This is a genomic window from Paenibacillus antri (genome assembly GCF_005765165.1).
Lineage (GTDB): Bacteria > Bacillota > Bacilli > Paenibacillales > YIM-B00363 > Paenibacillus_AE > Paenibacillus_AE antri.
The window spans coordinates 57,131-172,473 of sequence record NZ_VCIW01000012.1; the positions used below are offsets into that span (position 1 = coordinate 57,131).

The window sequence follows — 115,343 nt, forward strand, 5'->3', positions numbered from 1 at the left end:
TCGTGCGGCGATCCGGGAGCCGCAGCCGGCTCCCGTCCGTCCGACGCTTCCGCCCTTGCTGCACCGGATGAAGCTCGCCAAGCACTCGTACATTTTGATGGGCCCTTATATGATTTTGTTTTTCCTGTTTACGGTGCTGCCGGTCGCGCTGTCGATGCTGGTCAGCTTTACGTACTTCAATCTGCTGGAGTTTCCGCAATGGGTCGGCTGGCGCAATTACACCCGCTTGCTGCTCGAGGACGACGTGTTCCTGATCGCGATCAAGAATACGTTCTTGTTCGCCTTCGTCACGGGGCCGGTCAGTTATCTCGCCTGCTTCCTCTTCGCTTGGCTCATCAACGAGCTGTCGCCGAAGATCCGGGCGTTCATGACGCTGGTGTTTTACGCGCCTTCGATTTCCGGGAACATCTTCTTCATCTGGCTCATTATGTTTTCGGGCGACAGCTACGGGTACGTCAACGGCTTCTTGATGCGGACCGGGTTCATTCTGGAGCCGATCCAATGGCTGCAGAACGAACAATACGTACTGTGGATCGTCATGCTCGTGCAGCTGTGGCTGAGCCTCGGCGTCAGCTTCCTCGCGTTCATCGCGGGGCTGCAGTCGATCGACCGCACGCTGTTCGAGGCGGGCGCCGTAGACGGCGTTCGCAACCGCTGGCAGGAGCTCTGGTACATTACGCTGCCGGCGATGCGGCCGCAGCTGCTGTTCGGCGCCGTCATCCAGATCACGTCCTCCTTCGCGATCGCGGAGGTGTCGATCGCGTTGGCCGGCTTCCCGAGCGTCAATTACGCGGCGCATACGGTCGTCACCCACTTGATGGATTACGGTTCGATCCGCTTCGATATGGGGTACGCGTCGGCGATCGCCACCGTGCTGTTCGGCATCATGGTCGGCAGCAACATGCTGGTCCAGAAGCTTCTTAGGAAAGTGGGGGAATAAGCGCATGAGAGCCGTCATTTCCGTACGGCCGGGGAAGCGGTTGAATCGCTCGCCGCTCGGGGATCTGTTTCTGTTTTTATTCCTGGGCGCGTTCGGGGCCTTCATGGTCATTCCCCTGGTGTATACGATCAACAACGCCTTCAAGCCGCTGGACGAATTGTTTCTGTTTCCGCCGAAATTTTTCGTCCGCAACCCGACGATGGACAACTTCTTCGACCTGTTCCATCTCATGGCGGAATCGTGGGTGCCCTTCTCTCGGTATGTGTTCAACACGGTGTTCATTACGGCCGTCGGCACCGTCGGGCACGTCGTGCTGGCTTCGGCGGCCGCCTACCCGCTCGCGAAGCATAAGTTTCCAGGGTCTAGACTGTTGTTTACGGTCGTGGTGTTGTCGCTTATGTTTTCGCCCCACGTCACGTCGGTGCCCAATTACGTGATCATGTCGTGGCTCGGCTGGATCGACAGCTACGCGGCCATCATCGTGCCGGCGTTCGCCGCCTCGCTAGGACTGTATCTCATGAAGCAGTTCATGGAGCAAATTCCCGACGCGCTGTTGGAGGCGGCCAAGATCGACGGGGCCAGCGAATACCGGATTTTCTGGCAGATCGTCATGCCGCTCGTGAAGCCCGCCTGGCTGACGCTGGTCATTCTGCTCTTCCAGATGCTGTGGGGCACGAACGGCGGCAATTTCATCTACAGCGAAGAGCTCAAGACGATGAACTATGCGCTGGGCCAAATTCTGGCCGGCGGCATTGTGCGCGCGGGGCCGGGGGCGTTCGTGGCGCTGCTTATGATGAGCGTGCCGATTACGATCTTCGTCGTCTCGCAAAGCAATATTATCGAGACGATGGCCAGCTCGGGGATGAAGGAGTAATGCAGATGAAGAGAATCGGCACATTCCGCATGCTCAAGCTGACCGTCGCCATGGCGCTGCTGGCCGCGGGGCTTGCGTCGACCGGACTCGCGGCGCGAGCCTCCGCCCCTTACGAAGGCTATAACTACAATTACTGGGGCGAACCGGTGCCGGCGCCGATCGCCTACGAGCCCGGGGGGGTCATCAGCGGGCATACGCTCGGCATCGGCGGTTTCCGCGCGCCAGAGGATCTGTTCGTCGCGCCGGACGGGCGCGTCTACATCGCCGACACCGGCAATTCGCGCATCGTCGTGCTGAAGCCCGACTTGACCGTCGAGCGGGAAATCGCGGGGTTCTTGAACGAAGGCGCGGCGGAAACGTTCAACGCTCCCCGAGGGCTCTACGTTACCGAAAGCGGCGAGCTGTACGTCGCCGACACCGGCAACCGCCGCATCGTACTTCTCGACGCGGCGGGCGAGCTGATCCGGGTGATCGAGTCGCCGCAATCCGAAATCCTGCAGGCCAACTTCATCTTTACGCCCGTGAAGGTCGCGGCGGACAAGGCGAAGCGCGTCTACGTCGTCGCCCAGGGCGCCTTCGACGGCATTATGGAGTTCGACGCGGACGGCGCGTTCGCCGGCTTCGTAGGGACGAACCGGGTGCGGTTCGATCCGATCGACTACTTCTGGAAGTCGATCGCCACGGACGCGCAGCGGCAACGGATGGAGCTGTTCATTCCGACCGAGTATACGAACGTCGACTTGGACGCGGCCGGCTTCATCTACACGACCAACTCCGACGCGAATACGCCGACGCCGATCAAGCGGCTGAACCCGACGGGCGTCGATGTGCTGCGGCGGCAAGGCTACTACATTCCGCAGGGGGATCTTAGATTTTTGCGGATCGGCGAGGGCAGCGGCCCGTCGCTGTTCGTCGACATCCACGTGGGCGACGACGGGATCTACAGCGCGCTGGATGCGAGGCGCGGGAAGGTGTTCACGTACGATTGGGACGGCAACTTGCTGTACATCTTCGGGAAAATGGGCGATCAAGTCGGCACGTTCCGCGCGCCGGTCGCGCTCGACCGGCTGGGGAACGCGATCCTCGTCTTGGACCGGGATATGAATCGGATCACTCGGTTCGAAGAGACGCATTACGGCGCGCTCATCAACGAAGCCGTCTCGCTCCACTTCCGCGGCGACGACGTCCGCTCCGCCGACGTCTGGCGCGAGGTGATTCAGTACGACGCGAATTTCGATGTGGCGTATCTCGGGATCAGCAAGGCGCTGCTGCGGCAAGGGCGGAATAAGGAGGCGGCCGCTTACGCGAAGCTCGGCATGGACCGCGAGATCCACTCCAAGGCGTTCCAGCGGTACCGCAAGGAAGTGCTGCGGGAGCATCTGGGCGACGCGATGAGCGCGGTTGCGCTAGCGGCGCTGCTGGCATGGATCTGGACGCTCCTCCGCAACCGAAAGAGAAGGAGAGGGACGTATCATGCGTAAAGAGAGGATCGTCTTCCCGCTGCAGCTCATCTTCCGGCCCTTCGACGGGTTCTGGGAGCTGAAATACGACGGGAAGGGAAGCTTGCCGATCGCCGGCGGCATTCTCGCGCTCGTCTTCCTGGCCTTCGTCATTCAGAGCCAATACGGCGGGTTCCACGTCAACGATACCGATCTGCGGCGGTATAGCAGTCTCGTGCAGCTGCGCGGCGTCGTCTTCCCGTTCGTCTTATGGTGCGTGGCGAATTGGTCGCTCACGACGCTGATGGACGGGGAGGGGAAGTTCTCGGAAATTTGCCTGGCGACGGCGTACGCGACGACGCCGCTCGCGTTGGTGCTCATTCCGAACACGATTCTGAGCAACTTCATCACGTTGGAAGAGAGCGTGTTCTACTACTTCCTGAACTCCGCGGCGATGCTGTGGTTCGTCTTCCTGCTCTTCGTCGGCACGATGACGATTCACCAATATTCCGCGGCCAAGACGCTCGCGACGATCGCGCTGACGCTGGTATGCATGGGGTTCATTCTGTTTCTCGGCTTGCTGTTCTTCAGCCTGATTCAACAGATGTACTCCTTCGCGTACACGATCTATAGAGAGATTACATTCCGGTAGTAAGGGGGAGGACCGCATTGAACAAAGTATGGGTTGCCGCCGGCGCGGCCGTCATCCTTCTCGCTGCCGGGGCGCTCTGGTATTGGCGTCTTACGCCCGAGCTGGCGGCGACGACGGCGTTCTCGCAGCCGTCGGAACGCGCGCCGGCCGCGGACGCGTTCTCGACCCCGGCCTTCGAGCTGGAGGGGATGGAGGGCGTGACGTCCAACGGGCAGCTGTCTCTCTATTACGACGAGGCGACCGCCGGAATCGCCGTGCGCCACGAGGAGACGGGGCGGGTATGGCATTCCAACCCGGCGGACCGCGAGGCGGACTCGCTCGCCAACGGGAACGTCAAAGACGAGATGGCGTCGCAGCTGACGCTGACCTACGCCAACGAGCTCGGTCAGACGTTCAAGATGAATTCGTTCGCCGACAGCGTGGGGCGGGGGCAGGTCGAGACCGAGCGGATCGCGGGGGGGCTGAAGGTCGTCTATACGATCGGCGAGGCGTCCAGCGGGCTCGACGCGCTGCCGCGGAAGATCGGCGTCGAACGGTTCGAGGCGATCAAGGACAAGGCGGGCGCTTCATACAATCGCTACTTCCGGCTCAGCTACGCGCTGCGGAAGGAGCAGGGCGTCTACGAGCGGCTGGACAGCCAACTGCAGGGCACGGTGCTGCTGAAGACGCAGGAGGCGTTCGCGGCGGCCGGGTACGCCGAAGCGGACTTGCTGCGAGACAACGAGGAACACGGGATCGCCGCCGAAGCGAAGGACAGCGAAATCTTCAAGGTGGCGATCGAATACGCGCTCGACGGCGATCAGCTTGTGGCGCGCATTCCGGTAAACGAGATCGAATACGCCGCGTCGACGCCGCCGACGGAGCTGTCGGTGCTCGAATATTTCGGGGCGGGCGGCGCGGCCGACGACGGTTATCTGCTCGTGCCGGACGGCTCGGGCAGTCTGATTTACATGAACCGGCCGAAGGGGCTTAGTCAGCCGTATGCCCAGCGCATCTACGGCGAGGATCTCGCGCTGAACCGCCGTATGGACGGCGCGATCGCCGAGACGGCGCGAATGCCGGTGTTCGGCCTTCGCCTCGGCGATGCCGGGTGGCTCGGCATCATCGAGGCGGGCGCGCCGCTCGCTAGCGTCAACGCGGCGAGCGGCGGGATCCGGAGCTCGTATAATAACGTGTACGCCAGCTTCAACGCGCTGGCGATGGAGTCCGTCCGTCTGCAGTCCGGCACGTCGGAGCGGGCGGTGCCTCAATTCCAGCAGCGGCTCCCGGCGACGGATTTCGTGCTGCGGTTCGTGTTTCTCGAGGGCGAACGGGCGAGTTACGTCGGCATGGCGCACGCGTATCAAGCGTATTTGCTGGAGCGCGGCCTGCTGACGGAGAAGGCCGCCGCTTCGGAGGCGTCCGGAGCCGAGACGTCCGGGGCGCGAGGGCTGCCGTTCTACGTAGAGCTCGTCGGGGATATCCCGAAGCGGACGTCGTTCCTCGGCGTGCCGTATACGACGATGAAGGCGCTGACGACGTTCGACCAAGCGCAGCGAATCGCGGAGGCGCTGAAGGCGTTGTCCGTGGACAATATCAAGCTGAGGCTGACCGGCTGGTTCAACGGCGGCGTGGAGCACGAAGTGCCGACGGACGTCGCGCCGGACCGCGCGCTCGGCGGGCGGAAGGGACTTCTGGAGCTGATCGCTTACGGGCGGAACGAAGGAGTCGAGCTGTACCCCGACGTCGCCTTCGCCAAGCTGTATCCGCAGCGGAGCCTGACGTACAGCCCGGCGAAGGCGGGCGTCCGTCACTTGAACCGCAGGACTGCCGATCTGTACCCGCTCGATCCGGCGCTCGGCCGCGCCAGTCCCGAGGCGGCGCCGACGTACCTGCTGACGCCGGGCGCCGTGCCCGGCGTCGCGGATCGCTTCTTAGACAGCTACGAGGCTTACGGGGTGCCGGGGCTGTCGGTACGGGATCTCGGCGAGCTGCTGTATTCCGACTTCCGGGTCGACCGCCACGTGGACCGCGCGCAGTCGGAGGCGATCTCGACGGCGCAGCTCGGAAAGCTGAAGGACGCGCTGCCGGGGAGCGGCGCCCTGATGGTGGACGGAGGCAACGCATACGCGTTCGCGGCCGCCGATCATATCGTGAACGCGCCGATGGGCGGGAGCGGGTTCAACATGACGGACGAGAGCGTTCCGTTCTACCACATCGTGCTTCGCGGCTATGTCGACTACGCCGGCGCGCCGATGAATTTGACGGGCGGCGCGGACGTGACGGAAGCGAAGCTGCGCAGCTTGGAATACGGCGCGAACGCGTACTTCAAGTGGATCTTCGAAAGCAACGATCAAGTGAAGGACACAGCCTATAACGGTCTGTATTCCGTGCATTACCGCACGTGGCTGGACCGAGCGGCGGAGGTGTACCGCGAGCTGAACGAGGCGCTCGGCGACGTCGCCGACGAGCGGATCGTCGATCATCGCATGGTACGGCCGGGCGTGTACCGGACGGAATACGAAGGCGGCAAGGCGATCTACGTCAATTACACCGCGGAGGCCGTGCAGGTCGACGGAATCGCGGTCGGAGCAAGAGACTACGCCGCAGGGGGTGAGGGGCGATGAGGAACGCGCTGAACGTCCGGCAAGCCGGCTTCGAGCGGAAGAAACAGCTCATGGCGCTGCTGTTCATCGCGCCGTGGTTGGTCGGCTTCCTCTTGTTTTTCGTCGCGCCGCTGATCACTTCCCTGAATTACAGCTTTAACAAGCTGCAGATGACCGACGACGGGTACGAGCTGATTCCGCAAGGACTCGCCAATTACGAATACGCCGTCGGGGTGCACGAGTCGTTCAACCGGCTGCTGACGGAAGCGGCGCTCGATATGGTCATCAACGTGCCGTTGATCGTCATCTTCAGCTTATTTCTGGCGACGCTGCTCAACCAGAAGTTCCGGGGGCGGGCGCTCGCGCGCGCCGTCTTCTTCCTGCCCGTCATCCTGGCCTCCGGCGTCATGACCAGCATCGAGAACTCCAGCTTCATGGCGGACATCATGGCGAGCAACGCCGAGGCCGGAATGTCGGGGGGCGCGGTTCAGTTCCTGCAGAGCTTCGACCTGCAGCGGATGATGCTGGAGAGCGGGTTCCCGCCGACCTTCGTCGATTACTTGTCCGGCGCTGTGGATCGCATCTACTCGATCATCAGCCGATCGGGCGTGCAGGTGCTCATTTTCTTGGCGGGTCTCCAATCGATTTCCTCCTCGTTGTACGAAGCGTCGAAAATCGAAGGGGCGACGGCGTACGAGGCGTTCTGGAAAATTACGTTCCCGATGGTGAGCCCGCTCATCCTGACCAACGTCGTGTATTCGATCATCGATTCCTTCGTCAATAACGAGGTGACGACGCTGATCAACGACGTGGCGTTCAAACAGCTGAATTTCGGCGCGAGCTCCGCGATGGCTTGGATCTACTTTACGATCGTCGCGCTCCTTCTCGCCGTCAGCTCGTTCCTCATTTCGCGCAAAGTGTTCTACAACGGGTAAAGGGAGGGAGGGAAGACCCTATGTACGTCGAACGGTTTAAGTCCGGGTCCTGGGTCGTCACGCGTTCGATCCTGCTCGTCGGGTTGATCTTCGTCGTCTTGTACCCGATTTTGGTCAAGGTGTCGACCGTGTTCAAGGACAAAGCGGATATCTATAATCCCACGGTCGTCTGGATCCCGGAGAACTTCACGTTGGACAACATCCGCGTCGCTTATGAAATCATGGAATATTGGCCGACCTTGTTCAATACGTTCGCGCTGTCCGCGGTGACGATGTTGCTGCAGCTCGCTTCTTGCGCGCTGGCCGGCTACGGCTTCGCGAAGCTGAAGTCGAAGTGGGGCAACGCGTTGTTCGCGGGCGTCGTCTTGACGATTTTAATTCCGCCGCAGACGTTCATCGTGCCGCTGTATCTTCATTTTCGATACTTCGATTTCCTTGGGGCGGTACAGCTGGTGAGCGGGGAGCGGGGGATCAATCTGATCGACACGTATTGGCCGTTCTTGCTGACGGCGGCGACGGGCAACGCGTTGAAGTCGGGGCTGTACATCTACATCTTCCGCCAGTTTTTCCTCGGGCTGTCGAAGGAGCTGGAGGAGGCGGCGTTCGTGGACGGCGCCGGCGTATTCGGAAGCTTCGCGCGCATCGTGCTGCCGACGTCGATTCCGGCGATCGTGACCGTCTCGCTGTTCTCCTTCGTGTGGCAGTGGAACGATACGTTCTTCACGGGGAACTTCCTGACGGAGTCGCAGGTGTTGTCCAAGGAGCTGCTGGCGTTGCCGTCCAACGTCGGGAACTATCTCCTGTTCGAGGCGCCGGGGGCGAGCTTGTCGAACAGCGCGAACATCGACCCGTTCTACGCGTCGATGCTCGTCGACACGGGGCTGCTGCTCGCGATCCTGCCGCTGATCGTCATGTACTTGTTCGTGCAGCGGTTTTTCGTGGAAAGCATCGAGCGCACGGGCATCGTCGGGTAATCGGCGCGGAAGACGAAGGGGGCCGCCCCGGCGGGACGACCCCTTCTTGCTTGCGCTTACGCGAATTCCCGCATGCCCGGCCAGTGCAGCCAGATGTCCTGCATCGATGCCTGCCAGTTGGACTCGTCGATCTCCGTATGCTTGATGCGGAAGAAGACCGCGTAACGGATGTGCGGCGAGACGTTCATCGTAATGCCGTGCGCAAGCGTGTAGTGCGCGAGGATGAGATCCCCGGCTTTGCCCGTGATCTGCACCGGCTCCGGCATCTCGATCGGGGGCAGGCCGTCCAGCAGCGCTTCCGCGCCGTGCCGGCGGAAATACTCGCCGAACTGCCGGTGCGTGCCGGGCCAGACGGTGAAGTTGCCGGCGTTCGGGTTCGGCAGGTCGCTGAGCAGCACGCCGACGAGCGCGGTGAAGTTGCTGATGGTCCCTTCCCGCACGCCGTTGGACGGCGAATACATACCGTCGATGTGGGGGTGCGCCGGCCGCGGCGTCGATTCGGCGATCGGGAAGCGCAAGGCGACTTGGCCGCTGCGAACCGGGTGGATGCGGTCTACGTCGATGACGGAGCGCAAGACGTCCATCGCCGACGAGCGGTACAGCAAATTCGTGATCGCGGGATCGGATTGCAGCTCGGGGACGAACGATTGCGCCCGGTACGTCGCGATCTTCTCCGCCGGGACGCCCTGACCGAGCGAATGGTTGATGGCCTTCAACGCGTCATGAACCAGCTCTTGCGGCACGCCGCCCGGAATTTGAACATACCCTTGCTCGTACAACTGAGATTTTTGGTTTCGATCCAGTGCCAAGGCAGTCACTCCTTGTAGGGGATTGCGACGAGTAACATCACAGGGTTAAGGATATGCCGAGGCGGCGGAGTTGACAACCGGAGGAAGTATACTTTTCGGTCGTCCGTCGTGGTACCATAAAGTTATCGAAGAACGATCCGGGAGGACGGGAAGACCCTGATCGCGCGCGCGTTCGGCGAGCGGAAAATGCAAGAGGAGGATAGCCATGACACGTTTATTTAGCGAACCGTTGGTGTTCGTCGGCACGGCGCCGCAGAAGCTGCGGTATGCGCCGGCTTCCGCGGACGGCATCGTCCTGACGGGACCGCCGTCGCCGGAGGGAGCTTCGGCGGCGTATCGAGCGGGCGTCGATTACGTCGTCGACGCGGAGGCAAGGACGGTGCGGCGTACGGAAGGAAGCCGCATCCCCGATTGGCGGGAGCATCCGCACTTCGGGTTGGACAAGTTCGACCACGCGAAGGTGCCGTATCGTTCGAACGGCGACTTCACGTGCACGATTCGATACAACGTCGGCGAAGTCGGGGCCGCGGCGCCCGTCCCGCCGATGCGGGAGACGCTGCCGAAGCTGTACCGCAAGCTCGCGGCGGGCGAGACGGTCACGTATGTCGTCTATGGCGACAGCATCAGCGCCGGGTACGAAGCGAGCGCGCCGGAGCTGTCGTATCCCGAGCGATTCGCGGCGAGCCTGCGCTCGCGGTTCCCGGGCGCCGAGGTCGTCGTGCGCAATCGGGCGGTCCCGGGCGAGGGATCCTTCGGCGGGGTCAAGCGGATCGACGACGTCGTCGCCTTGCGGCCCGATCTGGTGACGATCGCCTACGGCATGAACGATCAGAACCGGAATCCGGACGGGAGCAACGCGACGCCGGTCGAAGCGTTCGAACGGAACGTGGCGGCGATGGCGACGGCCGTTCGGGAACGCTCGAACGCCGATGTGCTGCTCGTCACGCCTTGCTTGCCGAACCCCCGGTGGGCGTACGCCAGCGACAATGCGACCGCCTTCGCCGAAGCGATCCGGCGCGTCGGGGCCGCGCTCGGCGTTCCGGTCGCCGACGCGCAGCGCATCTGGCTGGCGGAGCTGGCCGCCGGGAAGTCCCATGAGTCGCTGCTGCTGAACAACTTGAACCATCCGAACGACTACGGCCATGGGTTGTATGCGGAGGCGTTGGAACCGTACGCGGGATCGAACGAATAAAAGGAAGGAGCTGTCCCAAAAGGGGGTAAAATCCACTAACGGGTAGCCATCCCCCTATGAAAAACTTGAAAACGGTCGGTCAGGTCTATTCCTGACCGACCGTTTTCACTTTTTGGCTTATTGCTGTTCGCTTAAGGAGGTTATGGGCGAGTGAAAACCACCCGACCTCCAGGCTCACTTTTGGCGAGCTTCGAAGCAGGAAACGCCGGAATCCCCGGTTGTTTTTCAGAAATCGCTCCTTTGGTTGGTGGTGGGTGGTACTTCCATTTTACCAAAACGAGCGATTTCTTTGCGTTTTTCTCACATTTTCTTGCTGTTCCAATTGAATTTAATGACGACAGGCGGCTCATTCGGTTTTACAGAAGCGCGAGGGAGCGGGGTATGGGTGGAGGAGTTTACGCCCGCCTTTTGAACGTCGTGTTGTACCCTTTTAATCTCACCTAAAGAATACGACGTTCAGTGGCGGCCGGAACCCGTACCCCCTCCCGCTAAGAGCATGATTGTAAAAAGAAGGAGCCGCCCCTAAGTCATTTTACGACTTTTGGGACAGCCCCTTCCTCCGTCATGCCGGTTCATTCACTCGCCTGCGTACGCCCGTCGGAGCGCCGCGAAATCGAGCTTCTTCGCCGTCGCTCGGATCGCCTTCATGACGCGCTCCGCCTTCGCCGGGTCGGAGTCGGTCACCATATCGGTCAGGTCGGAAGGCACGATCTGCCACGAGACGCCGAACTTGTCCTTCAGCCAGCCGCATACTTGCGCCTTCTCGTCCCCGCCTTCGGACAGGCGATCCCAATAATAGTCAGCTTCCTCCTGCGTATCGCAATGGACGATGAAGGAGATCGCCTCGTTGAATCGGAAATGCGGCCCGCCGTTCAACGCCACGAAGCGCTGCCCTTCCAACTCGAATTCCACGGTCAAGACGTCGCGGTCCTCCCCGACGCGGGCGATGCGCTCGATGCTCCCGTTCTTGAAAATAGAGATGTAGTGGTTCGCGGCTTCCTCCGCTTGGCCGTCGAACCAAAGGTTCGGCGTGATCTTCCGAATGGTCGTCGTCACGATCTTCCTCCTAATGGTTTGGTTTCGTCCGTTTCACTATGATGATGAAAGTATCTTACCACAACTCACTTTGATGATCAAACTAAATATGGTATGATTCGCTTATGAAACGAGAAGAAAACAAATCGCGTTGTCCCATTAACCAAACCGTCGAAATTTTCGGGGATACCTGGTCGCTGCTCATCCTTCGCGACATGCTCGCGCTCGGCAAGAGGACGTTCGGGGAATTTCTGGAGTCGGAAGAGCGCATCGGTCCAAGCGTATTGGCGGATCGGCTCGCGCATCTGGAGCGGAAGGGCATTATCGCGAAGCGGGCGTCCGATACCGACAAGCGCAAATTCATCTACACCGTAACGGAGAAGGGGCTGAACGTCATCCCGATCGTCTACGAAGTCGCCGTATGGGGATCGCTGAACGGGAAAGACCCGGAAGCGCCGGACGTTTGGTTCGCGTCCCTGCGGCACGATCGAACGAAGGTCGTTCGGCTGTGGCGGGAGGCCGTCGCGACGGGAAGCTCCTTCTTTCTCGGCCCGGACAGCGTCGTAAGCAAGCTTGGTTTGAACGCAGAGGAGGAATCGAAGTGAAGCCGCGAATTACGGTCATTACGCTCGGCGTTGACGATTTGGAGAGATCCTTGCGGTTTTATCGCGACGGATTGGGGCTGTCTACGGAGGGGATCGTGGGCACGGAATTCGAGCACGGCGCCGTCGCCTTCTTCGACCTGCAGTCGGGCGTACGGCTCGCGATCTGGCAGCGCAAGGACATCGCTCACGACACGAAGCTGCCCCAGGGCGCGCATAGTCCGACGGAATTCACGCTCGGGCATAACGTGAGCAGCCGCGAAGAAGTGGACGCCGTCATGGAGCAGGCCAAGCAAGCGGGCGCCGCGATTCCGGTTCCCGCCCACGACACGTTCTGGGGCGGCTATGCGGGGTACTTCCAGGATCCGGACGGACATGTATGGGAAGTCGTCTGGAACCCGCAATGGGAGACCGAATAGCCGCGCGCCGTCGTTGTCTGTGACAAATCTCACACTCCCGCCTCTTCCTTCGTGGTAGACTGAATGCCGTATGCAGAAAAAGGAGGAGGCATCCGAGCATGCGATTTTCGCTTGCCCGCAAGATTACGTTAGGCATCTCTCTGGTCGCCTGCATTACCTACGGCACGAGCGCGCTCTTCATTTTCGTCTTCAAGCCGTGGATCGCGCCTGCCATGAATACGTGGCTCTATTATTCCTTGATCCTGATGCTCGGCGTCTTCTGGACGGCCGTGCTGGGGTGGTTGGCCGCCAAGTGGCTGATCGGCCCGCTGCTGGCGCTGTCCCAAGCCGCGCAAGAAGCGGCCGCCGGCAATTTGCGGGTCGAGGTGACCGTACGCGATTCCAAGGACGAGCTTCACGCGTTAAGCCGTTCGTTCCATGACATGGTCGGAAGTTTGAAGGAAATGATTCACGGCATCTCGAACAGCGCGGAGGTGACGTCCGCCGGCGCGGAATCGCTGTCGCAGGCGCTGCTGCAAGCGACGGAGCAGATCGAGCGAATGTCCGGCGCCGTAGAAGAGATCTACGAGGGCGTGCAATCGCAGGAACGGTCCGTCGGCGAGGCTTGGTCGGCGGCGGAGCGGATGCGCGAGGAGTCGACGAGGATGCAGGGAGATTCTCGACGGATGCGGGCCATGTCCGAAGTGATGGAGCGGACGATGGCCGGCAGCCGGGACACCGTGGAGCAGTTGATCGTCGGCATGGAGCGGTTCGCCCGATCCGGAGAAGCGACGTACGGCATGGTGAAGCGGCTCGAAGCCGACGCCGCGGAGATCGAATCGATCACGTCCACCGTGCGCGAGATCGCGGAGCAGACGCATCTGCTCGCGTTGAACGCTTCCATCGAAGCGGCGCGCGCCGGCGAATCCGGTGCGGGATTCTCGGTCGTGGCGTCGGAGATTCGCAAGCTCGCCGAGCGCAGCGAACAGTCGGTGCAGCGGATCAATCGCATTATCGAGCATGTCCAACTCCAAGTGCAAGAGACGGTCGGTTTGCTCGAAGAACAGTCTCTGGCGATCCGGGAAGAATCGGCGCGGCGGGAGAGCGTGCAGGAAGCGACGCGCGAGATGTCGGCCGGCGTGGCGGATTCGATCGAGGTTATGCAGCAAATCGAGCGATCGATCGAAGCGCAGTCGAGCGAGGCGGAGCGGATCCATGCGCTCATCGCGGGCATCTCGGACATGGCCGGTCAAATAACGGCGGGCGCGAAGCGAATCGCCGACGCGTCGAACGAAGAGACGGCCATCATGCAGGAAATTTCGTCGTCGTCCGATATTTTGCAATCGCAGGCGTCGCAAGTGCTGGAGCGAACGAAATATTTCAAAACCTGAAAAGAGCCCCCGATCGTCGCTGACGGCGATTCGGGGGCTCTTCGCGGTTAAGGCTGCATTTTCCCGAAAAGGGGGTCGATAAACGTTCGGCAAAATCGGTCCGCGATCTGCTCGGAGGAATACCCGCGATCGCGAAGGTGAAGGAGGAGATCGGCCCTCGGAATCGACGCGATGACGACGGCGGCGAAGTCCGGCTCCAGGGGGACCGACTCGCCGCCGTCCGCGGCTTCTTCCAGCAGCCTGCGCACTTGGTCGCTTAGGAAGAGGAAGGGCGGTAGCTCGAACAAATTCGTCTTGGCGACCTCCAACCGTTCCGCCGCGATCACCGCCATGACCCACTCCATGTCCTCGTAGACCAGCTCGATCACCTTGGTCATGAGCGCCGACAGCCGGCGAACGACCGGCTCCTCCCTTGCGGCCAATAAGCCGCTCTCCGCTTCGCGCATGAACCGCTCGAACTTGCTCTCCATCAAGCAGAGGCACAGCTTGCTCTTGCTGGGGAACCGGCGATATAACGTCCCTTGCCCGATGCCCGCCGATTTCGCGATTTGGTGCATGGACACGTTTTCGATGCCGCGCTCATGAAACAGAGCTTGGGCCGTCTCGGTGATTTTCCTAGCTAGTTCGTCCGGTTCGTTGCGGACCATGCGGCCATGTCATTCCTTTCATGCCAAGGGTTCGGGCTCGATCTTCGTCTCCGCGCGCGGGGCTTCCGCCGGAGCGTTCGACCGCTTCACGAAGAAGCTTAGAACGAGGGCGCCGACCGCTAACAGGAAGCCGACGAAGAAGGCGTCGTTCAGACCCGCGATCATCGCGGAGATCGGATTCATGTCGCCCGTGCCCATCGCGTAATCCTTCGCGCCGTTGGACATGATGCTGATGAACAGCGCCATGCCGACGGCTCCCGCGATTTGCTGCAGCGTGTTCATAATGGCGGTGCCGTGCGGATACAAGAGACGCGGCAGCTGATTCAGCGCCGTCGTCTGCGCGGGCATCATGACGAGCGAAATTCCGATCATCATGATGACGTGCAGGAAGATGATATAACCGCCCGTCCACGTCGCCTCGATCTGCGTAAAGAAGAAGATGGCGACGCACATGAGGATCAGTCCCGGAACGACCAACGGCCTCGGGCCGAACTTGTCGAACAGCTTGCCGGCGATCGGCGCCATCAAGCCGTTAATAACGCCGCCCGGCATCATGACGAGACCCGCCGCGAGGGCGGTCATGCCGAGAGCGTTCTGCAGGAACAAGGGCAGCATGATCATCAAAGAGAACATGCTCATCATGATGACGAGCATCATCACGGTAACTAAAGAGAACATCGGGTAGCGGAACGAACGGAGGTCCAGCATCGGCTCCTCCATCCGCAGCTGCCGCAGGGTGAACAGCAGCACGGCCAGCGCGCCGACGGCGATGCACCAGACGACTTCCGGGTCCGACCACGAGCCTTCGCCCGCCTTGCTGAAGCCGTAGACGATGCCGCCGAAGCCGACCGACGACAGCGCGATCGAGACGAGATCCACCTTCGGCCTCGTCAGCTCCGTCACGTTCTTCAAGTATAACCATGCGAACGCGATCGAGAACACCGCGAGCGGAATGACCAAGTAAAACAACCATCTCCAGTTCAACGAGTCGACGATCAGGCCGGAGAGCGTCGGTCCGATGACCGGCGCGGTCATAATGACGAGCCCGATCATGCCCATGGCGCCTCCGCGATTTTCCGGAGGGAAGATCGCCAGGATCGTATTCATGAGGACCGGCAGCATCAAGCCCGTGCCGAGCGCCTGAATGACGCGTCCCGCGAGCAGCACGCCGAACGACGGCGCGACGCTGCACAGAATCGTGCCGACCAGAAACAGCAGCATGGCGCCGATAAACATCTGCCGCGTCGTAAACCATTGCTGCAAGAGCGCCGTGACCGGCACCAGAATGCCGACGACGAGCATGTAGGCGGTCGCCAGCCACTGCACCGTCGCTTCCGCGATGCCGAAATCCTCCATTAGACTCGGGAACGCGATGTTCAGCAGCGTCTCGTTCAGGATCGATACGAACGCCCCGATAATCAACGCGGCGACGATCGGTCCTCTCTTAATGTTCGTTACATCGATGGGGGCCGCCTTCGGCCCGACTCCTCCGATATCCAATCCGATTCCTCCTCATCTCTCTATACGTTTCGCGGACAATTGTCCGCACCGCACATTATATTAGCGGACAATTGTCCGCTATGTCAATGAATTGGTAGAAAATGGAGGAAGCGTTAACATGAGAAGGGTTCGCTTTTGGCTATCCACGCTTCATATATGGTACAATATGGATGCAATAGGGAATCGGCTCTCAAGGGCGGTCGGCTCATCTCCGGACAAGGAGGTGATGCCATGACAGTGTACGAGGCGTTAAGTCTGATGATCGCATTCGGGTCGTTAGTCGTCGCGATGCTGTCCTTCGATAAAAAGAAGTAGACCTCCCTTGAGCTTGGTCGGCCGGGAGGTCTACTTCTGCGCTTCGCCAATCGGAGTCGATCGCCTTGAAGGGCAACCTGTTGCATGGCCGCGGATGTTGCTGCATCCGCGGCCATTACAGTTATTATATGGATTATGATACCACATTCATGCAAGAAGGCAAGGTACGGGATCGGACGATGCGATCCCATTCATCGGCTTGTCGGGACGCAGACGGGCAAGGAAAAGAAAGAACGGCAAATTGTCATATATTCGTTCAACGGTTTCCGCTCCGGAAGGCAATTTGCGCAAAAGTTCATATATTTCCCATGTTATGCCGTCTTCGGATTTGAAATATACGACATTTTGCCGATATAGGCCGAATCCATCCAGTTCCGCGCGGAATGATGTAACATTTTGCGCATGCGGTCTGCAGGGTGTCCGTCGCGGCGGAATGATTTCATCCGCCGGCGGAGTTTTTCTTTCCGCTCTATTCCGAACGCGACTCGAGGATATCTTTAATCATCTTTAAATCCTTCTCGTTCGCTCTTCGCATCATGGTCGACATCATCGGGGCGAACAGCTTGGAGAAGCCGGAGGGGACGCCTCGATTGCGCAAGGTCATGAGCGTCGCGTCCCCGTCGACGGATTCCCAAGTATAGGTCGTCTCCATGGGGAACGGGCCTTCGGCCGTCTTCATGACAAGCCTCTCCCCGGGGACGTATTCCGATATTTCATAGGTATATGCGAGCGGCCTGCCCAAAAATTTCGCCTCGAACGCGATCCGAGACCCTAGGCTTAGCGGCTTCGGCGTCTTCCATACCGCGGAATCGATGTTCGCGTACCACTCCGGCGCGTTATCCGGGTTCGCCGCATAAGCCGAAACGGCCTCGCGCGGCCGGCGGATGACGATGCTGGTCAACACGTCTACGGTCATCTTAGTTCCCCTTCTTCTTCCCCGGAAGCTTCTCGGGCAGCGTCTCCGCCCAAGCGAGCGATTCCGCGATCAGCGCCTCGACCTTCTCCGGTTGTTCCCGCCAAGACGCCGGGAGCGCGACATATTCCTTCAACGCTCGGCCCGGCATCGGGGAGAACTCCTCGGCCCCGGCCTCCAGCGCCTGCTGCCGCCGCGGCTCCGGAAGCCGGACGAACACATTGTCTCCATATAACCCCATAAACATATTTCCCTTAAGAAAGCCCCCTAACGCGCCGAACATCGGCTTGATCGTCACGCGCGTATCGAGCGGCGCGACCGATGCGAAGAAGGCTTTGGATTCCTCGGTAAGCTTCGATTTCGTCATGGGAATGACTCCTTTCCTCTATACAGGTCAGAATATAACAGGAGAGGACAAGATGCAATCATTATTTAAGTTGACACTTAATTAAGTGAGTGCTAAATTAATGGCATGATCGAAAAAGCCATTCACGCGATCGCGGAGCCTAGGCGCAGGGACATCTTATCCCTCGTCCGCGACGGGGAACTTCCCTCCAGCGCCATCGCCGCGCGCTTCGACATTTCGGCGCCGGCCGTCTCGCAGCACCTCAAGATTCTTGAAGAAGCCGGCCTCGTCGTCGTTCGGCGGGCCGGCACGAAACGCTACTACGGCATAAGGAGGGAAGGGTTCGAAGAATTGAAACATTATATCGACGGCTTCTGGGAGGACAGCTTGCTGCGCTTGAAGGAAGCCGCGGAAGAAGAAGAGAGGAAAATACATGAATCCGATAAGCGATAGCGTCGAGACGATTACGAAGGAAATTTTCATCGAATGTCGGCCGGAGACGTTGTTCTCGTTTTTTACCGATCCGGACAAGCTGGCGCGTTGGATGGGACGCCACGTCCTGTTGGAGCCGAGCATCGGGGGCAAGTACCGCATCGACATCAACGGGAGCGACGTCGCGATGGGCGAGTACAAAGAGTTGGTGCCGAACGAGAAAATCGTGATGACTTGGGGCTGGGAGAAGTCGAAGCTGGTGCCCCCGGGATCGAGCACGGTGGAGTTTCGGCTGACGCCGAAGGAGGGCGGCACCTTGCTGCAATTGACGCATACGCTGCCGGAAGCGGAAATCGCGTCCCACGTTCAGGGCTGGACGCACTATATGTCTCGGCTTCGATCGTTGGCCGAGGGGCAAGACCCCGGCGTCGACCCTTGGTCCGAGCGCACGATGTGAGCTAAGACAACGAACCCTTCGCCGCACGGAGCGATCCGCTCGCGGGAAGGGTTCTTTGCTTAGAGTCCGGCCGACGCTTGCGCGAGCAGCTTAGACAACATGTCGTAATCCGGGGATTGGCCTTCGCGGATCTTGAGCCACTTCCGTTCCGGGGGGCCTTCGAATTGCTTGGCGGGCAGGTCGAGCTCGGCTGCGTTGAAAATCATGAAGCTGACGGCGTCCTTCGACGGCGTAATGACCGCGGCGTACTTCCCGTTTTTCAAATAATGAGGCTTCTTGTATTGCATGCGTTCTTCCACGTCGGCGACGGTCTCGAACACCATCGCGCGGAGGCGGCGGCACACTTCGACTTGCCACGGCGCGGCGAGACTGTCGATAAAGGCGGTAACTTCTGCGTTCATAAGTAACGGACGACTCCTTTCGATATGGGGGATTTTTCCTTGTCTATAGATATACCACGACAGGAATATTCCTGTAAAGGAATACTTATGCAATTGCCTTGAACCGAACCCCTCCTTCGAGCAGGGAAGCGGGCCGCGACCGGCGAACTAAAGGGAGTGGGAACGACTCCAATCGATTCGGAAGCGGAGGACGACAGGATGAACGAGAAGCGCATCTGCATCACGGGAACGGACCGGGGCGTCGGGTTGGCGTTAACGAGGCTGTATTTGGAACGCGGGGATACGGTGTTCGCCGGCGGCATCGTCAAGGAGAACGAGGCGATCGCGGAGCTTCGCGACCGGTATCCGGGACGGCTGCATGATTTCTACGTCGATATCGGCGACGATCGCAGCGTGAAGGAGGCGGCGGCGTTCGTCGGATCGCGGACCGATCGGCTGGACCTGCTGCTGAACAACGCGGCCGTCCTGGGCGACACGACGAAGACGATTCGGGACGACATCGACTTCGACGAAGTGCAGCGCAATTACAATATTACGGCCGTCGGGGCGATTCGGATGACGAACGCGCTCCTCGAGCCGGTCATGAACGGCGGCAAGCTGATCGCGAATATCTCCTCCGAGGCGGGCAGCATCGCGCAGAGCTACCGGGACGCGTGGTTCGGCTATTGCATGGCGAAGGCGGCGCTGAACATGGGCTCGACGATCGTGCACAACGGCATTCGCAAGGACGGCGGACGCGTGATGCTGTTTCACCCGGGCTGGGTGAAATCGATGATGAGCGGCACGTTCACCGCGGAAGCGACGTATACGCCGGAGGAGAGCGCCGCGAACATCGTTCGGCGAATCGACGAGCGGGGACACGAGATTCACGAACTGCCGTTGTACTTGGAAGCGGACACGGGGAGAACGCTGCCCTGGTAGCGCATGAGAATCCTATATGGAAAAGGACGCAAGCCGACCGGACGACCCGGTCGGCTTGTTTGCGCTCGAAAAATATTTTTCCTCGGCCGGCAGGAATCGCGGGACAGAAAGGCGAATATACATTCGCATAAAACGAAAATATTTCCAAATCATAGAGGGTGTTCCGTCACATGACGACTTCGATCCCCGAATCGCCCGGGGAGCATAACGCGCTCGCCTTGTTAGCCCGGATCGGTCCCGAGCTGCGCGCATACTGCCGATCGTTATGCGGCGACGATTGGGAGGCCGACGATCTGGCGCAGGAAGCGACCTTGAAGACGATCGACCGGTGGAGAGCGGAGCCGGCTCGACCGTTGACCAAGGCCTACGTCTATCGCGCGGCCCGCAACGTATGGATCGATCGCTGCCGCAGCCGCGCCCGCCGGCCGGCCGTGCCGCTGGAGACGCTGGGGCGGGAGCCCGCCGCGGCGGAAGCGCCGGACCCGGCGGCGACGCGGGAGCTGTTGGAGCGGCTGATGCGGTTGCTGCCGCCGAAGCCGTTCGTCGCGCTGCTGCTGTGCGACGTCTTCGGCTGGACCGCCGGCGAGGCGGGCGCGCGCATCGACATGGCCGAAGGCGCCGTCCAAGCGACGTTATCCCGGGCGCGCCGGCGGCTTCGGGAGCTCGCGGACCTCGGCGGAAGCGAGCGGCCGCCGCCGGAAGCCGGCGCCGCCGGCGCGTCCGCCGGCCTGCTCGAGGCGGCGGCCGAAGCGTTCCGCCGGCACGATCCGCATCTGATTTACGACGCTTACCTCCGCATTCGCGAAAGCGGTTCCCGGATGACGGACGTTCGCGTTCGGGAAGGCCGGTTGTACTTCGCGATTCGAGACCGAGACGGCATCTCGGTCATGATCGGCTGCGACTGAATCGGGAGGTACGGAACTTTTTTATGCGGGGTTGTATGGTTTCGGGGTTCGGCGTCGTTATATGAGTCGGAGGTGGATATTCGATGCTTCAATCGTTGGAACACGTTCAAATTCCGGTGCGGCGCATGGATCGGGCGATCGACTGGTACGTCGAGCGGCTGGGGTTTCGGCTGCAGGGACGAGACGGCGACCGGATCGCGTTCCTGACGCTGCCCGAAGGGCCGATGCTCATGCTCTGGGAGACGGAGGACGAGACGGCGGCCAAGTTCGCGGTGAACGGAGTCGACTTCCCGGTGCTGCTGTACCGGACGGATCGCATTCGCGAGCTGCGCGATCGGCTCGAGGCGTGCGGCGCGCCGATTCAAGCGTACCGGGACGAAGGCATGTTTTGGGTGCTGAAGTGGTACGATCCTGAAGGCAACTTATGGGGCGCGCTGCAGATGAATCCGAGTCGGGAGGAGGCGTCGCTCGATGTTTGATCGGATCGATCGCGTCATTCTGCCCGTTCGCGATGCGTCGAAGTCGGCCGAACGGTACGAGCGGGAGTTCGAGTTTCGCGTCGCGAGAAGAGGAAGCCGGGAGATCGACCTGCAGGTGCATCGGGGCGAGACGCTGCTGACGCTGACGGAGCCCGAACCCGGCGAGCCGTTCCGCCCCTTGCCCTCGCTGCACCCGGAGGGACATGTGCCGTGCTTTAACTTCTACACCCATTGGGAAGACTTGCACCGAGATTGGCTCGGCGGGCGGGGGCTGCCGACGACGGACGTCATGCGAACGCCGCACATGAACGTCTGCGAGATGACCGACGGAGACGGGAACGCGGTCGGCATTTGCCACGAGAAGGCGTCCTCGCTGTATTTCACGCCTCCGGAAGGCCCGTTGGCTCCGATGTTCCACCGGGTGCTGGCGGCGTTCCTGCCGGTGCGGGACTTGGAGGCGTCCGTTCGCTGGTATACCGAAGCGCTCGGCTTCTCGCTGTTCAACCATTGGGGGGACGGGGCAGATCTGAAGGTCGGCGCCGGCGAGACGATCGTCACGATGATCCGCATGGACGAGCCGACGTTCCGGCGCGCGCGGGAGGGCGTGCGCGACCGTCCGTACTTTTCGCTTCGGACGGCGAGAATTCACGAGGCGTACCGCGCGATGGCCGCCATAGGGGCGACCGCGGACCGCTGCGCGGAGCAAGACGGCGTATCCCGCTTTCACGCGAGGTCGCCGGAAGGAATCATGATCCGAATATCGGAGAAGGAGCGTGTTCGCATTGGGTAACGCCGTCGGGGTATTGGAAGCGAAGATCGTATGGAAGGACGCATTCACGGTCGTAGGAGAGAAAATTCGGTTCGATCCCTCGCGAGGGATGCCGCCTTCCGGGAACGACATCGCGAAGCTGTGGCCGCGGTTCAACGAGCGGGTGCCGGAAATCGGACATGTCGTCGGCGGCGCCTACGGGCTGTGCGTCTTCGACGCCGACGGCGTGCCGGGCGCGCCGTTCGATTACATCGCGGGCGTCGGCGTATCCCGGGCGGATCGGGTGCCGGAAGGGATGACGGCGCACACGGTGTCGGGCGGGCTGTACTGCGTCGTCACCCGGCAAGGCGTCATCGACGAGCTCGGCGCGACGTTCGACTATTTCTGGAAGGAATGGCTGCCGAACTCCGGTTACGTCTACGGCGGCGGCGTGGAGTACGAATATTACGACGAACGGTATCGAGGGAACGACGATCCGGCCTCGGTCATGGACATCTGGTTCCCGATCCGGCCCGCGAAGGAAGCCCCCTTGGAAAATCGCGTCGCCAGCGTCTTCATTCACGTGACCGATTTGCGCCGAGCCGCGGACTGGTACAGCCGCCTGCTCGGACTTCCCGTTCTCGAAGAACGGCTGAACGGCGGTCCGGTGTATTGGTTCGATCTCGGCGATACGGGGCTCGTCCTCGACAGCGACGCGTACCATCGGCAAGACCCGAGCTGGCGGGAGTCGATGATGCCGCGCATCATGTTCCCGGCGAAGGACATCGACGAGGCGTACAGGTACGTGAAGGAGCGGGGGACGCCGTTCTTCGAGCCGGAGCGGCACGGGACGATGGCGTACTTCAACTTCGCCGATCCGGAGGGCAACGCGCAGATGGTTTGCTGGACCGCGGCAGCGGAGGCCGCGCCGGCTTCGGCGTCGGGCGGCCCGATCCGGCCGCGCATCGGCGGCGCCTTCGTCGACGTGAAGGATATGCGGGCGACGGCTCGTTGGTATGCCGAGCTGCTAGGGGTCCCGTTCGACGAAAGCCAGGCGGGTTCGACGATCTATTCGATGCCCGTCACGCGCGGCGCGGCCTTGCTGTTGGACGGGAACCGCCATGCGAACGGCGAGTCGTTCACGGAAATTTGCTATTTCGAGACGGACGATTTCGAAGCGGCGCTCGCCTATGCGCGGGAGCAAGGCTTCGAGCCGGCGGGCGAGCCCGCGCGCTTCCCCGACCTGAGCGAGTTCGCGCTGCTCGACCCGGACGGCAATCGCATCGTTATCGCGCATATGAAGGGGACGGGAACGGAGGAGAGCGCATGAACGTCGAGATCGTAACGAGACCCGAGCTGAAGGCGGCCGCGATCCGGGTGCCGCGCGACGGAACCCGCGTGCGGCAAGCGTGGAAGGAGCTCGAGACGCTGTTGAGCGGCCATCCCGCCTTGACGGATCGAGCGAACGGGTACGTGTTTATTCCGGAGTGGCAGTGGGCGACGGAGGTTACGACGCTTTGGGTAGGCGTGGCGGTCGCCTCGTTCGACGGGCTGCCAAGCGGCTTGGAGACGTTGACGATTCCAGAGAAGACGTTCGCGAGAGTTCGCGTGCAAGGCGACGCGGCGATGATGCATGCGACGTACGCAGCCCTCGGGGAGTGGTTCCGAACGGGACCGTACGAGCGGGACGTCGAGGAAGGCTCGTTCGGCTACGAACGGAATCGGCTCGAGCCGGTCAATCCGTTCCATATTCCGGCGAACGTCATCGATACGTTCGATTACGATATTTACGCGCCGATGAAGGGGCTCAAGAAGGACGGACATCCCGGCTTCCCCGGCGTGATCGGCGCGGAGGTGCGCAAAGGGCCGGACCGCCGGATCGTCGGGCTGGAGATGTCCGTCGTCGATCAGAAGCGGATGCGGCCGGAGGTCGAGATCCCACGCTTCTGGCAGCGCGTCATGCCTCGGCTGGGCGAAATCCGCGATCGCAAGCGACCCTACGCGACGATCGGGTTGTTCGAATACGAGCCGCCGTTCGGACCCGGGCAGGACTTCCGATATTTGGCGGGCGCGGAGATCGAGCTCGATTCCGAAGCGCCGCTGCCGGAAGGCATGACGGAGCGGACGATCCCGGCCGGCGAGTTCCTGGCCGTGACGTACCGCGGCAAGGCGGACGGCTTCGGGAGGGCGTGGGATTTCTTCCACGGGTATTGGTTCCCCCAGCAGACGGCTTACGACGCGATCGACGAGTTCGAGTACGAACGGCATGACGAGAGATTTCTCGGGACGGATCGGGAGGAGTCGGTGTTCGAGCTTCATTTCCCGTTGCGTCCGAGAACTCGGGATTCGCGGCTGACGGAGAAGATCGTGGTCGACGAGAAGGGCGGACACGCGCTGCAAGATTTGCGCGGCGAGAACGTGCGGATGGTCAGCTTCCAAGGGGCGTCCCTGCACGGCATCGACATGCGGGAGGCGAAGCTGCGCCACGTCAACTTCGTAGGATCCGAATGGGAGCATATTTATTTCGCCGACGTGCGCATCAACATGACCCAAATGGGCGGCACCGTATTCGAGAACATCCGCCGTCCGGACGCGGCGGCGAGCCGCCTCGACGCGGAGCCGGGCACCGACGGCTGGGTGAACGTCGAGCCGGTGACGTTCCGCGACAGCGATCTGAGCGAAGCGCGCTTCGAGAACTGCGATCTGCGGGACGTCTCTCTGGACGGCTGCCGGATCGAAGGGATGCGCATCGACGGCATCCCGGTCGACGCGCTGCTGGCGGCTTATCGTTCGAAGCAAGGCTGATCGCGGCGCTTGCACGTTAGAGACGGTCGACCTCGACGAAGCCGGCCATCCGCCGCGCCTGATACCGAATCGGCGACGAGCCGCCGACGAGAATCGCGTTGCGTTGGTCCGCCGCGTTCGCGGACGGGAGCACGAACGCTTTCGCGTAGGCGAATTCGGCGCGGAGCGCCGCGAATACGGACGACGTTCGGAGGTCCCGTTCCCCGCGCACGGTCACGTTGAACAACGCCGCGCCGCGGTCGTCGAGCTTCTCCCGCGCGAGCCGGAAGAAGTCCGCGTCGACGAGCCGATCCGGCACGCCGTCTTCGGTGAAGGCGTCCACGACGACGAAGTCGAGCGACTGCGGCGCCTCGCGCTCCAAGAGGAGCCGCCCGTCGCCGATGACCGGCGGTACGCCGCGATATCCGAAGTGCGACGCGCTCAGCTCGGCCACGTCCGCGTCCAGCTCCGCGATGCGAAGCCGCTTGCCCTGCAAGCGGCCGGGCATTGTCCCGACGCCGTGACCGATCAGGAAGACGTCCTCGAACGTCGGATCCGTACACTCCATCACGTGCAGCATCGCCCGCGGATACTCCAGCACGAATCGATCGGGATCGGACAGATCGATCGCCCCTTGCACGGCCGCCTCCGAGAACGCCAACACCCGAAACCTTCCCCGCTCGCCGTATAATTCCGTCGTCTCGTAGACGGTTAGGGATTGATCGGGGGATGTCCTTTTCCAAATCACATTCACATTCACTACTCGAAGCCTCCAGCGCAACCGATATGGACTCCTTACCAAGGAGAGCGTCACCCTAGAAGGTAGGTCTAAACAAGAACATATATACCATGACGGATCAGGGCAGACAAGCATGAACGCGGAACGACCGCTGGCGATATTGGGGTCGAACGAGCGATAATCGCCCTCCTTAATCATGTACGCCGCGATCCTAAATATTCCTTGACAAGAATATTCCGAGAGGGATATATTATGGTCATGAACAACACATGGAGCGCTCTTGCCGAGCCGAATCGATTGCACATTGTCGAACTGTTGGGTAGCGGTCCCCTCTCCGTGGGGGAGATCGCGGATCGACTGGGGCTGCGGCAGCCGCAAGTATCGAAGCATCTCCGGGTTCTTGCCGATGCCGGCATCGTCGAGGCGCGAGCGGTCGCCAACCGGAGGATGTACAGCCTGCGGCTCGAACCGTTCCAGGCGCTGGACGCGTGGCTGAAGACGTTCCGTCACGTGACGAACCAGCGGCTCGATCATCTGGAGAGATACTTGCGTGTGCTGCAAGGCATGGATGCGACGCGCGAAGACGAATGACGATTCCACGCGAAGGGAAGGAAGGCGAGACGCACGACGCGTTCGAGAAGCTGTCCGCGGGCGGAGCATTCTATTTCGAAACTATGTAAACAACCAGGATCAGTCGCGGGATTTCTTTACGGAGAAGCTGGGGTTTCAGGTGATCGACGAGGTCGTCATCGAGGAAACCGGCAAAAAAGGCGGGCAGGGATCGAGTCCCTGCCCGCCCCTTCTATTTAGCGGCGAAACGTACGCTTTCTTGAATGCGCCTGGAAGCCGGCACGAAGTAAAGCAGGAACGCGGCGCAGAGGACGGCGATGAAGCCGTACCCGCCGAAGACGTCCCAACGGGCGGAGCACCAGCCGAAGCCGAGGCCGACGGCCGTCGCGACCCCGTTCCCGGCCAACGATTGGAACGAGTCGATCGTCGCCCGCATCGTTCCGTCGATCCGATGATGCAGATAGCCGGTCGCGAGCGGGTTGACGACGCCGGAGGCGAAGCAGACGGCCAGCAGCGCCGCCGCGCCGGCGAGTCCGGGAGCGGCCGCGACGAAGCCGAGGCCGAGGGCGAACGCCGCTACGATGGCGGCGAGCAGCGCGCGGGTAGGGATGCGGCGCCGCAGCGAGTCGGCGAGCAGGCTGCCCGGCAGCTGAAGCGCTAGCAGCGCCGCCGAGAACGGGCCGAACCACGCGAGCGGCACCTCGAATCGGTCGAGGTATAGCTGCCAGAACTCGTCGACATAGTCGAACGAGGCGCCGACGACCATCGCGGCGACGAGTACGAGCCGCACGTCGCCGCGGCTTCGGAAGAAGCGCCATGCTTCCGCGACGTACCGGCGAATCGGGATCGCTTCGTCCTTCTCCTCCGCCGAGACGGGCGGCTCGACGAGCGTCAGCGCGAAGCCGAGGCCGGCGACGGCTCCGATCAAGGACAACCAATAATTGAGCTCGAGGTCGAATCGGCCGGCGAGCCATCCGCCGCTCAGCGCGGCGAGAATGGCCGCGCCGAAGTCGATGCCGTTCAGCCGCCCGAGCTTCTGCTCGAAGAGCTGTTCCCGGCCGTGGCGGCGCAACGAATCGTACAACAGCGCGTTCTCCGAGCCGCTGCTCGCGGCGGAGGCGATGCCGGCCAAGACGACCACCGCCGCGAAGTGCCAGAACGTCTGCGCATACAGCAAAATCAAAAATTCCGCGCATCCGAGCGCGGCTGCGGACACGATCAGCTTCTTCCGTCCGAACCGGTCCGCCAGAATCCCGGTAGGCACCTCCAACAGAACGATCGTGACGGCGTACAAAATTTCGGTGTAAACGACATGCTCGATCGTCATGCCGCGTTGTTCCCAGAACAGCCGCTCGATGACGTAAGCGGGGATCAGGCTCTGAAAGAAGCGCGCCCCGTACAGCTTCCATACGTTGTTCATTGCGTTCATGCGGTTGCGTATGCTCCCTTCGTAACCTTCGTGTCGCGGTAAGCTAACGAACGGGTACGACGGCGGCGGACGCGGCCTGCGGTGAACGACGGCGGATTAACAAGGAGGTCTGGCGAGCGTCATGTCGGGTTCGACTCCCTTCCGGCAAGGATGTTTCATTATGTATTTCCATCGTACGGTACCGCGCCGCTAAGATCAAATCCGAAATGCACGCGCTTCCAAAAAAACCTCGACTCCAAGTAGAGTCGAGGTTTCGACGTGCCTTCTATCGGATCGCGCTTCCGCCGAAGAGGAAACGGTGCTCCCAATGCGTACCGTCGATCTTGCTGACCGTTACGCCCTCGTCCTCCGAGAACGTGTGCAACACTTTGCCGTCTCCCATGTAGATGCCGACGTGCGTGATCCGCTTGTCGTCTTTGTCAAGATCTCGGTAATCGTCCGCGTCCGAGCCGCGGTACGACATGAAGAACATTAAGTCGCCCTTCTTGAGATTTTGCCAGCGCTTCGTCGTCTCTCCGACTTTCTTCACGAATTCCGCTTGCCCTCTAGAGTCGCTAGGCAAGGTAATCCGCGCCCCTTCTCGGAACGCTTGCCGCGTGAAGTCCGAGCAATCGAACGTCCGCGTGTTGCTGCGGCTCGAGCCGAATTCGTAAGGGGTTCCAAGATAATCGAGGCCATTGTTGATTACGGATTTCGCTACGGCCGGGGACGCATCCGCCTCGCTCGGCAACAAGGGAAGAGCACCTAGAGCGATGGCTGCGGCAGCGACAATAGTAAGCGCTTTCTTCATTTTCATGGGTACTTCCTCCTTAGGGTTGAAGTGTGCCGGCGAGAGCTGGAGCGTTGCATGCAAGACATTGATCTATAAGATCGAAAATCGCGAATCCCGATTCGCGATTCATTGGCAGCTTCCTCGCAATACTTCTGATCTATCATTTTCGTATAGAAGTTTCGGCTACATCCCTACAGTAACAAAAAGGTTGCAGTCTCGTAAGAGAGAGTTGGAGGAAACGTAGGAAGCATTCGCCAACGGCGGAGGAAGACATGATTTCGGGAAAAGGGGGCAGTCTAAGAAAAAATACGGACGAAAGGACGGGTTCCGCATGATGAACGATCTGTTAAAGAGAGCGATTTCCCTAGGCGTCGGCATTACGGTGACGAGCAAGGAACGAATCGAAAAATACGTGGACGACCTCGTCCGAACGGGCGACGTCGGTCCATCGGAATCGAAGGAGCTCGTCGCGCGTCTCGTCCAGCGGGGCGAGGAGCAGCAAGCCGAGCTGAAGCGGGTCGTGAAGGATCAGCTGCACAGCATGCTCGCGGAGCTGCGGGTGGCGACGAAGGAGGATGTGGAGCGGCTGGAACGCCGGTTGTCCACGATGGAAGCGAAGCTTCCGCCGGAGGCGACGCCTGACGCGACGGAGACGGCCGCGCCGCCGGCACCGCCTGCGCCATAGGGCGTACGGGCAAGATAAGCGTCGGAACGAGAGGGTGGCGGCATGTTGATCGGCAGGCAAATTCGCCATATGAACCGGTACCGGGAAATCGCGGCGGCGCTCATTCGCCACGGCTTCGGCTTCATCGTGGAAGGAACGGAGCTGTTCCACGCGCTGTCGCTTCCGGCCCGGCTGTTTCGCGGGGTCCGGGAGGTCGAACGCAAGTCGGTCGGCGAGCGGCTGCGGTATGTCATTCAAGAGCTGGGTCCGACGTTCGTGAAGCTCGGGCAGATCGCCAGCACGCGGTCGGATATGCTGCCGGGGGATATCGTGGCGGAGCTGTCGAAGCTGCAGGATCAAGTCGAGCCTTTCCCGTACGCGGTCGTCGAGGAGATCGTCGCTTCGGAGCTGGGCGGCCGAATCGCGGACCTCTTCGCTTCGTTCGACCCGCATCCGATCGCCGCGGCGTCGATCGGCCAAGTGCACATCGGCACGCTTCGTACGGGGGAACGGGTCGCCGTGAAAATCCAGCGTCCCGGCATCGCCCCGGCGATACGCACCGACTTGGAAATCTTGCGCAACCTCGCGGCGATCGCGGAAGCTCGGTTCGAATGGGCGAGACGGTACCAGCTGCAGGGCATGATCGCCGAGCTCAGCCGCGCGCTGCTGCAGGAGCTCGATTATCAGATCGAAGGCCGGAATACGGATCAGATCGCAAGGCAGTTCAAGGGAGATCCGAAAGTGCGCGTGCCGGTCATTCACTGGAAGCAGACGTCCAAGCGCGTGCTCGTTATGGAATATTTGGAGGGCGTCAAGGTAAGCGAGAGGGATCGGCTCGTTCGGGAAGGGGTGAATCGGAAGGGGACGGCGGAGCGCATCTTGAACGCGCTGTTTCGCCAGATGTTCGTCGAAGGCTTCTTCCACGCGGACCCGCATCCGGGCAATCTGCTCGCCATGCCTGACGGCTCGATCGCGTTCATCGACTTCGGCATGGTCGGACGGATGACGGAGAGCATGAAGGAAAGCTTCTCGGATCTGATCATCGCGCTGATGCGACAGAGCACCGAGGGCATTCTCAAGGCGGTGCTCCGCATGGGGCTGGTCTCGGACGACGTCCCGATGGACGAGCTGCGCCGGGACGTCGAGGATTTGCGGACCAAATATTACGGCGTCCCGTTCAGCGAGATGAGCCTCGGGGAAGCGGTGAACGATCTGCTTGATACGGCCCGCCGGCACAATATCCGGATTCCGACGGATTTCCTGCTGCTCGGCAAGGCGCTGCTTACGGTGGAGGGCGTCGTCGTCGCGCTCGATCCCGACATCAGCATCGTCAGCCTCGCCGAGCCGTTCGGGCTGCGGCTGCTGCGGGAGCGCCTCCGTCCGAAGCGGCTCGCCGCCGCCGCGTGGCGGGATGCGTCCGAATACGGCGACCTGCTCGCGAAGCTGCCGAAGCAGGCGAACGAGCTGATGAACGTGGTGAAGAACGGGCAGGCGCGGCTCGAAATCAGCGTACCGGAACTGGACGTCTTCCTGCGTAAGCTCGACCGCATCAGCAATCGTCTTTCGTTCAGCGTCGTCATGCTGGCGATCAGCATCGTGATGGCCGGACTGATCGTCGGATCGTCGCTCAGCCGGCAGCCGGGACTGCTTCTTAATGTGCCCGCGATCATTATCGGCTTCGGCATCGCGATGGCGATGCTGGCGTGGCTGCTGTTCGCCATATTTAAGTCGGGGCGGTTTTAGAGCCGGTCGGATCCCGTTCGCGCGAGCGACAACGCCCGGTACGCGCTCGGCGGAACGTGGAAACGGGCGCGGAACGCCCGGCAGAAATACGGGTAGCTGCGGAAGCCCGACGCTTCCGCGATCGCCTCGAGCGGGAGATCGCTCAACAGAATGCGTTCGGAGGCGGCGGCGAGCCGTACCTCCAGCGCGTACTTCATAATCGACTGTCCGAAGGTACGCTTGAACAAATGAGACGCGGTCGAGACGCTCACGCCGTGGCGCTTCGCGATCGAAGCGAGCGTCAGCGGCTCCGTGGCATGCCGTTCGAGGTACCGCTTGATCTGGTAAGGTACGTAAGCGGCATCGCCCGAAGCGCCGATCCGCCGGTTCCGGACGGCGCGCTCCAGCGTAAGGCACAACGCCTTCAGCAGCGCTTCCGTCAGCTCCTCGTTATCGTCGCGCAAATTGCGCTTCTCGTAGACGAGCCGCCGCCAGAGCGACAAGATTTCTTCGCTCGCTTCGATGCGCGACTTGGAGGGGAAGTCGGTTCGCGCCAGCCATGCGTCGATCCAAGGTCCGTCGCAGACCAAGTAGAAATCCGCGCTGTCGATGCGCTTCTCCCCGTTCTCGTCCGGACCCGCGTCGATCTCGAGCCGATACGAGTCGCCCGGCTTCGAGACGATCAGGTCCCCGGGCTCGATCGAATGCTTCGTGCCGCATAATACGGCCGAACACGTCCCCGTCACCTGCAGCCGAAGCAGCAGATGGGGTTGTTTTTGGATTCCCTGGCTGTAGAACGGCTTCGCATGCCGCGAGTAGCCGAGCGCGATCGTACGCGCGCCGACGACGTCCATAGCGGCGGCCTCCTTTGCTCCAACATCTCCTTTCATCATAACAATTGCAAGATCGGTCAACAATCGGCGAATCGGACATTCTCTTCGGCAAGCGCTCTTATTTATACTTGGGTCTAGCGGGGACAGGAAGAACGCAAGGCGTAACCCAGGCGTTCTTCGCGAAAATAAGTCAAACGAAAGAGGGATCGATCACATGAGCGGCAAGTTGCGGTTGGGCGTCGTAGGCGCGGGAGGCATCTTTAAAGCGGTACATCAGAAAGCATGGATGGAGCATCCGGAAGTCGAAGTCGTCGCGGTATGCGACATCAATCTGGAGCGGGCGCGGCAGGTCGCGGCAAGCATGGGCGTCGAAGCGGCTTACGCGGATTATCGGGAGCTGCTGAAGCGGGACGATATCGATATGATCGATATTTGCACGCCGAATTTGTTCCACTCCGAAATCGCGATCGCCGCGCTGCAGGCCGGGAAGCATGTGTTCTGCGAAAAGCCGGACGCCGTCAACCCCGAAGAAGCGCAGAAGATGGCCGACGCGGCCGCGGCGAGCGGCAAGCTGCTCATGGTCATGCGGAACAATCGGTTCAATCCGTCGTCGCAGTTCTTGAAGCGGTTCATCGACGAGGGGCTGATGGGCGAAATCTACACGGGACGCTGCGGCTGGGTGCGACGCAGGGGCATTCCGGGCAAGGGCGGCTGGTTTACGACGAAGGAGCTGTCGGGCGGCGGTCCGCTGATCGACCTCGGCGTGCACTTCATCGACGTCGCGATGTGGCTGATGAACAACCCGAAGCCGGTGGCGGTTACCGGGGCGACGTATACGAAGTTCGCGAACGACGACATTTCCGATTCCGTGCACAGCTCGTTCGGCGAGAAGAAGGACGACGGCACGTTCGACGTCGAGGATCTCGCGATCGGCTTCATCCGATTCGAGAACGGCGCGTCGCTGCAGATCGAATTCAGCTGGGCGTCGAACGTCGGGGAAGAGATGAACTTCGTCGAGCTGCGCGGCACGAAGTCGGGCGCGAGCCTGAAGAACGGCAGGCTGCAGATTTTCTCGGAAGCGGCCGGCCAGCTGACGGACACGGTGCCGGTCATCAAGGGCGCCGAGCACGTGCAGCCGCATGCGGAGCATATCAAGCATTTCGTCGATTGCTTGATGGGGCGCGCGGAGCCGATCATTCGTCCGGAGCACGGGGTCGACATGATCAAGATTTTGTCCGCGATTTACGAGTCGGCCGAGACGGGACGCGAAGTACGGTTATAGTATAGAAAAAGCTGCTCCGGACGCCGATGGCGCGGAGCAGCTTTTTTTCGGTTTGCGCCTATCGCTGGCTGGCTTTACGGCAGCTGCGTAGAGCCCATCAGCCAACGGTCGCACTCGCGCGCGGCCTCGCGGCCTTCGTTGATCGCCCAGACGACGAGGCTCTGGCCGCGGCGCATGTCGCCGGCGGCGAACACGCCTTCGACGTTCGTCGCGTACGCGCCGTACGCCGCCTTGGCGTTCGAACGCTCGTCGCGCTCGACGCCGAGCTGCTCGAGCACGGTCGGCTCCGGGCCGAGGAAGCCCATCGCGAGCAGCACGAGATCGGCCGGGTACACCTTCTCGCTGCCCGGTACCTCGACGGGAACGAAGCGGCCGGCGTCGTCCTTTTTCCACTCGATCTGCACGGTGTGAAGCTCCTTCACATGGCCGTTCTCGTCGCCGACGAACTTCTTGGTGTTGATCAGGTACCGGCGCGGGTCGTCGCCGAACGCGGCGGCGGCTTCCTCCTGCCCGTAGTCCATCTTGTACACCTTCGGCCATTCCGGCCACGGATTGTTCGCGGCGCGCTTCTCGGGCGGCCTCGGCATAATCTCGAATTGCGTGACGCTCTTCGCGCCGTGGCGCATCGACGTGCCGACGCAGTCGGTGCCGGTGTCGCCGCCGCCGATGACGATGACGTGCTTGCCCTCGGCGGACAGGAAGGCGCCGTCGGCGTGCTCCGAATCGAGCAGGCTCTTCGTATTTTTGTGCAAAAACTCCATCGCGAGATGGACGCCCTTCAGTTCGCGCCCCTCGATGCCGAGATCGCGCGCCTTCGTCGCGCCGCCGCACAGGACGATCGCGTCGTACTCCTCGCGCAGCCGCGACGCGGGCACGTCCTTGCCGATCTCGCAGCCCGTTACGAACGTAATTCCTTCCGCCTTCATCAGGTCGATCCGGCGCTGGACGTATTTCTTATCCAGCTTCATGTTCGGGATGCCGTACATGAGCAGGCCGCCGGGGCGATCGGCGCGCTCGTATACGGTTACCGTATGACCGGCTTTGTTCAGCTGCGCGGCGCAGGCGAGGCCGGACGGGCCGGAGCCGACGACGGCGACCTTCTTGCCGGTGCGCGTCTCCGGCGGCTGCGGGGTAATCCAGCCTTCGGCGAAGCCGCGTTCGACGATCGCCTTCTCGATCGACTTAATGGCGACCGGCGCATCGTTCAATCCGACCGTGCATGAACCTTCGCACGGAGCGGGACAGACGCGGCCCGTGAATTCCGGGAAGTTGTTCGTCCGGTGGAGCCGGTCCAGCGCCTCGCGCCATCGGCCCCGGTAGACGAGATCGTTCCATTCCGGGATCAGGTTGTTGACCGGACAGCCCGCGGCCATGCCGGCGATCAGCTTGCCGGTGTGGCAGAACGGGATGCCGCAATCCATGCATCGCGCCCCTTGATCGCGGAGCTTCTCCTCCTGCATCGGCGCGGCGAACTCGCGAAAGTGAGAGATGCGAAGGAGCGGCGCTTCCTCCGTCGCCGTTTCGCGGCGGTATTCCATAAATCCTGTCGGTTTGCCCATGAATCTCGTTCCTCCTCCCCTGGATTAGTTGCCGCCGACGCGGGAGACGTCGCGCATATTTTCTTCGAACGCCGCAAGGATCGCCTTGTCGTTCGCGAGACCCGCCTTCTTGCCTCGTTCGATCGCCTCGAACATCCGCTTGTAGTCCTTCGGGATGATCTTCACGAAGTCGAGCACGGCTTCCTCCCAGCGATCTAGGATGCGCCGGCCGACGTCGCTGTCGGTGAACTTCACGTGATTGCGGATCATCGTCTTCACTTCGTTCACTTCGTAGTGCTCTTCGATCTTCTCGAACAGCACCATCTCCGCGTTGACGCGGCTCCGGAGCGCGCCTTGCGGGTCGTACACGTAAGCGATGCCGCCCGACATACCCGCCGCGAAGTTGCGGCCCGTGGGGCCGAGCACGACGACGCGTCCGCCGGTCATATATTCGCAGCCGTGATCGCCGACGCCCTCGACGACGGCCTGCACGCCGCTGTTGCGCACGGCGAACCGTTCGCCGGCGATGCCGCGGATGTACGCTTCGCCGCTCGTCGCGCCATAGAAAGCTACGTTGCCGATGATGATGTTATCTTCGGGAACGAACGCCGCCTTTTCCGGAGGAAACACGACGATCTTGCCGCCGGACAGTCCCTTGCCGACATAATCGTTCGCGTCGCCCTCGAGCGACAGCGTCACGCCCCTCGGCACGAAGGCGCCGAAGCTCTGACCCGCGGAGCCGTCGAAATGGATGCGGATCGTGTCGTGCGGCAGCCCCTCGGCGCCGTACCGCCGCGTCACTTCGCTGCCGAGAATCGTGCCGACGACGCGGTTCGTGTTGCGGATCGGCAGCACCGCGTGGACGTTCTCCTTGCGTTCGAGCGCAGGCTCGCAAATTTCGAGCAGCTTGACGACGTCGATGGAGCGATCCAGCCCGTGGTCCTGCTTGACGGAGCAGAAGCGCCCCACGGTGTCCGGCACGTCGGGCCGGTGGAGAAGAGGCGTCAGGTCAACGCCGCGCGCCTTCCAGTGCGCGATCGCCTGCTTCGGCTCAAGCACGTCGGTACGGCCGACCATCTCTTCGATCGTACGGAAGCCGAGCGAGGCCATCAATTCTCGCGTATCCTCCGCGATGAACTTCATCAGGTTGACGACGTGCTCCGGGTCGCCGGCGAATTTGGCGCGAAGCTCCGGATTTTGCGTCGCGACGCCGACCGGGCACGTGTCGAGATGGCACACGCGCATCATGACGCACCCGAGCGCGATGAGCGGCGTCGTGGCGAAGCCGAATTCTTCGGCGCCGAGCAGGGCGGCGACGACGACGTCGCGGCCGGTCATCAGCTTGCCGTCCGTCTCGACCGTGATGCGGCTGCGCAGGTCGTTCAGCACGAGCGTCTGGTGCGTCTCCGCGAGACCGAGCTCCCACGGCAGGCCGGCGTGCCGGATACTCGTCTGCGGCGAGGCGCCCGTGCCGCCTTCGTAGCCGCTGATCAGCACGACGTCGGCTTTGCCCTTGGCGACGCCGGCGGCGATCGTGCCGACGCCGACCTCGGAGACGAGCTTCACGCTGATGCGCGCCCGCGGGTTGGCGTTCTTCAGGTCGTGAATGAGCTCGGCGAGATCCTCGATCGAATAGATGTCATGGTGCGGCGGCGGGGAGATGAGGCCGACGCCCGGCGTCACGCCGCGCACCTCTGCGACCCACGGGTACACCTTGCTGCCCGGCAGCTGCCCGCCCTCGCCGGGCTTCGCGCCCTGCGCCATCTTGATCTGAATCTCGTCGGCGTTCACCAGGTAATTGCTTGTGACGCCGAAACGGCCCGAGGCGACCTGCTTGATCGCGCTGCGGCGAAGATCGCCGTTCGCGTCGGGCAAGAACCGGTTCGGATGCTCGCCGCCTTCGCCGGTGTTGCTCTTGCCGCCGATGCGGTTCATCGCGATCGCGAGCGTCTCGTGCGCCTCCTGACTGATGGAGCCGTACGACATGGCGCCCGTCTTGAACCGCTTGAAAATCGCCTCCGCCGGCTCGACCTCCTCGATCGGCACCGGCTGCCGACCGCTCCTGAATTGCAGCAGGCCGCGAAGGTGGAACTGCTTCTCGCTGTCGCGCGCGATCCATTTCGCGAATTGCTTATACGTCTGGTAGTTGCCGGTGCGCACGGCGGATTGGAGAGCGTGGATCGTCTCCGGGCTGTACAGATGCTCTTCGCCGTCCTTGCGCCATTGCAGGTCGCCGCCGGGGTCGAGGGTGGCATCGCCTCCGTGCCGCTTCGAGAACGCTCGATCATGCCGCAGCAGCGTCTCCTTCGCGACTTCCTCGATGCCGATGCCTTCGATGCGGGACGTCGTCCACGTGAAATACTTTTCCACGAATGCCGCGTTCAGGCCGATCGCTTCGAAAATTTGCGCGCCCCGATAGCTTTGGATCGTCGAGATGCCCATCTTGGCGAGCACCTTCACGACGCCCTTGGTGGCGGCTTTCACGTAGTTGTATTCGGCTTTCGCCCGGTCGACGCCCTTCAATTGCCCTTCCTCGATCATGCCGCCTAGCGTCTCGAACGCGAGGTACGGATTGATCGCCTCCGCGCCGAAGCCGAGCAGCACCGCGAAATGATGCACCTCCCGCGGCTCTCCCGACTCCAACACGAGACTGACGCGCGTGCGCGTCCCTCGGCGGATGAGGTGATGATGCGTCCCCGCCACGGCGAGCAGCGCGGGGATCGGCGCAAGGTCCGCGCTCACGCCGCGGTCGGACAGCAGAATGAGATTGGCGCCCGCGGCGATCTCTCGGTCGACGGCCGCGAACAGCGTCTCCATCGCGCGCTCGAGCCCCTCGGCGCCGCTCGCGGCGGGAAACAGGATCGGCACGGTGGACGAGCGGAACCCTTCGCGCCGGATGTAGCGCAGCTTCGCCAACTCGACGTTCGTCAGGAACGGCGTCTTCAGACGAATGTGTCGGCAGCTCTCCGGCTCCGGCGCGATCAGATTGCGCTCCGGTCCGAGCGTCGTGCCCTGCGCCGTAATGATCTCCTCGAAGTTCGCGTCGATCGGCGGGTTCGTCACCTGCGCGAACAGCTGCTTGAAATAGTGGTAGAGCAGCTGCGGCCGCTCCGACAGGACGGCGAGCGGCGCGTCGTAGCCCATCGAGCCGATCGGGTCGATGCCGTGCGTCGCCATCGGCTCCAGAAACTTGCGCAGCGTCTCGAAGCTGTAGCCGAACGCCTGCTGGCGCCGGCGCAGCTCGGCGACCGCCGCCCCCGGCGGTTCGAGCGTCGCGACCCCCGCCGCGGATTCCCGCGCCGCCTCCGTAGGCGTCTCCGGCAAATCCTCCAGGCTGATCAAGTGCAAATCGAGCCAAGCCTGGTACGGCTTCTCGTTTACGATGCGCGCCTTGATCTCCTCGTCCGAGACGATGCGGCCTTCCGTCGTGTCCACGAGCAGCATGCGTCCCGGCTGAAGCCGCGACTTCGCGGCGATCCGCTCGGGCGGCAGCGGCAGGACGCCGACCTCCGACGCGAGCACGATCAGATCGTCCGTGGTGACGTAGTAGCGGGAGGGGCGGAGGCCGTTGCGGTCGAGCACGGCGCCGATCATCCGTCCGTCGGTGAACGCGATCGCGGCGGGGCCGTCCCACGGTTCCATCAAGCAGCTATGGTATTCGTAGAAGGCTTTCTTTTCCGGGCTCATCGATTCATGCTTCGACCAGGGCTCCGGAATCATCATCATCGCCGCATGCGGCAGCGACCGTCCGGAGAGCATGAGAAACTCGAGCACGTTATCGAAAATTTGCGAATCGGAGCCGTCCGTATCGACGATCGGGAGAATCTTGCGGATATCGTCGCCGAACAGTTCGGACGCGAGCAGCGATTCGCGCGCGCGCATCCAGTTGATATTGCCTCGAAGCGTGTTGATTTCGCCGTTGTGGATTAAGTAGCGGTACGGGTGGGCCCGTTCCCAGCTCGGGAACGTATTCGTGCTGAATCGCGAGTGGACGAGCGCCAGCGCGCTCTCGCAGGAAGGATCTTGCAGTTCAAGGTAATAGGCGTCTACCTGTTCGGGCGTCAGCATGCCCTTGTACACGATGGTGCGGCTCGAGAAGCTCGAGAAATAGCGGGGTTCTTGCGCTGCGACCGTCTCCAACGCCCGTTCGGCGCGCTTGCGGATGACGAACAGCTTCCGTTCGAACGCGAGGTCGTCGCCGCCGCCGGGACCGGAGCTGGAGCATGCGACGAACAGCTGCCGGACGACGGGCTCCGCCGCCTTCGCGCGGTCGCCGAGCGTTCCGTTATCGACCGGCACGGTGCGCCAGCCGAGGACGATCTGGCCTTCTTCGCGAACGATGTCTTCGACGAGGCGCTCGCATTCCGCGCGCGTCGCGGCGTCCTTCGGCAGGAACGTCATGCCGACGCCGTACGTTCCGGGAGAGGGGAGCTCGAAGCCGAGGCCGAGACACGCTTTCACAAAATAACGGTGAGGGATTTGGAGCAAGATGCCGGCTCCGTCCCCCGTGTTCGTTTCGCTGCCTTGGCCGCCTCGATGGTCGAGGTTGCAGAGCACGCTTAGCGCCTGCCGGACGATCTCGTGGGAGGGAGCGCCCTTGATGTTCGCTACGAAACCGATACCGCACGCGTCATGCTCGTTGCGAGGGTCGTAGAGCCCCTGTTTTGGGGGTAGCCTGTGATCCTTCATCGATGCCAACCTTTCTTCACTGGTTTCGGTGGGTGGATGCGAGTCTCGGCATGTTGTCTATGTACATATATATAGAAGAATTGAGGAAATATGGCTTCCGGCGAAAAGGACGTCCCACCCGTACGCTCTCCTGCCGGGAAAACACGAAAGTACGGAAAATTGAAGCGCTTACAATGTAAGAAAATGTAACGGTAAAATATAGTCACGATTCTATCACTCGTTTTGCGATCGCACAATACTGAAATTTGAGAAAATGGCGAAATTTCTGACAAGTCGTGTCAGAGTTTCCTCCCCGCCGAACCAGACTCTCTCTTTGTGCCGCTTGTCCTCGTTTTCCCTTGAGTCAGCTAACAGTACCGTAGAATGCTCGCACCGCCGCCGCCCGTTTTCTTTTTGTGCCGCTTGTCCTCGATTTCCCTTGGATCAGCTAACAGTACCGTAGAATGCTCGCACCGCCGCCGCCCGTTCTCTCTTTCCGCCGCTTGTCCTCGATTTCCCTTGGATCAGCTAACAGTACCGTAGAGTGCTCACACCGTCGCCGCCCGTTTTCTTTTTGTGCTGCTTGTCCTCGATTTCCCTTGGATCAGCTGACAGTACCGTAGAGTGCACACACCGCCGCCGCCCGTTCTCTCTTTCCGCCGCTTGTCCTCGATTTCCCTTGAGTCAGCTAACAGTACCGTAGAATGCTCGCACCGCCGCCACCCGTTCTCTCTTTCCGCCGCTTGTCCTCGATTTCCCTTGGATCAGCCGGCCGCAGCTGAGCGAAGGGAAGATAAGGAGAAGGGAGCGCGAAAGACTTACCGGAGACCTGGCGCCACCGCCGCACACCTTGTCCATAGCCGGCCGCAGCTGAGCGAAGGGAAGACGAGGAGAGGGGAGCGCGAAAGACTTACCGGAGACCTGGCGCCACCGCCGCACACCTTGTCCATAGCCGGCCGCAGCTGAGCGAAGGGAAGACGAGGAGAAGGGAGCGCGAAAGACTTACCGGAGACCTGGCGCCACCGCCGCACACCTTGTCCATAGCCGGCCGCAGCTGAGCGAAGGGAAGACGAGGAGAAGGGAGCGCGAAAGACTTACCGGAGATCTGGCGCCACCGCCGCACACCTTTATCCTTGGTCGGCCGTATCGGAGCACGCGGAAGACTTATTTGGGATCTAGCGTCGTGTGCGGCAGAAGGTGATGCTCGGTAATACCAAGTATGCATCATGGCCCGTTGCTCGGCAGAAAGCTGTGCTCGTTCGGGGGAGCGGTTTCCGAACTAGAGGGAAATCCTCCCGCTAATTTCGCTGCTGACCCCCGTTTTCGGGGGATTAGACGGAAAACATGGAGCTAATTCGACGCAGGGAGCGGGAAATCGAGGAATGGCGGTACATTAGACGGAGGTTTTCCCGCTAACTGCGAGGACCGGCAACCCGGCCTCCGATTAGTGGGAGAATTTCCATCTAAATCGTCGGGCTGGCTAACGTGTAAAGAAGGACCGCCCCGACCGGGGCGGTCCTTCGCGAACCGACTTAAAATTCCACCTTGCGGATTGCGCTATCGATCGGGATGCCCTTACGCGACAGCAGGTACACCTCGAGCCGTGCGGCCTTGTCGCCCGCGAGGGCCGGCTTTTCGACCGGGATGGAGAAGCTGCCGTCGGCCGCGACCCGGTCGCGGTAGGCCGTCCCGGCGACGACAAGGTAGCCTTCATGGTCGTAGATGCGGTACCCGACCCAGACGTCCCGGTCGGCGAGCTTCGGCGTCGCCGCGCCGTGGAGCTCGAGCGCGTTGGTGTTCAGGTTTTCCACCAGCTTCGTCAACGCGAAGTACTTGCTCTCGAAGTCCGGGAGCGGCGTCTCGACGACCGGGTCGTCGTTGTTGAGCGCCGCGGAGATGCGCCAGACGTCGTACGTGAACTCCGCGCGGCCGGACAAGTCCGGCGACGCTGAGCTGTCGGTGAAGTAGACGTCGAGCCGGTCCGGCTGCGGCAGCGTGCCGAACGGCGTCCGCAGCAGCGCGGCGTTGTGGTTGCGCGCGAAGCCGGTGACCGCCGCGTTCAACGTGCCCTCGACCTTCCATTCGCCGCCGCCGCCCCAGACGGCGCCTCCGGAGATGCTGACGATCTGCTGCGCGCCCGCGATGTACGACGGGTCGCCCGAAGGATATGGATGCATCTCCCGCACGGCGTAAAACCGGTCGCGACTCGGGTCGTACGCGACGTCGAAGTTGTTCAGGAAGTCGGGGGCGCCGTCGGTTCGGACGAGCCCGGCGTTCGTCAGCCGCAGCGGCGTCCCGACGACCGGGTTCGCCATGTCGCCGAGGCGCAGCTCGACGCGATAGCCGGCGGTGGCCGAAGCGTCGCCGCGCGTAAAGAACAACATGAGCCAGCCTTGCCCGTCGATGCTCGTGACCGACGGCTGCCCGGCGCCCCAGAACCCGTCGTTCGGATGCGTCACGATCGGCTCCGGGTACTTCACCCACGTACCGTCGAGCGTATCGGCGAACGCGACGCCGATCTGGTTATGCGCGCTCGCGTCCACGTCGTTGCCCAGATAGAACATGGCGTAGTTGTAGACATGCCCGTCTTCGCCGTATTTGAACTTGCCCGCGACGACGGCCGGATCGCAGACGTGGAAGCTGTCCCACGCGCCGGACGGGCCCGCCTGCAGGACGGAGCGGGACTCGACTACGGCGCCGCCGACGATTTTCGTATAGAAAATGTGATCCTTAAACACGCCGTCCTCCGCGTTATGGCAAGAAAACAGATGCTCCGCGTCGCCTTCGCGAAGGACGGCGGGAGCGTACGCGTACGTCTGTCCGGCGGGGTTGTACACCTCCGTCAGCGATCCCGCGTCCCACAGCGCCGCGGAGAAGGCGGACGGGAGCGGGGCCAGGGCGAGCAGCAGCGACAGCATCAAAACGAGCAGCAAGGACTTCCTTCGTTTCCGGTTCATCATCATCGAATCGCCTCGTTTCGTTAGGGTTTCACACATCGTAGCCGGGCGGAGGCGAGCCGGTCTACTTCGATATTTTTACCGCCCGCGCGGAGGAGAAGTAAACAAAAGACAGTCGGGCAGGTAAACAAAGGGGAGAGGGATTCAGGGCGAACCGAAGAATAAACATATCCATATGCACGTACCGGCGCAGAAGGAGCGAATCCGAAAACCATGAGAAGACTGCCGTTCTACCGCGTGCCGACGAAGGGGTTTAACATTTTCCAAAAGCTCGTCGTTGCGTTCCTGCTCGCCATCATCCCGATCCTCGTCGTCAGCGCCTTGATCAACCGTTCCGGCGAAACGGCGATCTACAAGGAAATTACGAATTCGCTGAAGTCCAACGCCCACTTCTACCTGAGCTCGTTCGAGCTCGAGATGGAGCGGGTCATCCGGATGAAGCAGCAATATATCCTCGACAGCGAAGTGCAGCGGCTCATGATGTTCCACATGTTCTACTCCGACAGCGAGTACGTGGAGGCGATGCAGAACATCGAGCGGCGGTTGCAGCAGCTGCACGATTCCAGCTTGTTCGTCCAAGAGCTTAAGCTGCACATCCCCGAAATCGGCATGACGATCCACAACAGCCGCATCGATCGCGTCATGCCGCAGGCGGAGCTCGACGCGTTGGAAGCGCTCTACCGCTCTGGCAAGCACATCTATCCGCTGAACGAGGACGTCCTCATTCTCGGCGAACGGTACCCGACGTCGAATCTCGGCGATTTGCCCGCCACGTTGTGGCTCGAGGTGATCTTGTCGCGCCGGAACATGGAGGATTCGCTCCGAGAGATCGTCCGTTACAACGACGGGGAAGCGATGATCGTCTCCCGTCAAGGGACGTGGGCGCTCGGCTCGCTGCCGCGCAGCGCGTTGTCGCTCGGCCAGCCGCTGACGCAGCGGCTCGACCTGAGCGTCGGCGCCGAGACCGGCTCGGGCATCGGCCGCTTCACGTTGGACGGCGTCTCCTACATCTATGCGAGCGAGACGTCGGAGCTGCTGGACGCCTCTCTCATCGTGTACGTGCCGGAAAACAGCTTCCTCGGCCCGACCCGGTGGTACGAGCAGCTGTATTGGATATTAGCCGGGACGTCGTTCGTGGTGGTCGTCGCCTTTTCCTCTTGGATCTTCCTCCTGGTGCACCGGCCGATGGTTCGGCTGACCGCGGCGTTCCGCCGGCTCGAGAAGGGCGACTTCAATATCTCGCTGCAATACGGCCGCAAGGATGAATTCCATTACTTGTACCAGCAGTTCAACAAGATGTCGGCGCGGCTGCAGCAGCTGATCCAGGACGTCTACGAGCAGGAGCTGCGGTTCAACCGAGCGGAGCTGAAGCAGCTGCAGGCGCAGATCAATCCGCATTTCCTGTATAACATCTTCTTCCTGCTCAACCGGATCGTGCAGCTCGAGGACGTCGACAACGCGAAGAAGCTGACGAAATACTTGGGCCAATACTTCCGGTTCATTACAAGAAACAAGGACGACGAAAATGCGATCGGAGACGAGCTCGCCCACGTCGACGCGTACATCGGCATCCAGCGGCTGCGCTTCGGCAGCAAGCTGGACGCGCGGGTCGAGCCGATCCCGGCGGAAGCCGCGTCGGCGCGGGTGCCGAGGCTCATTCTGCAGCCGATCGTGGAGAACGCGTTCGAGTACGGGCTCGAAGATCATCTCGAAACCGGCGTGCTTCGCGTCTGGTCCGAGATCTCGGACGGCGCGCTCGCGATTCATGTCGAGGACAACGGCGCGAGCCTCCCGGACGAGACGATCCGGACGCTGACGGCGGTGCTGGAGGAGCCGAAGAAGAGCATCGAGACGACCGGAATCGTGAACGTGCATCGCCGGCTGCAGCTGAAGTTCGGCTCGGCGTACGGGCTCGTCGTCGGGCGCAGCGCCTTGGGAGGGCTGCACGTCACGCTTCGAGTGCCGGCGGAGGATCGAGGCCAGCCAGGGCAGCCAGGTCAGCAGGAATCGACGGGAGGGGAACGAGATGTACCGACTATTGATCGTGGACAATGAGGAATACGTCGTGAACGGGCTGGTGGAGCTGTTCCAGCAGGAGAAGCAGCTCGATCTGGAGGTCGCGGGGGCGTATTCCGCGGCGGAGGCGCTGCATCAGCTCATGACGACGCGGATGGACATCGTCATTACCGACATTCGCATGCCGGGCATGAACGGGTTCGAGCTGCAGAAGATCATCGTCTCCCGGTGGCCGCGGTGCAAGGTCGTCTTCCTGTCGGGTTACGACGATTTCAACTATGCGCAGGAGGCGCTTCGCGCCGGTTCCGTCAATTACATCTTGAAGACCGAGGACGACCAGGTCATCATCGACGCCGTGAAGGAGGCGATCCATCGCCTCGAGTCGGAGCGGGAGACGGAGAAGGTGCTGATCGAGGCGAAGTCGCAGCTGAAGCAAGCGCTGACGGGGCTGCAGCGGGAGTTTTTCGAGGGGCTGCTGCTCGGCGACAAGCATATCCTGCGCTCGCTCGAGAAGCAGTTCGACGAGCTGCACATCCCGCTCGCGCCGAACCGCCCGGTCGGCGTCGTCGTCGGCAAGGTCGACGAGTGGCCGGCGGAGCACTCGCATTACGACCGTTCGCTGCTGCTGTACGCGGTGCAAAACATCGCCAACGAATATTTGTCGCTCTCCACGGTGCACGCGTCGTTCGTGTACGAACGCTCGAAGCTCGTCTGGCTCATTCAGACGAAGGCGGAGCCGTGGATGGAGCGATTCCTCGACGACGCGTCGAAGCAGATGGCGTCGCAGTTCGTCTACGGCACGTTCGAGTGCATCCAATCGTCCTGCAGCGACCTGCTGCATCTGCCGCTCTCGTTCGCGATCGGGAAGCACCCGAAGCCGTGGGAGACGCTCGGCGGGGAGGCGGACCGGCTGTTCGCGTCGATTCAGTCGTCGGTGCGGCGCCAGATGCTGTTCATGCAGCGGGAGGAAGCGGACGCGGCCGGCACCGGCAGCGCGTATTCGCTGCAGCATGAAGCGTTCAAGCAATACGAGCTGCTGTCGTACAGCCTCGAGCATAACAACCGCGAGGAGTTCGGGCGCATCCTCGAGTCGCTGCTCGAGGCGGGCGACAAGGCGGCGCGGTCGGGCAACGACATCGTGCGGCAGCAGATCGCCGGCGCCGTCCTGTCTGTGCTGTGCGGCTACCTCGACAAGCTGCCCGCGGACGAAGTGGACGGCTCGATCGCGGAGATCAAGCGCGGATACGAGACTGGACGCCCCGAGGCGTGGGAGACGCAGCGGGCGCATGCCCGCGCGCTCGCGGACTATATTCTGGGCCGTCACGTGCAGGCGGAGGAGAGCGAAGAGAATCGGATCATCACTAGCATCCATGCATACTTGAACGCCAACCTCGGCGGCGATCTGTCGCTCAAGACGATGGCGCTCGCGCTCGGGCACAATCCTTCGTACTTGTCCCGGCTCTATAAGCAAAAGGCGGGCAAGGGGCTGTCCGAGACGGTCATGGAGCTGAAGCTGGCGAGGGCGAAGGCGCTGCTCGCGCAGCCGAACTACCGGATTCAGGACATCTCCAAGGCGGTCGGCTTCTTGTCCGACCATTATTTCTACCGGTTCTTCAAGAGGGCGACGAGGCTGACGCCGCAGGAGTACCGCGAACAGGTAAACGAAAGACAGCGGCGGGAGTAAAAAGATCGAAGTGGTTTCGGGACGCGGGACGGTTTTACAATGAGGGCACGGTTATAGGCCTAGCCGAACGAAGAGGCAAGACGCGAAACAGGGACAGCAGCGAAAAGGGAGGTATTTTCATTGAAAAACCGGAAACCGCTTTATCTCCTACTAACGATCCTATTGTCGTTCTCGATGATTCTCGCCGCCTGCACGGGCGGCGGAGCTTCGGAGGAGGAGACGCCGAACCCGGCGCCCGCCGGGGAGAAGCCCTCGAACGAGCAGCCGGCGGGGGAATCGCCCGCCGAAGAGACGAAGACGGGCTACGACGACGTCATCGATATCGACTGGTACGTGAATCTGTCCTGGTGGAAATATCAGGGCGATTGGGGCAACGACATGTTCTCCCAATACATTAAGGACAACTTCGGCCTCAACATTAACTTTATTACGCCGGCTGGCGACGGCGCGGACCAAATTTCCGCGATGATCGCGACGGGTTCCGTGCCGGACCTCGTGACGGTCGAGTCGTGGCTCGATTACAAGACGAAGCTGGCGCAGGGCGGCTACCTCGTCTCGATGAACGAGCTGATCGAGAAGTATACGCCGGATTTCAAGCCTTACGAGGATATCTTCGGCTGGTATCAGGAAGCGGACGGCAAGACGTACGTGCTGCCGAACTTCGCGTATTCGCGCCACGCGATGAAGCCGGGCGAGCAGCTCGAGCCGAACAGCGGCTTCACGCTTCGATCGGACATTTACGAGCAGCTCGGACGTCCGGACATCTCGACGGCCGACAAATTCCTCGATGCGCTCGAGCGCGTGAAGAACGAGGTGAAGACGTATGACGGCAAGCCGCTCATTCCGCTGCAGCTGTACGAATTCACGCAGAACGGCAACCAGTCGGTGAACTGGTTGACCGAATATTTCGCGGTGCCGTACGAGGACGCGAGCGGGAAGCTGCTGAACCGCACGTTCCAGCCGGAATATTGGGACGTCCTGAAATTCCTGAACGAAGCGTACCGCCGCGGTCTCATCTCGCAGGATAACTTCACGGATAAGCGGGATCAGATTAACGAAAAGGTCGCCAGCGGACGCGTCTTCGCGAACTTGACCGCGCCGCAGGATTTCACGCAGCAGTTCCGCACGCTGTGGGAAGCGGACAACAACGCGAAATTCGAAGGGTTCGCGCTGCGCAACTACCAAGGCGGCGATCCGGTGCTGACGGACATTCGCGGCTTCGGCTGGCTCGTGACGATGGTCGGCAAGGAGTCCAAGGCGCATGAGCGCATCGCGAAGCTGCTCGCCTTCCTGAACAGCAAGGAAGGGCAGCATATGGCGCACTTCGGGTGGGAAGGCGTGACGTATAACTATAACGCGGACGGCACGATAACGTGGACGGAGGAGTACACGACGACGGTCGCGAAGAACGACGGCTCGCAGAAGAAGTGGGGCATGGGCTTCGACCTGCAGATGGATTGGTATTCGGTGAAGGACTTGTTCCCGAAGCCGGAAGCGCCGTTCGACGTGTACAACGCCGAAATCAAGAAGCCGCTCGTCCAATACAGCTACGACACGAGCGCCGTCGGCGGCAAGCCGAACCCGGACCATCCGGACCGCAACAAGATGATCGAGTTGGGCAACCGCCTCTCGCTGTTCTGGGGCAAGGAGCTGCCGCGCATCATTATGGCCGGCTCCGAAGCCGAGGCGCGCGCCGTCTACGACGAGACGCTGCGCAAGATGGAAGAGATGGGACAGAAGGACCTCGACGCCTACGGCAACGAGTCGTTCCAGGCGGCGAAGGAAGCGCTCGGCGTCGAGCACTCTTGGCCGCCGCTGTTGAAGTAACCTAACGCACCGCCCGCCCGTTCCTCGGCGGGCGGGACTCGTACAAGGAGGGGGACAACGATGCCAAGGCGCAGCCTCATCTATCGATTCGCGACGCAGTGGCAGCTGCAGTTCATGGCGTTATGCGGCATCCTCTTCGTGCTGACGTTCCATTACGCGCCGATGTTCGGCATCGTCATCGCGTTCAAGCAGGCCGATTACTCGGTCAATCTGCTGCGCAGCCTGACCGAAGCGCCGTGGATCGGCTTGGAGCACTTCCGCGAATTCATCGACGATTATATGTTTCGAGACATTTTGCTCAACACGGTCGGGCTGAACCTGCTGCAGCTGCTGATCAATTTCCCGGCGCCGATCGTCTTCGCCATTCTCATCAGCGAGGTCGCGCACGGCCGGTTCAAAAAGATCGTGCAGTCCATCAGCTACTTCCCGCATTTCATCTCGTGGATCGTCTTCGGCGGCATCGTCATCAATATGCTGTCCGTCGAATCCGGCATCGTCGTGCCGGTCCTGCAGGGCATCGGCCTCATGGACGAACCGATCAACCTGCTGGGCGAGGCGGACGCGTTCTGGCCGATCATCATCTTGACGTCGCTCATTAAGGGGCTCGGCTGGGGCTCCATCATCTACTTGGCCGCGATTACGACGATCGATCCGACGCTGTACGAGGCGGCGACGATCGACGGCGCCGGCCGATTCCGGCGCATCTGGCACATTACGCTGCCTTCCATTACGGGTACGATCATCGTGTTTTTCATCCTGTCGGTCAGCAATTTGCTCAATTCGTCGTTCGATCATATTTGGGTGTTCCAGACGCCGCTCAATCTCGACCGCAGCGAAGTGATCGACACGTTCGTGTACAAGGTCGGCATCACGCAGATGCGCTACTCGTATACGACGGCCGTCGGGCTGTTCAAATCCGTCGTCGCGCTGGTGCTGCTCGTGGCGGGGCATCTGATCTGCAAGCGGGTGGCGGGACGGGGCATTTTCTAAGGGAAGGGGGGCATGCGCTCTATGTATCAAGCGAAGCGAGTCGACCTGTTCACGATATGCAATTATACGTTCCTGACGCTGTTCTGCCTCCTGACCGTCTATCCGCTCTTCTTCGTGCTGATCGGGTCGCTGAACGACGGCAACGACTACATGCGAGGCGGCGTGTACTTCTTCCCGAGGGACTTCAGTCTCGCGAACTATAACGTCGTGCTGCAGGACGAGAGGCTGTATACGGGCTTCAAGGTCAGCATCGGGCGGACGGTGCTCGGCACGCTGACGAGCGTCTTCTTCACGGCGATGGTGTCGTACGCGATGTCGCGGAACAACCTGATCGGACGGACGCCGTATTATTGGGTTCATCTGTTTACGTTGTTTTTCGGCGGGGGACTCATTCCGTATTTCTTAGTGCTCAAGAGTCTCGCCCTTATCAACACGTTCTGGGTGTACATTATTCCCGGCCTGTTTTCGGTGTTCAACATGATCATTCTGAACGCGTTCTTCCGGGAAATCCCGGAGGAAATTCATGAATCGGCGACCGTCGACGGGGCGGGGGAGTTTCGCATCTTCCTCCTGCTGTTCATTCCGCTGTCCGCTCCCGTGCTGGCCACGGTGGCGCTGTGGAACGCGGTCCACCATTGGAATTCGTTCTTCGACGCGATGATTTTCACGACGAAGCCTCATCTCATGCCGCTGCAGCTGTTTCTTATGAAAATGATCCGAGAAGCCGACGTCATCTCGAATTCGCAGTTCGTCCCGCCGCAGGTACAGCGCCAGATCAGCGTGCAGACGATCCGCATGGCCGCCATCGTGGTCAGCACGGTACCGATTCTGCTCGTGTATCCGTTCCTGCAGCGGTTTTTCGTGACGGGCTTCATGGTCGGATCCTTGAAAGGGTGATTCGGTGGAGAAAGCGTATAACCTGTTCGGCGACGACGACGGCATCTACAACTACTGTCCGTCGCCGGTGCGGGTGGACGATACGACGTCTTATGTATTCTATTGCGCGAATACGGTGCCGGGGCTCGTCATCGACGATATTTATGCCCGTAAGGGGACGCTAGCGGGCGGCCGGTGGACGTTCGGGGAGAAATTCCGGGCGCTCGAGCCGAGCCGGCTCGATTGGGATTGCATCCATGTGTGCGACCCGGATGTGATTAAGGGCGAGTTCCGCTACCGGGGCGAGACGTATTCGTGGATGATGGTGTACCTCGGCTGCGACATTCACTATTGCTACCATAACCAGGTCGGCGTCGCGTTCGCGAAAGATATCGCCGGTCCTTACGTGAAGTACGACGCGAATCCGGTCGTCGCGTACGACGAGACGTTCCACTGGGGCGCGGGGCAGGCGAGCGTCGTGTCGCTGGACGGCAAGGGACGATTCCGCATGCTGTATTCGCAGACGGTGCACGAGTACGAGAAGCATTCGCTGCGGGGGCGCGTGTTTTGGCGCGACTTCGACTTCGGCGACGCGGACGCGCCGGTCGTCGGGGAAGAGGTCGCGATGCACGAGGGCGGCATTACGGATCGCGGCGGCGCGCCGACGGACGGGGAGCCCGTGTTCAACAACCCGACGATCGTATGGGATCGGGAGACGGATACGTACTACCTCACGCGGGAGGGGACGCCGTTCGACCGGGTGCGCACGCCGGGGTTCATCGCGTCGTATACGCAGGTGTGCGCGATTTCGCGGGCGGATTTCGAGCGGAACGAGGGCGGCTGGCGCACCGTGTACGAGTTCGGCGCGGAGGACACCGGCTTCGAGCGCAACCATAACGGCGGCGTGTTTAAGGATGCTTACGGCTGGCTGTATACGCCGGGCGTATTGCCGGTCGCCGTCACCGTGTCGGAGCTGAAGGAGCAAGACTTCTTGTGGACGTACCGATTGTACTATAAGGAGCTGGCGGTCGAGCGAGGGGCGGTGCGAGATGTCTAGAACGTTCGTGTTAGGCGCGTCGCGGCTCGCGGTCGCGGCCGCAAGGATGAAGGCGGACGTCAACTATGTCGGCGTCGCGGACGAGAGCGCGTCGTCTTGGATGACGGCGAATCACGTGTTTCTGCGCGACGTATGGCTGGAGGGCGAGCTGACGACGCGTCGGTTGCAGCGGCTGTATCATCGCTTGTATCCGGGCTCGTCGCTGTGGATGGACGCCTCGCTCGGCGAGGAGACGTTCCTTCGGGCGGCCTCGTATGCGCGGGAGCGGCGCGCGCGCGTCGTGCTGTGCGTCTGCGACGGGCAGACGGCGACGCCTGCGATGGGCGACGCGGCGGATTGGCTCGTCGCGAGGTCCGGCGGGGCGGTCGGCGCGCCGGGTCAGACCGTGACGCCGGCAGCGGGGGAGTCCGTCGTATCTTGGGCCGGCGCGATGGCGCTGTGCCTCATGAACGGACTCGATCTCGCGAGGATGACGCCGTTCTGCAAGCGGGCGGCGGCGTTCGGCGAGGAGCCGCCGTGGTACGACGAGGTCGCGTATGGGTGAGGCGGGGGTCGCGCCGGTACCGGTCATCCACATGACGGATTTGTACCACCCGCACATGGACCCCGACGACCATTGGGACGCCGCCTGCGTGTACGCGCTCGCCGCCGCCGGCCGGTACGACCTGCGGCTCGTGTCGCTCGATCCGCCGCCGTACGGCAAATGGATCGAGTGGGAGCCGGCGCGCGGCTTCGGCGATCCGGCGATCCAGGCGGCGCATCAGCTCGGCGCGATCGCCGGCGTCGCGCCGCCGGTCGCGGTCGGCTCGCCGGCGGCGCTGCTGCGCGCGCTCGAGTCGTCGCCGTCGCCCGCCGTCGTGCACGTCGTCGGCTCGTGCCGCGACGTCGCGGCGGCGGCCGCACAGGCGCCGGAGCTGTTCGCCGCCCGGTGCCGGGCGGTGTACCTGAACGCGGGCCTCGGCACGAACGACCCGGAGCTCATGCTCGAGGAGCATAACGTGTCGCTCGATCCGGCCGCCTATGCGGCGATGTTCGCGCTGCCGTGCCCGCTCTATTGGCTGCCGTGCGCGGAGACGAAGCGGTGGGGCACGTCGGCGTACGGGTCTTTCTACTCGTTCCGACAGGGCGACGTCTTCTCCGGCTTGTCCGCGCGGCTGCAGAACTACTTCCTGTACGCGCTCGGCCGCTCCTCGGATCCCGCGTGGCTCGCGGCGTTGTCGCGTCCCGTCGACGAGCCGTTGCTGGCGGCCTTCGGCGAGCAGGAGCGCGGGATGTACTGCACCGCGGGCATTCTGCACGCGGCGGGCCTCGCGGCGACGGAGTCCGGCGAGCTCGTCGGGCTCGGGGAGCGGCTGGCCGAGCATGTCTTCGAGTTTGTTCCGGTTACGGTGCGGTGCGATGCATCCGGACGGACGCGATGGACGCCGGGGCCGGCGTCGTCCGAGACGCGCTTGCTGCGCGTGCGGGACCCGGAGCGATATCCGGCGGCGATGGCGTCGGCGATGCGGCGGGCGTTATCGATCTTGGTATGAAGAACGGGGGATGAAGATGAACGAGACGGACTTCGCGACCGCGGAGAAGGTCGCTTTCTATGAGAAGAACGGCTTCGTGCAAATCGACGGCGTCCTGTCGCCGTCGGAGCTGGAGGAGCTGCGCGCGTACGCGGACGAGGTCATGGCGATGGAGACGTCCGAATCGATGCAGCCGGATAAGGAGAACCGCGGCTATTACCGCGTGTTGAATCAGCGGTTCAACACGTGGATGGACCACGCGGGGATGGCGAAATTTTCGCTGCACGAGCGGTTCGCGGGGATCGCGAATCGGCTGACGGGCGGGCGCGGCATCCGGTTGTTCCACGACCATCTGCTGTTTAAGATGCCGGGCGATTCGAAGCCGACGCCGTGGCATCAGGATTTGCCGTATTGGCCGATGAACGAGCCCGGCGCCCTGTCGATGTGGCTGCCGCTGGACGACGTGACCGAGGCGAACGGCTGCATGATGTTCGTGCCGGGCTCGCGCTCGGTCGGCAAGCTCGACGCGATCGACCTTGTGAATCCGCAGGACATCTACGAATTCGAGCAGAGCGAGGCCGCGCGGTCCGCCCAGCCGGTCGTCGTCCGCATGAAAGCGGGCAGCTGCACGTTCCACGACGGATTGACGTTCCATTATGCGCACTCGAATACGACCGACCGGCCTCGGCGCGTGTTGGCCGTCATCTATATGATCGACGGCACGACGTACAACGGCAAGCCGCATATTTTATGCGACCGGGTCGACGGGCTCCAGGCGGGCGACGCGTTGGCGGGACCGCCGTTTCCGAAGCTGGCGTAAATCATAACGGGAAGAGCATCGACGGAAGCCGTCGCTCGGCGAGAAACATTTTCCTCTTCCGGCTTGTACCCCCAGAAATCGACGCCGAACGCCGAACTGTATCGTAACGAGCGAAGCCGAGCCTTCGCTGCATTTCGAGACGAGAGGCGGTAAGTCGGATGTTGAATGTGGAAAATTGCAAAGGCTGCGGCAAGCTAGTCTTGAGGAAGCCGGGACACCCGTTTTGTCCGGCGTGCGCGGCTTCGCGCGCGAAAGAGGTGCGGCGGATTAAACATTATATATTGCGGCATCCGTCCGAGACGATTTTGGATATTCATCGGAACGCGGGCATTCCGCCGAAGGCGATTCACGAACTGATCCGCGAAGACCGGGTACAGCTGCAGTAACGTACGAATAGCTTTGAAAAGTAGGGGCGCTGCGAACAGGCGTCCTTTTTGGCATGTGGTATAATTTTCTAACTATACGGTGAACTACTTGTCGGAGGGAACATCCTTGAACGTGAGCTACGAGATACTATTCGAGCGGCATCCGGATGCCGTGTTCGTTATGGACGCGGAAGGATATATCGCGTACGCCAACCCGGCGGCGCGCGAGCTGCTTAGCGAAGAGCAACGGAAGGTCCGGCGGACGCAGTACCGGCAAGCGCTGCGCTCCGAAGAGTTCGAGATGTTCCATTATTATTTCCGACAAGCGGTCGAGCGAGGAGAAGCGCGCACGTTCGATATGGGGATCGGTCTTGGCCGCGGCGGGGGCTTTAAAGAGATGCGCATCCGGATGGCGCCGCATGTCGTTGAAGGACGTACGACGGGGGTGTCGGTATATATGACGCCGGCGGAGGCGCGGGGGGACGAGCCTCGGAAGGGATCCGCTCTCGACGCCATCGGCGCCTCGTTCATCGAAAGCCATAGCGATCCTATCTTGGTGTTGGATCAGCACGCGACGATCGCACTGGCGAACGGCTCGTTTTCCAAATTGCTGGGCTGGCGGAAGGATCAACTCGAGGGGTTCCATATTTTGCAGTGTCCCTCGATTCCGCCGTATCTCGTGACGCAGATGAACGACTTCGTGACGCGCGTATTCGCCGGAGGCGGCGACGACGAAGCGACGATGGAGACGATTCGCGTGACCGATCAAGGCAAAGAATATCAGATGCTGCTGACGCTGACGCCGGTTCGGGACCGGATCGGTCTCGTCCGATATTGGGCGGTTCATCTCCGGGATATTACGAAGCGGAAGTTCTTGGAGGAACAGCTCAAGCGGATCGAGCTCGAACAGGCCGTCGAGCAGGAGCTCCGAGAGCTGGAGCATCTGAAGACGGTCAGCCAGCTGGCGGCCAGCATCTCTCACGAGGTCCGAAACCCGCTGACCGTCACGCGCGGATTCATGCAAATTTTGAAGGATGCGACGCTGGGCGAAGAGAAGCGCCGACAATACTTCGATTTGAGCCTAGAGGAGCTCGATCGGGCGGAGCGCATCATTACGGACTACTTGACGTTCGCGAAGCCGGCGCTCGAGCAAGCCGAGCCGCTGGAGTTGAACGCGGAGCTGCGACGCATCGTGCAGGTGATCCTGCCGTTCGCCAGCATGGAAAACATCGCCGTAGAGGTCCTTCCGTCCGCGGAGGAGCTGTTCGTGCGGGGCGAGGGCAATCGACTGCATCAAGCGCTGATTAACGTAATGAAGAACGGGATCGAAGCGACGCCGGCCGGAGGTAGGCTTACGATTCGGCTGCTGCGGGTCGACGGCCGCCCCGTATTGATCATCGAGGACTCGGGCGAGGGGATGGACGAAGACCAACTCAAGCTGCTGGGGACGCCCTACTATACGACCAAGGACAAGGGGACGGGGCTCGGTACGATGGTCGCCTTCAGCATCTTGAGAGCGATGGAGGCGGACATCGAGGTGGACAGCGTGCCGGGGCGGGGTACTCGATTTATTCTGTCGTTTCCGGCGGAGGCCGACTAAGTTTGCGGGCGATACGTTGGCTTCGGCCGGAAATGGAAGGAAATTCGGTTTTCGGAGCATCCTATTCCCACATCATGAGGGGAGGGATGCTTTTTCATGCTAAGGTTAGGGAAGACGACGCTGACGGCGCTGCTCGCGACGGCGCTGCTGGCGGGCTGCTCGGGCGACGGACGAGGTACGGTCATCGGCACCGACGATCGGGCGGACGAGCCGGGGCTGCTGGAGCACGACCAGGAGTTCCGGCAGGGCGACCTCGGCGTGGAGTCGACGGACTTCCAAGCGTTGAACGCGTCCGGCTTGCGCCAAGTATGGCCGTCGCCGGGGCTCGCCGATCGCGCCGGCGAAGCGGTGTCGAACGTCGTCTCGACGGCGACTTCGTATTTCGGCACGCCGTACGAATACGGCTCCGACCGGAACGAGCCGTCCACCTTCGACTGCTCGGACTTCGCGCGCTGGGCGTATTTGTTCGCGCTGGGCATGGATCTGCCGCTCGATTCGCGGTCGCAGGCGTTGTACGTGCGGCAATTTTCCGCCCGTTCGTATACGACGTTGGCCTCGGCGAGGCCCGGGGATCTGTTGTTCTTCCGCGCGTACCGGGGCGTCACTCCGGACGCGTACGCCGGCGCGGACGACACGATCGCGCATGTCGGCATCTATATCGGCAACGACCGGATGGTGCACACGGCGTCGGCGCAGACGGGCGGCGTCCGGATCGACGGGCTGACGGGGAGCCACTTCGAGTATAGGTTCGTCTTAGGGGGTTCGGTGCTGGAACAAATCCGAAAATAGCGGGCCTCGGAGCGACCCTGAACTTGGAATGAAAAAGACGCGCCAATTATCGTTTCGCAACGGCGCTCGATTTAGTACAATAACGTTACTGCAAATTGCGACAATATTCGACACAGCAAGGTGTGACAGCATGGAACGAACCGGAGATTCGCACGACAATCATAAGACCGCCCCTTATTCCGCGGAGGGCTTCCGCTTGACGAACGCGCTCAGCCGGCATCTGAGCTGGCTGTTCGGCGAACCGGGCGGAACCCGGATCAACATCTCCAAGATGAGCTTCGCCGACCTTGAGCTGCCGAACCCCGTCTTCACGAAGTCGGTGCTGCTCGAGATCGGCTTCCAGCAATGCCGGCTCCCCGGCGCGTCGTTCCAGGATGCGACGGTGACGGACAGCAGCTTCGAGGACGCGGCGCTGCCGGGGGCGAACTTCGTCCGCGCTTACCTCGTCCGGACCTCGTTCCGCGGCGCGAATTTGGAAGGCGCGGACTTCTCCAAAGCCGACCTGCAAGGGGTCGACTTCCGCGGCGCGAACTTGCGCGGCGCGAAATTCGCGGGAGCGTCGATGATGCACGCGGATTTCCGCGAGGCGGATTTGCGGGGCGTCAATACGAGCGCGCTGAACTTCACCGGCGCGAAGATGGCTGGCGCGATCCGGGACGTCCCGATGTGAGGATGCGACGCCGGGCGAAGCGAGCCTGAGGCGGCCCCGGTATAGGCGGAAGACTCCGCAAATAAGCGCAGATTTGCGCTTAACCGGCGGGTATAGGCGGAGGACTCCGCTAATAAGCGCGGATTCGCGGTTAGCCGGTGGGGGTTTAAGCGGAGAAATCCGCTAATAAGCGCGGATTTGCGGTTAGCCGGCGGGTTTAGGCGGAAAATTCCGCAAATAAGCGCGGATTCGCGGTTAGCCGGTGGGTTTAAGCGGAGAAATCCGCTAATAAGCGCGGATTTGCGGTTAGCCGGCGGGTTTAGGCGGAAAATTCCGCAAATAAGCGCGGATTCGCTGTTAGCCGGTGGGTTTAAGCGGAGAAATCCGCTAATGCTAATAGGCGCGGATTCGCGGTTAGCCGGCCGATTTAAGCGGAAAACGCCGCTAACAAGCGCGGATTTGCGCTTATCCGGCCGGCATATGCGGAGGATTCCTCCGCACGCGCGCGCACGCCCCCCAAAAAAAAAGAGGCTTTCCCACCCTATATCGGGGGGAAAGCCTCTTTTTATGCGCGGCGATGCAGGTCCAGCGCCCGCTGGACGAAGCCGTCGGCTTGCTGCAGCAGCGCCTTCGCGCGGTCCGCGTCGACGTTCGCGAGCAGCATGACGATCGCCGTCTTGACGTGCCGGCCGGCGGTTTCGAAGGCGGCGTCGACGCGGTCGTCGCCGGCGCCGGTCGCGAGGGCGATGATCCGCTTGGCGCGGTGGACGAGCTTCTCGTTGGACGGATTCAGATCGACCATCAGGTTGCCGTACACCTTGCCCGAGCGGACGAACGCGGTGGTCGTGATCAGATTAAGGATCATCTTCTGCGTCGTGCCCGCCTTCATGCGCGTCGAGCCGTGAATCGCCTCCGGGCCGACGACCGCCTCCAGCTTCAGATCGGCGATCTCCGCCATCGGCGTGTCGGCGTTGTTGCACAGCGCCACGACGCGAGCGCCGAGCTCCTTCGCGCGCCGCATCGCGCCGAGCACGTACGGCGTCCGGCCGCTGGCCGCGATGCCGACGACGACGTCCGCCGCGGCGATACCGTGCGCGTCGATGTCCGCGGCGCCGGTCTCGGCGCTGTCTTCGGCGCCTTCCACCGGATCCTTGACGGCTCGGAAGCCGCCGGCGATGATGCCCTGCACGAGCGACGGATCGGTGCCGTACGTCGGCGGGCATTCCGAAGCGTCGAGAATGCCGATGCGGCCGCTCGTGCCGGCGCCGACGTAGAACAGCCGGCCGCCGCGGCGGAACGCGTCGACGACCCAATCGGCGCATGCGGCGATCTGCGGAATGATCGCCCGCACGCAGTCGGCGACGCGCCGGTCCTCGTCGTTAATGAGCAGCATGATGCGCTCCGAGTCGAGCTCGCCGAGCGTCTTCGTACGGTCGTTGACTTGTTCCGTCACGAGACGGTTCAATACCTCGTGCGACGAAGCGGAAGCGGAGTTCATGATCGCGGATCCCTCCCATGACTTGATGAATAGCGCGACCGCGCGAGCAGGGCGGCGCCCTCGGCGGGCGTCCGCGGCTCGCCCTCGGCCGGCGCTTCGAAGCGAACGCCGGGATGACGCGCACGGAGCGCGCGGGCGAAGGCGTCCCGGAATGCCGCCGACGAGCAGAAGACGGAGCCGGCGAACGCGACTCGTTCCGCGGCGAACGCGGGGAGCCGGTCGAGCAGCCCGGCCGCGGTGGCGGCGAGCGCTTCGGCTTCGGCGCGGACGATCTCGGTTGCCGCCGCGTCCCCGGCTTCGCAAGCGTCGATCGCGAGCTTCGCGAACGCGGCGATGTCGGCCTTGGCGATCGACGGCTGATAGATGTAAGATTTCAGCTCCGGAAGCTCCCGAAGCGAAAGCGCAGCAAGCAGCATCGGAGCGATCGCCGTGGGCGGGATCGTGCCGTCGTAGGACGCCATGGCCGCTTTCAACGCGCGGACGCCGATGGCGTAGCCGCTGCCCTCGTCGCCCAGCAGATGACCCCAGCCGCCGGCGCGGTGCCGGGTGCCGTCCGGCTCGACGGCGTAGACGATCGAACCGGTGCCGGACACGGCGAGCAGCCCGTTAGGCTGGCCGACCGCGGCCATCAGCGAAATTTCGGCTTCGGACAGCAGCGCGAACGGGACGTCCCGGCCGAGGCGCTCTCGCAGGAAGCCGCCGAGCGCGTCCTCGAACGCGCGCCGTTCGGCCGGCAGGTCGACGCCCGACAAGCCGAGGCAGACGCCGGTCAGCTCGCGCCCTGCGAGTCGACCGTCAGCGAAGGCCGCTTCCAACAAAGCCAGAAGCTCCCGGATCGCGGCCGCCGTCGTGACGGCGTGCGGATTCGTGGAACCGCCCGCCGCGCGATACAGCAAGGAGCCGTCTTCCGAGACCGCGACGAGCTCCGTCTTCGTGCCGCCGCCGTCGATGCCGAGCGTATACGCCATGGTAACATCCTCCGTAACATTTTCCTTGAGTATAAGTCATGGGGGAACGAGTTGTAAAATAAAATTTCATGACCAAATATTATCTTGAAATTAATTTTCACCAATTCTATAATGGGGTCAACAAAGCTTTTCGAAAGCGGTATCATATGAAGTAGGATATACATGAACAGCTTCCGGGGGCATCGAAATTTCGAGGGGGTGAAGAGCTTGAACGGCGGATTAGTGCGAATCAGAGAAGTGATCGACCAAGTGAATCCGTCCGAGCGCAAGGTGGCTGCCTACATATTGGAGCACCCGCAGGACATGATCGAGCAGTCCGTGGCGCAGCTCGCCGCGAACAGCGGCGCGAGCCAAGCGGCGATCGTGCGTCTGTGCAAGTCGCTGGGCGTGAAGAGCTACCAAGAATTGAAGCTGAAGGTCGCGGGCGACCTGCAGGAGCGCAAGCACGAGTCTTCCGCGACAGGCTATTCGGACATACAACCGAACGATTCGATTCAATCGATCATCGAGAGCGTCTCGAACAACAACATCCAGTCGATACGCGACACGGTCAAGATCGTGGACGCGGCGGCGGTGGAACGGGCCGTGGCGGCGCTGAACGGGGCGAAGCGCATCTTCTTCTTCGGCGTCGGCGCGTCGAACCTGATCGCGATGGACGCGCAGCAGAAGTTCCTTCGCATCAATAAGACCAGTTTATCGTTCCCGGACCCTCATGTACAACTGACGTCAGCGGTGACGATGACGGCGGACGACGCCGCGGTCGGCATCTCCTATTCGGGCGAGACGAGCGAAATCATCCGGGCGCTGACGATCGCGAAGGAGCATGGCGCCACGACGATCAGCATTACGAAGTACGGCGACAACACGGTCAGCCGAACGGCGGATATTCCGCTGTTCACCTCTTCCACCGAGACGGAAATTCGAAGCGGGGCGATGGCGTCCCGGATTTCCCAACTGAACGTCGTCGACATTTTGTACATCGGCGTCGCCAGCCGGAATTACGATTCGGCCGTCACGTATTTGGAAGAGAGCCGCCGCGCGATTCGACAGCGATAGGCGCGGAAGACGTTCGGATTCGATCCGGAACCGGAAGATGCGTACAAGTCGCAGCGACTCGGCACCGGAGCTCGGTACCGGATTCGGACGGACAAGGGGAGGAATCGGCATGCAACGAGTCATAACGGGATTGGAGCGGCTGGCGCGGCAGGGCGATCCGCGGCTCGCCGGGAAGCGGATCGGCCTCGTGACGAATCCGACCGGCATAACGGCGGATTTCCGGACGGCGATCGACGTCTGCGCGAGCTTGCCCGGGGCGCGCTTGACCGCGTTATTCGCTTGCGAGCATGGGTTATACGGCGAAAAGCAAGCGGGCGACCGGTTCGAGGACGGCGTCGACGCGGCGACCGGCGTGCCGGTCTACAGTCTGTATGGCCCGCGTAAGGCGCCGGACGCGTCGACGCTGGAGGAGGTCGACGTCCTGCTGTTCGACATTCAGGACTTAGGAATGCGGTTTTACACGTACGGCTCGACGCTGGTGTACGTATTGCGCGCATGCGCGCAGCACGGGAAGCCGCTGCTCGTGCTCGACCGCCCGAACCCGCTCGGCGGGGAGCGCGTCGAGGGCGGCTTGCTCGAGCCGGGCTTCGAGTCGATGGTCGGAGCCTGGTCGATGCCGGTCCGCACGGGGCTGACGATCGGCGAGACGGCGCTGATGGCGAACGACGCGCTCGGCATCGGCTGCGACGTCGATCTCGTGCCGATGGAAGGGTGGACGCGCGCGATGGAATACCCGGAGACGGGACTGCCGTGGGTGCTGCCGTCGCCTAACATTCCGACGATCGATACCGCCCGCGTGTATGCGGGCACTTGCTTTTTCGAGGGGACCTGCTTGTCCGAGGGGCGCGGCACGACGCGGCCGTTCGAGTGGATCGGCGCGCCGTGGCTCGACGGCCGACGGCTCGCGGACGAGATGAACGAGTACGGCTTGCCCGGCGTCCGCTTCCATCCGAGCTATGCGACGCCGACGTTCTCGAAGCATGCAGGCGCGTTGTGCGGCGGGGTGCAGCTGTTCGTGACGGAGCCGGCGCGGTACGAGGCGGTGCGGACGGGCCTTACGCTGCTGCATACAGTAGCTCGGCTGTATCCGGACGACTTCGCGTGGCTGCCGCCGTTCAAGGAAGGGATGCGTCCGTTCATCGACTCGCTGGCCGGCGGAGAGGACGTGCGCCTCTCGATCGCGAGCGAGGACGGCCTGGCGCGCGTGCTGGAGGCTTGGTCGCACGGCGCGGCGGCTTGGACGGAACGAAGAAAGGCGTATTTACGATATTAGGGAGATGAGGCGAGTGAACGAGGAGACGCTGCTCTCGCGGATGACGCTGCGGGACAAGATCGGTCAGATGCTGCTTGTCGGCTTCCACGGGACGGACGTTCCGGAGGAGCTGCGGTCGCTCATTACGGAAGGGAGAATCGGCGGCGTCATCCTGTTCGCGCGCAACGTCGAATCCCCGGCGCAGGTGGCGCGGCTGACCGCCTCGCTGCAGCGCGCCGCGGCGGAGGCGGGCGTGCCGCCGCTGTGGATCTCGATCGACCAGGAAGGCGGCATGGTCGCGCGGCTGACGGAGGGCGTGGCGCTTATGCCCGGCAACATGGCGCTCGGCGCGACCGACGACCCGTCGCTCGCGTACGAGGCGGCGCTCGTCGCCGGCCTAGAGCTGTGCGCGCTCGGCATTAACATGAACTACGCCCCGGTGCTCGACGTGAACAACAATCCGGCGAATCCGGTCATTGGCGTCCGCTCGTACGGCGAGTCGCCGGAGCGCGTCGCCGCGTTCGGCGCCGAGGCGATCCGCGGGTATTCGGCGTCCGGAGTGGCGGCCACGGCGAAGCACTTCCCCGGCCATGGGGATACGAGCGTCGATTCGCATCTCGATCTGCCTCTCGTCGGGCATGACCGAGAGCGGCTCGACCGGGTCGAGCTGGCGCCGTTCCGGCGGGCGATCGAAGCGGGCGTGGATTTGATCATGACCGCGCACGTCCGCTTCCCCGCGATCGAGCCGAACGGGCTGCCCGCGACGCTGTCGACGGCGGTGCTGACGGGCCTGCTCCGCGAGGAGCTCGGCTTCGACGGCGTCATCACGACGGATTGCATGGAGATGAAGGCGATCGCGGACCATTACGGCACGCGCGAAGCGGCGGTGCTTACCGTCGCGGCCGGCGCCGATCAGGTGCTCGTCAGCCACACGGTCGAGCTGCAGCGCGGCGCGCTGGCGGCGATCGAAGCCGCGGTAGCGGACGGGCGCATCCCGCCGGAGCGCATCGAAGCGGCCGCGCGGCGGTCGCTGCGGCTGAAGGCGGCGCGCGGCGTGCTGACCGCGTCGGGGGCACCGGCGGCGTCCTTCGACGAGGTGGGAAGCGAGGCGCATCTTGCCGTCGCCCGCGACATCAGCGAGCGCAGCGTCACGCTCGTGCGCAACGAGCGCGGCGCGCTGCCGTTGCAGGACGCGCGGACGCTCGTCGTCACCGTCGCGGCGGTCGCGCAGACGATCGCGGACGAGGCGGTGCGCGCGTCCGCCGGTCTCGGCGCCGCGCTGGCGTCGCTCGGGCTCGATTGCCGCGACGAAGTCGTCGACTCCGCTCCTTCGGAGGCGCGGATCGCCGCCCTCGCGGCGCTCGCCCGCGAAGGCGGCTGGGCGCAGCTCGTCGTAGGCGTCTATAACGCCGCCTTCCATCCCGCGCAGGCGCGCCTCGTGCGCGAGCTGCAGGCGACGGGCCTCCCGCTCGTCGTCGCGGCGCTGCGCAATCCGTACGATCTCGCGCTGTTCCCGGACGTCGACGGGTACGTCGCCGTCTACGAGAACCGGCCGCTGTCGCTCATGAGCGCGGCGAAGGCGCTGCTTGGCCGGATCCCGTTCCGCGGCGCCCTGCCGGTGTCGCTCGGCGACGCGTACCCGGCCGGCTGGCGAGGGGAGACCCGATGATCGGCGCCTACACGTCGAAGCCGTCTCGGCTCGTCGTCGGTCTCATGTCCGGCACGTCGCTCGACGGCATCGACGCGGCGGTCGTCCGGCTTTCGGGCAGCGGCCTCGCGACGAAGACGGAGCTCGTCCATTACGAGAGCCGTCCCTACGACGATAAGACGCGCGAGCGGCTGAAGGACCTGTGCACGGTGGAGCGCTCCGACGTCGCCGCCGTCTGCGGCATGAACTTCCGGCTCGCGAATCTCTTCGCGGACGTGGCGATCGACGCGGTCGCCGGCGCCGGGCTGACGATGGACGACATCGACCTGATCTCGTCGCATGGCCAGACCGTCTGGCATATCCCGGCCGATACGCCGGGCGACGCCTTCCTGCCGCGGTCGACGCTGCAGATCGGCGATCTGTCGGTGCTCGCGAAGCGCACCGGCGCGCTCGTCGTCGGCGACTTCCGGCCGGCGGACATGGCGGTCGGCGGCCAAGGGGCGCCGCTCGCGCCGTACGGCGACTTCCTCTTGTTCCGAAGCGAAACGGTCGGCCGCCTGCTGCAAAACGTCGGCGGCATCGGCAACTGCGCCGCGCTGCCGGCCGCGGCGCGCCCGGAGGACGTCTTCGCGTTCGACACCGGACCCGGCAACATGGTCATCGACCAAGCCGTCTTCCGGCTGTCGAGCGGCGCGCGGACGTTCGACGACGGCGGCGCTTGGGCGGCTTCGGGCCGCCCCGACGAATCGCTCGTCGACGAGCTGATGCGCCATCCGTACTTCGACCTGCCGCCGCCGAAGTCGACCGGCCGCGAGGTGTTCGGCAAGGCGTATACGGAAGCGTTCCTGGAGGCGGCGCGCGCGAGGGGGCTGAGCGACGCGGACATCGTCGCGACGGCGACGGCGTTCACGGCGCGCACGATCGCGCACGCATACCGCCGGGACGTCTTCCCTCGCTGCGAGATCGGCGAAGTCATAATCACCGGCGGCGGCGCGCATAACCGGACGCTGCTCCGCATGCTGGCGGAGCTGCTTCCCGAGCAGCGCGTCACGAATTCGCGCGCGCTCGGCTTCGACGACGACGCCAAGGAAGCGATCATCTTCGCGATGCTCGGCAACGACTTCCTGTACGGCGTCGCGAACAACCTGCCGTCCGCGACCGGCGCGAGCCGTCCGACCGTCATGGGCAAGCTTGCGCTCCCTTGGTGAATCGGTCGCTTGCGCGCTTGACCGCAACGACGATCGTTGACCTCCTCGGAGGGCGGCGGTCGTTTTTTTGGCTATCGTCGATCGTTTTCTACGATACGCCGGGAGAGAAAGGACGCCGGCAGCGACGGCCTGCAAACACTTGTACATCTCTATCGCCATCCGCCGCCGCTTATGCCAACCTCCGCCGTACCTATTGACGCAACCGACCGGCCGCCGGCCAAGCCGGCGTAGTCCCTCAACAATGCGTTGACCGGGACAAAACCGATCCTTCATAATAGGCGGTACACTACGTCAAGCGAGGGAGAGAGCCGAACCGATGGAAATCAACATCTTGCAGCTGATCGAAGGCGCGAAGCAGGCGAGAGGACTGACGGTCGTCATCGACGTGTTCCGCGCGTTCTCGACGGCTTGCTACGTGACCGAACGCGGCGCCTACCGGATCGTGCCGGTCGGCGACATCGAGACCGCCTATCGGTTGAAGCGCGACAATCCGTCCTACATTCTTATGGGCGAGCGCGGCGGCGTCATTCAGCCCGGCTTCGACTTCGGCAATTCGCCGACGCACGCGGAGCGGGCCGACTTCACGGGACTTACGGTCGTGCATACGACGAGCGCGGGCACGCAGGGCATCGCGAACGCGGGCGGAGCCGACGAGGTCGTCACCGGCAGCTTCGTGAACGCGGGAGCGATCGTGCGCTACATCCGGGAACGCAAGCCGGAGCGGGTCTCGCTCGTATGCATGGGGCTGGGCGCGAAGTCGCCGGCGGACGAGGACACGTTGTGCGCCGAGTACATCAAGAACGAACTGGAGGGCAAGCCGAACGACTTCGAGCGCATCGTCCGCCACTTGCGCGAAGGCGAAGGCCGCACCGGCAGCTTCATGGATCTCGAGGGGGAAGTCTCGGAGCGGTCCGCCCCGAAATCCGATTTCGAGAAATGTCTCGACCTCGACCGCTTCTCCTTCGTCTTGAAGGTCGAGCCGTTCGAAGAGGGCCTGAAGCAGCTTCGGAAAATCGAGGTGGCTCCATAGCTCCCAAAAATATTTTTATTTAGAAAATGCCTTCGTCCGGACGGACGAGGGCATTTTTTTGCATGCGAACGTTGTCGAATGCGGAAGGAACGGCCCGAAGGCGGGCGACGGGCGTCGAAGCAAGGGAGGAAGAGCGGGAAAAATCCGACAACGGCGCGGTTTTTATTAATTGTATACAATAAAAATACGACTGAAATCCCTATTGTATATCCAAAATGACTTTGCTATGATCTCAGTTGAAAGCGCTTAATGAAAATGCTTTATATGGTAAATATTCAAGGCGAAGGGTTACGTCTCGTACGAAAAAGAGGAGGTATTTTCGCATGGCGAACAAATTGGGGTTGTCTTTATTGGCCGCGGCAACGGTATTTACGATGGTCGGGTGTACGCAGGGCGGCGGCGATTCCGGCACGGGTACCGAATCCTCGGATTCGTCCGGGACGCAATCGATCACCTATACGTTCGGCCGTAACTTCAGCGCGACGAACGAGAACGTGGCCAAGCTGGAAGCGGCCACGGGCGAGACGCTGGAAGACAACCGGTGGACGCGCCTGTTCAAAGAACAACTCGGCGTGACGGTCAAATACCAGATGTTGTCCGACAGCACCGCGTACGATCAGAAGTTTAAGCTGGCGATGGCTTCGGCCGATCTGCCGGACATCTTCCAAGTGACGCAAGCCGCGGACATGAAGCAGCTGATGGAAGCGGGGGCGATCGAGGAGCTGGGGCCGCTCTTCGAGACGCACGGATCGGATTTGCTGAAGAGCATCGTGTTAAGCGAGACGGATCGCGTCTTCGAGCCCGCGACGTATGACGGCAAAATCTACGGCATTCCGATGAAGATGCCCTCGACGAACGGATACAATCACCTGTGGATTCGCGAGGATTGGCTGACGAAGCTCGGCCTCGAGCGGCCGAAGACGATAGACGACGTGTATAAGATCGCCGTCGCCTTCGCGAAGAACGATCCGGACGGCAACGGCCAAGCGGATACGTTCGGGCTGCAGATCGACAACAACTTCCGCTATAACATGCAGGGCTTGTTCTGGGCGTTCGGCGCGTACCCGCTCAATTGGATCGAGAAGGACGGCAAGGCCGTTCGCGGGGTCGTCCAACCTGAGATGAAGGACGCGCTCAACCTGCTTCAGAAGATGTACAACGAAGGACTGCTCGACAAGGAGTTCGGCACGAAGGATAACGCCAAGTCGATGGAATCCGTCGTGTCCGGCAAGACGGGCATGTTCTACGGTCCGCACTGGATGGCGTACACGGCGAAGAAGACCGTCGATAACGACCCGAACGCGAAGTGGATTACGGTGCCGCTGCCGACGGCGACGGGAGCGCCGGCCGCGATCCCGCTCAAGATCGCCGCGGACGGATGGATGGCCGTGAAGAAGGGGACGAAGAGCCCCGAAAACTTGATCAAGATGATGAACATTCACGTGGAGCATCTCTTCGGGGAGAAAGGGGACTTCACGAAGTATTTCACGGACAGCGAGCACGGCATCTCGGACATCTGGTTGATGACGCCGGCGTATTTGCTCGATCCGATGATCGATCTGCAGGCGCATCTGGACATTAAGAAGGCGATCGCGGACGGGACGACGGATCAGCTGACCGGCTCCGGCAAAGGCTTCTGGGAGCTGATGCAAGCGGGCGATTGGGCGATCGGCATGATGTTCGGGCCGGAAGATACGCCGTTCGACTACGTCGGTCAAACGTATCCGGATCAAGTCGTATGGGATGCGTATCTCGGGGCCCCGACGCCGACCGAGATCGAGCGCGGCAGCTCGATGGATGAGCTCGTCGTCACGACGTTGACGAGCATCATCCAGAACAAGACGCCCGTCGGCGAAGGCTTCGACAACATGGTCAAAGAGTGGAACGCCTTGGGAGGCGAGCAAGTGACCAAGGAAGTGAACGAAGCGTTAGGCAAATAATTTTCGCGCGGTTCGGTTCTCGGCGCAGGCGCCGTCAGCGGGTAGCTGACGGCTCTTGCGATCTATGCAACCTTATCTCGGAAGGAGCGAGAATGCTATGATACCGGAAATTACGGCGAAGAAGAGGCAGGCGCCGAGCCCGCCTCGCTTCGGGTACAGGCGCAAGAGAGAGCTTCCGCTGCATTTGATGGTTTTGCCGGGGCTCGCGTTCGTCTTGATCTTCGCTTACCTCCCCATGGTCGGCGTCGCCATCGCGTTCCAAAATTTCATACCGCTCAAGGGCTTGTTCGGACAAGATTGGATCGGTCTCAAAAATTTCGAGTATGTGTTTTCGATGCCGAACATCTGGATTGTCGTGCGGAACACGTTGTTCATCGCTTCGATGAAGATCGTCGCCGGTCTCGTCGTGCCGATCTCGTTCGCCCTGCTTCTTAACGAAGTGCGGCTCGTATTGTTTAAGCGCGTCGCTCAGACGATCATTTACTTCCCGTATTTCTTGTCGTGGATCATCCTCGGCGGAATCATGATCGACATCTTGTCCCCCTCGGGCGGCATCGTCAACGCCTTCTTGGGCGTGCTCGGCATCGACCCGATTTACTTCCTGGGCGAAAACGCATGGTTCCCGTATACGATGGTCATCTCCGACGTATGGAAGACGTTCGGCTTCAGCACCGTCGTCTACTTGGCCGCGATCACCAGCATCGACCCGTCCTTGTACGAGGCGGCGGCCGTCGACGGCGCGGGACGGTGGAAGCAGACCTGGCACGTGACGCTGCCGGGCATGCATATGATCATCGTGCTCCTGATGGTGCTCAGCCTCGGGACGGTGCTGGACGCCGGCTTCGATCAAATTTTCAACCTGTACAGTCCGCAAGTGTACGAGTCCGGCGACATTATCGACACGATGGTGTACCGAATGGGCCTGATGCAAGCGCAATACGGACCGTCGACCGCCGTCGGCCTGCTGAAATCGGTGGTGTCTTTCATCCTTATTTCAACCTCGTATTTGATTGCGTATCGCTTCTTCAGCTACAGACTGTTCTAAGGAGGGAAGCTCATGTTAGCCAGACAAACGCGGGGCCAGAAAATATTCAACGTTTTCAACTTGTTCTTCCTGACCTTGGTCTGCGTGCTGTGCCTGTTTCCGTTCATCCATGTCGCGGCGTTGTCGCTCAGCGAAAACTCCGCCGTGTCCGGGGGCTTGGTCAAGCTGTGGCCGGTTCGCTTCACGACGGAGCCTTATTCGTACGTATTGGAACGGAAAGCGTTTTGGACGGCTTTCGGCGTCACGATCCAGCGGGCCGCGCTCGGCACCGCGCTGAACGTTCTGTTGGTGCTTCTCCTCGCCTATCCGCTGTCCAAGACGAGGGAGAAGTTTCGCATGCGTTCGACGTACGTGTGGATTTTCTTCTTCACCATGCTGTTTAACGGCGGATTGATCCCGACGTATATTTTGATCAAAGAGCTCGGTCTGCTGGACACGATTTGGGCGCTCGTGCTGCCCGGAGCGGTCACGGTGTTCAACGTCATCCTCATGCTGAACTTCTTCCGCCAGGTGCCGGAGGAGCTGGAGGACGCCGCGAACATCGACGGAGCGAGCCATTGGCGTACGCTGTGGCAAATATACGTGCCCGTCTCGACGCCGGCGATCGCGACCATTACGCTGTTTTGCGTCGTCGGCCATTGGAACGCCTGGTTCGACGGGCTCATCTACATGAGGGACGCGTCGAACTATCCGCTGCAGAGCTATCTGCAGACGATCGTCGTCAGCTTCGACTTCCAGACGATGACGGCGACGGAAGCGGAGCGGCTCGCGAAGCTGAACGACCGTTCCGTTAAAGCCGCGCAGATGATCGTCGCCGCGATCCCGATCCTGCTCGTGTATCCGTTCCTGCAGAAATATTTCGTCAGCGGCATTCGTCTGGGCAGCGTCAAGGGATAATCCCTGCGGCGGCGGGAGGAGGGAGGTTGAGCGCGACGGTCAATAGACGAGGATTCGTTTCCCGAATTCCAGGTGCTGCGTCATCCTATCCGCGGCGTCTTCGACCTTCCCCTCCAGAATGTTTTCGAAAATGGAGACGTGGTCCTCGTACGACACCTGCACCCGGTCGCTGTCCTTCTGGAGCACGTTCAACGCGATCCGATACAGCTTATCCTGAAGACGCTCCATCGTCAGCAGAATTTCCTTGTTTCCGTAGATCGCCGTCAGCTGTCTGTGGAAAGCGGAATCCTCGACCGTGAACGCATGGTTGTCCTTGGCGGCGATGCATTCGTTCTGGCGGCGCAGGTTATCCCGAAACCAGGCGATTTCGTCCGCTTGCAGCGGGCGAGCCGCCAGCTTCTTAACGACATGGGATTCGATGGCCATCCGGAAATCGTAGAAGTCGATGACCTTATCGATCGTCATCTCCGACACGAAGATGCCGCGATTCGGAATATAGGTGAGGTGTCCGTCCGCATCCAACCGTTCGATGGCGGCTCGGATCGGCGTTCGGCTCATCTTCAGTCGTTCGACTAAGGAGTTCTCGGTAAGAAATTCGCCGGCTTTGAGCTCGCCGCGCAGGATGAGTCGGCGGATCTCGTCGTAGGCTTTTTCTTTTAGCGTTTTGACCTTCATCGAGGGGATCTCCTTTGGCGATCCGGCGGGTTGCCGGACATTTGAAAGCGTATTCTTCAATGAAACAATACTTTGGCTTTTCTGTCAATTTGTTGTATACGCAATGAATACACTATGTATTTTCGAGACGGAAAGGGTGAACGACGAGATGACGAACATAATGCTCATCGGCGCCGGCGGGAAAATGGGCTGCCGCATCGCCGATAATCTCAAGGACACGCACGACGTGCTCTACGTGGAGAACGGGGAGCAGGGCATTCGGAATCTCGCGGACAGGGGCTTGACGCCGACGCCGTGGGAAGAGGCGGCCCCGGTCGCGGACGTCGCGGTGTTGGCCGTCTCCGACGCGGCGATCGGCGGCGTCGCCGGCAGTCTGGTGCCGCAGCTGCGGACGGGGGCGACGGTCGTGCTGCTGGACCCGGCGGCCGCGTATCTCGGCCAGCTGCCGAAGCGCGAGGACATCTCCTACTTCGTGTGCCATCCGTGTCATCCGCCGGTGTTCAACGACGAGACGGACCCGGCGGCGAAGAGGGATTACTTCGGCGGCGTCAAGGCGAAGCAGGCGATCGTCTGCGCGCTGCTGCAGGGGCCGGAGGAACGTTACGAGCAAGGCGAAGCGCTGGCGAAGGCGATGTTCGCGCCGGTCATGCGCTCCCACCGGATCACGTTGGAGCAGATGGCGATGCTGGAGCCGACGATGGCGGAGACGATCGGCTCCATGATGGTGACGGTGCTCGGCGAGGCGATGGAGGAGGCGATCCGGCGCGGCGTACCGTACGAAGCGGCGAAGGATTTCATGATGGGGCATATCAACGTCCAGCTGGCGATCGTGTTCGAGAAGGTCAACCCGTTCTCGGACGCTTGCCTCGTGGCGATCGAGTACGGCAAGCGTCATATCATCAAGGACGGTTGGAAGGACCTATACGAGCCGGAGCGGCTGCGCGAGCAGATCGACGTCATGCTTCACCCGGAAAAGCTGAAGGAGTCCGCAAGATCCTAGGGGTCATACGAAAAGGAGAGGGTATTCCATGTCGAAGGTAGCTATCGCGGAAAATAAGCTTACGCTCACGCGGGACGGCAAGCCGTTCTTCTATTTGGCGGATACGGTATGGAGCGTGTTCTCGAACGCGGAGGAGTCGGAATGGCTGGAGTATTTAAGGTACCGCAAAGCGCAGGGCTTCAATGCGCTGCAGATCAGCGTGCTGCCCGTGCTGCACGACGCGAGCGATACGTACACCGGATCGTATCCTTACGAGCTGGCGGAGGACGGGACGTGGGATTTCTACCGGATCAACGACGCGTTCTTCGACCGGGCCGAGCGGATGGTGCGCGCGGCGTTCGACATGGGCTTCGTGCCGGCGCTGGTCGTCCTGTGGAACACGTATGTGCCCGGCGCGTGGGCGAACAAGCAAGTGACCGGTTATTCGATGCCGAAGGAAACGGTTGAAATGTATACCGAATACGTCGTGCGCCGCTTCGCGCCGTACGATCCGATTTACTTTATTAGCGGAGACACCAAGTTCGAGACGGACGAGATTAACGAATATTTCATGATCGCGATGAAAAAGCTGAAGTCGCTGCGGCCGGACGCGCTCACCGCACTCCATCCCGTCGGCAACTTCCACGAGCTGCCGGAGACGTTCCTGTCGTCCGAGCACTTGGACCTTTATATTTATCAATCCGGCCATAATCTTCAGGATCAGCACATGACGTACTCGCTGGCGGAGAGCTTCCGAAGCAAGCCCGTCCGCCGCCCGGTCATTAACTCGGAGCCTTGCTACGAAGGGCACGGCCACGGCGGCCGGTACGGGCGCTTCGACGCCTTCGACCTGCGGAAGGCGTTCTGGTCCAGCGTCCTCGCCGGGGCGAACGCCGGCTTCGCCTACGGGGCGCACGGCGTGTGGAGCTGGCATCGGGAGGGGGCCGGCTTTACGAGCGAAGGCTGGTCCAAGGTGCCCTTCCACTGGCTGACCGCGCTCCGGTTCCAAGGGGCATGGGACGTCGGGTACGCCAAGAGCTTGCTCGAAACGCACGGCCTGCAGGAGCTGGAGCCGCGGAACGATCTGCTGCTGACGCCGTACCCGGACATCCGCGTCGCGGTCTCGGCCGATCTCCGGAAGATTGCGATCTACGCGCCTTACAGCAACCGGATTCAGGTCGCCTTGGATCTGACCGGGTACGCGGGGCAGGCGATCGCGCTGAAGGACCGCTCGGCGATGCCGACCGACGTCTCGAGCGTCGACGGCGGCTCGGAGATCGCCATGCTGCAGGCGAACAGCGACGCGCTGTATTTGTTTACGCGTTAAGCGCCTCCCGCGGGCGCCCGGGGCAGAAATAGTCGGAGTTTCTCCGACTGCACGCCCTCGGCGGGCGCCCGGGGCAGAAATAGTCGGAGTTTCTCCGACTGCATGCCCCCCGCGGGCGCCTGGGGCAGAAATAGTCGGAGTTTCTCCGACTGCACGCCCCCCCGCGGGCACCTGTGGCGGCAATAGTCGGAGTTTCTCCGACTGCACGCCCCCCGCGGGCGCCTGTGGCGGAAATAGTCGGAGTTTCTCCGACTGCACGCCCCCGCAGGCGCCCGGGGCATAAATAGTCGGAGTTTCTCCGACTGCACGCCCTCGGCGGGAGCCCAGGGCAGAAATAGTCGGAGTTTCTCCGATTGCACGCCCTCGGCGGGCACCTGGGGCATAAATAGTCGGAGTTTCTCCGACTGCACGCCCTCGGCGGGAGCCTGTGGCGGCAATAGTCGGAGTTTCTCCGACTGCACGCCCACGGCGGGCGCCTGTGGCAGAAATAGTCGGAGTTTCTCCGACTGCACGCCCCCCGCGGGAGCCCAGGGCAGAAATAGTCGGAGTTTCTCCGACTGCACGCCCTCGGCGGGCGCCCAGGGCAGAAATAGTCGGAGTTTCTCCGACTGCACGCCCTCGGCGGGCACCTGGGGCATAAATAGTCGGAGTTTCTCCGACTGCACGCCCCCCGCGAGCGCCCGGGGCAGAAATAGTCGGAGTTTCTCCGACTGCACGCCCTCGGCGGGCACCTGGGGCATAAATAGTCGGAGTTTCTCCGACTGCACGCCCCCCGCGAGCGCCCGGGGCAGAAATAGTCGGAGTTTCTCCGACTGCACGCCCTCGGCGGGCACCTGGGGCATAAATAGTCGGAGTTTCTCCGACTGCACGCCCCCCGCGAGCGCCCGGGGCAGAAATAGTCGGAGTTTCTCCGACTGCACGCCCCCGGCGGGCGCCTGTGGCGGCAATAGTCGGAGTTTCTCCGACTGCACGCCCTCGGCGGGCGCCCAGGGCAGAAATAGTCGGAGTTTCTCCGACTGCACGCCTCCCGCGGGAGCCCGGGGCAGAAATAGTCGGAGTTTCTCCGACTGCACGCCCCCCGCGGGCGCCTGTGGCGGCAATAGTCGGAGTTTCTCCGACTGCACGCCCTCGGCGGGAGCCCGGGGCAGAAATAGTCGGAGTTTCTCCGACTGCACGCCCCCGCGGGCACCCGGGGCAGAAATAGTCGGAGTTTCTCCGACTGCACGCCCCCGGCGGGCGCCTGTGGCGGCAATAGTCGGAGTTTCTTCGACTGCACGCCCTCGGCGGGAGCCCGGGGCAGAAATAGTCGGAGTTTCTCCGACTGCACGCCCCCCGCGGGAGCCCGGGGCAGAAATAGTCGGAGTATCTCCGACTGCACGCCCCCGGCGGGCGCCTGTGGCGGCAATAGTCGGAGGTTCTCCGACTGCACGCCCCCGGCGGGCGCCCAGGGCATAAATAGTCGGAGTTTTCCCGACTGCACGCCCCCCGCGGGCGCCCGGGGCATAAATAGTCGGAGTTTCACCGACTGCACGCCCACGGCGGGAGCCCGGGGCATAAATAGTCGGAGTTTCTCCGACTGCACGCCCCCCCGCGGGAGCCCGGGGCATAAATAGTCGGAGTTTCTCCGACTGCACGCCCTCGGCGAACCCTCCTAGTAGAGCTGCACCTCGGTCATCCAGACCGATCGGTGCGGCTCTTTTGCATATAGTGGAACATCTTCCGATCGTTCGGAAGATGTTCCACCATGGACGCCCCCGGCCGATTCCGGTTCGGAGAATAAGACACCATCTACATAATGTAAGCGGTTTCTAGGCGCGCCCGAAATCCGGATAATGAACAGTGTAAGCATATTCCGAACAGGTCTGGGGGAAGGAACGATGCAAAAGAAGAAGCGGTTCGGCATCGGCGGATTGGCGATCCTGCTCGCGGTCGTCATGACCGCCTGCAGCGGCGGCGGGGGCGGCACGACGAGCGGAGGCGACGCAGGCGGTACCGGCGGCAGCGGGAGCGGAGGCGGCGCATCGACGACGGAGCCGAGCGGCGGCGGTGGTTCGACTCCGCAGGAGCGCGTGACGATCGAGTACTGGCACACGTACAGCGATCAAGAGGAGAAGGTGCTCGCGGAGCAAATTAAGCCGCTGTTCGAGGAGAAGCATCCGAACATCGAGCTGAAGCTGACGCGGATGCCGTACGAAGGGCTGAAGCAGCAGGTGCTGGCGGCGGTCGCCGGCGACGCGGCGCCGGACCTGATGCGCATGGACATCGTCTGGGTGCCGGAGATGGCGCATCAAGGCGCGCTGATGCGGCTCGACGAGAAGCCCGGGTTCGAGGTCATTCAATCGAGCGTCTTCGACGGCGCGCTCGCGACGAACTATTACGACGGCGGCTATTACGGCGTGCCGCTCAATACGAACACGAAGGTCGCCATCTATCATAAGGCAACCTTAGAACAAGCGGGTCTCTCCGCGCCGCCGAAGACGATCGACGAGCTCGTCGCAGCGGCGAAGACGCTGAAGGCCCAAGGCAAATACGGGCTCGGCGTCAGCGGCATGCACAGCTGGGGACTGCTGCCGTATTTCTGGAGCCTCGGAGGCTCGCTGACGAACGACGACTACTCGGCCGTCGAAGGCTACCTCAACAGCCCCGAGAGCATCGCCGCGCTGCAGACGATCGCCGACTGGCAGAAGGAAGGTCTCATTATTCCGCCGCTCATGGGCGGGGAGCCGGGCGCGTGGGACGGCCTGAAAAGCGGCGAATACCTGATGGTCGACGACGGCCCATGGTTCTACAGCATTCTGATGAACGAAGCCGACAGCCCGTTCAAGCCGATGGAGGAGACGGTGCGCGCGCTCATGCCGGCCGGCCCGGCCGGGTCGCATTCGGTTATCGGCGGCGAGGATCTCGTCATCTTCGCGAACTCGAAGCATCCGGACGAAGCGTGGACGTTCATGCAGTGGATGCTGACCGAAGAGCCGCAATCGATCATGGCGACGACGGGGCTCATTCCGACGAACAAGACGGCGGCCGGGAAAATCGATCCGCAGAGCATTCCGTTCATCGCGGAGTACGTCGAGCAGTTGAACACGGCGCTGCCGCGCACGCCGATCCCGCAATGGGGCGAGATGGAGACGATCTTCAACCTGGCGGCGGAGAAGGCGATCCGAGGCGAGATGACCGCGGCGGACGCGCTGAACGACGCCGCGAAGCAGATCGAGGCTCTGCTGAAATAACGCGATGACACGCGGCTTCGCCGACGCCCGGCAAGGGTTCCGGCGAAGCCGGCTTCATCTCGGAACGAGGGAGGAGGCGGGAAGCGCATGATCGTCGTCGAAAAGAAACGTCCGAGGTCCCGCTGGCGCGTCGGCGCGAAGCAGTGGCTTACGGTGCTGCCGTACGTCGCGCTCGGGTTCGCGGGCACGTTCGTCTTCGTGTTGTACCCGATGGTGAAGAACATTCTGGTCAGCTTCCAGGATTTCAGCATCATGCCGAACGCGAAGAACGCCTGGATCGGGTTCGAAAATTACGCCGAGGTGTTCCGCGATCCGAACAAGAAATTTCTCATCGCCGTCCGCAATACGTTCCTGAACGTGCTGGCGACGGTGCCGATCAACTGGTTTCTGGCGATCTTCTTCGCGGTGCTGATCAACGCGAAATTCGTGAAGCAGAAGATCGCCTTCCGCACGGTGTATTACTTGCCGATCGTCACGTCGTGGGTCGTCGTGGCGCTGCTGTTCAAATATTTGTTCGCGGACGGAGACGGCGGGCTGGTCAACTTCCTGCTTCACAAGACGCTCGGCATTTTGCCGGAAGCCGTCGCCTGGAAGAGCCATTATTGGTCCGCGATGATTATGATCTGGCTGTTCCACGTCTGGAAGACGGTCGGCTGGGGCATGGTCATCTACCTGGCGGCGCTGCAAGGCGTGCCGAAGGATCTGTACGAGGCGGCGGACATCGACGGCGCGACCGCGGTTCAGAAGTTTTGGCGCGTGACGGTGCCCGTGCTGCGGCCGGTGACGCTGTTCGTCGTCATCAATCTGATCAACGGCGCGTTCGGCTTTTTCCCGCAGGTGTATTTCATTACGCAAGGCGGGCCGATGAACCAGACGCAGGTCATTCCGAGCTTGATTTATATGGAAGCGTTCAATCATTTCAAGATCGGCGAGGCGGCGGCGATGGGCTTCCTGATGGGGCTCATGGTGTTCGCGCTGACGTTCTCGCAGATGACCAAATTCGGAAAACAACGGCTGTTCTAGCGAAAGGAGGAGACAGGCGGCATGCATACCCCGATCTACGTCAAGGCGCTCGTGTACGTCCTCCTGGTCGCCGGCGCGGCGGCATTCGTCTTTCCGCTCATATACATGGTGTGGACCAGCTTCTTCACGGCGACGTTCTCGCTGCCGCGGCCGGACGAGGTGTTCGCCGTGACGCCGAATCTGAAAAACTACGCGATCGTCTGGAGCAAAAACAATTTCTCGCGTTACTTCCTGAACAGCGCGTTCGTGACGGCCGTCTCGATGGCCGGCGCGCTGTTCGTCAGCTCGCTGTGCGCATACGCCTTCGCACGCTTTCCTTTCCCCGGGAAGGAGGCGCTGTTCCGGCTGTTCCTGCTGTCGATGATGATTCCGGCGGTCATCAACATCATCCCGCAGTTCATCACGCTGCAAGGGCTCGGCCTCGTCAATACGTACGCCGGATTGACGATGGTGTACATCGCGACGGGCGTCGTCGGGAACATGTTTTTCCTGCGCGGCTTCTTCGAAAATATCCCGAAAGAACTCGAAGAATCCGTCCTCATCGACGGCGGCGGCAGCTGGCGCATCTATTGGAACATCTACCTGCCGCAGTCGCTGCCCGCCATGGGGACGCTGGCGATCTTCATTTTCCAAGGCACGTGGGAGGAATATTTCCTGGCGCTGACCGTCATCAAGAGCGAGTCGCTGCGCACGCTGCCGATCGCGATCATGATGTTCAACGACAAGTACGCGACGAACTACGGGCAAATTTTCGCGGCGTCCACGATCGCGCTGCTGCCGGTCATCGCGATCTACATGGCGTTCCAGAAGCGGTTCGTCCAGTCCGGGTTCAACGAGGGGGGGATCAAGGGATAGTATGGTTCGGGGAAAAGGATCCGCTTCTTTCGTCACCGGCACGAAAACGTCGATGTTTACGTTCGCGTTTACGTTTACGTTGATGTCTACGTTGCTGTTGACGTTGACGTCCTGCCGGAACGAGACGGCGCCGACGCCGGGCGACGTGTCGGGACGGCCGGGCGAATATATCGCGGCGCTGTCCACGGACCGCGCGCGCTACGAGCCTGGCCGCCCCGTCGCCTTCCGCGCGGAGCTCTCGCGCACGGTCGCGGACGGCGAGCTCGTCGTGCGGCTGTCGCATCTGGGCGACGACGTGGACCGGCTCGTCGTCGACGTGACGAACGACGACGTCGTGACGTGGACGTGGACGCCGCCGGAACGCGACTATGTCGGCTACTTGGCGGAGGTGTACGTGCGCGAGAAGGGGAAGCCGCTCGACCACGCGACGATCGCGGTGGATGTCTCCTCGCACTGGGCGAAGTTTCCGAGGTACGGATACCTCACCGACTTCCCGCGGATGACCGCCGAGGCGCGGGAGGACGTCGTCGACCGGCTCAACCGGCTGCATCTGAACGGGTTGCAGTTCTACGATTGGCAGTGGAAGCATCATCGGCCGCTGAAGACGGACGGCTCCGGCGGCGCCGCGCCGGCATGGCCCGACATCGCGAACCGGGAGGTGAGCTTCGATACGGTCCGAGGCTACATCGACCTGGCGCACGAGCGCGGCATGAAGGCGATGAACTACAATCTGCTGTTCGGCGCGTACGCGGATGCGGAGAACGACGGCGCCAAGGAAGCCTGGCGGCTGTACCGCGACCCGCTCGCGACGACGCCGGACCGCCACGAGCTGCCGGAGGCTTGGGCAAGCGACATCTATATTATGGACCCGTCCAACCCCGAATGGCTCGATTACCTGTTCGAGGAGGAACGCAAGGCGTTCGAGGCGCTGCCGTTCGACGGCTGGCACGTGGACCAGCTCGGCGATCGAGGGACGTTGTACACGAGCGAGGGAGAGAAGCGGAACCTGATGCTCGCCTACGGCGACATGCTGCGGGAGGCGAAGGATACGCTCGGCGTCGAGCTCGTCATGAACGCGGTGTCGCAGTTCGGGCAGCGACTGATCGCGAAGGCGCCGGTGGAATTTCTCTACACGGAAGTATGGGGGAGTCACCCGGAGTATAAGCATCTGAAGGCCATCATCGACGAAAACGCTTCGCTCTCCGAAAACCGCCTCCCTACGGTGCTCGCGGCCTACGTCAACTACGACCTCGCGGACGGGGCGGGCGAATTCAACCTGCCGGGCGTCCTGCTGCTGGACGCCGTAATCTTCGCGAGCGGCGGCGCGCATCTCGAAGCGGGGGAGAGCTTGCTCGCGAAGGAATATTTTCCGAATCGGAATTTGCTTGTGACGCCGGAGCTGGAAGCGCGGCTGACGGCGTACTACGACTTCCTGGTCGCGTATCAGAACGTGCTGCGGGACGGGGCGGAGGAGCTCGAGGACGCCGGCGTCTCGTCGTCGGCCGCGCGCATGTCGGCGGAGCCCGAGGCGGGAGCGGTGTGGGCGCTCGCGAAGCGGAAAGGGGAGCTCGACGTCGTCCACTTCGTCAACCTCGCGTCGGCGACGTCGATGTCTTGGAACGACGCCGACGGGACGATGCCCGCGCCGCGCCCGATGGAGGACGTGCCGGTGTCGATGGCGGCCGCCGGCAACGTCGCGCGCATCTGGACGGCGTCCCCGGATCGGCACGGAGGCGCGCCGACGGCCGTCGACTTCGCTCAAGAAGACGGACGGGTGACGTTCTCGCTTCCGAAACTCGAATATTGGACGATGGCCGTCGTCGAATATGAGAAGCGGTGACCCTGTTTCGTGATATAATCATATCACGATGTAAGGGGTTACAACCGTTGGGGGGCGCGGCGCGGTGAAGGTGCCATTTTCGAATAAGATCGCTACCAAGATGCTGACCGCCTTCTTCGTCGTCATCCTCATTCCGGCGACGCTCGGCAGCGTGTTCATCTCGTATTTCGCTTCGTCGCTGATCAAGACGAACGTGCGGCAATCGACGCTTCAGGTCGCCGAGCGGGCGGCCGATTCGCTGCTGTCCGCGTTCCTCGTCGCGAGCGACATCTCGGACCAAATTTACAGCGATACGCGCATTCAGCAGGCGGTGCTGGAGGGACGGTCGGCGCAAGGGCTGCCGCCGGGGAGCGAGCTGGACGAATACGTCGAAACGACGATCAACAACATTATCTACTCGAGCTCGTTCGTGAAGATTATCTATATCATTCAGGAGGAAGGCGAGAGCTGGGGCAGCGGCACGTTCAACCCGGCGAAGCTGCTGCAGTACGACCTGGACGAACTCGACTGGGTCAAGGAAGCGCGATACAAGGACGGCGAATACGTCTGGCTGCCGCTGCAATACGACCAGTTCAGCGGCGGGGGCGACAATACGGCGCTCGTCCTGCCGGTCGTTCGGGTGCTTAAGCGCTTCGACGATATGGAGCAGATCGGCCTCGTCTCCGTCAGCTTGGACGGGAAGGCGCTCGTCGACATTCTCGCGCATCTCGAGCTGGGGCGGACGGGGCGGTTCTTCGTCGCCGACGCCGAAGGGCGCGTCGTGATCGACCCGGATCTGTCGCGGATCGGCGAGACGGTGCCGAACCGCGAGCTGTACGAAAATATCGTGACGGGCCGCGAGGCGGAATTCGAATTCGCCATGCAGGGCGTGGCGCACTACGGCGTGAAGCAGCCGCTCGTGGGCGGCTGGACGATGGTCGGCATCGTGCCGGTGGAGGAAATTACGGGGCAACTCGCCGCGCTGCAGCGTCGCATCGTATATTCGTCGTTCTTCTTCGGGCTGCTCGCGATCGTCGTGGCGCTGCTCATGGCGCGGCGGATCACGCGTCCGATCCAGTCGCTGGCGGAGCAGATGAAGCAGGTCGCGGGCGGCGATTTGCGCGCGCGGACGCGCATCGTCTCCGCGGACGAGGTCGGCATGCTGAGCAAGCAGTTCAACGGCATGATTCAGCGCATCGAGGCTTTGGTGAGCGAGGTGCGGAAGGAGCAGGCGGAGAAGCAGGAGGCGGAGCTCCGGGCGGTCATGCACCGGATCAACCCGCATTTCTTGTTCAACACGCTGTCGAACATACGCTGGCTCGTGAAGTTCAAGCAGACGGAGCGGGCCGATCAAGGCATCTCGGCGCTCATTCGGCTGCTGGAGGCGAACATGGGCAAGAAGGGCAATTTCATTACGGTCGAGGAAGAGCTCGACATTATCGAGAAGTTTCTCGTCATCTTGGAGATCCGGTACGATCTGCGCTTCGAGCTGCGGGTGACCGTCGAGCCGTCGCTGCGGACGTTCCTGCTGCCGCGCATGCTGCTCCAGCCGATCGTGGAGAATTCGATTTTCCACGGCATCGTTCCGCAAGGGACGAACGGGCTGATCGACGTCGACGTTTCGCGGGACGGCGACGCCGTGCGCATCGTCGTCCGCGACAACGGCCGAGGGATGGAGCGCGAGACGGCCGCTCGGCTCGCGAATATGGAGGCGGCGGCAACCGGAGGCGAGGTCGGCATCGGCATCAAGCATGTGTACGAAAGCATGCGGCTCTATTATTCGCCGCGGTCGACGTTCGAGCTGCGGGAGCTGCAAGAGGGCGGGACGGCCGCGACGCTCGTGCTCGCGCCGCGCGAGGAGGCGGACGGCGATGCGTAAGGGGCGCCGGTTGTCGGCTCTGTTCGCGTTGTTGGCGCTGTTGGCGACCGCCGCGTGCTCGAACGCGCGCATGATCGAGCCGGGCGAGCCGGCGCGGCTGGTGGACGCCGGCGACGAGGTCGAGACGCTCGTGTTCTGGCACACGTACAGCGACGTGGAAACCCGCGTGTTCGAGGAGCGCGTCGTGCCGATGTTCGAGGCGGCGCATCCGAACATCCGCATCGAAGCGGTGCGGCAGCCGTACAACGCGCAGCTGAAGTCGGTGCTGCTCGCGAGGGCGTCCTCGAACAAGCCGCCCGACGTCATCCGGATGGATATCGCGTGGACGCCGGAGTACGTGCAGCTGGGGCTGGCGAAGCCGATCGGGGGGCTGCCGGGGTTCGAGGCGATTCGCGCGTCGCTGCACGAGGCGGCGATGGAGACGAACGCGTACGACGGCGACTATTACGGACTGCCGCTGAACGTGAATACGAAGGCGGCGGTATACAACCGGGAGCTGCTGGAGCGCGCGGGGTTTACCCCGGCGTCGCCGCCCGCGAGTCTATCGGAGCTTCTCGACGCGGCGGAGGAGCACGGGTTGAAGATCGGCATGGCGGAATTTTCGTTATGGGGCAGCCTCCCGTATTTGTACGGATTAGGCGGACGGCTCATGAACGACGAGTACACGCGCGCGACCGGCTACCTCGACAGCGACGAGACCGTCGCCGCGGTGACGCGGCTGAAGGAGCTGTATCTGAAGGGCGTCATTAACCCGAATCTGATCTACGGCCGCGTGGACCTATGGGACGCGATCCTCGGCGAGGAGTATGTGATGATCGACGAGGGGCCGTGGTTTTTCACGATCAAGCTTAATTCCGGCGATCGCGCGAAGGTCGAAGAGCGGCTGTCCCCCGCGCCGTTCCCCGCGTCGGGCGGACTCGGGTCCGTCATCGGCGGGGAAAATCTCGTCGTCTCCAAGGGGACGAAGCATCCGGAGGCGGCATGGACGTTCCTTTCGTGGATGGTGTCGCCGGAGGCGCAGCGGTTCGTCGCCGAGATGGGGCTCATCCCGACGAACCTGGAAGTGCTCGATTCGCCCGCGTTCGCGGACGGACGGGCGTTCGAGCGAGCGTATATCGACGGGTTGGCGAACGCTTTCTATCGCCCGTTGATCGCGAATACGGATGCGGTAGAGGCGGTATTCGAGGAGTATATGATACGCGCGTTCGAAGAAGAAGCGGACGTGCGGGCGACGCTGCGCGAGGCGGCCGTCCGCATCGACGAGCTGCTTCGGTAGGCGAGGAGGGAGCGGGGCATGTATACGGCAGTCATCGTGGACGACGAGCCGGTCATCCGGTTCGGCATTAAGGCGTCGATCGATTGGCACCGGCTGAACGTGAACGTCGCCGGCGACTTCGCGAACGGACGGCAGGCGCTGCAATGCATCGAGTCGCAGCGGGTCGATCTGCTCATTACCGACATTAAGATGCCGGTCATGGACGGCCTCGAGCTCGCGAGACGGGCGCTCGCTTGCCAGCCGGCGATGAAGATTGTGCTCGTCAGCAGCTACAACGACTTCGAATACGTGCGCGAGGGGCTGCGGCTCGGCGTAACGGATTACATCCTGAAGCCGACGCTCGAGCCGGAGGAGCTGCGGCTGCTCGTGCTGCGCTGCATCGAGCGGCTTGAGGCGGAGCGCGCAGGGGCGGGCGCGGCGTTCGCGTCCGCGAAGGACGCCGAGCGCCGGCTGCGCGAACAGGAGCTGCGGCGCCACCTGCTGCATCCGGAGGCGCCGCTCGCGCCGGCCGCCGCTCCGCCGTGGCTCGGCGCGAGCGGCGGGTTTACGGCGGTGTGTTTGCGCGTGGACGATGTGGAGCGCATCGAGGAGCAGTTCGGCTATTTGCATAAGGCGATGCTGTACGAAGAGCTGGAGGAGCGGTTCCTCGCGACGGAGCCGGAGGGGATCGGCTTTCAGGCGTCGGAGAACGATTGGTCGTTTTTCCTTCCCGGAACGGCGGACGCCTTGCGGCTGTCGCGCCTGAAGGGCGAGCTGGAGACGTCGGCCGGCGTCGGACTGACGCTCGGCTACGCGCACGGGACCGGCGCGCCGATGCTGCGCGCGGCTTACGAGAGCAGCCGGCGCGCGGCGGGGAAACGATTTTTCCTCGGCAAGGGGCTGCTGCTGTCGGCGGATGAGACGGGCGGTGTCGTCGGGCTCGGCGACGAGGACGCGATGAAGCGGCAGGCCGTCGAGACGCTGTCGTCCCGGTGCGGGACGCGCATGGACGTTACGACGCTGCTCGAGCGGTGCGAGCGGCTCAAGAAGGCCGAGACGGCGGCGGAGCTGCGCGGGCTGCTCGAGCTGTCGATCGCCGAAGCCGAGCGCGCCTTCGAAGCTTCGTCCCCGCGCGCGTCGGGACATGAGACGTTGATGGAGCAGGCGGTGGAGTACATCCAGTCGCATTATGCGGGGCCGCTGACGCTGCAGCAGGTCGCGGACCGCGTCTTCTTAAGCAAAAACTACTTCTGCCTGCTGTTCAAGAAGCATACGAATCAGAACTTCATCGATTACGTCATCGATTTGCGGATCCGCAAGGCGAAGGAGCTGCTGAAGACGACCGACCTGCGCATTTACGAGGTGGCGGAGAGCGCCGGCTTCAACGACGTGAAATATTTCAGCAAGCTGTTCAAGAAGATGACGTCGGTTTCGCCGGGGGAATTCCGCGAGGCGCCGTGAGCGATGCGGGGCGGCTTGCGGGCGGGTTCATTTTCGGGAGAGGGGTTTGGGTTATCGTGGTTCGCATTACGATCTGGAACGAATTCGTGCACGAGACGTCGAACGAGAAGGTGAAGGCGATCTACCCGCGCGGCATTCACGGGGCGTTGGCCGAGGGGCTGCGGGGCGAGGGGCGGACGCTGCGGACGGCGACGCTCCGCGAGCCCGAGCATGGGCTGACGGAGGAGGCGCTGCGCGACACGGACGTGCTCGTCTGGTGGGGGCATATGGCGCATGAGGAGGTGTCGGACGCGATCGTCGACCGGGTGCACGCGCGCGTGCTCGAGGGGATGGGGCTCATCGTGCTTCACTCGGCGCACGGCTCCAAGATTTTCCGCAAGCTGATGGGAACGCAGACCGGCCGGCTGAAGTGGCGCGAGGCGGACGAGAAGGAGCGGCTATGGGTCGTGAAGCCGTCGCACCCGATCGCGCGCGGGCTGCCGGAGGCGTTCGAGCTGGAACGGGAGGAGATGTACGGAGAGCATTTCGACGTGCCGGATCCGGAGGAGCTCGTCTTCGTCAGTTGGTTTCAGGGCGGCGAGGTGTTTCGCAGCGGGCTGACGTACACGCGGGGGAAGGGACGGGTGTTCTACTTCCGTCCCGGCCATGAGTCGTACCCGACGTATTACGATCCTCATGTGCTGCGCGTCATCTCGAACGCTTGCGATTGGGCGGCGCCGGGCGACAGTCCGGACGTTTCTTACGGTCATGTGCCGTCGCCGATGGAACCTATACGCTAGGAGGTTGAAAATCAATGACGAAGACGATCGGTTTCGGCTTTATCGGATTAGGCGGCATGGCGCGCGCGCATTTGCGGAGCATTCGGCGCTTTCCCGATGCCGCGGTGACGGCGGTATGCGACGTGTCCGCGGAAGGGGCGCGGGCGTTCGCGGCGGAGGCCGGCGGCGTGCCGGAGGAGCGGATCTACGCGGATTACCGGGCGCTCGTGGCGGATCCGGCGGTGGACGTCGTCGTGTGCGTGACGCCGAACGATACGCATGCGGGGGTGATCCGCGCATGCCTCGAGGCGGGGAAGCCGTTCATGGCGGAGAAGCCGTTCACGCGGACGTTCGAAGAGGCGGAAGAATTGATAGCTTTGTACCGGGAGCGGCCGGTGCCGAACATGATCGGCTTCTCGTACCGGTATCAGCCGCAATTCCGGCTGGCGCGGGAGCTCGTGCGCTCCGGGAAGCTCGGGCCGATTCGGCATGTGTTTATCCAGTATCTGCAAAGCTGGGGGTCCGCGGCCGTCGGGACGCCGCTCGTGTGGCGGTTCGACAAGGCGGTGACCGGCACGGGGACGCTGGGCGACCTCGGATCGCATATGATCGACACGGCGCGGTTCCTCATCGGCGAGTTCGAGGAGGTGTCCGGGCGGCTGGCGACGCTCATTCCGGAGCGGAAGCACCCGGCCACCGGCGCGCTCGCCCCCGTCGAGGTGGACGACTTCGCGTGCTTCCACGCGTCGCTTGCGGGCGGCGTGCCCGCCGTGTTCCAGACGACGCGCAACGCGCTCGGCTCCGGCAATCAGCATGAAGCGTACATCTACGGCGACTTCGGCACGTTGTTCGTCAGCTCGGAGAACGCACGGACGGTCACGTGGATTCATAAGACGCTGGAGGAGCCGGAGGCGGTGCGCGAGGAGCTGCCGGTGTCCGCGGAAGGCGGCGTCGACCAGTGGGACGAATTCATGAAGCTGCTGCGCGGCGAGCGCAGCGACCTGGTGACGACCGTCGAGGACGGGTACGTCAACCAAGAGGTGATGGAGGCGATCTTGGCCTCGGAACGGCGGAAAGCCGTCGTGTCTTTGCCGTATCGGCAATAAGCGGAATGGGCCGCCCTTCGCGTTTGAAGGGCGGCCTTTCTTCGCTGTGCGCGGATGAGGAAGGTCGCGGGAGCGGGAGTGGGGGCAGGGGCATAGGTTGGCAGAGACGAGGGGAACCTCTGTTTTTTTCGTATCATCGATTTTTATCTAACTTAGAAAAATATCTACGATACAAAAAAAGAACTTCTCCCCCTCCACGGTAAGCGGGCCGGGAGTTCGGCTGATCCGCGGCGCTGCATATCGGACGCTGCGCATAGATCGCCCGCAGACGCAGCGTTGTACACAGGACGCTCGGTTACGTCCGCAGCAAGCCCAACTCCTGCGCCTGCGCCTCCGTCAAAATAAATTCCTCGCTCGGCCACAGCCCTTCCTCGTCTTCGTCGTCGCGGCCGAACCAAGGCTTCATCTGTTCCCACAGCCCTCTCTCCACCGCTTCTTGGAACGTAATCATCACTTTCATACCGATTCCCCTCCGATTTCTTCAAAGTTACCCACGATATCCACAAGGTTACCCACAAATAGAAGTCCATTCGTTATGCCGGGTGTGGGTAACGAACCGCCCATTCATCAACATATCCACAGAACGGGTTGTTCACAGCACGATCCGCAAGAAATTTCGCGAAACAGCGCGGTTACAACCGTGCGAATCCACATTATCCACAAGGTTATTCACAATGTCCACATCCGCCGGCGGGAAAGTTCTCGTATATTGTCTTCCCGATCCATCAACATATTCACACTCCGATTTATCCACAGCGTCGCGCCGGATCCCGCCAAATCATCCACGGAAGCGAGGAAACTTAAGAAAATATTTATCTTTCGTTATCGTTCGGTTAAGAGTTGCCTTCTATGATGAAAAGACGACGCGGGACAACAGCCGCGAAGTAGAGGAGGCATCGACGAATGATCGAAGTTAACGGTTTACATCACCAATTCTTAATCGGCAAACGAGGCGCCGAACGCCGCGTTCCGGTGCTTCACGATATCGATCTCGCGATCGAGCAAGGAGAGATCGTCGCGATCGTCGGCCGGAGCGGATCCGGCAAGTCGACGCTGCTGCACATCTTGTCGGGGTATTTGCGCCCGACGTCGGGGGAGCTGCGCGTGCTCGGTCAAGACGTGACCAAGTTCGACGAGGGCGCGTGGTCGCGGTTCCGATTGGAGCGGTACGGCTTCATGTTTCAAAGCTTCCAGCTCATCCCGACGATGACGGCGTTCGAGAACGTCGAGCTGCCGCTCACCTTGAAGGGCGTCGCTCCCGAACGGCGGCGCAAGCGGGCGTACGAGCTGATGGATCGCTTCGGCATCGCCGATTGCGCGGGCCATTACCCAGGGGAGCTGTCCGGCGGACAGCAGCAGCGCGTATCCGTGGCGCGGGCGCTCGCGCTCGATCCGCCGCTCGTAATGGCGGACGAGCCGACGGGCAGTCTGGACAGCGAAAACGAAGCGAACCTGCTCGCCCTCATCCGCGAGCTGAACCGCGAGCGGGGCACGACGTTCGTCATGATTACGCACGACGAGCAAGTCGCGCGCATCGCGCACCGCAGACTGCTGCTGCAGGACGGACGATTGCAGCCGCACAGGAAGGAGGCGCCGATGATCCATGAAGTTTTCTGATCAACTCGCGTTCGTGCGCCAGAACGCCAAGAAGAATAAATCGCGGCTGTACATGACCGTGCTTGCGACCGCCATGGGCTGCGCGTTCTTGATCGTGCTCGCGTCGGTCGGGTTCGGACTGCAAAAGAGCATCGTGGACGAGATCGTCAACGACCGATTGGTGACGGCGATCGACGTATGGGGCAAGGAAGACGTCGGCAACGAGCCGCTGACCGATGCGGACATGGACTATCTCCGCTCCGTCGAGCACGTGGAGACGGTGACGTTCCGCCACTACCTGCAGCAATCGTTGACGCCGAAGGTAGACGGAACCGATCTGTCGGAAGAAGGCGTGCAAGCCATCGCGGTCGACTTCGCGCAGGAGGGGAAGGCGGGCTTCAAGCTGCATGCGGGCCGTCTGCCGCAGGCGGCGAACGAGGTCGTGATCGGCTACAGTTTGAAGGAGACGAATCCAGAGGAATGGATCGGGAAGACGATGGAGCTGCAGGCGCTTCAGTACGAGGGGGAGAAGGAAGCGCTCACGCCGCTGACCGCGACCATCGTCGGTGTCAAGGCGGCGCCGACGAAGGAGTGGGAGGCCGAGCGCTCGATCTTCATGGGGCTCGACCTGCTTGACGAAATCGAGCGCATCACGGGAACGCGTCTCGCGGGAGTGCTCGATCCCAAGTTGAGCGAGGAAGAGTTGGGTTGGGTCACCCCGATCGCCGAGCCGCGGCCGTACCAGTCGGTCCAGGTGATCGCCGAATCGGCCGAACGCGTGAAGGGGATTGCGGAGACGATCCGCGAAGCGGGCTATTACAACCACTCGATCGCGAACGAGCTCGAGCAGGTGAACGTCATGTTCCTCATCATGAAAATCGGTCTCGGCTTCGTCGGCACGATCGCCGTCCTCATTGCATCCATCGGCATCTACAACACGATGACGATGGCGGTGACGGAGCGGGCGCAGGATATCGGCATCATGAAGGCGATCGGCGCGCACCCTTCGACGATCCGCCGGCTGTTCCTGCTGGAGAGCGGTTGGATCGGCATCCTGGGCGCCGTCATCGGCGCGGTCGTGGCATATGGAATCTCGATCGGCGTCAACGCGGCGATGCCGATCGTCATCGAGACGTTCATGGAAGAGACGCTGCCGGAGGGGTTCGTTTTCTCGCTTATTCCTGCTTCCTTGACGGCGTTCGCCTGCTTCGTCTCGTTGGCCGTCGCGATGCTGTCGGGTGCCGGTCCCGCAAGACGGGCGACGCGGATCGACGTGCTGCGCGCGCTTCGGAGGGACTTGTAACGGCGTCATATGTTCGACCGTTAATGATTGCCGACGTGAATATTTCTTGGGAAATAAACGAGGAAATAAGACAAACGTAGACTTCTGCCTCCCCGTCGAATTATAGTATATGGAAAGAAGGACGGAAGACGAGGAGGCGGAACGACATGGGAGGCGAGCCCAAGCGAACGCGCGGCATCGCGATCGCGCTGCTCGGACCGGAGGAAATCGTGGAATCGATGAAGCGGGTCATACGCTCGTTTCCTTCGATGCGACCGATTCCGGTCGTCTTCGACCATCCGGAGGAAACCGCGGAGCGCATCGCGTCCGTGAAGGACGAGGTCGAAGTGATCCTGATGGCCGGAGTGGAGCCGGTCCGCAAGGGGCAGGTGCTGCCGGTCGATTCGACCGTGCCGATTCATTATTTGCCGCCGACCGGCGCGGGCTTGTATCGCGCCTTGGTGCGGCTGCAGCGATTCCACGGCTTGGAGGGGGGATTCTCCGTAGACTTCCTCCCGAAGTCGATCGTGGAGCGGACGTTCCGCGACTTGGACTTGGGGCTTCGGCCGGGGGCGATCGAATCGTACGAAGGCTCCGCGTACGGCGCGACGGAGACGCTGGTCGCGTTCCATGCGGACAAGCACCGCGAATCGGGCACGTCGGCGCTGACGGGCGTGAAGGCGGTGGCGGAGCGCTTGACGGCGCTCGGCGTCCCGAACGAGTGGGTCGTTCCGCTCGATCAGGACATTACGGTCGCGCTGGAGCGGGCGCTGCTCTCGACCGAGACGCGGCGCAGCAAGGAGTCGCAGATCGTCGTCGGGCTCATTAACGTCGACGAGTTCGGGCGGCTCGTCCGGCAGCGCGCGTCGGAGCACGACGTGCAGCGGCTGAAGCTCGACATTCACCGAACGCTGCTCGATTACGTCGAGTCGCTGAACGGCTACTTGACGCATCTCGGCGCCGACGAATATTTGTTCTTCACGACGCGGGGCATCTTCGAACGGGAGACGGGCGGGTACAAGTCGATCCCGCTCGCGAGGGACGTCTACCATACGCTCGGGCTGTCGCTCAGCATCGGCATCGGCTTCGGGCAGTCCGCCAACGAAGCGGGGACGCATGCCCGGCTCGCGCTCGGCAACAGCAAGCAAGCCGGCGGCAACTCGTGCTTTATCGTGCGCGAAGATCGAACGTTGATCGGGCCGCTCGCGATGGCCGACCCGGTCGAATACGATCTGTCGCTGACGGATCCGGCGCTGCTCGAGCAGGCGGAGCAGGCGGGCATGACGCGGATGTACGTGACCCGGCTCATGGTCGCGGCCGCGCGCCTCGGGCGATTGGAATTCAATGTGCTGGAGCTGGCGCAGATGCTCGGCGTGACCGTGCGGAGCACGCATCGACTGCTGCTCGATTGGACGGACGCGGGGCTGATCGAGGTAACGGGGATGGAGAAGGTAGGACGCGGTCGGCCTCGTCAACGGTTCCGCTTGGCCTTCCTCGCGGATCGCGTGAAGCAAGAATAAACGCCGTTGCGGAAGTTCTTTCCGCAGCGGCGTTTTCTTTCCGTTCACGCTTCTTCGATACAGATCGAGTCCAAGTACGACGTCAACACGGCGGCGGTTCGTTCCTTCGTCAAGCGGCGCGGCTCGAGGAACGCGTGCATCGCGAGGCCGTCGACTAACGAGTACAACGTCTCCGCGGTCAGCTCCTTGTCCAAGTCCTCGCGCAGCAATCGGCGATGATCCAGATATTCGATCATCTTGCGAATGCCCGAATAAATTTCTTGCTGCACCCCGAGCGAATCCGCCTTCCGACCCAGCGAGAAGACGTAGGCGAGCCATACGTCCATCTCCGCGCGTGTATCCTCGTTCAGCGGCACGATCTCGAACAGGACCCGCCGCACCATGGTCTTCGGGGGCAGGGTTTCGCTCAGGATCGCCTGAATGCGGGCGTTGGCGCGTTCCCGGACGAGCTGCATGGCGTACGCCAATAGCTCGTCCTGCGTAGAAAAGTAGTGCCGCAGCGCGCCTAACGAAATGTCCGCCTCCTTCGCAATGCTGCGCACCGTCGCGCCTTTCATCCCGCCCCGCAGGATCACCCGCCAGGTGGCGGCCGCGATTTGTTCTTTTTTCTCTTCATGATTCACGATTTTCGGCATGACCTGATTGTAGCATAGGAAACATTTTTTTAATACAGTTGTGCGGGAAAGAAACCGATGGTAAGATGTTGCGTATATAATACAACTGTATCGGAATAGGGGAGACGAACATGAATCTTATCGCTTGGTCGATCGTCGCTTGCGAGATCGCTTTTTGGATCGTTATCGGACTCGGACTGATCGTTCGTTACGTATTTCATAAGAAGGCGCTGGGTCTCGCCCTCTTGGCGTTGACTCCGGTCATCGATCTCATCCTGCTCGTCATCGCGGGCTTCGACCTCCGCTCGGGGGCGACGGCCACGACCGCGCATGCGATCGCCGCCGTCTATATCGGGGTATCCGTCGCGTTCGGGAAGAGCATGATCCAATGGGCGGACGACCGCTTCCGCTATTACGTGACGAAGCAAGGGGCGAAGCCGGCCAAGCGGTACGGCATGGAGTACGCGAAGCATTACATGATCGGCTGGGTGCGCCACCTCGTCGCCTATGCGATCGGAGCCGGCCTGCTGCTGCTGACGCATTGGCTCGTCGGGGACGCGGCCCGCACGGAAGCGCTGATGGGGACGGCAAGATTATGGACGCTCGTGCTCGGGATCGACTTCCTGATCGGCGTCTCCAATTTCGTCTGGCCCAAGCGCGCGAAGGCGGAGGCGTAAGAAATCGCGCGGGGTGCCGGTTGTTCCTTCATGGAGCAACCGGCTTTTCGCATTTTCTGAACAACGAATTAGAGACATTTAAAAGATTTGTCTTTAATTCGAATCGCGCGGTATGATGGTTCTATAACAAGCCGCTTTTTCGCGGCACACGAGAGGGGAATTCCGCAATGAGAACGATAGAAGAGCTGGAAGCGAAGTTGGCGGAGCCGTCGGCAGAACTGATCGAGGATATGAAGAACATCGAAGGAGATATCATGCTGCTCGGGGTCGCCGGCAAGATGGGACCGAGCCTTGCCCGCCTCGCCATGAACGCGATCCGCGCCGCCGGCGTGAATAAACGCGTCATCGGGGTCTCGCGCTTCTCCACGCCGGAAACGCGGGAGGAACTCGAAGCCGCGGGCGTCGAGACGATTTCCTGCGATCTGCTGAACGACAAAGCGCTGCAATCGCTGCCCGATTGTCCGAACATCATCTACATGGCGGGCAACAAGTTCGGCACGACCGGCCGCGAATGGTTTACGTGGGCGATGAACTCTTACCTGCCGGGCCGCGTGGCGGAGAAGTACAAGAACTCCCGCATCGTCGTGTTCTCCTCCGGCAACATCTATCCGTTCACGCCGGTGGCGCACGGCGGCGCGACGGAAGCGACCCCTCCGGGTCCGATCGGCGAATATGCGCAATCGACGCTCGGCCGGGAGCGCGTGTTCGAATATTTCTCGAACACGTACAATATCCCGATGGCGATCTATAGACTCAATTACGCCATCGACCTTCGATACGGGGTGCTGCTCGAGGTCGCGAAGTCGGTCAACGAGGGCAAGACGATCGATTTGTCCATGGGCCATGCGAATGTCATCTGGCAGGGCGACGCGAACGAAATCGCGATCCGCTCGCTCTTGCAGTGCAGCTCGCCGCCGAATATTCTGAACGTCACCGGGCCGGAGACGCTGTCGATGCGCTGGTTGGCGAAGGAGTTCGGCAAGCGGCTCGAGAAGGAGCCGGTGTTCGTCGGCAAGGAATCCGAAGAGGCGCTGCTCAACAATGCGTCGAAATCGTTCCAGCTGTTCGGGTATCCGAAGGTATCGACGCTGCAGATGATCGACTGGATCGCGGATTGGGTGAAGCAAGGCGGATCGACTTGGAACAAGCCGACGCACTTCCAAGAGCGGGAGGGAAAATACTAATGCGGAAGGATCTTTCTCCGGAATTGTTGAAGGCGCTGCATGAAGGGCTCGCCATTCCGGCGCATCCGTTGGCGCTCGACGAGAATCGCAAGCTGGACGAGAAGAGTCAACGCGCGTTGACGCGTTATTATATGGCTTCGGGCGCGGGCGGCATCGCCATCGGCGTGCACTCGACGCAGTTCGAGATCCGGGATCCCGGGATCAAGCTGTTCGAGCCGGTGCTGCGGATGGCGGCGGAAGAAGTCGAGAAGGCGAAGCTCGACCGGCCGTTCCTGAAGGTCGCGGGCATCTGCGGTCCGACCGAGCAGGCGCTCGCGGAGACGGACGTCGCGGTTCGCCTCGGCTACGATGTCGGCCTGCTCAGCATGGGCGGGCTCCAAGGGTGGACGGAGGAGCAAATTCTCGAGCGGACGCGCGCCGTCGCGGCTCGCATTCCGGTGTTCGGCTTCTACCTGCAGCCGTCCGTCGGCGGACGCATCTTCAGCTTCGAGTTCTGGAAGGCGTTCGCGGACATCGACGGCGTCGTCGCGATCAAGATGGCGCCGTTCAATCGCTACCAGACGATCGACGTCGTCCGCGCGGTGTGCAGCTCGAAGCGCCGCGACGAGATCGCGCTCTATACGGGCAACGACGACAACATCGTCGTCGACCTGTTGACGACGTACCGGTTTAATATCGACGGCCAACCGGTGGAGAAGTCCATCGTCGGCGGCTTGCTCGGACATTGGGCGGTATGGACGAAGAAGGCGGTCGAGCTGCTCGAGGAGATCAAGGGCGTGCGCGCGACCGGCTCGATCTCTACGGAGTGGCTGACGCGGAACGTCCAAGTGACCGACACGAACGCGGCGTTCTTCGATCCGGCACACGGCTTCGCCGGCTGCATCCCGGGCATTCACGAAGTGCTTCGCCGTCAAGGCCTGTTGAAGGGCACTTGGTGCCTCAATCCGCACGAGGAGCTGTCGCCGGGGCAAGCCGAGGAAATCGATCGGATGTACCGCGATTACCCTCACCTGAATGACGACGATTTCGTGAAACGGCATATACTGGAATGGATGAAGTAACGAAGAAGGCGTTACGGAGAGGGTAACGGCGCGTTAGGCGCGTTCCCCCGGGCGGGAGCGCCGGACGGGGAGACAGGAGGAAGAGGACGGCATGCGGTTTAAAGATGTGTTTTCCATCATCGGTCCGTCGATGGTCGGACCGTCCAGCTCTCACACGGCCGGAGCGGCGCGCCTCGGGCGCGTCGCCCGGCAGCTGCTCGGGGAGGCGCCGACGCGCGCGGACATCGTGTTTTACGGCTCGTTCGCGGATACGTACCGGGGACACGGCACCGATCTCGCGATCGTAGGCGGCTTGCTCGACTGGGCGACCGACGATCTACGGATCGCGCAGTCGCTGCAGCATGCGGAAGCGGAGGGGATGTCGGTCTCGATCAAAGCCGGCAAGGCGGTCACGGCGCACCCGAACACCGCGAAGATTACGCTCGGCGGCACGACGCGGACCGTGGAGCTGCTCGGCGCGTCGATCGGCGGCGGCAACATCGAGGTGCACGCCGTGGACGGCTTCGACGTGAAGTTCATCGCCATGTACCCGACGCTGTGCGTCTACCATAAGGACCGTCCGGGCATGCTGGCGGAGATGACGGCGGTGCTCAGCCGCGCCGGGGTCAACATCGGCCACATGGACGTCGACCGGAAGGGCCGCAACGGCGAAGCGATGACGGTGTTCGAGGTCGACACGCCGATCTCCGGCGAGCTGCTCGCGGAGCTGGGCCGGCTGCAGGACGTGTCCGACGTGCGGCTCGTCGACTTGGAAGCGGGCGTGGGCGCGTCATGAGATTCCGCACGCTGAAGGGGCTCGCCGCGCTGTGCGGCGAGCAGGACGATACAATCGCGGACGTCATGATCGCGGATCAGGCGGCGGAGTCCGGGCGGCCCGCGATTGATGAATTCGCCAAGATGGCCGAGTATTGGGCCGTCATGAAGGAAGCGGTGCGCCGCGGGCTCACCGAGGACACGACGTCGCGCAGCGGCCTGACGGGCCGCGACGCCCAGCGCGTCATGGCGCGCGTCGAGGCGGGCGACGTCGCGCTCGGCGGCGAGGCCGGCCGGGCGATGGCGTACGCGCTGGCCGTGTCCGAGGTGAACGCGTCGATGGGCCGCATCATCGCGACGCCGACGGCCGGCTCGTGCGGCATCATCCCAGGCGTGTTCGTCTCGGCGCAGGAGCGCTACGGCTGGGACGACGCGAAGATGACGCGCGGCTTGTTCGCCGCCGGGGCGATCGGCTACGTCATCGCGAACAACTCGTTCGTGTCGGGCGCCGAGGGCGGCTGCCAAGCGGAGGTCGGCTCCGCGATCGGCATGGCCGCGGGCGCGCTCACCGAGCTGCGCGGCGGCACGCCGGAACAGTCGGTGCACGCCGTCGGGCTCGCGCTGAAGAACACGCTCGGCCTCATCTGCGATCCCGTCGGCGGGCTCGTCGAAATTCCGTGCATCGTCCGCAACGGCTTCGGCGCCGTGACGGCGCTCGCAGCGAGCGATATGGCACTGGCCGGCGTCCGCAGCGTCATCCCGTCCGACGAGGTGATCCAGGTCATGCTCGAGGTCGGCACGTCGATGCCGGAGAAGCATCGCGAGACGGCGAAGGGCGGCCTCGCGCAGACGCCTACAGGCAAGAAGATCATGAAGGATTTATACGGGAAGAAGAAGTGATCCTCCCGCTTTCATCTCCGGGAACCCCATCGATCGGATGGGGTTCTTTCGCGTCCGCGGCGGGGATGCGGAGGATGACCGTCGTGCCTTCCCCTGGCGCGCTTTGAAACGAGAGACCGAATTTATCGCCATAATGAATCCGCAACCGTTCGTCGATGTTCTTTAAGCCGTACCCCGATCTAGCGACGTCGGGAGTCGGCCCGCCCAAGAGGCGGGCCATCGTGTCATCGGTCATGCCGATTCCGTCGTCCTGCACATAGAGGTAGATCACGTCGCCCGTTCGTTCGCCTCGGATCGCGATCGTACCCGTTTCGGCCTCCTTCTCCAGAATGCCGTGAACGATCGCGTTCTCCACGATCGGCTGCAGCGTGATTTTAAGAATCGGATCGTCCAACAGAGGCGCCGGCACGTCGATCGCGAGACGAATCCCGTCCTCGAAGCGCAGATTTTGAATTTGAACATAAGCCTTCACATGTTCCAGTTCGTTGCGAATCGTCACCGTATCTTCCCCTCCGCTCAGACTGAGCTTGTAGAAGCGGGAGAGGGCGATCGCGGCTTCCCCGATTTCGTGCGCCGCATGCTTGACCGACATCCAGTTGATCAAGTCGAGCGTATTGTACAGGAAGTGCGGGTTGATCTGGGCTTGCAGCGCCCGGAGCTCCAGCGTCTTGATATCCTTGCCCATCCGGTATTGTTCGTCGATGCTGGCCGCGATCGTGCTCAACATATGCTGATAATTTCGAATCAATTCCCCGATCTCGTCTTGGCTGCTCGGAATAGTCGTCACCTGATAGTCTCCACGCCCGGCCTTCCGGATCTGAATGATCAGCGCTTTGATTCTGCTCACGGCGGAAGACGCCGCCAGGAACGATAAGGGCAGCGCGAGCAAGGCGATGATCAGGAACGCGACGATCATCGGTTTTCTGGACTTGTCGCTCAAATTCAGAATGTCGCTGTAGGGCGTGATGAGCAGCAACGTCCAGTCCGAATCTTCTACCTCCTGGGCGCCGATCAGCAGCTTCTCTCCGGCATGGTCCACCGTCTTTAGAACCCCGTTGCTCAGATTATCCTTGGCGAACGCGGCGAGAAGGCCGACGAAAGCGTCCGCGTCGAGGAGGTTGCCGCGCGAGTGAGAGGCCATGCTGACGATCTCGCTCCGGCTGTTGATCAGAAGGGCCGTCGTGGCGGGCGTGAAGACCGACTGGTCTAGGATAGGCTGAATCTGCTTCTCTTGAATGGCGAGTCCGGCGATCCCAAGACTCTGGCTCAGGTCGAGAGGACTCGGAATGTTCCGAAGGACATGCAGGTAGCCGACTTCGTCCCCGTCTTGGAAATAGCGCTTGTCGAACCACCCGATCGTATTCCGTCCGGCTTGCAGCTTGCGGTACCAGGGCTCGTCTACGTAGCGATGCTGATTTTTCAACTCGTTGCTTTCCGCGAACAAGGCAAGCCCTTGCTTCATGTAAATCCGTACGTAGCTGACGTCCGGATTGTTCTTCGCGAGCAGGAACTGGGAGCCGAGCTTGTTCGAATCGACGATCCATTGCCCGATGTTATCGACATACTGGTTAGGATTCTTCTGAATCAATTCCAGCACGACTTCGTTCAGCACGATCATGTTCAGCGTGGTGACGGCCGACTTCGTCTTGAATTCGAGGAAGGAGTTCGTCTGCTTCAGCACCTGTTGGGCCGAATAGATGATTTCCTTCTCGTTTTCCTTATCCGTCGCGTAGGTGTTGACCCACAGGAAGACGATCAACGGAATGAGGATGAGCGCCAGATACGAGAGGAACAGCTTGTACTTGATGCTTAGATGACTCAGATTTTCGAACATGCGAACGATCATAAGTAGTACTTCTCCATGTATTGGGTAGGCGTGCAGCCGGTGTGTTTCTTGAACAGCGTCGTGAAGTAGTTCGCATCCTTGTATCCGAGCCGGTCCGCGATTTCGTAAAGCTTGAGCCGACCTTCCTTCAGCAGTTCCTTCGCTTTATCCATGCGGACTTCGGTGATATAGTCGCCTACGGTCTTGCCGGAATTTTTCTTGAAGAAGGTGCACAAGTACGTGTGACTGAAGTTGGCGTAATCGGCGATCGACTGGGTGGAAAACGTCGGATCCGCATAGTTCTCCCGGATGTAACGGGTAATCTCGTACATCTTCCTCCCTACGGAATCTTTCTCTTCCTTGGCCCGGAAGAGGCGGTCGACGTCGTCCAGCACATGACGAAACAGCTCGGCGAGCGTCCCGGCGGCTTCGACCCGCTGCCACGCCAGATGCGGTTCGTCGTTCTCCGGGTTCGGCGCGATGCCTTGGTCCTTGGCGATGTCGTCGATAATCCGAAGCAGCTGGAAGAACATGAACTTCACGCGCTGCGTATCGGCGTCCTGCATCGATCCGGCCGCATCCGCGAGCTCGCGCACCCACGCGATGGCCGTATCCCGATCGTCCGCATGCAGGGCATGTCGGAATCGGGCATACACGTCCGCGTCGACGTTCCGTGCGCGATCGGATTGCCTTTCGATGTTCCCGTAAAATTGGATCGCGGCGGCCATGCGGGCGGCTTGCCGATCGCCGCTTTCTGCAATCGCTTTCAAGAGTACGGCCGCGATTTCCTTCACATCGATCGGCTTCTCGATATAGCTGACCGCCTTCAGGTGGATCGCTTCTTTCAAATATTCCTTATCCGCATAGCCGCTCAGGAAAATAATCTGGCAGTCCGCGGACATCCCCCGGATCTTGGAAGCCAATTCGATGCCGTTCATCTTCGGCATGCGGATGTCCGTCAGCAGCAGGTCCGGCAGGCACCGTTGCGCCAGCCCAAGCGCTTCCAGGCCGTTTTTCGCGGTTTCCACCGTATCTACGCCCATGTCGCTCCATGGCACATATTGCCGCAGGCTGTCCCGCGTATGTTTCTCGTCGTCGACGATCAGCGCCCTCATGCCGATTCTCCCTTCCTATGAACCTCCGTTATGTGAATCAGTGTAGCAGACCCGCGCATGGAAGAAAATGAGCGCTTCGCAACATCGAAAAAAAACAAAGAAGATCGCAAAACCGTGTCGTATATTCATTCGATCCGTTGCTTTATGATTGCGATATCAGATGCGGCAGGAGAGGATGGATGACTTGAAAGCGCTTTATGAATTCCGCAAATACAAAGTATTGTACGCCATGTTTTTACCCATTGTGATTTACTTCCTTATTTTCGCTTACCTTCCGATGACGGGCATCGTCCTTGCTTTCAAGGAATACAACTACCAGGGCGGCATATGGGGAAGCCCTTGGGCCGGTTGGTCCAACTTCGAATACTTCTTCAAGTCGGGCAAGGCTTGGATCGTGACGAAGAATACAGTCGCTTACAATGTCGTGTTCTTGGCGTTGTATACGTTCTTCTCGATCGCGGTGGCCATATTCATCGCCGAGATGCGGGGCAAGTGGTTCAAGAAGACGGCGCAATCGTTCATGCTGCTGCCGTACTTCATCTCTTGGGTCATCGTCGGCGCATTCGTTTATAACCTGTTCAACTACGAGTTCGGCGTCGTCAATTCGGTGATCGAGTGGTTCGGGGGCGATCCGGTCGATATTTACGGAACGCCGAGCTACTGGTATTTCCTGCTCCCGTTCTTTTATTTGTGGAAGTGGGTCGGGTTCGGCAGCATCCTGTATTTGGCCGCGATCATGGGCATCGACCAGGAGTGCTATGAGGCGGCCATCATGGACGGAGCGACGATCTTCCAGAAAATTTACTATATCACGCTTCCGCTCCTGATGCCGACGATGGTCATTCTGGTGCTGCTCGCTCTCGGGCGGGTCATGCGTGGGGAATTCGAAATGTTCTACCAGCTGATCGGCAACAACGCGATGCTGTTGGACTCGACCGATATCGTGGATACGCTCGTGTTCCGGTCGCTTGTCGGGATGCCGGACTTCGGTCTCGCTTCTTCCGCCGGCTTCTACCAATCCGTGCTCTGCTTCGTCATCATTCTGGCCGCGAACGGAGCGGTGAAGCTGTATAACAAAGATTATTCGCTATTCTAAGCCATCGGGTACGACGGAGGCATGACCATGAAAATCAAATCTACGCTGGATGTAAAAATTTTCAATACGATCTCTTATTCGGTCGTCGGTTTTTTCGGAATCATCACGCTGCTACCGTTCGTCATCCTGCTGTCCGGCTCGTTCACCTCGGAGGATTCGATTCTCCAGAACGGTTACTCGATCTTTCCTAAGGATTTCTCTTTCGAAGCCTACAAGCTGGTGTTTCGCGAGCCGGACGCGATCTTGAACGCCTATATCGTGACGCTGTCGGTTACGATCCTCGGTACGATCCTGGCTCTGTTCTTCTCCGCGATGGCAGCCTACGTGCTGTACCGCAAAGAAGTGAAGTACCGCAATAAGATGTCGTTCTTCCTGTATTTCACGACGCTGTTCAACGGCGGGCTCGCTTCCTTCTACGTCATCATTAACAATACCCTTCATTTGGATAACACGTTTCTGATTTTGGTGCTCGTGCATATGTTCAGCGTCATCCACGTTCTCATCCTGCGAAGCTTCATGCAGGGCTCCTTGCACGATTCTTTGCTGGAGTCCGCCAAGATCGACGGCGCCGGGGATTTCGAGATGTTCCTGCGCATCGTGCTGCCGCTCAGCAAGCCGGCTCTGGCGACGATCGGCTTGTTCACGGCGCTCGGGTACTGGAACGATTGGTGGACGCCGATGCTGTTCATCGAGAACGAGAAGCTGTATCCGATGCAATACGTGCTGTTCCGCGTCATGTCCACCGCCGAGATGACTTCCGCCATTTTGAATACGTCCTATACGGTAGAACTGCCGAAGGAGTCGCTGAAGCTGGCGCTCACGGTCGTGTCCACGGGACCGATCATTCTGGCCTACCCGCTGGCCCAGAGGTATTTCGTCCAGGGACTCATGATCGGCGCGGTCAAAGGTTGAACGGAATGGGTGCAGGAGCGGGCAAACCATGGTGCCTCGCTCTTGACATACAGCCTGCGTCATCCATACGATGATGGGCAGGCCACGAAATAGGAAATAAGACAATTCGTAGGAGGGTACTCGATGGCAAGAGTGAAAAGGGGAATGGGGCTCGCAATCGTTCTGGCGATGCTCCTCGCGACGGCGTTGGCCGGTTGCAGCAACACCAATGACGGAGAGGCGACAAGCGAAAGTCCGTCGTCGCCTACGTCGACGGATTCGGCGACGGGCGAGTCGTCTGCGTCCGAGACGCCGGCGGCCGAACCGGCGATCGACACGTCGAAAGAAGTGAATTTGAAAGGATATTTGCTCGGCCAGGCTCCGAAGGGATTGCCGGACGTCATGACGGAGCTGAATACGCGGCTCAAGAAGGACATTAACGCGACGCTCGAAGTCGATTATATCAGCTTTAGCGAGCTCGACGCCAAATATCCGCTCATTCTGACGAACAACGACGGCACGGATTGGATCTTCTCCGCCAACTGGGTGAATTATGTCCAGCATGCGACCAAAGGCGCGTTCATGGAATTGACCGAAGAGATGATCCAGAAATATATGCCGAGATACTATGCTTCGATCGACAAACAAGGACTCGAGGCTGCGAAAATCAACGGCAAAATCTACATGCTGCCGGCGCCGGCGCGTTCGCCTGCGATCCCGATCGCCGTGATCCGCGGAGACTTGCGCAAGAAATACGGCATTCCGGAGATCAAACATGTGTCCGAATTGGGGCCGTACTTCGAGGCGCTCAAGAAGAACGAACCGGACATGATTCCCGCCGCGCTCAGTTCGACGAACTCCGACATGCAGGGTCTCTTCTACCAGATGGTTCAAGAACAGGGCCAGGCCCAGATCCAGTTGATCAATGGAACCGGCGCGGCATACTCCTTGGAAGACCCTACGGCGAAATTGCTCTATTTCGACGAAGAACCGCTCAAATCCAAAATGCTGAAATCCGCGAACACCATGAAACAGTGGTATGACGCCGGGTATATCAACAAGAACTACTTCTCCAACAAGACGGGCAGCTCGACCGCCTTCGGCCAAGGGACGTCCGGCCTCGGGCTCTCCAACACGATCGCGATTCGCCAAACCTTGGATCAAGCGAAGGCCAACGGATGGGAAGTCGAGATCATCCCGTTCGTGGATGCCGAAGGCAAAGTCATCGCCAGCGAATGGACGGGCGGCGGGATTTCCTTGCCGGCCGGAGCCGCTAACCCGGAACGCACGCTCATGGCCATGGATCTGATCATCTCCGAGCAATCTTACAATTATCTTGTGTATTTCGGCATCGAAGGCAAGCACTACGTCATTAATGCCGACGGCCGATACGAGCTGCCGGCGGGCGTGACGCCCGAAACGAACGAATACGCGCCGGACGCGGCAGGATTCTGGTTCACCGACCTGCGCCAATTCCCGGCTTACGCTTCCTGGAGCGAGGATTACATCGCATTGCTCAAGGACATTCAGGAGAACATTCTGTTCCAAAGTCCTCTATCCGGCTTGAGTCTAAACTACGAAACGCTGAAGACCGAAGTGGCGTCGCTCACCAACGCCCGGACGCAATATTTCGTGCCGTTCATGATGGGCTCGGTCAAGAACGTGGATGAAGCGTTCAACACCTTCATGGAACAGGCGAGAGTCGCGGGCTTAGAGAAGATCAAGGACGAAGCGCAGAAGCAGATCGACGCGTTCTTGCAGCAGAAGCAGTAGAGCCATATTCACGATTTTCGAAGGCCGTCGCTCCCAGCGACGGCCTTCACGCGTGTGCGCTATGAAACCATTGTGAACGGGAAAACCTCCCTCTAATTTCGCCGAATGCCCCGGTTTGGACCGCTTTACAGGGAAAACCTCCCTCTAAACTGACGATTCAGGCCGAATATGTGCCGAAATCGCTAGATTAGAAGGAGGTTTTCCGTCTAAAGGGGGGCCATCGACGGTCGCGGCACAATTAGTGGGAGGATCGGGCTTCCGGCCGTCCATGAAGCTATATGGCGAACGAGGCGCGATGTTCCTCGAAGGCAACGCCATCGTCCATCGGTCGGTGCCCGGCATCGCGCCTCCGCCGCCGCCGAGCGCCGTCTCCGTCGAGGGCGGCAACGACCCGCGCGCGATTTCGCACGAGAACTATCGCCGCCAGCTGAGGACGTCCTGCTCGCGATCGACGCCGGCCGACCGTCCGGTTGATCGAAGCCATCCGCGAATCCTCCCGCGCGGGCCGCGAAATCCGGCTCGACGTATAAGGACCGAGCCCTCGGGTGCGGCCCTTTTCGCGATTAGACGCTCTGCGGTCGCTGCAGGTTGGGTCTCAGGCATAACCAGAGCAACTCCTCCGTCATCGAACTTCCTCCCGCGGCAACGTTGAAGCGGAAGCAATATTCATCAAGATACGACTGAATCGATGCGGCACCATCTTTTCCTCGGTTTCACTTTTTTCGCGTCGCTTTGGAGAGATATCGGTTCGTTGCGAGGTCCTTGATTGTACCTGTCATGCACCTTGAAGCATTGGTGAGAAGGGTTGAGCCTGTAAGGGGAGCTGAGTGGGGGGGAGGGCTGTCGGGAGAGAGAAGAAGGAGGGGATAGCTGAGCGAAGGGAAGTCGGGGAGAAGGAGCTGCGGGAGACGAATGGAGAGCGCGGGGGGAAGAGAACGCATTGGCATCGCCGGGCGCGGCATGATACGATTGGAGTACGAACGAGCGGGGGAGCTTCGGATGCGACAGAGCGAAGGGATTCTAGTATTCGTATACGGTACGCTGCTGCAGGGCGAAGCGAACGATCGGTGGCTTCGGGACGCGCGGCGGGTGGCGCCCGAGGCGGTCGCCCCAGGAACATTATACGATACGGGGCGCGGATATCCTGCGATGACGACGGCGGGGCGAGAGAGCGAATCGACGGTTCTCGGAGAGCTGTACGCCATCGATGAGCAGACGCTGCAGGCGCTTGACGAGCTGGAGGACTTCTACGGTTCGGGCGACCCGCGCAACGAGTACGAACGGGTACGGAGCGTCGTGCGGACGGAGCATGGCGCGTCGGAGGCATGGACCTACGTGTACGAGCGAGTCCCGACCGGCTGCACGCACATCCCGACGGGGGATTGGCGGCGGTACCGGCGCGAACTACAAGAAAGGCCGCTCCGCGATCGCTAGAGCAGCCCTTCCCTTTTTCCAAACGTTAATGGCCCGACGGCGACGCGAGACCGACTTTGTCGACGAGCAGGCGGCTTTCTTCGTTCAAGCTTTCGATGCGGACGTCTTTGCCGAGCTGTCGATACTTCTGAACGACTTTGGCGATCGCGGTGACGGCGGAATGATCCCAGACGTGCATATGTCGGAAGTCGACGATGATGCGGTCCGGGTCGTTCTTCGCGTCGAACGCTTCGACGAACGCCGACGTCGTGCCGAAGAACAGCTGTCCTTGAAGCGTATACCGCTTGGCGCCGTTCGGCGCGAGCTCGGTGCGGACGTCGATCTTCGAGGCGATGCGCCAGCCGAAGATCAAGGCGCTGAGGACGACGCCGACGCCGACGCCGAGCGCGAGGTTATGCGTGTAGACGGTCACCGCGACGGTGGCGAGCATGACGACGGTGTCCGGAACGGGAATCTTCTTCATCCCGGACACGGATTTCCAGTCGAAGGTGCTGATCGATACCATGATCATGACGCCGACGAGGGCGGCCATCGGGATGCGGGCGACGACGTCGCCGAGCACGAGAATCAAGAACAAGAGGAAGACGCCCGCGACCAGCGTGGATAACCGTCCGCGCCCGCCCGACTTGACGTTGATGACGGATTGGCCGATCATGGCGCACCCCGCCATGCCGCCGAAGAAGCCGGTGATCGTATTGGCGATGCCTTGACCGCGGATTTCGCGGTTCTTATCGCTCTTGGTTTCGGTGAATTCGTCGACGATGGTGGCCGTCATGAGCGACTCCAGGATACCGACGAACGCCAGCGGAATCGCGTATGGCAAGACGATCATCAACGTCTCGAGCGTGAACGGCACCGCAGGCAGGTGGAACAGCGGGAACGCGGTCGGCAGCTGGCCCATGTCGCCTACTGTGTTTACATGGAAACCGGCAGTAATGGTTACAATAGTTACCACGATGATAGCCACGAGAGCGGACGGGACGGCTTTCGTGACGCGCGGAAGCCCGTAGATGATCGCGAGCGTCACGCCGACGAGCGCGTACATGATCCAAGACTGTCCCTGAAAATGAACCAGCTGCGCCATAAAGATCAAGATGGCCAGCGCGTTCACGAACCCGATGACGACCGAGTGCGGGATGAACGTCAGGAATCTGCCGAGCTTCAGCAGGCCGAGGATGATCTGGATGATGCCGGTGACGACGGTGGCGGCCAATAGGTATTCGAGTCCGTGATCTTTGACGAGGGTCACCATGAGCAGCGCCATGGCGCCCGTCGCCGCGGAGATCATGCCGGGCCGTCCGCCGGCGAAGGCGATGACGACCGCGATCGCGAAGGAGGCGTACAAGCCGACCATCGGATCGACGCCCGCGATGATCGAGAAGGCGATGGCTTCCGGAATGAGCGCCAACGCGACGGTGATGCCGGACAAGACGTCCATGCGCACGTTCGAAAACCAGGTTTCTTTCAGTTGCGATGCATTCAACAGCGAAGTCCTCTCTTTCTTCTAGGTTGTTGTGTGGCCTCCCACTCTCAGGTCGGCCGGGTCCGGTAGTAACAAAGGTTTATTATACATATGGAATTATGAGATGAATAGACTTTTCCAACTATTTTCGCCCCGGCACTACAACTGCAGGTCAGAAAGAAGTATAATGGAAACGTTTGTATCCTTCATTTAGCCGCCAATCGGGCTTTACCGCCCTAAAAATATGATTATAAAGGAAGCAAAGCATGAATCTAATCGCAGAAAGCAAACCGGAATCGACGAAGTCGTCGAAGAAGCGGCGCACGCCTTACGTGCAGATCTTCGCGCTCGGCGGCTTGGACGAAATCGGGAAGAACATGTACGCGATCCAATACGGACGCGAAATTCTCGTCATCGACGCGGGGGTGAAGTTCCCGGGACCGGATATGCCGGGCGTCGACTACATCATTCCGAACATTCGGTATTTGGTCGAGAACAAAGAGATGGTCAAAGCGATCATCCTGACGCACGGCCACGAAGATCACATCGGAGGGCTTCCCTTCGTGCTTCAACAGCTGAAGGTGCCGATCTACGGCGCGTCGCTGACGATCGGCTTCGTTCGCGCGAAGCTGGAGGAGCATCACCTCGCGAAGTCGACCGAGCTGAACATCATCGACGAGAATTCGACGATCCGGTTCGGTTCGATGAGCGTCGAGTTTTTCCGCACGCACCACAGTATTCCGGACTCTTTGGGCATCGTCGTGCAAACCCCGCAGGGCAACATCGTGCATACGGGCGACTTCAAGTTCGATATGACGCCGGTGGACAAGCCTACGGATTGGGGACGGCTCGCGGAGATCGGCCGCAAGGGCGTCCTGGCGCTGCTCGCGGACAGCACGAACAGCGAGAAGCCGGGGTACACGCCGTCCGAGAAGACGGTCGGGAACGCCATTAAGGAGACGTTCGTCGGGTGCCGCGGCCGAATCTTGTTCGCGACGTTCGCTTCGAACGTGCACCGTCTGCAGCAGGTCGTGGAAGCGGCCGAGGCGACGGGCCGGCGCATCGCGATCATCGGGCGAAGCATGGAGCGCGCGTTCCGCATCGGGCAAGAGCTCGGGTACATTCGTCTGGGCAAGGAGACGTTGATCGACGTCAATCAGATCGACCGTCACCCGGACCACAGCATCTGCATCATCTGCACCGGCAGCCAAGGCGAGCCGAACGCCGCGCTGACGCGCATCGCCAACGGCTCGCATCAGAAAGTGGCCATCTACCCGGACGACACGATCATTTTCTCGGCGTCGCCGATTCCGGGCAACACGCAAAACGTGAATCGCAGCATCGACCGTCTTCTCCGCGCGGGCGCGGAGGTCATCTCCGGTTCGATCATGGACATTCACGCGTCGGGTCACGGCTGCCGCGAAGACCTGAAGCTGATGCATTCGTTCCTGCGTCCGACGTATTTCATGCCGATCCACGGCGAGCATCGGATGTTGGTCACGCACGGCATGCTGGCGGAGGAAATCGGCATGGACCGCGCGAACATCTTCGTCATGGACAACGGGCAGACGCTCAACGTCTCGCGGCGGATGGCGCGCCTCGGCAAGCCGATCCACGCGGGCGCCGTGTTGGTCAAGGGCGGCACGATCAGCGAATGGGAAAGCTCGGTGACGGAGGAACGCCGCCAACTGGCGGACAGCGGCGTCATTATCGTCAACGTCGTCGTCGATTCGTCGCAGAACAAGATGCTGGCGGGACCGGATCTCGTCACGAGAGGGTTTATCTACGTGCGCGAGGCGGGCGATATTATTTCGCAGGCGACGCGCGTGCTGAAGCGTTCCGTGGCGAAGCTGCAGAAGAAGGAGAAGTTCCATCGCAGAGGCTGGGAGGAATCGATCTCCAAGACGTTGTCTTCGTATTTCGAGACGACGATGGGGCGTTCTCCGCTCGTTCTGCCGGTGTTGATGGACGTGAAGGGCAAGCGGGAAGCCGTTGCGAAGGAGCCTAAGGAAACGGTCATCGAAGCGTAAGAAACATAGAATTCAGGCATCGCTCGCCGTCGGTCGACGGCGGGCGTTTTGTCGTTGCGGTTGACCCCCGGGCATCGTTGCAATACAATGAGAGTAATATTCTCAATAATGATAACGATACATGGAATAGGGGGGACCATTCATGTCGGAGCAAAAGGCGGACCTGATTCTTCATCCCGTACGCATGCGCATCATCCAGTGCCTGATCGGCGGCGCGCCGAAGACGGCCCAGCAGCTGCAGGAGCTGCTGCCCGACGTGCCGCAGGCGACGCTGTACCGGCACCTGAAGAAGCTCAGCGACGCGAATATGCTCGCGATCGCCGAGGAACGGCCGAACCGGGGCACGGTAGAGCGGTGGTATACGCTTCCCGAGCGGGCGGCCGAGCTGACGGCGGACGATCTAAGGGCGGCGTCTCCGGAGGATCACCTAGCCTTCTTTATGAAGTTCGCATCGCACTTGATCGGGCAATACGGACGATACGTACGCAAGCCCGGGCTCGACTTGCTCGCGGACGGCGTCTCGTATCGGCAGATCGCGCTGCAGCTGAGCGACGAGGAGCATCTGCGGCTGCTCGCTTCGATCCGCGAGCTGTTCGCCGAGGCGGCTCGCAACGAACCTTCGCCGGAGCGGAGAAACCGGTTGTATTCGGTCATCGCCTTTCCGGAATAACCGAAAAAAAGAGCGGGGCGGGGATTTACCTCGCCTCGCTCTTCCATGCATTCAGCCATCGGGAGACGGCCGCCGTCAGCTCCGGTTCGATCGGACGCTTGACTTGGTTCTTGTAGTCCTTCAAGATGACGCTGAATCGCAGATCTTTGTCCGTCTTTCGGAGCAGGTGCGTCATATCCTCGATCACGAGCGTCTCGCACGGCCCTTGGACCAGATCGCGGATGCCGTTCACGTCGTCCTTCTTCACTTGGACGTCCTTATCGCCGACGATCGCGAACACGGGGCAGGCGATCTCGCGAAGAGGAATCCGCACGTCGTACCGCTCGTGGTCGCGCTGCCACTTGGCGTTGATCTTCTTGCCCTTGTATTTGACGACGGGGGCGTCGGAGCTGCGGATGGCCGCGATCATCTCGTCGTTCATCTTCACGATCTTGTTCTCGACCTTGAGCAGACGCACGAGCCAGCCGGAGAAGCCCTTCATCGTGCGCAGCTCCTCGTACATCTGCTCTCGCTGCCAGGCCGTCGTGTCCGGCAGCGGCTCGGCGGTCGGCGCGAGCAGGATCATGCCTTGAACCGGAAGGCGAACGTTGACCGCCGGGGCGACCATGCTGCCTTCGCTGTGGCCGAGCAGCACGATGCGCTCTTGATCGAGCTCCGAGCGGGACTTCGCGTACCGTACCGCGGCTTCCGCGTCGTCGACGAGGTCGAAGAAGCCCGCTTCGAGGAAGCTTCCGCCGCTTCGGCCGACGCCCCGCTTGTCGTAGCGCAGCGTCGCGAAGCCGAGCGAGGCGATATGATCGCTTAGCTCCTTGAAGGCGTTGATGCGCAGCTGCTTCGAGTTTTCGTCGCGGTCGAGGTCGCCGCTGCCGTGCACCATGACGACGACGGGAACCTTCGAATCGTTCGAGACGCCGGCCGGGAGCGTCAACGTCGCGGCGAGAGGGTAAGCCGCGGGAATGGTCACTTCTTGTTCATGGAAGCTCGGGTTCATGAGGGGACATCCTTTTCGATAGGAAATAAGTTCGGTATTGATTATATTATCATTATTGATAATAAACAAACGATTGTCAAGCGCCGGAGGGAATGGAATGGGGATGTTACGTCGGTTTTTTTCGTATTATCGGCCTTATAAAACGTTGTTCTTCGTCGATTTCTCCTGCGCGGTCGTCGCGGCGGTGCTGGAGCTTGGGTTTCCGCTCGCGGTCAATCAGGTCGTCGACCGGCTGCTGCCCAGCGGGAATTGGCAGGTTATTTTCTGGGCGTGCCTCGGACTGCTTGCGCTGTATTTGATCTCGATGTTCTTGAACTTCATTGTGATCTACTGGGGACATAAGCTCGGCATCAACATCGAGACGGACATGCGCAAGGCGCTGTACGCGCATATGCAGAAGCTGTCGTTCCGATTTTTCGACAACAACAAGACCGGGCATATGATTTCCCGTCTGACGACGGACTTGTTCGAGATCGGCGAGGTCGCGCATCACGGGCCCGAGGATTTGTTCATCGCGATCATGACGCTGATGGGCGCTTTCGTGCTTATGCTGTTTCTGAATTGGAAGCTGGCGCTGCTGACGTTCGCGATCATTCCGATCATTATGTGGCTCGTCATCGTCGCGAACAAGCGGATGACGAAGGCGGTCGACCGGATGTATCGGGATATCGCCGATTTCAACGCGCGGGTCGAAGACAGCATCGGCGGCATCCGCGTCGTGCAGGCGTTCGTGAACGAACGCCACGAGAAGAAGCTGTTCGACGTGAACAACTTGCGCTTTCGCGACGCGAAGATTTTGCAGTATAAAATCATGGGCGTAAACCTTTCGATCAGTTATTTATTAATGCGGTTCGTGTCCGTGTTCGTCCTCGTCAGCGGATCGTACTTCGTCATCGGCGGCGAGCTGAGCGCGGGCGAATTCGTCGGATTCATTCTGCTGACCAACGTGTTCTTCCGGCCGATCGAGAAGATCAACGCGATTATCGAAAGCTATCCGAAGGGCATCGCCGGGTTCAAGCGGTTCGTCGAAATCATGGAGACGGCGCCGGACGTGGCGGACGCGCCGGATGCGGTCGCCGTCGGGAAGCTTCGCGGCGACATTCGGTACGAGGGCGTGTCGTTCGGGTACGAGGGGCAGCGGAACGTGTTGAGCGGCATCGACTTATCGATTCGCGCGGGCGAGACGATCGCCTTCGTCGGCCCGTCGGGCGCCGGCAAGACGACGCTGTGCAGTCTATTGCCGCGGTTCTACGACGCGAGCGAAGGCCGTATTACGATCGACGGGATGGACATTCGGAACATGACGCTCGAGTCGCTGCGGCGGAATATCGGGGTCGTGCAGCAGGATGTGTTCTTGTTCTCGGGGACGCTTCGGGAAAATATTTCGTACGGCAAGCTCGGCGCCGACGAAGAGGAGCTGCTCGAGGCGGCGCGGCGGGCGCGGCTCGAGGAGTTCATTCAAGCGCAGCCGCTCGGGCTCGACACGGTCGTCGGCGAACGCGGCGTGAAGCTGTCCGGCGGCCAGAAACAGCGGCTCGCCATCGCGCGGATGTTCCTGAAGAATCCGCCGATCTTAATCTTGGACGAAGCGACGTCCGCGCTCGACACGGAGACGGAGGCGGCGATCCAGCAGTCGCTCGCCGAGCTGTCCGAGGGGCGGACGACGCTCGTCATCGCGCATCGGTTGGCTACGATCAAGCACGCGGACCGGATCGTCGTCGTCACCGAAGACGGCATCACGGAGCAGGGGCGGCACGAGGAGCTGCTCGCGACGGGCGGCGTCTACAGCCGCTTGCACCAGGCGCAGTTCGGATAGGTCGCGGGCTGGGAGGGAAAACCTCCCGTTAATTAAGGGTAGACCGCCCTCTGGAGCCATACGAGATGGAAATCCTCCCTCTAATTCGAACGATTCCGGCCGATAACGGTCGAAATCGGGTGATTATAGGGAGGATTTCCCGTTAGAGTGGCTAAATTTGCAGTTTTCGGCGGAATTAGAGGGAGGTTTTCCCGTTCGCGGGGCGGTCCGCCCATGCGAGCAGTCTGTCGACGGCCGCGTCGAAGACGGGGTACGGCAAAATGTGGCCGAGCCCCTCGTACAGATGCAGGTCGACCGGCGCGTCGAGCGCCCGGAGCCGCTCGACCATCGAGAGGCCGTGGCCGACGTCGACCTGCACGTCGACCGTGCCGTGCACGACGAGCGTCGGGCAGCGCAGCCGCTCCGCGAGGTGAAGCGGCGACCGCTCGCGGAACGCCTCGGGGCGCCTCGCCGGGGTGCCGCCAAGGATGCGCTTCAGCGTGCGGCGGAGGTCGACGCGCTCCTCGTACGTGCGGGCGAGGTCGGCGACGCCGCCCCACACAATCAAGCCGCGGATGTCGTCCGGCATCGCGGCCGCGGTCAGCGCGGCGTTGATCGAGCCGCGGGAGAAGCCGAGCAGCGTAATGCGGCTCGCGTCGACGAACGGCAGCGTCCGCAGCAGACGGATCGCGGCGTGCACGTCCTCGCGGTCGGCGCCGCCGAATTCGTCGCGGCCTTCGCCGCCTTCGTTGCCCCGGTAGCACGGGGCGAAGCAGACGAAGCCGCGGCTCGCGAACGCGTCGACCCAATGCGGGCGCACGCGCCCGAAGCCGCCGACGCCGCCGCGGCAGTACACGAGCGCCGGATACGCCGCCGGGCGAGTCGAGCCCGCCCGACCGGAGCGGATCGAGGCGGCGACGAGCTCGACCGGCAGCGCCTCGAACGGGACGCGATGATAATCGGCTATGTAAGATTGCAGAGCGTCCAAGTCGAGCGGCGGGCAGCCGGGCGGCAGCCCGAGATAGCCCTTCACCTTGTACGCGTCGGAATAATACGTCACATGCGCAAGCATATCCGGAACGCCTCCTAGGGCGAGAAATAAGCGCGACGGGTCGAAACGAAGCGAAGCCCCCGAAAGAACGGCGGCCGTTCCCAGGGGGCTTCGTTCGATGGCTGCGGGCCGCGAGGCGTACGCTCGCGGAGCCGATCAATGCAGCCAGCCGTTCTCCGGCGGCTTCTTCGGGGCCGCCTTAGCCTTCTTGACGAGCTTCGGCAGATGCTTCATTCCGCGCAGCATAGGCCCTTTGCAGAGCGGGCAGACCGGCGGGGCGGTCTCGGTCGCGGCTTCGCTCGAAGGCGCGACGTTCGCGCCGGGCGAAGCTGCACCGTTCGCGGTCTTCGCGGCCTTGCCGTTCTTCGCGCCGCGTCCGCGCTTCGGCGGCGGCTCCGAGACGAGCTCGTCGCGCACCCAAGCCTTGCAGTCGGCGCTGCGGCATCGCCAGATCGGCACCGGCGCCAGCTCCGGCTTCGTCGAATCCGTCTCCTGCATCGTCGACACCCCCCCGCATTACCATGCCCGGGGAAAAAACGCTTCATACAGCATTGTACCACGCCCCGCAAGGTAATGCGGAACGTCACGCGGCGGTTTTCGTTGACAGCGTTTTCGTTTTCGAAATATAATGGAAACCAAGTTCATACCTTGTAGGAGAATCCGGAGATCACATCCATTGCACAAGCGTTCGCTTGCAATTCGATGTGATTTTTTGCATGAGAGGAGCGGGACGAGTGGCGTTCCAAGGGCAGACGGTGTTACCGGCCGTTCGCGGCATGAAGCAGCTCGAGCGCCTGCTGGAGCTCCCCTATGAGTACCTAGTGCTGCTCGACACGCATATCGGGCAGGTGCGTCCGATCGTCGAGCTGATACGCTCGCGAGGGAAGAAGGCGCTGCTGCACGTGGACCTGATCGAAGGGCTGAAGAACGACGAGGCGGCGGCGGAGTTTCTATGCCAGGCGTTCAAGCCGGCGGGGCTCATCTCGACGCGGGCGAGCGTGGTGGCGAAGACGAAGCAGAACGGCTTGATCGCGATTCAGCGATTGTTCTTGCTCGATACGAGCGCGGTGGAAAAGGGTTACAAGCTCCTCGAGCGATCGAAGCCCGATTACATCGAAGTGATGCCCGGCGTGCTGCCGTTCATGATCGCCGAGGTCCGCGAACGAACGGGCATCCCGATCATCGCGGGCGGGCTGATCCGCTCCGGCGCGGACGTCGAGCAGGCGGTCGCGGCCGGCGCCGAGGCGGTGACGACGACGGATATGGCGCTTTGGAAGCATTTCGCGGGGAGAGCGTAACCGGAGAGGAGACGGATGCAATGACGGGAACATACATCTTATCGATCGACCAGGGAACGACGAGCACGCGGGCGATCGTGTTCGACCGCGCGGGAGACGTCGTCGTCACGGCGCAGCAGGAGATTAAGCAATATTATCCGCAGCCGGGCTGGGTCGAGCACGACGCGGAGGAAATATGGGTGTCCGTGCTCGGCGTCGTCGCTTCGGCGTTGTCGAAGGCGGGGCTCGAAGCGTCGCAAATCGAGGCGATCGGCATCACGAATCAACGCGAGACGACGGTCGTCTGGGACAAGGCGACGGGACGCCCGATTCATCGGGCGATCGTCTGGCAGTCGCGGCAGACGGCCGACCTATGCGAGACGCTGAAGCGGGACGGGCATGAGGATACGATCCGCTCGCGGACGGGGCTGCTGATCGACCCGTATTTCTCGGGCACGAAGGCGCGCTGGCTGCTTGATCACGTCGACGGGGCGCGGGAGCGCGCGGAGCGGGGCGAGCTGCTGTTCGGCACGATCGACACGTGGCTGATCTGGAAGTTCACCGGCGGCGCGGCGCATGTGACGGACTACTCGAACGCGTCGCGCACGCTCTTGTACAATATCCATGAGCTGCGCTGGGACGAGGAGTTACTACGATTGCTGGACGTCCCCGCGGCCATGCTGCCGGAGGTGCGGAGCTCGTCCGAGGTGTACGGGCGCACGGTGGCGCATCATATGTTCGGCGCGCGGGTACCGATCGCCGGCGCGGCGGGCGACCAGCAAGCGGCGTTGTTCGGGCAAGCTTGTTTCGAAAAGGGCATGGCCAAAAACACCTACGGCACCGGCTGCTTTATGCTGATGAACACGGGCGAGGAAGCGGTGACGTCGGCGCACGGACTGCTGACGACGATCGCGTGGGGCGTCGGGGGCCGCGTCGAATACGCGCTCGAGGGCAGCGTGTTCGTCGCGGGCTCGGCGATCCAATGGCTGCGCGACGGCCTGCGCATGATCAAGTCGAGCGCGGACAGCGAGACGTACGCCCGCCGGGTCGACTCGACGGAAGGCGTCTACGTCGTGCCCGCGTTCGTCGGGCTCGGGACGCCGTACTGGAACAGCGACGTGCGGGGCGCCGTGTTCGGCGTGACGCGGGGCACGACGAAGGAGCATTTCATCCGCGCGACGCTCGAATCGCTAGCTTACCAGTCCCGCGACGTGCTCGACGTCATGGAGCAGGATTCGGGCATTCGGCTGCGCTCCTTGCGCGTCGACGGGGGCGCAGTGGGCAACGCGCTGCTCATGCAGTTCCAAAGCGACCTGCTCGGCGTCTGCGTCGAACGGCCGGTCGTGAACGAGACGACGGCGCTCGGGGCGGCGTATTTGGCGGGACTGGCGGTCGGCTACTGGGGCAGCCGGGAGGAGATCGCGGCGCAGTGGAAGTTAGGCGCGAAGTATGCACCTTCCGCCGATCCGGCGCGTATGCATGAGTTATACGAGGGCTGGCGCAAGGCGGTTCGGGCGGCGATGGCTTTCCGATAGACGCGCCGACGATATTCATGATACACTAAGTCCAACAAGTTGATATTCGGTGGGAGACACGGAGACGCCTGGATCGACCGGCGCGCGGCACTATTCGCGCGGCGGGTTCGGTTGCGGGCGTCTCTTTTTGTCTTTTTCGGAGGAGGAGGGGGTTCGGATGGAAAAGAGAGAGGCGGTATGGGCGGCGCTGCGCGAGGGCGAATTCGACTTGCTCGTCGTCGGCGGGGGCATTACAGGCGCGGGCATCGCGCTCGATGCGGCGACGCGGGGCATGAAGGTCGCGCTCGTCGAAATGCAGGATTACGCGGCCGGCACGTCGAGCCGATCGACGAAGCTGGTGCACGGCGGGCTTCGGTACTTGAAGCAATTCGAGGTGCGCATGGTGGCGGAGGTCGGCAAGGAGCGCGCGGTCGTGTACGAGAACGGGCCGCATGTGACGACGCCGGAGTGGATGCTGCTGCCGATGTACCGCGGCGGGTCGCTGGGTCCGCTGGCGACGTCGTTCGGCCTGCGGCTGTACGACTGGCTCGCGGGCGTGCGCCGGTCGGAGCGCCGGTCGATGCTGAGCGCGAGCGAGGCGTTAAGCCGGGAGCCGCTGCTGAAGGGCGACGGGCTGCTCGGCGGCGGCTACTACGTCGAGTATCGCACGGACGACGCGCGGCTCACGATCGAGACGCTGAAGCGGGCGGCCGACGCCGGCGCGGCGTGCATGAATTACGCGAAGGCGGAGAAGCTGCTGTACGGCGCCGACGGGAAGGTGTGCGGCGCGCAGGTCGTCGACCTTCGGACCGGCGCTTCCGCCGCGGTGTCCGCGCGGGTCGTCGTGAACGCGACCGGGCCGTGGGTCGACGCGCTGCGGGAGCTGGACGGATCGAAGCGGGGCAAGACGGTGCGGCTGACGAAGGGCGTGCATCTCGTGTTCGACGGGGGGCGGTTCCCGCTGCGGCAGGCGGTGTACTTCGATACGCCGGACGGGCGGATGGCGTTCGCGATCCCGCGGGACGGCAAGACGTATCTCGGCACGACGGACACGGACTACCGCGGCGATCCGGCGCATCCGGCGATGAGCGCGGCCGATCGGGCGTACTTGCTCGGCGTCGCGAATTTCCTGTTCCCGACGCTGGGGCTGACGGAGGCCGACATCGAGTCGAGCTGGGCGGGGCTGCGGCCGCTCGTATATCAGGAAGGGAAGGCGCCGTCGGAGGTGTCGCGGCGGGATGAAATTTTCGAGTCGCCGTCGGGGCTCGTGACGATCGCGGGCGGCAAGCTGACGGGCTACCGCAAGATGGCGGAAGGCATCGTCGACCGGGTCGCCGCTCGGCTGTCGGCGGCCGGCGCGGGGCCGTTCGGGCCGTGCGTCACGCGGACGCTGCCGTTGTCGGGCGGCGACGTGGGCGGCTCGGCCGGCTGGGCGGCGTACGCGGCGGCGCGGACGGCCGAGGGCGAGGCGCTCGGCCTGCCGCGGGACGCCGCGTCGCGCATCGCCCGGCGGTACGGCTCCAACGCGCCGGACGTGCTGCGCCGCGCCGCCGGCGACGCCGCCCGCGCGTCCGCCGAGCGCGCCGGGCTGCCGCTCGACGTGTACGCGACGCTCGTCTACGCGATCGAGCGGGAACAGGCGCTGACGCCGGCGGATTATTGGGTGCGCCGGACGGGCGACCTGTTCTTCGACATCGCTCGGGTGCGGGCGTTCGGCGAGGCGTCGTTGGCGTTCATGGCGCGGCGGCTGGACTACGCGCCCGAGGAGAAGCAGCGCGCGCGAGAGGAGCTCGCGCGGCTGCTGCGCGAGGCGACGACGCCGGTGGAGGAAGCGCGGTAGTCGGAGGAAGTCCGATTGCACGCCCTGCCGGGGGCCGCAAGGCCGGAATAG

100 protein-coding genes and 1 pseudogene are annotated in these 115,343 nt (G+C 62.0%); 76 read left to right on the forward strand and 25 right to left on the reverse strand.

From position 1 onward, the window contains the following. The first annotated feature begins 67 nt into the window (after positions 1-67). Genes FE782_RS17630 through FE782_RS17660 form a run of 7 tightly spaced genes read left to right on the forward strand, consistent with a single transcriptional unit; the run spans position 68 to position 8,399 of the window. A complete protein-coding gene (locus FE782_RS17630) occupies positions 68-940 on the forward strand; it encodes a carbohydrate ABC transporter permease (protein ID WP_238392548.1) in 873 nt (290 codons plus the stop codon). A 4-nt stretch (positions 941-944) separates the two neighbouring features. After that, on the forward strand, positions 945-1,814 hold the full coding sequence (locus FE782_RS17635) for a carbohydrate ABC transporter permease (protein WP_138195556.1): 870 nt from the start codon (positions 945-947) through the stop codon (positions 1,812-1,814). Positions 1,815-1,819: 5 nt separating this feature from the next. Beyond that, a complete protein-coding gene (locus FE782_RS17640; protein WP_238392541.1) occupies positions 1,820-3,295 on the forward strand; it encodes an NHL repeat-containing protein in 1,476 nt (491 codons plus the stop codon). Then, complete coding sequence (locus FE782_RS17645; RefSeq protein WP_138195557.1) at positions 3,288-3,905, forward strand: Yip1 family protein; 618 nt, start codon at positions 3,288-3,290, stop codon at positions 3,903-3,905. The genes FE782_RS17640 and FE782_RS17645 overlap by 8 nt, the downstream gene beginning before the upstream one ends. Positions 3,906-3,922: 17 nt before the next feature. Next, positions 3,923-6,511 carry a DUF5696 domain-containing protein gene (locus tag FE782_RS17650; protein ID WP_138195558.1) on the forward strand — a complete coding sequence of 863 codons (2,589 nt, stop codon included), beginning with the start codon at positions 3,923-3,925 and terminating at the stop codon, positions 6,509-6,511. After that, entirely contained in the window at positions 6,508-7,425 is a 918-nt protein-coding gene (locus FE782_RS17655; RefSeq protein WP_138195559.1) for a carbohydrate ABC transporter permease, read from the forward strand. Before FE782_RS17650 ends, FE782_RS17655 begins: the two co-directional genes overlap by 4 nt. A 20-nt stretch (positions 7,426-7,445) precedes the next feature. Next, positions 7,446-8,399, forward strand: a complete 954-nt coding sequence (locus FE782_RS17660; RefSeq protein WP_138195560.1) for a carbohydrate ABC transporter permease — start codon at positions 7,446-7,448, stop codon at positions 8,397-8,399. A 56-nt stretch (positions 8,400-8,455) separates the two neighbouring features. Here the strand turns inward: FE782_RS17660 and FE782_RS17665 are convergent, their stop codons facing one another. Then, positions 8,456-9,208, reverse strand: coding sequence for a phytanoyl-CoA dioxygenase family protein (locus FE782_RS17665; RefSeq protein WP_138195561.1), 753 nt, complete (start codon positions 9,206-9,208; stop codon positions 8,456-8,458). Positions 9,209-9,413: 205 nt separating this feature from the next. On the opposite strand from FE782_RS17665, the gene FE782_RS17670 reads away from it, so the two are divergent. Together FE782_RS17670 and FE782_RS17675 are read left to right on the forward strand one after the other, a co-directional pair. After that, entirely contained in the window at positions 9,414-10,400 is a 987-nt protein-coding gene (locus tag FE782_RS17670) for an SGNH/GDSL hydrolase family protein (RefSeq protein WP_138195562.1), read from the forward strand. Positions 10,401-10,550: 150 nt separating this feature from the next. Further along, positions 10,551-10,844, forward strand: a complete 294-nt coding sequence (locus tag FE782_RS17675) for a hypothetical protein (RefSeq protein WP_138195563.1) — start codon at positions 10,551-10,553, stop codon at positions 10,842-10,844. A gap of 132 nt (positions 10,845-10,976) precedes the next feature. Here FE782_RS17675 and FE782_RS17680 read toward each other — a convergent pair whose 3' ends face one another. Beyond that, positions 10,977-11,456 carry a VOC family protein gene (locus FE782_RS17680; RefSeq protein ID WP_138195564.1) on the reverse strand — a complete coding sequence of 160 codons (480 nt, stop codon included), beginning with the start codon at positions 11,454-11,456 and terminating at the stop codon, positions 10,977-10,979. A 104-nt stretch (positions 11,457-11,560) separates the two neighbouring features. On the opposite strand from FE782_RS17680, the gene FE782_RS17685 reads away from it, so the two are divergent. From FE782_RS17685 to FE782_RS17695, 3 genes are all read left to right on the forward strand, one after another. Next, complete coding sequence (locus FE782_RS17685) at positions 11,561-12,040, forward strand: winged helix-turn-helix transcriptional regulator (protein ID WP_138195565.1); 480 nt, start codon at positions 11,561-11,563, stop codon at positions 12,038-12,040. Next, positions 12,037-12,456, forward strand: a complete 420-nt coding sequence (locus FE782_RS17690) for a VOC family protein (protein WP_138195566.1) — start codon at positions 12,037-12,039, stop codon at positions 12,454-12,456. Before FE782_RS17685 ends, FE782_RS17690 begins: the two co-directional genes overlap by 4 nt. Before the next feature lie 98 nt (positions 12,457-12,554). Further along, positions 12,555-13,826: a methyl-accepting chemotaxis protein gene (locus FE782_RS17695; RefSeq protein WP_138195567.1), complete on the forward strand. Its 1,272-nt coding sequence runs from the start codon at positions 12,555-12,557 to the stop codon at positions 13,824-13,826. A gap of 47 nt (positions 13,827-13,873) precedes the next feature. Here FE782_RS17695 and FE782_RS17700 read toward each other — a convergent pair whose 3' ends face one another. Both FE782_RS17700 and FE782_RS17705 read right to left on the reverse strand, forming a co-directional pair. Then, complete coding sequence (locus FE782_RS17700) at positions 13,874-14,473, reverse strand: TetR/AcrR family transcriptional regulator (protein ID WP_138195568.1); 600 nt, start codon at positions 14,471-14,473, stop codon at positions 13,874-13,876. Between the two features lie 18 nt (positions 14,474-14,491). Then, positions 14,492-15,937: a DHA2 family efflux MFS transporter permease subunit gene (locus FE782_RS17705; RefSeq protein WP_439116439.1), complete on the reverse strand. Its 1,446-nt coding sequence runs from the start codon at positions 15,935-15,937 to the stop codon at positions 14,492-14,494. Positions 15,938-16,204: 267 nt separating this feature from the next. Between FE782_RS17705 and FE782_RS33325 the strand changes: the two genes are divergently transcribed. After that, positions 16,205-16,288, forward strand: a complete 84-nt coding sequence (locus FE782_RS33325; RefSeq protein ID WP_369127190.1) for a putative holin-like toxin — start codon at positions 16,205-16,207, stop codon at positions 16,286-16,288. Positions 16,289-16,757: 469 nt separating this feature from the next. Here FE782_RS33325 and FE782_RS17715 read toward each other — a convergent pair whose 3' ends face one another. Further along, entirely contained in the window at positions 16,758-17,204 is a 447-nt protein-coding gene (locus FE782_RS17715; RefSeq protein WP_138195571.1) for an SRPBCC family protein, read from the reverse strand. Between the two features lies 1 nt (position 17,205). Continuing rightward, positions 17,206-17,568 carry a TfoX/Sxy family protein gene (locus FE782_RS17720; RefSeq protein ID WP_138195572.1) on the reverse strand — a complete coding sequence of 121 codons (363 nt, stop codon included), beginning with the start codon at positions 17,566-17,568 and terminating at the stop codon, positions 17,206-17,208. A gap of 105 nt (positions 17,569-17,673) precedes the next feature. Between FE782_RS17720 and FE782_RS17725 the strand changes: the two genes are divergently transcribed. Beyond that, positions 17,674-18,000, forward strand: a complete 327-nt coding sequence (locus tag FE782_RS17725) for an ArsR/SmtB family transcription factor (protein WP_138195573.1) — start codon at positions 17,674-17,676, stop codon at positions 17,998-18,000. Then, positions 17,981-18,436 (forward strand): SRPBCC family protein, encoded by a 456-nt coding sequence (locus FE782_RS17730; RefSeq protein WP_138195574.1) that lies wholly within the window; start codon positions 17,981-17,983, stop codon positions 18,434-18,436. Before FE782_RS17725 ends, FE782_RS17730 begins: the two co-directional genes overlap by 20 nt. A 59-nt stretch (positions 18,437-18,495) precedes the next feature. Here the strand turns inward: FE782_RS17730 and FE782_RS17735 are convergent, their stop codons facing one another. Beyond that, positions 18,496-18,837, reverse strand: a complete 342-nt coding sequence (locus FE782_RS17735) for a DUF1801 domain-containing protein (protein ID WP_138195575.1) — start codon at positions 18,835-18,837, stop codon at positions 18,496-18,498. A 198-nt stretch (positions 18,838-19,035) separates the two neighbouring features. On the opposite strand from FE782_RS17735, the gene FE782_RS17740 reads away from it, so the two are divergent. The 6 genes from FE782_RS17740 to FE782_RS17765 all read left to right on the forward strand — a co-directional run bounded on the left by FE782_RS17740 (position 19,036) and on the right by FE782_RS17765 (position 24,695). Continuing rightward, positions 19,036-19,758 (forward strand): SDR family NAD(P)-dependent oxidoreductase, encoded by a 723-nt coding sequence (locus FE782_RS17740; protein WP_138195576.1) that lies wholly within the window; start codon positions 19,036-19,038, stop codon positions 19,756-19,758. A gap of 170 nt (positions 19,759-19,928) precedes the next feature. Next, complete coding sequence (locus tag FE782_RS17745) at positions 19,929-20,663, forward strand: RNA polymerase sigma factor (protein WP_138195577.1); 735 nt, start codon at positions 19,929-19,931, stop codon at positions 20,661-20,663. Positions 20,664-20,746: 83 nt separating this feature from the next. Beyond that, complete coding sequence (locus tag FE782_RS17750; protein WP_138195578.1) at positions 20,747-21,142, forward strand: VOC family protein; 396 nt, start codon at positions 20,747-20,749, stop codon at positions 21,140-21,142. After that, positions 21,135-21,932 (forward strand): VOC family protein, encoded by a 798-nt coding sequence (locus FE782_RS17755; protein ID WP_138195579.1) that lies wholly within the window; start codon positions 21,135-21,137, stop codon positions 21,930-21,932. Before FE782_RS17750 ends, FE782_RS17755 begins: the two co-directional genes overlap by 8 nt. Continuing rightward, a complete protein-coding gene (locus FE782_RS17760) occupies positions 21,916-23,220 on the forward strand; it encodes a GyrI-like domain-containing protein (protein WP_138195580.1) in 1,305 nt (434 codons plus the stop codon). Before FE782_RS17755 ends, FE782_RS17760 begins: the two co-directional genes overlap by 17 nt. Beyond that, positions 23,217-24,695: a GyrI-like domain-containing protein gene (locus FE782_RS17765; RefSeq protein WP_138195581.1), complete on the forward strand. Its 1,479-nt coding sequence runs from the start codon at positions 23,217-23,219 to the stop codon at positions 24,693-24,695. Before FE782_RS17760 ends, FE782_RS17765 begins: the two co-directional genes overlap by 4 nt. Before the next feature lie 16 nt (positions 24,696-24,711). On the opposite strand, the gene FE782_RS17770 is transcribed toward FE782_RS17765, so the two are convergent. Then, positions 24,712-25,434 (reverse strand): spermidine synthase, encoded by a 723-nt coding sequence (locus FE782_RS17770; protein WP_238392542.1) that lies wholly within the window; start codon positions 25,432-25,434, stop codon positions 24,712-24,714. A 237-nt stretch (positions 25,435-25,671) separates the two neighbouring features. Here FE782_RS17770 and FE782_RS17775 point away from each other — a divergent pair, with 237 nt between their 5' ends. Together FE782_RS17775 and FE782_RS33330 are read left to right on the forward strand one after the other, a co-directional pair. Next, positions 25,672-26,004 (forward strand): ArsR/SmtB family transcription factor, encoded by a 333-nt coding sequence (locus FE782_RS17775; protein ID WP_138195583.1) that lies wholly within the window; start codon positions 25,672-25,674, stop codon positions 26,002-26,004. A 139-nt stretch (positions 26,005-26,143) separates the two neighbouring features. Beyond that, positions 26,144-26,224: pseudogene (locus FE782_RS33330) on the forward strand (hypothetical protein); the annotation flags it as partial. On the opposite strand, the gene FE782_RS17780 reads toward FE782_RS33330, so the two are convergent. Then, positions 26,216-27,412, reverse strand: coding sequence for an MFS transporter (locus FE782_RS17780; RefSeq protein WP_138195584.1), 1,197 nt, complete (start codon positions 27,410-27,412; stop codon positions 26,216-26,218). The pseudogene FE782_RS33330 and the gene FE782_RS17780 sit on opposite strands and share 9 nt — an antisense overlap. Positions 27,413-27,677: 265 nt before the next feature. Further along, the gene (locus tag FE782_RS17785) at positions 27,678-28,208 is read right to left on the reverse strand and encodes a C40 family peptidase (RefSeq protein ID WP_138195585.1); all 531 of its coding nucleotides are present in this window, start codon (positions 28,206-28,208) and stop codon (positions 27,678-27,680) included. 307 nt (positions 28,209-28,515) lie between these two features. Here FE782_RS17785 and FE782_RS17790 point away from each other — a divergent pair, with 307 nt between their 5' ends. Next, the gene (locus FE782_RS17790; RefSeq protein WP_202914552.1) at positions 28,516-28,869 is read left to right on the forward strand and encodes a phasin-related domain-containing protein; all 354 of its coding nucleotides are present in this window, start codon (positions 28,516-28,518) and stop codon (positions 28,867-28,869) included. A gap of 42 nt (positions 28,870-28,911) precedes the next feature. Further along, entirely contained in the window at positions 28,912-30,591 is a 1,680-nt protein-coding gene (locus FE782_RS17795; protein WP_238392543.1) for an ABC1 kinase family protein, read from the forward strand. Here the strand turns inward: FE782_RS17795 and FE782_RS17800 are convergent. Further along, positions 30,588-31,424: a helix-turn-helix domain-containing protein gene (locus tag FE782_RS17800; protein WP_158299439.1), complete on the reverse strand. Its 837-nt coding sequence runs from the start codon at positions 31,422-31,424 to the stop codon at positions 30,588-30,590. The genes FE782_RS17795 and FE782_RS17800 overlap by 4 nt on opposite strands. A gap of 193 nt (positions 31,425-31,617) precedes the next feature. Between FE782_RS17800 and FE782_RS17805 the strand changes: the two genes are divergently transcribed. After that, positions 31,618-32,685: a Gfo/Idh/MocA family protein gene (locus tag FE782_RS17805; RefSeq protein WP_138195587.1), complete on the forward strand. Its 1,068-nt coding sequence runs from the start codon at positions 31,618-31,620 to the stop codon at positions 32,683-32,685. 74 nt (positions 32,686-32,759) lie between these two features. Here FE782_RS17805 and FE782_RS17810 read toward each other — a convergent pair whose 3' ends face one another. The 3 genes from FE782_RS17810 to FE782_RS17820 form a co-directional block, all read right to left on the reverse strand. Next, complete coding sequence (locus FE782_RS17810) at positions 32,760-34,244, reverse strand: glutamate synthase subunit beta (RefSeq protein ID WP_138195588.1); 1,485 nt, start codon at positions 34,242-34,244, stop codon at positions 32,760-32,762. A 24-nt stretch (positions 34,245-34,268) separates the two neighbouring features. Continuing rightward, on the reverse strand, positions 34,269-38,912 hold the full coding sequence (gene gltB, locus FE782_RS17815; RefSeq protein WP_138195589.1) for a glutamate synthase large subunit: 4,644 nt from the start codon (positions 38,910-38,912) through the stop codon (positions 34,269-34,271). A 1,511-nt stretch (positions 38,913-40,423) separates the two neighbouring features. Beyond that, positions 40,424-41,854, reverse strand: coding sequence for a glycoside hydrolase family protein (locus tag FE782_RS17820; protein WP_158299440.1), 1,431 nt, complete (start codon positions 41,852-41,854; stop codon positions 40,424-40,426). Positions 41,855-42,061: 207 nt separating this feature from the next. Here FE782_RS17820 and FE782_RS17825 point away from each other — a divergent pair, with 207 nt between their 5' ends. From FE782_RS17825 to FE782_RS17880, 13 genes are all read left to right on the forward strand, one after another. Beyond that, positions 42,062-43,903, forward strand: coding sequence for a sensor histidine kinase (locus tag FE782_RS17825; protein ID WP_138195591.1), 1,842 nt, complete (start codon positions 42,062-42,064; stop codon positions 43,901-43,903). Beyond that, the gene (locus FE782_RS17830; protein WP_138195592.1) at positions 43,875-45,548 is read left to right on the forward strand and encodes a response regulator; all 1,674 of its coding nucleotides are present in this window, start codon (positions 43,875-43,877) and stop codon (positions 45,546-45,548) included. The genes FE782_RS17825 and FE782_RS17830 overlap by 29 nt, the downstream gene beginning before the upstream one ends. A 120-nt stretch (positions 45,549-45,668) precedes the next feature. After that, positions 45,669-47,375, forward strand: coding sequence for an extracellular solute-binding protein (locus FE782_RS17835; protein WP_138195593.1), 1,707 nt, complete (start codon positions 45,669-45,671; stop codon positions 47,373-47,375). Positions 47,376-47,435: 60 nt separating this feature from the next. Beyond that, a complete protein-coding gene (locus FE782_RS17840; RefSeq protein WP_138195594.1) occupies positions 47,436-48,365 on the forward strand; it encodes an ABC transporter permease in 930 nt (309 codons plus the stop codon). A gap of 21 nt (positions 48,366-48,386) precedes the next feature. Further along, positions 48,387-49,262: a carbohydrate ABC transporter permease gene (locus tag FE782_RS17845; RefSeq protein ID WP_158299441.1), complete on the forward strand. Its 876-nt coding sequence runs from the start codon at positions 48,387-48,389 to the stop codon at positions 49,260-49,262. Between the two features lie 4 nt (positions 49,263-49,266). After that, entirely contained in the window at positions 49,267-50,298 is a 1,032-nt protein-coding gene (locus FE782_RS17850; RefSeq protein WP_138195596.1) for a glycoside hydrolase family protein, read from the forward strand. Beyond that, complete coding sequence (locus FE782_RS17855) at positions 50,291-50,842, forward strand: hypothetical protein (RefSeq protein ID WP_138195597.1); 552 nt, start codon at positions 50,291-50,293, stop codon at positions 50,840-50,842. The genes FE782_RS17850 and FE782_RS17855 overlap by 8 nt, the downstream gene beginning before the upstream one ends. Next, the gene (locus FE782_RS32335) at positions 50,835-51,830 is read left to right on the forward strand and encodes a hypothetical protein (protein WP_158299442.1); all 996 of its coding nucleotides are present in this window, start codon (positions 50,835-50,837) and stop codon (positions 51,828-51,830) included. The genes FE782_RS17855 and FE782_RS32335 overlap by 8 nt, the downstream gene beginning before the upstream one ends. Positions 51,831-51,846: 16 nt before the next feature. Continuing rightward, positions 51,847-52,629, forward strand: a complete 783-nt coding sequence (locus FE782_RS32340) for a phytanoyl-CoA dioxygenase family protein (protein WP_158299443.1) — start codon at positions 51,847-51,849, stop codon at positions 52,627-52,629. 158 nt (positions 52,630-52,787) lie between these two features. Beyond that, positions 52,788-53,015 (forward strand): hypothetical protein, encoded by a 228-nt coding sequence (locus tag FE782_RS17865; protein ID WP_138195599.1) that lies wholly within the window; start codon positions 52,788-52,790, stop codon positions 53,013-53,015. A 112-nt stretch (positions 53,016-53,127) separates the two neighbouring features. Beyond that, positions 53,128-54,594 carry a PAS domain-containing sensor histidine kinase gene (locus tag FE782_RS17870; RefSeq protein ID WP_238392550.1) on the forward strand — a complete coding sequence of 489 codons (1,467 nt, stop codon included), beginning with the start codon at positions 53,128-53,130 and terminating at the stop codon, positions 54,592-54,594. Between the two features lie 96 nt (positions 54,595-54,690). Next, on the forward strand, positions 54,691-55,383 hold the full coding sequence (locus FE782_RS17875; protein WP_138195601.1) for a C40 family peptidase: 693 nt from the start codon (positions 54,691-54,693) through the stop codon (positions 55,381-55,383). A gap of 130 nt (positions 55,384-55,513) precedes the next feature. Then, positions 55,514-56,053: a pentapeptide repeat-containing protein gene (locus tag FE782_RS17880; protein WP_158299444.1), complete on the forward strand. Its 540-nt coding sequence runs from the start codon at positions 55,514-55,516 to the stop codon at positions 56,051-56,053. A gap of 544 nt (positions 56,054-56,597) precedes the next feature. On the opposite strand, the gene murQ is transcribed toward FE782_RS17880, so the two are convergent. Further along, the gene (murQ, locus tag FE782_RS17885; protein WP_138195603.1) at positions 56,598-57,530 is read right to left on the reverse strand and encodes an N-acetylmuramic acid 6-phosphate etherase; all 933 of its coding nucleotides are present in this window, start codon (positions 57,528-57,530) and stop codon (positions 56,598-56,600) included. After that, positions 57,527-58,498: an N-acetylglucosamine kinase gene (locus FE782_RS17890; protein WP_138195604.1), complete on the reverse strand. Its 972-nt coding sequence runs from the start codon at positions 58,496-58,498 to the stop codon at positions 57,527-57,529. Before FE782_RS17890 ends, murQ begins: the two co-directional genes overlap by 4 nt. Positions 58,499-58,705: 207 nt before the next feature. Between FE782_RS17890 and FE782_RS17895 the strand changes: the two genes are divergently transcribed. The 8 genes from FE782_RS17895 (at position 58,706) to FE782_RS17930 (ending at position 68,574) form a co-directional block, all read left to right on the forward strand. After that, positions 58,706-59,554: a MurR/RpiR family transcriptional regulator gene (locus FE782_RS17895; RefSeq protein ID WP_138195605.1), complete on the forward strand. Its 849-nt coding sequence runs from the start codon at positions 58,706-58,708 to the stop codon at positions 59,552-59,554. A gap of 109 nt (positions 59,555-59,663) precedes the next feature. Beyond that, positions 59,664-60,827, forward strand: coding sequence for an exo-beta-N-acetylmuramidase NamZ family protein (locus FE782_RS17900; protein WP_138195606.1), 1,164 nt, complete (start codon positions 59,664-59,666; stop codon positions 60,825-60,827). A gap of 4 nt (positions 60,828-60,831) precedes the next feature. Then, positions 60,832-62,475 carry a beta-N-acetylhexosaminidase gene (gene nagZ / locus FE782_RS17905; protein ID WP_138195607.1) on the forward strand — a complete coding sequence of 548 codons (1,644 nt, stop codon included), beginning with the start codon at positions 60,832-60,834 and terminating at the stop codon, positions 62,473-62,475. Continuing rightward, positions 62,472-63,662, forward strand: a complete 1,191-nt coding sequence (locus tag FE782_RS17910; protein WP_138195608.1) for an anhydro-N-acetylmuramic acid kinase — start codon at positions 62,472-62,474, stop codon at positions 63,660-63,662. The genes nagZ and FE782_RS17910 overlap by 4 nt, the downstream gene beginning before the upstream one ends. A gap of 316 nt (positions 63,663-63,978) precedes the next feature. Then, complete coding sequence (locus FE782_RS17915; protein ID WP_138195609.1) at positions 63,979-64,692, forward strand: 2-phosphosulfolactate phosphatase; 714 nt, start codon at positions 63,979-63,981, stop codon at positions 64,690-64,692. A gap of 323 nt (positions 64,693-65,015) precedes the next feature. Beyond that, positions 65,016-66,632 (forward strand): extracellular solute-binding protein, encoded by a 1,617-nt coding sequence (locus FE782_RS17920; RefSeq protein ID WP_138195610.1) that lies wholly within the window; start codon positions 65,016-65,018, stop codon positions 66,630-66,632. A gap of 187 nt (positions 66,633-66,819) precedes the next feature. After that, positions 66,820-67,677 (forward strand): ABC transporter permease, encoded by an 858-nt coding sequence (locus FE782_RS17925; protein ID WP_439116440.1) that lies wholly within the window; start codon positions 66,820-66,822, stop codon positions 67,675-67,677. Between the two features lie 12 nt (positions 67,678-67,689). Continuing rightward, positions 67,690-68,574 carry a carbohydrate ABC transporter permease gene (locus FE782_RS17930; RefSeq protein WP_138195612.1) on the forward strand — a complete coding sequence of 295 codons (885 nt, stop codon included), beginning with the start codon at positions 67,690-67,692 and terminating at the stop codon, positions 68,572-68,574. A 39-nt stretch (positions 68,575-68,613) separates the two neighbouring features. Here FE782_RS17930 and FE782_RS17935 read toward each other — a convergent pair whose 3' ends face one another. After that, positions 68,614-69,249 carry a GntR family transcriptional regulator gene (locus FE782_RS17935; RefSeq protein WP_138195613.1) on the reverse strand — a complete coding sequence of 212 codons (636 nt, stop codon included), beginning with the start codon at positions 69,247-69,249 and terminating at the stop codon, positions 68,614-68,616. Between the two features lie 148 nt (positions 69,250-69,397). Between FE782_RS17935 and FE782_RS17940 the strand changes: the two genes are divergently transcribed. From FE782_RS17940 to FE782_RS17990, 11 genes are all read left to right on the forward strand, one after another. Continuing rightward, positions 69,398-70,249, forward strand: a complete 852-nt coding sequence (locus FE782_RS17940) for a phosphogluconate dehydrogenase C-terminal domain-containing protein (protein ID WP_138195614.1) — start codon at positions 69,398-69,400, stop codon at positions 70,247-70,249. Positions 70,250-70,277: 28 nt separating this feature from the next. Next, positions 70,278-71,555, forward strand: a complete 1,278-nt coding sequence (locus tag FE782_RS17945; protein WP_138195615.1) for a glycoside hydrolase family 140 protein — start codon at positions 70,278-70,280, stop codon at positions 71,553-71,555. A 1,877-nt stretch (positions 71,556-73,432) separates the two neighbouring features. Then, entirely contained in the window at positions 73,433-74,785 is a 1,353-nt protein-coding gene (locus FE782_RS17950) for an extracellular solute-binding protein (protein WP_158299445.1), read from the forward strand. Between the two features lie 87 nt (positions 74,786-74,872). After that, complete coding sequence (locus FE782_RS17955; protein ID WP_138195617.1) at positions 74,873-75,808, forward strand: carbohydrate ABC transporter permease; 936 nt, start codon at positions 74,873-74,875, stop codon at positions 75,806-75,808. Between the two features lie 21 nt (positions 75,809-75,829). Continuing rightward, entirely contained in the window at positions 75,830-76,663 is an 834-nt protein-coding gene (locus FE782_RS17960; protein ID WP_138195618.1) for a carbohydrate ABC transporter permease, read from the forward strand. Between the two features lies 1 nt (position 76,664). Further along, positions 76,665-78,503: a glycoside hydrolase family 66 protein gene (locus FE782_RS17965; RefSeq protein ID WP_138195619.1), complete on the forward strand. Its 1,839-nt coding sequence runs from the start codon at positions 76,665-76,667 to the stop codon at positions 78,501-78,503. A 64-nt stretch (positions 78,504-78,567) separates the two neighbouring features. After that, the gene (locus FE782_RS17970; RefSeq protein WP_138195620.1) at positions 78,568-80,361 is read left to right on the forward strand and encodes a sensor histidine kinase; all 1,794 of its coding nucleotides are present in this window, start codon (positions 78,568-78,570) and stop codon (positions 80,359-80,361) included. Beyond that, positions 80,354-81,637: an extracellular solute-binding protein gene (locus FE782_RS17975; protein ID WP_158299446.1), complete on the forward strand. Its 1,284-nt coding sequence runs from the start codon at positions 80,354-80,356 to the stop codon at positions 81,635-81,637. The genes FE782_RS17970 and FE782_RS17975 overlap by 8 nt, the downstream gene beginning before the upstream one ends. 18 nt (positions 81,638-81,655) lie before the next feature. After that, complete coding sequence (locus tag FE782_RS17980) at positions 81,656-83,077, forward strand: response regulator transcription factor (RefSeq protein ID WP_138195622.1); 1,422 nt, start codon at positions 81,656-81,658, stop codon at positions 83,075-83,077. A gap of 56 nt (positions 83,078-83,133) precedes the next feature. After that, positions 83,134-83,856, forward strand: coding sequence for a ThuA domain-containing protein (locus tag FE782_RS17985; RefSeq protein ID WP_138195623.1), 723 nt, complete (start codon positions 83,134-83,136; stop codon positions 83,854-83,856). Between the two features lie 14 nt (positions 83,857-83,870). Then, positions 83,871-84,941, forward strand: a complete 1,071-nt coding sequence (locus tag FE782_RS17990) for a Gfo/Idh/MocA family protein (protein WP_138195624.1) — start codon at positions 83,871-83,873, stop codon at positions 84,939-84,941. A gap of 295 nt (positions 84,942-85,236) precedes the next feature. On the opposite strand, the gene FE782_RS32640 is transcribed toward FE782_RS17990, so the two are convergent. Beyond that, positions 85,237-85,401 (reverse strand): hypothetical protein, encoded by a 165-nt coding sequence (locus tag FE782_RS32640; protein WP_202914553.1) that lies wholly within the window; start codon positions 85,399-85,401, stop codon positions 85,237-85,239. A gap of 443 nt (positions 85,402-85,844) precedes the next feature. Here FE782_RS32640 and FE782_RS17995 point away from each other — a divergent pair, with 443 nt between their 5' ends. From FE782_RS17995 to FE782_RS18005, 3 genes are all read left to right on the forward strand, one after another. Further along, entirely contained in the window at positions 85,845-86,558 is a 714-nt protein-coding gene (locus FE782_RS17995; RefSeq protein WP_138195625.1) for an ABC transporter ATP-binding protein, read from the forward strand. Further along, a complete protein-coding gene (locus FE782_RS18000) occupies positions 86,545-87,840 on the forward strand; it encodes an ABC transporter permease (protein WP_138195626.1) in 1,296 nt (431 codons plus the stop codon). Before FE782_RS17995 ends, FE782_RS18000 begins: the two co-directional genes overlap by 14 nt. 146 nt (positions 87,841-87,986) lie before the next feature. After that, positions 87,987-89,339 carry a helix-turn-helix domain-containing protein gene (locus tag FE782_RS18005; RefSeq protein WP_138195627.1) on the forward strand — a complete coding sequence of 451 codons (1,353 nt, stop codon included), beginning with the start codon at positions 87,987-87,989 and terminating at the stop codon, positions 89,337-89,339. 44 nt (positions 89,340-89,383) lie between these two features. Here the strand turns inward: FE782_RS18005 and FE782_RS18010 are convergent, their stop codons facing one another. Then, a complete protein-coding gene (locus tag FE782_RS18010) occupies positions 89,384-89,962 on the reverse strand; it encodes a TetR/AcrR family transcriptional regulator (RefSeq protein ID WP_338016900.1) in 579 nt (192 codons plus the stop codon). Positions 89,963-90,084: 122 nt separating this feature from the next. On the opposite strand from FE782_RS18010, the gene FE782_RS18015 reads away from it, so the two are divergent. From FE782_RS18015 to sdaAA, 5 genes are all read left to right on the forward strand, one after another. After that, positions 90,085-90,630 (forward strand): hypothetical protein, encoded by a 546-nt coding sequence (locus FE782_RS18015; protein ID WP_138195629.1) that lies wholly within the window; start codon positions 90,085-90,087, stop codon positions 90,628-90,630. A gap of 167 nt (positions 90,631-90,797) precedes the next feature. Continuing rightward, positions 90,798-91,814 carry an NAD-dependent epimerase/dehydratase family protein gene (locus FE782_RS18020; RefSeq protein WP_138195630.1) on the forward strand — a complete coding sequence of 339 codons (1,017 nt, stop codon included), beginning with the start codon at positions 90,798-90,800 and terminating at the stop codon, positions 91,812-91,814. Then, the gene (locus tag FE782_RS18025; protein WP_138195631.1) at positions 91,814-92,875 is read left to right on the forward strand and encodes a dihydrodipicolinate synthase family protein; all 1,062 of its coding nucleotides are present in this window, start codon (positions 91,814-91,816) and stop codon (positions 92,873-92,875) included. Before FE782_RS18020 ends, FE782_RS18025 begins: the two co-directional genes overlap by 1 nt. Positions 92,876-92,966: 91 nt before the next feature. Beyond that, positions 92,967-93,650 carry an L-serine ammonia-lyase, iron-sulfur-dependent subunit beta gene (gene sdaAB, locus FE782_RS18030; protein WP_138195632.1) on the forward strand — a complete coding sequence of 228 codons (684 nt, stop codon included), beginning with the start codon at positions 92,967-92,969 and terminating at the stop codon, positions 93,648-93,650. Next, positions 93,647-94,528, forward strand: coding sequence for an L-serine ammonia-lyase, iron-sulfur-dependent, subunit alpha (gene sdaAA / locus FE782_RS18035; RefSeq protein WP_138195633.1), 882 nt, complete (start codon positions 93,647-93,649; stop codon positions 94,526-94,528). The genes sdaAB and sdaAA overlap by 4 nt, the downstream gene beginning before the upstream one ends. On the opposite strand, the gene FE782_RS18040 is transcribed toward sdaAA, so the two are convergent. Further along, positions 94,497-96,374 carry a sensor histidine kinase gene (locus FE782_RS18040; protein WP_138195634.1) on the reverse strand — a complete coding sequence of 626 codons (1,878 nt, stop codon included), beginning with the start codon at positions 96,372-96,374 and terminating at the stop codon, positions 94,497-94,499. The two genes, sdaAA and FE782_RS18040, sit on opposite strands and share 32 nt — an antisense overlap. Next, positions 96,371-97,468, reverse strand: coding sequence for a response regulator transcription factor (locus tag FE782_RS18045; protein WP_138195635.1), 1,098 nt, complete (start codon positions 97,466-97,468; stop codon positions 96,371-96,373). The genes FE782_RS18040 and FE782_RS18045 overlap by 4 nt, the downstream gene beginning before the upstream one ends. Before the next feature lie 229 nt (positions 97,469-97,697). Between FE782_RS18045 and FE782_RS18050 the strand changes: the two genes are divergently transcribed. The 4 genes from FE782_RS18050 (at position 97,698) to FE782_RS18065 (ending at position 102,662) form a co-directional block, all read left to right on the forward strand. Next, positions 97,698-98,564, forward strand: a complete 867-nt coding sequence (locus FE782_RS18050; protein ID WP_439116441.1) for an ABC transporter permease — start codon at positions 97,698-97,700, stop codon at positions 98,562-98,564. Between the two features lie 27 nt (positions 98,565-98,591). Continuing rightward, entirely contained in the window at positions 98,592-99,476 is an 885-nt protein-coding gene (locus FE782_RS18055) for a carbohydrate ABC transporter permease (RefSeq protein ID WP_138195637.1), read from the forward strand. A gap of 123 nt (positions 99,477-99,599) precedes the next feature. Further along, positions 99,600-101,228, forward strand: a complete 1,629-nt coding sequence (locus FE782_RS18060) for a DUF3502 domain-containing protein (RefSeq protein ID WP_138195638.1) — start codon at positions 99,600-99,602, stop codon at positions 101,226-101,228. A 912-nt stretch (positions 101,229-102,140) separates the two neighbouring features. Further along, positions 102,141-102,662, forward strand: a complete 522-nt coding sequence (locus tag FE782_RS18065; protein WP_138195639.1) for a gamma-glutamylcyclotransferase family protein — start codon at positions 102,141-102,143, stop codon at positions 102,660-102,662. A 25-nt stretch (positions 102,663-102,687) separates the two neighbouring features. On the opposite strand, the gene FE782_RS18070 is transcribed toward FE782_RS18065, so the two are convergent. Next, complete coding sequence (locus tag FE782_RS18070; protein ID WP_202914554.1) at positions 102,688-104,145, reverse strand: SulP family inorganic anion transporter; 1,458 nt, start codon at positions 104,143-104,145, stop codon at positions 102,688-102,690. A gap of 245 nt (positions 104,146-104,390) precedes the next feature. On the opposite strand from FE782_RS18070, the gene FE782_RS18075 reads away from it, so the two are divergent. Both FE782_RS18075 and FE782_RS18080 read left to right on the forward strand, forming a co-directional pair. Then, positions 104,391-106,154 carry a ribonuclease J gene (locus FE782_RS18075; protein WP_138195640.1) on the forward strand — a complete coding sequence of 588 codons (1,764 nt, stop codon included), beginning with the start codon at positions 104,391-104,393 and terminating at the stop codon, positions 106,152-106,154. 142 nt (positions 106,155-106,296) lie between these two features. After that, positions 106,297-106,824 carry a helix-turn-helix domain-containing protein gene (locus FE782_RS18080; protein ID WP_138195641.1) on the forward strand — a complete coding sequence of 176 codons (528 nt, stop codon included), beginning with the start codon at positions 106,297-106,299 and terminating at the stop codon, positions 106,822-106,824. Between the two features lie 25 nt (positions 106,825-106,849). Here FE782_RS18080 and FE782_RS18085 read toward each other — a convergent pair whose 3' ends face one another. Continuing rightward, positions 106,850-107,815 carry an alpha/beta hydrolase family protein gene (locus FE782_RS18085; RefSeq protein WP_138195642.1) on the reverse strand — a complete coding sequence of 322 codons (966 nt, stop codon included), beginning with the start codon at positions 107,813-107,815 and terminating at the stop codon, positions 106,850-106,852. Positions 107,816-107,918: 103 nt separating this feature from the next. Here FE782_RS18085 and FE782_RS18090 point away from each other — a divergent pair, with 103 nt between their 5' ends. After that, complete coding sequence (locus FE782_RS18090) at positions 107,919-109,631, forward strand: ABC transporter ATP-binding protein (RefSeq protein ID WP_138195679.1); 1,713 nt, start codon at positions 107,919-107,921, stop codon at positions 109,629-109,631. Positions 109,632-109,806: 175 nt separating this feature from the next. Here the strand turns inward: FE782_RS18090 and FE782_RS18095 are convergent, their stop codons facing one another. Continuing rightward, complete coding sequence (locus tag FE782_RS18095; RefSeq protein WP_138195643.1) at positions 109,807-110,682, reverse strand: alpha/beta hydrolase family protein; 876 nt, start codon at positions 110,680-110,682, stop codon at positions 109,807-109,809. 135 nt (positions 110,683-110,817) lie between these two features. After that, positions 110,818-111,159, reverse strand: a complete 342-nt coding sequence (locus tag FE782_RS18100) for a hypothetical protein (RefSeq protein WP_138195644.1) — start codon at positions 111,157-111,159, stop codon at positions 110,818-110,820. A 236-nt stretch (positions 111,160-111,395) separates the two neighbouring features. On the opposite strand from FE782_RS18100, the gene FE782_RS18105 reads away from it, so the two are divergent. The 3 genes from FE782_RS18105 to FE782_RS18115 all read left to right on the forward strand — a co-directional run bounded on the left by FE782_RS18105 (position 111,396) and on the right by FE782_RS18115 (position 115,292). Continuing rightward, positions 111,396-111,959: a glycerol-3-phosphate responsive antiterminator gene (locus FE782_RS18105; protein WP_138195645.1), complete on the forward strand. Its 564-nt coding sequence runs from the start codon at positions 111,396-111,398 to the stop codon at positions 111,957-111,959. Between the two features lie 20 nt (positions 111,960-111,979). Continuing rightward, entirely contained in the window at positions 111,980-113,473 is a 1,494-nt protein-coding gene (glpK, locus tag FE782_RS18110; RefSeq protein WP_138195646.1) for a glycerol kinase GlpK, read from the forward strand. Between the two features lie 157 nt (positions 113,474-113,630). Continuing rightward, positions 113,631-115,292: a glycerol-3-phosphate dehydrogenase/oxidase gene (locus FE782_RS18115; protein WP_138195647.1), complete on the forward strand. Its 1,662-nt coding sequence runs from the start codon at positions 113,631-113,633 to the stop codon at positions 115,290-115,292. Positions 115,293-115,343: the final 51 nt, after the last annotated feature.

Excerpts from the sequence above, each read along its gene's own strand:
- FE782_RS17930 (WP_138195612.1), top strand. The coding sequence starts at position 67,690 with ATGTTAGCCAGACAAACGCGGGGCCAGAAAATATTCAACGTTTTCAAC.
- FE782_RS18095 (WP_138195643.1), bottom strand. The coding sequence starts at position 110,682 with ATGCTTGCGCATGTGACGTATTATTCCGACGCGTACAAGGTGAAGGGC.
- FE782_RS18060 (WP_138195638.1), top strand. The coding sequence starts at position 99,600 with ATGGCAAGAGTGAAAAGGGGAATGGGGCTCGCAATCGTTCTGGCGATG.
- FE782_RS17925 (WP_439116440.1), top strand. The coding sequence starts at position 66,820 with ATGGTTTTGCCGGGGCTCGCGTTCGTCTTGATCTTCGCTTACCTCCCC.
- FE782_RS18045 (WP_138195635.1), bottom strand. The coding sequence starts at position 97,468 with ATGAGGGCGCTGATCGTCGACGACGAGAAACATACGCGGGACAGCCTG.
- FE782_RS33325 (WP_369127190.1), top strand. The coding sequence starts at position 16,205 with ATGACAGTGTACGAGGCGTTAAGTCTGATGATCGCATTCGGGTCGTTA.
- FE782_RS18015 (WP_138195629.1), top strand. The coding sequence starts at position 90,085 with ATGAATCTTATCGCTTGGTCGATCGTCGCTTGCGAGATCGCTTTTTGG.
- sdaAA (WP_138195633.1), top strand. The coding sequence starts at position 93,647 with ATGAGATTCCGCACGCTGAAGGGGCTCGCCGCGCTGTGCGGCGAGCAG.
- FE782_RS18005 (WP_138195627.1), top strand. The coding sequence starts at position 87,987 with ATGGGAGGCGAGCCCAAGCGAACGCGCGGCATCGCGATCGCGCTGCTC.
- FE782_RS17845 (WP_158299441.1), top strand. The coding sequence starts at position 48,387 with ATGTATCAAGCGAAGCGAGTCGACCTGTTCACGATATGCAATTATACG.
- FE782_RS18050 (WP_439116441.1), top strand. The coding sequence starts at position 97,698 with ATGTTTTTACCCATTGTGATTTACTTCCTTATTTTCGCTTACCTTCCG.
- glpK (WP_138195646.1), top strand. The coding sequence starts at position 111,980 with ATGACGGGAACATACATCTTATCGATCGACCAGGGAACGACGAGCACG.
- FE782_RS17750 (WP_138195578.1), top strand. The coding sequence starts at position 20,747 with ATGCTTCAATCGTTGGAACACGTTCAAATTCCGGTGCGGCGCATGGAT.
- FE782_RS17735 (WP_138195575.1), bottom strand. The coding sequence starts at position 18,837 with ATGAACGCAGAAGTTACCGCCTTTATCGACAGTCTCGCCGCGCCGTGG.
- murQ (WP_138195603.1), bottom strand. The coding sequence starts at position 57,530 with ATGAACTCCGCTTCCGCTTCGTCGCACGAGGTATTGAACCGTCTCGTG.
- FE782_RS17945 (WP_138195615.1), top strand. The coding sequence starts at position 70,278 with ATGTCGAAGGTAGCTATCGCGGAAAATAAGCTTACGCTCACGCGGGAC.
- FE782_RS18000 (WP_138195626.1), top strand. The coding sequence starts at position 86,545 with ATGAAGTTTTCTGATCAACTCGCGTTCGTGCGCCAGAACGCCAAGAAG.
- FE782_RS17940 (WP_138195614.1), top strand. The coding sequence starts at position 69,398 with ATGACGAACATAATGCTCATCGGCGCCGGCGGGAAAATGGGCTGCCGC.
- FE782_RS17960 (WP_138195618.1), top strand. The coding sequence starts at position 75,830 with ATGCATACCCCGATCTACGTCAAGGCGCTCGTGTACGTCCTCCTGGTC.
- FE782_RS17645 (WP_138195557.1), top strand. The coding sequence starts at position 3,288 with ATGCGTAAAGAGAGGATCGTCTTCCCGCTGCAGCTCATCTTCCGGCCC.
- FE782_RS17900 (WP_138195606.1), top strand. The coding sequence starts at position 59,664 with ATGCAACGAGTCATAACGGGATTGGAGCGGCTGGCGCGGCAGGGCGAT.
- sdaAB (WP_138195632.1), top strand. The coding sequence starts at position 92,967 with ATGCGGTTTAAAGATGTGTTTTCCATCATCGGTCCGTCGATGGTCGGA.
- FE782_RS17855 (WP_138195597.1), top strand. The coding sequence starts at position 50,291 with ATGTCTAGAACGTTCGTGTTAGGCGCGTCGCGGCTCGCGGTCGCGGCC.
- FE782_RS17700 (WP_138195568.1), bottom strand. The coding sequence starts at position 14,473 with ATGGTCCGCAACGAACCGGACGAACTAGCTAGGAAAATCACCGAGACG.
- FE782_RS17840 (WP_138195594.1), top strand. The coding sequence starts at position 47,436 with ATGCCAAGGCGCAGCCTCATCTATCGATTCGCGACGCAGTGGCAGCTG.
- FE782_RS17775 (WP_138195583.1), top strand. The coding sequence starts at position 25,672 with ATGAACAACACATGGAGCGCTCTTGCCGAGCCGAATCGATTGCACATT.
- FE782_RS18100 (WP_138195644.1), bottom strand. The coding sequence starts at position 111,159 with ATGCAGGAGACGGATTCGACGAAGCCGGAGCTGGCGCCGGTGCCGATC.
- FE782_RS17755 (WP_138195579.1), top strand. The coding sequence starts at position 21,135 with ATGTTTGATCGGATCGATCGCGTCATTCTGCCCGTTCGCGATGCGTCG.
- FE782_RS17655 (WP_138195559.1), top strand. The coding sequence starts at position 6,508 with ATGAGGAACGCGCTGAACGTCCGGCAAGCCGGCTTCGAGCGGAAGAAA.
- FE782_RS17810 (WP_138195588.1), bottom strand. The coding sequence starts at position 34,244 with ATGGGCAAACCGACAGGATTTATGGAATACCGCCGCGAAACGGCGACG.
- FE782_RS17725 (WP_138195573.1), top strand. The coding sequence starts at position 17,674 with ATGATCGAAAAAGCCATTCACGCGATCGCGGAGCCTAGGCGCAGGGAC.
- FE782_RS18115 (WP_138195647.1), top strand. The coding sequence starts at position 113,631 with ATGGAAAAGAGAGAGGCGGTATGGGCGGCGCTGCGCGAGGGCGAATTC.
- gltB (WP_138195589.1), bottom strand. The coding sequence starts at position 38,912 with ATGAAGGATCACAGGCTACCCCCAAAACAGGGGCTCTACGACCCTCGC.
- FE782_RS18040 (WP_138195634.1), bottom strand. The coding sequence starts at position 96,374 with ATGATCGTTCGCATGTTCGAAAATCTGAGTCATCTAAGCATCAAGTAC.
- FE782_RS17910 (WP_138195608.1), top strand. The coding sequence starts at position 62,472 with ATGATCGGCGCCTACACGTCGAAGCCGTCTCGGCTCGTCGTCGGTCTC.
- FE782_RS18085 (WP_138195642.1), bottom strand. The coding sequence starts at position 107,815 with ATGAACCCGAGCTTCCATGAACAAGAAGTGACCATTCCCGCGGCTTAC.
- FE782_RS17920 (WP_138195610.1), top strand. The coding sequence starts at position 65,016 with ATGGCGAACAAATTGGGGTTGTCTTTATTGGCCGCGGCAACGGTATTT.
- FE782_RS17890 (WP_138195604.1), bottom strand. The coding sequence starts at position 58,498 with ATGGCGTATACGCTCGGCATCGACGGCGGCGGCACGAAGACGGAGCTC.
- FE782_RS17915 (WP_138195609.1), top strand. The coding sequence starts at position 63,979 with ATGGAAATCAACATCTTGCAGCTGATCGAAGGCGCGAAGCAGGCGAGA.
- FE782_RS17955 (WP_138195617.1), top strand. The coding sequence starts at position 74,873 with ATGATCGTCGTCGAAAAGAAACGTCCGAGGTCCCGCTGGCGCGTCGGC.
- FE782_RS17875 (WP_138195601.1), top strand. The coding sequence starts at position 54,691 with ATGCTAAGGTTAGGGAAGACGACGCTGACGGCGCTGCTCGCGACGGCG.
- FE782_RS17745 (WP_138195577.1), top strand. The coding sequence starts at position 19,929 with ATGACGACTTCGATCCCCGAATCGCCCGGGGAGCATAACGCGCTCGCC.
- FE782_RS18065 (WP_138195639.1), top strand. The coding sequence starts at position 102,141 with ATGGAGAGCGCGGGGGGAAGAGAACGCATTGGCATCGCCGGGCGCGGC.
- FE782_RS17630 (WP_238392548.1), top strand. The coding sequence starts at position 68 with ATGAAGCTCGCCAAGCACTCGTACATTTTGATGGGCCCTTATATGATT.
- FE782_RS18075 (WP_138195640.1), top strand. The coding sequence starts at position 104,391 with ATGAATCTAATCGCAGAAAGCAAACCGGAATCGACGAAGTCGTCGAAG.
- FE782_RS17995 (WP_138195625.1), top strand. The coding sequence starts at position 85,845 with ATGATCGAAGTTAACGGTTTACATCACCAATTCTTAATCGGCAAACGA.
- FE782_RS18055 (WP_138195637.1), top strand. The coding sequence starts at position 98,592 with ATGAAAATCAAATCTACGCTGGATGTAAAAATTTTCAATACGATCTCT.
- FE782_RS17865 (WP_138195599.1), top strand. The coding sequence starts at position 52,788 with ATGTTGAATGTGGAAAATTGCAAAGGCTGCGGCAAGCTAGTCTTGAGG.
- FE782_RS17965 (WP_138195619.1), top strand. The coding sequence starts at position 76,665 with ATGGTTCGGGGAAAAGGATCCGCTTCTTTCGTCACCGGCACGAAAACG.
- FE782_RS18090 (WP_138195679.1), top strand. The coding sequence starts at position 107,919 with ATGTTACGTCGGTTTTTTTCGTATTATCGGCCTTATAAAACGTTGTTC.
- FE782_RS17670 (WP_138195562.1), top strand. The coding sequence starts at position 9,414 with ATGACACGTTTATTTAGCGAACCGTTGGTGTTCGTCGGCACGGCGCCG.
- FE782_RS17765 (WP_138195581.1), top strand. The coding sequence starts at position 23,217 with ATGAACGTCGAGATCGTAACGAGACCCGAGCTGAAGGCGGCCGCGATC.
- FE782_RS17790 (WP_202914552.1), top strand. The coding sequence starts at position 28,516 with ATGATGAACGATCTGTTAAAGAGAGCGATTTCCCTAGGCGTCGGCATT.
- FE782_RS17975 (WP_158299446.1), top strand. The coding sequence starts at position 80,354 with ATGCGTAAGGGGCGCCGGTTGTCGGCTCTGTTCGCGTTGTTGGCGCTG.
- FE782_RS17880 (WP_158299444.1), top strand. The coding sequence starts at position 55,514 with ATGGAACGAACCGGAGATTCGCACGACAATCATAAGACCGCCCCTTAT.
- FE782_RS17685 (WP_138195565.1), top strand. The coding sequence starts at position 11,561 with ATGAAACGAGAAGAAAACAAATCGCGTTGTCCCATTAACCAAACCGTC.
- FE782_RS17950 (WP_158299445.1), top strand. The coding sequence starts at position 73,433 with ATGCAAAAGAAGAAGCGGTTCGGCATCGGCGGATTGGCGATCCTGCTC.
- FE782_RS17715 (WP_138195571.1), bottom strand. The coding sequence starts at position 17,204 with ATGACCGTAGACGTGTTGACCAGCATCGTCATCCGCCGGCCGCGCGAG.
- FE782_RS18020 (WP_138195630.1), top strand. The coding sequence starts at position 90,798 with ATGAGAACGATAGAAGAGCTGGAAGCGAAGTTGGCGGAGCCGTCGGCA.
- FE782_RS32340 (WP_158299443.1), top strand. The coding sequence starts at position 51,847 with ATGAACGAGACGGACTTCGCGACCGCGGAGAAGGTCGCTTTCTATGAG.
- FE782_RS17830 (WP_138195592.1), top strand. The coding sequence starts at position 43,875 with ATGTACCGACTATTGATCGTGGACAATGAGGAATACGTCGTGAACGGG.
- FE782_RS17695 (WP_138195567.1), top strand. The coding sequence starts at position 12,555 with ATGCGATTTTCGCTTGCCCGCAAGATTACGTTAGGCATCTCTCTGGTC.
- FE782_RS17800 (WP_158299439.1), bottom strand. The coding sequence starts at position 31,424 with ATGGACGTCGTCGGCGCGCGTACGATCGCGCTCGGCTACTCGCGGCAT.
- FE782_RS32335 (WP_158299442.1), top strand. The coding sequence starts at position 50,835 with ATGGGTGAGGCGGGGGTCGCGCCGGTACCGGTCATCCACATGACGGAT.
- FE782_RS17660 (WP_138195560.1), top strand. The coding sequence starts at position 7,446 with ATGTACGTCGAACGGTTTAAGTCCGGGTCCTGGGTCGTCACGCGTTCG.
- FE782_RS17730 (WP_138195574.1), top strand. The coding sequence starts at position 17,981 with ATGAATCCGATAAGCGATAGCGTCGAGACGATTACGAAGGAAATTTTC.
- FE782_RS17825 (WP_138195591.1), top strand. The coding sequence starts at position 42,062 with ATGAGAAGACTGCCGTTCTACCGCGTGCCGACGAAGGGGTTTAACATT.
- FE782_RS17720 (WP_138195572.1), bottom strand. The coding sequence starts at position 17,568 with ATGACGAAATCGAAGCTTACCGAGGAATCCAAAGCCTTCTTCGCATCG.
- FE782_RS17640 (WP_238392541.1), top strand. The coding sequence starts at position 1,820 with ATGAAGAGAATCGGCACATTCCGCATGCTCAAGCTGACCGTCGCCATG.
- FE782_RS18080 (WP_138195641.1), top strand. The coding sequence starts at position 106,297 with ATGTCGGAGCAAAAGGCGGACCTGATTCTTCATCCCGTACGCATGCGC.
- FE782_RS17785 (WP_138195585.1), bottom strand. The coding sequence starts at position 28,208 with ATGAAAATGAAGAAAGCGCTTACTATTGTCGCTGCCGCAGCCATCGCT.
- FE782_RS17990 (WP_138195624.1), top strand. The coding sequence starts at position 83,871 with ATGACGAAGACGATCGGTTTCGGCTTTATCGGATTAGGCGGCATGGCG.
- nagZ (WP_138195607.1), top strand. The coding sequence starts at position 60,832 with ATGAGGCGAGTGAACGAGGAGACGCTGCTCTCGCGGATGACGCTGCGG.
- FE782_RS17820 (WP_158299440.1), bottom strand. The coding sequence starts at position 41,854 with ATGATGATGAACCGGAAACGAAGGAAGTCCTTGCTGCTCGTTTTGATG.
- FE782_RS17780 (WP_138195584.1), bottom strand. The coding sequence starts at position 27,412 with ATGAACGCAATGAACAACGTATGGAAGCTGTACGGGGCGCGCTTCTTT.
- FE782_RS17740 (WP_138195576.1), top strand. The coding sequence starts at position 19,036 with ATGAACGAGAAGCGCATCTGCATCACGGGAACGGACCGGGGCGTCGGG.
- FE782_RS17635 (WP_138195556.1), top strand. The coding sequence starts at position 945 with ATGAGAGCCGTCATTTCCGTACGGCCGGGGAAGCGGTTGAATCGCTCG.
- FE782_RS17805 (WP_138195587.1), top strand. The coding sequence starts at position 31,618 with ATGAGCGGCAAGTTGCGGTTGGGCGTCGTAGGCGCGGGAGGCATCTTT.
- FE782_RS17795 (WP_238392543.1), top strand. The coding sequence starts at position 28,912 with ATGTTGATCGGCAGGCAAATTCGCCATATGAACCGGTACCGGGAAATC.
- FE782_RS18025 (WP_138195631.1), top strand. The coding sequence starts at position 91,814 with ATGCGGAAGGATCTTTCTCCGGAATTGTTGAAGGCGCTGCATGAAGGG.
- FE782_RS32640 (WP_202914553.1), bottom strand. The coding sequence starts at position 85,401 with ATGAAAGTGATGATTACGTTCCAAGAAGCGGTGGAGAGAGGGCTGTGG.
- FE782_RS17935 (WP_138195613.1), bottom strand. The coding sequence starts at position 69,249 with ATGAAGGTCAAAACGCTAAAAGAAAAAGCCTACGACGAGATCCGCCGA.
- FE782_RS17980 (WP_138195622.1), top strand. The coding sequence starts at position 81,656 with ATGTATACGGCAGTCATCGTGGACGACGAGCCGGTCATCCGGTTCGGC.